The sequence below is a fragment of the Cryobacterium sp. TMN-39-2 genome (assembly GCF_004402745.1).
Taxonomy (GTDB): Bacteria; Actinomycetota; Actinomycetes; order Actinomycetales; family Microbacteriaceae; genus Cryobacterium; species Cryobacterium zongtaii.
On sequence record NZ_SOFX01000027.1, the window covers coordinates 1 to 113,807 of the forward strand.

A 113,807-nucleotide genomic window follows, 5' to 3' on the forward strand; every position below is an offset into this window, starting at 1 on the left:
GGGTGCGGCGGGCGGCGGCTCCACGGCGGCCGGGGCCGGCGGTGCAACGGCGGCAGGCGCCTCGGCGGGCGCCGGTGCCTCGGTCGAGGGAACCTCGGCGACGGGCGCCTCAGCGGCGGGCGTCTCAGCGACCGGAGCTTCGGCCGCCGCAGAGCCGTCGCCGATGGTCACCAGCGGGGTGCCGACCTCGACGGTCTCGTCCTCCTGGACAAGGATGGCTTCGATGATGCCGGCAACGGGGGATGGGATCTCCGTGTCGACCTTGTCGGTCGATACTTCGAGCAGCGGTTCGTCGACTTCGACGCGGTCTCCCACGTTCTTGAGCCAGCGGGTGACCGTACCCTCTGTGACACTCTCACCGAGTGCCGGGAGGTTGACGGATTCGCTCATGCGTTTGTCTCCTTTGAAACCATTAATGTCTGACCAATGTTAGTGAGAATCTGTGTGCCGAAACGGGCTACATCGCGTGCAAAGGCTTGCCGGCCAGGGCCAGGAAGGCCTCGCCGAGTGCTTCGTTCTGGGTGGGGTGCGCGTGCAGCAGCGGCGCGAGGTCCTCAGGGTAGGCCTCCCAGTTGACGATGAGCTGACCTTCGCCGATCAGCTCGCCCACGCGGGCGCCGATCATGTGGATGCCGATGATGGGGCCATCAGCCTCACGGACGACCTTGATCGACCCGGTGGTGCCCAGGATCGAGCTCTTGCCGTTGCCGCCGAGGCTGTACTCGTAGCTGGTGACCTTGTCGGCGCCGAACTTGGCGACGGCCTTGGCCTCGGTGTAACCGACCGATGCGATCTCGGGGTCGCAGTAGGTGACCTTGGGGATGTTCAGGTCGTCGACGACGATCGGGGACAGGCCCGCGATCTCTTCGGCGACGAAGATGCCCTGCTGGAAACCGCGGTGCGCGAGCTGCAGGCCGGGGACGATGTCGCCGACCGCGTAGACGCCGGGGATGTTGGTGGCCAGGCGTTCGTCGGTGATGACGAAGCCGCGGTCCATGGTGATGCCGGCCTCTTCGAAGCCGAGACCAGCGGTGGACGGGCCGCGACCGACGGCGACGAGCAGCAGCTCGGCCTCGATCGTGGTGCCGTTCTCCAGCGTGACGACGACGCCGGAGTCATCCTGCGTGACCGACTGGAAACGCACGCCGAGGGAGAATTCGATGCCGCGCTTGCGGAACGCCCGCTCGAGCTGCTTCGACACCGACTCCTCTTCGTTGGGAGCGAGGTGCGGAAGGGCCTCGATGATCGTGACGTCGGCGCCGAAGGACTTCCAGACGCTGGCGAACTCGACGCCGATCACGCCGCCGCCGAGCACGGCGACCTTCTTGGGAACGTAGTTGAGCTCGAGGGCCTGCTCGCTGGTGATGACGCGACCTTCGATGGCCAGGCCGGGCAGCGACCGGGAGTACGAGCCGGTGGCCAGCACAACGTTCTTGCCGACGATGGTGTCCTCGCCGACCTGAACGGTCGTGGGGGAGATGAGCTTGCCCTCGCCGGCGATGACGGTGATGCCGCGGGCCTTGATCAGTCCCTGCAGGCCACGGAACTTGCTGGCGACGATGCCCTCGCGGAACTTGGTCACGGCGTCGATGTCGATGCCCTCGAAGGAGGTGTTCACCCCGTACTTGGCCGACTCGCGGCTCACGTCGGCAACCTCGGCCGAGTGCAGCAGTGCCTTGGTCGGGATACAACCGACGTGCAGGCAGGTGCCACCGAGCTTGTCCTTCTCAATCAGGCCGACGGTCAGGCCCAGCTGAACGGCACGCAAGGCGGCCGCGTAGCCGCCGCTGCCGCCACCGAGAACTACAAGGTCAAAATTCTGTTCAGACACCCAGATACTCCCTCGTGCATCACATACACTTTCACGGCCCGCCCGACGCACGTATTGCGCGTGGGTAGGCGTTGAACGGCAAGGATTTTCCTGCCTATAAGACCTTACTACTTGCGCGAAAACTCCTCGGCCAGTCGCAACAGGGTCCGCACCGTCACACCGGTCGGACCGGGGGCTGTGAAGCCGAGCCCGCCGCCGACAAGCTGGGCGCTGCCGGCGATGTCCAGGTGCGCCCACGGAATGGTGGTGGTCTCGGCGCCCTCGCCTGTGCTGCCGATGAACTCGTTCAGGAAGACCGCGGCCAGGAGCATCCCGCCGCCGGTGTTGCCGATCTTGGCGTTCGCGATGTCTGCGACGTCGGAGTTGAGCAGGGCGCGCAGTTCTTCGGGCATCGGCATCGGCCAGGCGAGTTCACCCTCGGCCTTGCTCGCGGCGAGAACCTGGGCCACGAGGTCGTCGTTGCCCAGCACCGCGGAGTAGCGGGTGCCGAGGGCCACGATGGCGGCGCCGGTCAGGGTTGCGACGTCGATGATCGCGTCGGGGCTCTCTTCACCCGCGGCGACGAGTCCGTCCGCGAGGACCAGCCGGCCTTCAGCGTCGGTGTTGAGCACTTCGACGGTGCGGCCGCCGCGCATGGTCAGCACGTCGTTGGGGCGGATCGCGGACCCGGACGGCATGTTCTCGGCGATACACAGCCACGCCGTGAGCCGCACGGGCAGGCGCAGGCGGGCCGCGGCCAGCGTCACGGCCAGCACGGTGGCGGCGCCGGTCATGTCGTACTTCATGCCCACCATGGATGCCGGCGGCTTCAAGGACAGTCCGCCGGTGTCGAAGGTGATCCCCTTACCCACCAGCGCGAGGTGCTGGGTCGCCTCGATCGGGTCGTAACTGACCTTGACCAGTCGCGGAGGCCGGGTCGACCCCTGGCCCACTCCGGCGATACCGCCGAAGCCGTCGGCGACGAGCTGGTCTTCGTCCCACACCGTCAACGTCACGGGGAGGCCCTCAGCGGCCGCAGCGGCGAGGTTTGCGAGCGATTCGGGATAGAGGTCGAGCGGCGGCATGTTGACGAGGTCCTTCACCAGGCTCACGGCATCGGCCACGATCCCGGCACGGTCGGATGCGTCCTCATCGGCCTGATCCGTGTGCACGGTTATGTCGGCGGCCGGAAGCTTGGTGGCGGCCAAAGACGCCTTGCGATAGGTCGTGAAGGAGTACCCGCCGAGCGCTGCACCCTCCAGAACAGCTGCGGCCTGGTCAGCGTCGGCCAGCGGGAGGGCGAACGCCACCGTGGCGGCGCCGGTGAGCTGGCGCACCGCTGAGCCGGCCGCGTAACGCAGCGACTCCGGTGTGACAACGGAGCCGAGCCCGATCACGGCGATGGTCTTCGCGGCCCCGACGACTGGCGCGAGACGAATCAACTGGTCCTTCGTTCCGGACACGGCGACGGCGGCGAATTGCGCGGCGATCTCCTCGAAGCCCGGGTCGGCGAACAGGGTAGGCCCGTCCTTTCCCTGCACGGCACCGATGACGATGACGTCGGCTGTGGATTCGATGGAGGGCTGTGCGGACACGGAAACGCGGGAAACGGTCATGCCTCGATGCTACGGGGCGGAGTGTTCGCTCTGGGCACCACGGTGTGAGGAGCGATTCTCCGACAGCGGGCGAATCGTCCGCTTAGAGTTAATGGATGCGCGATCCTGATGAAATCTATACGCTCACTTCGGACGCCGCAGGCGTTCCAGAAGGGTTGCATCTCGTCGCGGGCCTGACCGGATTCGCGGACGCCGGCGGCGCGGTCTCCCAATTCACCGAATACCTGCTCGCGACCCTCGAGCACGAGGTCATCGCCGAGTTCGACGCGGACCTGCTGCTCGACTACCGGGCGCGGCGACCGATCATCTACTTCGATCAGGATCACCTGACCGACTACCAGCCACCCCGGCTCCGGCTCTACCTGGCCCGGGATGAGATCGGCCAGCCGTTCCTGCTCCTGGCCGGCTTCGAACCTGACTTTCGGTGGGAGCAGTTCACGGCCGCGGTGCTCGATCTCGTGAGCCGCTTCACGGTGTCCTCCACCACGTGGGTGCACGCCATCCCGATGCCGGTCCCGCACACTCGACCCATCGGTGTGACGGTCAGCGGCAATCGCACCGACCTGATCGAGAGCATGTCGGTGTGGCGTCCGCACACCCAGGTGCCGGCCAACGCGCTGCACCTGGTGGAATTCAGGTTGCAGGAAATCGGTGCCTGGACCATCGGATACGTCCTGCTGATCCCGCACTACCTTGCCGACACCGAATACCCGTCCGCCGCCCTCTCTGCCCTGGAGAGCACGAGCGCGTCCACCGGGCTGATCTTCCCCACCGATCGGCTGCGGGAAAAGAACCGCGAGTTCATTGGCCGGATCGACGAGCAGGTGGGGGAGAACCCCGAACTCGCCAAGCTCGTCGGCACCCTCGAAGAGCGCTACGACGCCTACATGGAGGGCAACACTCTGCGGTCGCCGTTGACGGACGAGGACGGCGCGCTGCCGTCCGCGGATGAAATCGCGGCGGAGCTGGAGAAATTCCTCGCGACCCGGCGTGGGCGGGACGACGGCCAGCAGCCCTGACCCGATGCCCACCCGGCGGGCGGCGATGGTCGGGAGGACCGGCTCGCCCGGCTAGATTGAGGCGAGTGAACTCTCGTCGATCCTGGTTGATCTTTTCCTTCGGATCGTTCGTCTACCTGTCCGCCGTCATGCAGCGCACCTCGCTCGGCATCGCGGGAGTGTCGGCAACCGAACGATTCGGCGGCTCGGCCGCCGTCCTGTCCAGCCTGGCCGTGGTGCAGCTGATCGTCTACGCCGCCGCGCAGATCCCGGTCGGCGTGCTGATCGACAGGTTCGGCCCCCGCGTCCTCATGCTCGCCGGTACCGTCCTGATGGTGGCGGGGCAGCTGACGCTTGCTTTCGCCCCGTCGATCACTCTCGCGGTGGCGGGGCGGATGCTGGTGGGGGCCGGCGACGCCGCAATCTTCATCTCGGTGATCAGGCTGATCACCTCCTGGTTCTCCGGGCGTATCGTGCCCCAACTGTCGCAATGGTTCGGCAACATCGGCCAGCTCGGCCAGGTGCTCTCCGCAGTGCCGCTGGCCTGGGTCCTGCACGAGTTCGGTTGGACGCCGGCGTTCCTGGGCGCCACCCTGGTCGCGTTCGTTGCCTTTGTGGTCGTCGTCGTGGGCGTCCGCGACCGGCCGGCCGGGTCGCCGGACCAACCGCGACCGCAGAGCTGGGGGAGCGCCCTGACCCAATTGCGGCACAGTCTCGGCCGACCGGGAACCCAACTCGGCTTCTGGTCCCATTTCGTCACCCAGTCCTCCGGGACGGTCTTCACCCTCCTGTGGGGCTTCCCGTTCATGGTCTACGGTCTCGGCTACGAGTCGAGCATGGCCGCCGCGATGCTCACCATCCCGGTCGCCGCCGGGATGATCTGCGGACCAATTCTCGGCGTGCTGACGGCCCGGCATCCGCTGCGTCGCAGCAATATAGTGCTGGGCATCGTGACCGTCATGGCAGCGACCTGGGCGGTCGTCCTGCTGTGGCCGGTAGCGCCGCCGTTCTGGCTCATCATCCTCCTGTTGATCGTGCTGGGCGGCGGCGGCCCCGGCTCGCTGATCGGCTTCGACTTCGCACGCACGTTCAATCCGCAACGCAGCCTCGGCTCCGCCAACGGCGTCGTCAACGTCGGCGGGTTCCTGGCCAGTTTCGTGATGATGTTCCTGATCGGGGTGCTATTGGACCTGCAGGACGGGTGGCGTCAGGCCCAGGGTGGCGTCAGCGATCTCTACTCGCTGGACTCGTTCCGTTTCGCGTTCACCGTGCAGTTCCTGATCGTCGGCATCGGTGTGGTCATGCTCGTGAGGACCCGGAAACGCACCAGGCGACTGCTGTCCCGCGATGAGGGAATAGAAGTGGCGCCGCTCTGGGTTGAACTCTCTAGAAGGATGAGACGCCGCGGGCGCGGAGAGTGAGAGCGCGTGGCTCGGTTTATACACAATCCGTGCAATAATTGTCAATAGGACCCGTTCTGGTTCCTGGACGCGCCGATCAGTTGTCGGCTGCAATCCCGGGGACTTGACATGGGTCCTAGTACTGCCCAAAAACGTACGGCCCACAAACGTACTGCCCATAACCCCGCTCTCAGATGAACCCGGCCCGCGCCGAGTACCGCAACGAGCGAGGTCGCGCCGCACGCGCACGAATCACGGCATGAGAGGTGTTCGAATGGCAACCCCAACGAAGACAGAGCCCGAATTGAAGACCACCGAGACCCAGCCGGCCGACGACGCAACCGTCACCGCGGCCAAGACGCCCGCACAGAAGGCCGCTGCGACGCGCGCAGCCACGGCCGCCGCCAAGGCCGCCGCCGCCGCGGCCGGTGCCGACGCCCCGGAGAAGGCCGCACCACGCAAGCGCGCCGCGAGCACGAAGACCAAGGCGCCAGCGGGGAAGAAGAAGGCCGGCGATGCCGAAGCCGGCGACGACGAGGCCGTCGCTCCCGGTGACGAGCACGACACCGATGATGACGACACCACCGACGGCGCCGCCAAGCGCGTCGCCCCTGCCGAGCCGCTGCCCAGCGGTGCGCTCGTGCTGTCCCTCGTCGACGATGAGGATGAGGTACCGGTCTACTCGAGCGCCATCACCGGCGCGACGGCGGACCCCGTCAAGGACTACCTGAAGCAGATCGGCAAGGTCGCGCTGCTCAACGCCGCCGAAGAAGTCGAACTGGCCATGCGCATCGAGGCGGGCCTGTTCGCCGAAGACAAGCTCTCCCAGATGACCGACGCCGAGAAGAAGAGCGCGCTCGGACGCGAATTGCAGTGGGTCGCCAAGGACGGCGCCCGCGCGAAGAGCCACCTGCTCGGCGCCAACCTGCGTCTGGTCGTCTCCCTGGCCAAGCGGTACACCGGTCGTGGAATGCAGTTCCTGGACCTGATCCAGGAGGGTAACCTGGGCCTCATCCGTGCGGTCGAGAAGTTCGACTACACCAAGGGCTTCAAGTTCTCCACCTATGCGACCTGGTGGATCCGCCAGGCCATCACGCGCGCCATGGCCGACCAGGCCCGCACCATCCGTATCCCGGTGCACATGGTCGAGGTCATCAACAAGCTCGCCCGTGTGCAGCGCCAGATGCTGCAGGACCTCGGTCGCGAACCCACGCCGGAGGAACTGAGCCGCGAGCTCGACATGACCCCGGAAAAGGTCGTCGAGGTGCAGAAGTACGGCCGCGAGCCGATCTCCCTGCACACCCCGCTCGGCGAGGACGGCGACAGCGAATTCGGCGACCTGATCGAGGACACCGAAGCGGTGGTTCCCGCCGATGCCGTGGGCTTCACGATGCTGCAGAAGCAGCTGGAAAGCCTGCTCGACTCCCTCTCCGAACGCGAAGCCGGCGTCATCCGGATGCGCTTCGGCTTGGGCGACGGCATGCCGAAGACCCTCGACCAGATCGGCGACACCTTCGGCGTCACGCGTGAGCGGATTCGTCAGATCGAGTCCAAGACCATGGCCAAGCTGCGCCACCCGTCCCGGTCGCAGTCGCTGCGCGACTACCTCGAGTAAAGAGTTGGCTGTACGGTACGCGCCGGCGATCCTGCTCGGCAGAGTCGCGCGCACCCTCGCGCGCTGGCGCAAGCCCGGTGGCGGCTCTGCCGTCCCCGGCCTGGTCGTCAACACCATCGCGCCCGGGTTCCTCCCGCGCACCCTGAACGGTTTTCCGGGCGGGCTCGTCATCGTGACGGGCTCGGCCGGCAAGTCCACGACCACCAAGATGCTTGTTGCGGCGCTGCGCGCCCACGGCCTCTCTGTCTTCACCAACCAGTCGACGGCGAACATCAGCCAGGGTCTCACCTCGGCACTGTTGGAACGGGTCAGCCTGACCGGCCGCATTGAGGGCGACATCGCGGTCCTCGAAATGGACGAGGGCCACGGCGCCCTGATATCGGGCTCCCTGAACCCCCGCGTCGTCGTGCTGACCAACGTGATGGTCGATCAGATCGACCGTTTCCACGACTCCGACATGGTCGCCGCGATGCTGGCCAAGATCGCCGCACGGGCCACCGGTTCCGTGGTGCTGAACGCCGACGACCTCCACCTGTCCCGGTTGGGCGATGGTATTGCCCCCGGCGTCGCCGTGGCCCGCTACGGCGTGGCTGACGAGGTGCTTGCGGCGAACCCGCGGGGTTTGGGCTATACCCTCACCTCACCGACCCGGCTTGACGCCGCCGACGGCATGGTTCTGACCGCGGTCTCCGGACTCGACGCGACGGTGCTGGTCGACGGACGGGTGCACACGCTGCGGTTGCCGGCCAGAGGCACCCACTACGCGGTGGACGCGCTCACGGCCCTTGCCGCCGCCCGGTCGGCCCTGCTCGACAGGTTCGATGCCGCTGTTGCGGTCGCCGCGATTTCCAGCATCCCCCCGGTGTTCGGCCGCGGCGAGATCGTATCGGTGCGCGGCACCACTGTGGAATTCGTGCTGGTGCAGAACCCCGCCAGCCTGCAGCTCAACGTGGACAGCCTGGACCCCGACACCGAACAGATCCTCGTCGCCGTCGGCTCCGACGTGCGCGACCCGTCCTACCTCTGGCCGGCCGACACCTCCGCCCTCGGCCACGTTCTTATCGCCTCGGGGTCGAAGGCCTACGACATCGGCCTGCAATTGGCCTATGACGGCGTGCTCGTCGACCGCATCGAACCCGACCTCGGCCGGGCCCTCGACGACTTCCTGGCGTCACCGGAACCCGCCCACGGTGTCAAGACGATCATCTTCTCGGCCGATTCGATGCGGCGCACCCGGGCGCACCTCGGCCTGGAAACCAACGAAGCGGACCCGTCATGACAGTTGACCACCCGGCCGATCTCACCATCGTGAGCCTGCTCCCGCGGCTTCTGGACACCAACGGCGACGCCGCGAACGCGCGGGTTCTCGCGCAGCGCGCCCGCTGGGCCGGACTGTCGGCCCGGATAGTGCCCGTGCACGCCGTCGCCGACCTTCCCGCGACCGTCGACCTCGTCGTCATCGGATCGGGAACCGACACCGACCTCGTCGCCGCTCGCGACGCCCTCAGTACCCTGGCAGAGCCACTGCGTGCCTGGCTGACCGGGGGAGTGCCCGTGCTGGCCGTCGGTACCGGCTGGGAGCTGCTCAGCGCCGGACTCAACCTGGCGGACGGCTCGTCGGTCGACGGTCTCGGCCTGGTGCCGGGGCGCGCGGGCGCCCTGCCGGCCCGCGTCACGGACGACCTCGTCGTCGACGCCGACGGTCTGCGCCTGCTCGGCTTCGAAAACCATCTGCGCGGGTACGCCGGAGCCGCGGCCCCGCTGGGCACGGTGGACTACGGCACCGGCAACGGCGACGGCACGGAGGGCGCCGTCGACGGCAGCTTCATCGGCACTCACCTGCACGGCCCGGTCCTGGCCCGCAATCCGCAGCTCGCCGACCGGATGCTCGGAACTGCCGCCGCTGCCAGAGGCCTCACCCTGACCCCGACCGCTCAGACCGAATCGGTCGACGGCATAGCAAAAGCCGCACGCAACCAGGTTGCAGTGCGGCTTAGCCTCACCTCGGAGTAACTCCGGTCAAGCGCCATCGGCGCCGCAGTTGCCTGCGGCGCCGACCGGTGATTAGGACTTCTGGTCCTCGAAGAGTCGGCTCGACTCGTCGTGCCAGCTTTCGGCGATTGCGGCGAGCTTCTCCTGGTGCTTGCGTCCGTGGTGGGCGCAGAAGAGCAACTCGCTGTTATTCACGACTACACGGATGTAGGCCTGAGCGCCACAAGCGTCGCAGCGGTCGGCCGCGGTGAGCTGGTGGGGGGCGCCCTGTTGGTCGACGGCACCATTTTCGGTGGCGATCTGGGACATATTCTCCTCCTCCAGACTGATACCAGGTGATACCAATTGAATCCTTACTCACCATGTAAACACGGCCGGGCGTGGATTGGGCCACAGTTGGGTGACATTTCGCTCACCGCGTAGCCTTCCGCGCGGTGGACCCGGCTCGGGGGAGCCCCGCTCGAGTGTCGAACGAGGCTGCACGCATCCGGGTCGCTATTCTTAACAGTTGTGAGTTCTGACTATTCCGCCCGCCACCTCTCGGTCCTCGAAGGCCTGGACGCGGTGCGCAAACGCCCCGGCATGTACATCGGATCGACCGACTCCCGTGGTCTCATGCACTGCCTCTGGGAAATCATCGACAACTCGGTCGACGAGGCGCTCAGCGGGCACGGGTCATCGATCGGCATCGTGCTGCATCCCGATGAAAGCGTCGAGGTCAGCGACACGGCGCGCGGAATCCCGGTCGACATCGAACCGAAGACCGGACTCTCCGGGGTTGAGGTCGTCTTCACCAAGCTGCACGCCGGCGGCAAGTTCGGCAGCGGCTCCTACGCGGCGTCCGGCGGCCTGCACGGTGTCGGCGCATCGGTCGTGAACGCCCTGTCCGAGCGCCTCGACGTCGAGGTTGACCGCGACGGCAAGACCTGGGCGATGTCCTTTCACCGCGGCGAGCCCGGTGTCTTCGCCGACACCGGTGAGAAGAGCCCGGATGCGCCGTTCACGCCGTTCGAGAACAAGAGCGAACTGCGCGTCGTCGGCAAGGTTCGCAAGGGTGTCACCGGCACCCGCATCCGCTACTGGGCCGACCGGCAGATCTTCACCAAGGGCGCCACCTTCCAGACCGAGGACCTGATGGGCCGGGCCCGCCAGACGGCGTTCCTGATCCCGGGCCTGACCATCAACATCGACGACCGGCGGAGCGCCGTGCCCATCGCGGAGTCCTTCACCTTCGCCGGCGGCATCTCCGAGTTCGTGGACCACCTCGCCGTCGACACGCCGATCACCGACACCTGGCGGCTGACCGGCGCCGGGAGCTTCACCGAAACCGTGCCGGTCCTCACCGACACGGGCGCGATGATCCCCACTGAGCTCGTCCGGGAGTGCCAGGTCGACATTGCCCTGCGTTGGGGCACGGGTTACGACACCGTCATCAAGAGCTTCGTCAACATCATCGCCACGCCCAAGGGCGGCACCCACCAGGCGGGTTTCGACGCGGGCATGCTCAAATTCCTGCGGGCGCAGGTCGAGCAGAACGCCCGGCGGCTCAAGGTCGGCTCCGACAAGCTCGAGAAGGACGACATCCTCGCCGGGCTCACCGCGGTGCTCACCGTACGGCTGCCCGAGCCGCAGTTCGAGGGCCAGACCAAGGAGGTGCTCGGCACCCCCGCGGTGCGCGCCATCGTGGCCGCGGTGATCAACAAGACCATGACCGAACGGTTCACCTCGACCAAGCGCGACGACAAGACCCAATCGGCAGTGGTGCTCGACAAGATCGTGGCCGAGATGAAATCCCGCATCTCCGCCCGCGCCCACAAGGAGACCCAGCGGCGCAAGAACGCCCTGGAAAGCTCGTCGTTGCCGGCGAAGCTGGTGGACTGCCGCAGTAACGATGTGGCCCTGAGTGAGCTGTTCATCGTCGAGGGTGACTCGGCGCTCGGCACCGCGAAGTTGGCCAGAGACAGCGAACATCAGGCGCTGCTGCCTATCAGGGGCAAGATCCTCAATGTGCAGAAGGCGTCGGTCTCCGACATGCTCTCCAACCTGGAGTGCGCCTCGATCATCCAGGTCATCGGCGCCGGGTCCGGCCGCAGCTTCGACCTGTCCGCCGCCCGCTACGGCAAGGTCATCATCATGGCGGATGCCGACGTCGACGGTGCGCATATCCGCACGCTGCTGCTCACCCTGTTCTTCAGGTACATGCGCCCGATGATCGAAGCCGGCCGGATCTTCGCGGCGGTGCCCCCGTTGCACAGGGTCGTCGTGATGAACCCGGGCAGCAAACCCAACGAGACCATCTACACCTATTCCGAAGCAGAGCTGCAGGGTGTCCTCGCCGCGCTCAAGAAGAGCGGCAAACGCTTTCAGGACCCCATCCAGCGGTACAAGGGACTGGGCGAAATGGATGCCGACCAGTTGGCCACCACCACGATGGAACGGGCCCACCGCACTCTGCGACGGGTCAGGGTCGCCGACGCCGAAATGGCCGGAAAGGTGTTCGAACTGCTGATGGGCAACGACGTCGCCCCGCGCAAGGAGTTCATCATCGAAAGCTCCGACAAGCTCAGCCGCGACCGCATCGACGTCTGACCGGGCCCGACTGTTCCCGAAGTCCGAATGGGCAACAGTTGCGGGCGTGACACTGGTCGCGTCGCGGGCGGCGGTCAGCGTGGCGCGGCGGCGGCGAAGACGGTGCTGGGCAGATCCCGGTCGCCGTCCGCGAGGCCCCGAACGATTCGGGCGCACACGGCCACGGGGTCAAGGCCGACGGGCAAGGGCGGCGCCGTGCCGCTGATCGGATGGCTGGACAGCGCCGTCTCGGTGTGCCCGGGCCGCGCGTCGATGACCCGGATACCCGCCCGCCGCAGTTCCCGGCCGGCCGCGGTGCCGAAGGCGGCCAGGGCGGCCTTGGACGCCGAGTATGCCGCGAGATTGGCGGTCGGGCTCTCACTGACCACCCCGCTGAGGGTGAGGAAGAACGGTGCGCGGCCGGCGGCGGCCGAGGCCGAGAGCGGCCCGTGGGCGGCCTGCAGCAGCAGCATGGGCGCGGTGGTGTTCACGGCGAAGAGCCGGGCGATGGTGTCTCCGGTCAACTCGGAAGCGGGGCCGAAGGCGACGACACCCGCGGCGACCACGATCCCGTCGAGGTGGCCGGTCACCGAGACCGCCACGTCGACGAGGCGCCGGACGGCGGCGGGATCGGTGAGGTCTGCGGGGATGACAGCGCCGGGCAGTCCGAGTTCGGCGATGGCGGCGGGGTCACGGGCGCTGAGCACCAGGGTTGCTCCGGCGTCGGACAGTTGCCGGGCGATCTCCCGGCCGAGTCCGCCCGTGGCGCCGACGACGAGGATTGTGGAACCGTGGAGTTCGGGCATGTTTCACCCTACTGCGGGCGCCCCGACCGTGGCTGAAACGCGGTCAGGAAACGAACGGCGGTCGGACAGCCCTTCAGCCGATACCCGAACCGATCGAGCCGACGACGGCATCCAACATGGTTCCGGAAGCATCGCGCCGCGCCCCGGTGTCCGGCAGGGTCCGGGGAGAGCCCTCGATGCCCAGTGCGCGGGCGGGTGCCGCGCCCACCCAGGCCACAGCGAGGACGTCTTCGCCCTTGAGGAAGCGGTGCGAGCGCACCCCACCGGTGGCTCGACCCTTGGCGGGGAATTCGGTGAAGGCCGACACCTTGGCGCTACCTGGATCCGTTCCCGGCAGGGTCTGGCTTCCGGAGGCGATCGTCGCCACCACGGCGTCCTCGGCGGCGTCGGCCGCCAGGCTCGTGAAGAACACCACCCGGGCGTCCGGGCCCAGCTTGATGCCCGCCATCCCGCCGGCCGTCCGGCCCTGCGGGCGCACCGTCGATGCGGGGAACCGCAACAGCTGGGCATCGGAGGCGACGAAGACCAGCTCGTCGTCCTCCGCACCCTGGACGGCGCCGACGACCTCGTCTCCGGCCTTGAGCGCGATGATCTCGAAGTCGGGCTTGTTCGCCCAGTCGTTCGGGGTGACCCGCTTGACGATGCCCTGCCGGGTGCCGAGCGCGATGGCACGTTCGCTGTCCAGAGAGACCAGGGCACGGACCACCTCACCGCCGCTGCCCAGCGAGAGGTAGTCGCGCACCCGCACACCGGCCGCCAACTGGATCGAGGTGGGTGGCAGCACGGGCAGGTCGACGGGGGAGAAGCGGATGAGTCGGCCGCGATTGGTCACGGCACCGATCTCCGAACGGCTGGTCGTGTCCAGCGCCGAGAGGACAGCGTCGTGCTTGCTGCGGCGGTGCGCCGGAGTGATGCGTTCGGTCTGGTCGTCGCCGGGCTGCGGCAGGTCCACCCTGGCGATGCGGCCCGTGCTGCTCAGATAGACGCGGGTGGGGGAGTCTGAAACCTCGAGCACGGCCGTTTTCCGCGCTGAGGCGCCGGCGATGCTCGGACGTGCCTCGGTGAGCAGCGTGCGTCGCGGGGTGCCGAACCTGTCGGAGATGGTGGCCAGCTCGTCGGAGACCAGCGTGCGGATGGCCTGCTTGCTGGCGAGCAGGGCTTCCAACTCCTTGATCTCGGCGAGCAGCTGGTCTCGCTCTGTTTCCAGTTCGATGCGGGAGAACCTGGTGAGCCGGCGCAGCCGCAACTCGAGGATGTACTCCGCCTGCAGCTGGCTGAGGTCGAACACGTCGATGAGTCGGGTACGGGCCTGCTCGGTGTCGTCGCTGGCGCGAATCACCTGGATGACCTCGTCGATGTCGAGGATCGCGATGAGCAGTCCCTCGACCAGGTGCAGGCGTTCGCGGCGTCGAGCCAGTCTGTACGCGGAACGCCGGGTGACGACCTCGACGCGGTGGTTGACGTACACCTGCAGCAGTTCGACCAGGCCCAGCGTCTGCGGACCGCCGTCGACGAGAGCGACGGCGTTGATGTTGAAGGAGTCCTCCAGCGGGGTCACCCTGTACAACTGCTCGAGCACGGCCTCCGGGCTGAAACCGGTCTTGATCCCGATCACCAGGCGCAGACCTTTGGTGCGGTCGGTGAGGTCGGTGACGTCGGAGATGCCGCTGAGCTTCTTGGAGTTGACGCCGTCCTTGATCTTCTCGATCACCCGTTCGGGTCCGACCAGGTACGGCAGCTCACTGACGACGAGCCCGGCCTTGCGGGCGGTGATCGCCTCAACCGACACCTTGGCCCTGGTCTTGAAGCTGCCACGCCCGGTCAGGTAGGCATCCTTGATGCCGGCCAGGCCGACGATGGTGCCGCCGGTGGGCAGGTCAGGGCCCGGCACGAACTCCATGAGCTCGTCGAGGGTCGCACGCGGGTGGGCGAGCAGGTGCCGGGCGGCACCGATGACCTCGACGAGGTTGTGCGGGGCCATATTGGTGGCCATGCCCACTGCGATGCCGCTGGCCCCGTTCACGAGCAGGTTGGGGTACGCCGCCGGCAGCACGTCGGGCTGGGTGAGCTGATTGTCGTAGTTGGGCACAAAGTCGACGACATCTTCATCGAGGTGTTCGGTCATCGCCAGTGCCGGTGCCGCCAGGCGCGCCTCGGTGTACCGGGGCGCAGCGGGCCCGTCGTCGAGCGAACCGAAGTTGCCGTGCCCGTCGATGAGCGGCACCCGCAGCGTGAAGGCCTGGGCCATCCGCACCATGGCGTCGTAAATGGCGGTGTCGCCGTGCGGGTGCAGCTTGCCCATCACCTCGCCGACGACGCGCGCCGACTTCACGTGCCCGCGGTCGGGCCGCAGGCCCATCTCGCTCATCTGGTACAGGATGCGGCGCTGCACAGGCTTGAGGCCGTCCCTGGCGTCCGGGAGAGCTCGGGAGTAGATCACCGAATAGGCGTACTCGAGGAACGACCCCTGCATCTCCGTCGACACATCGACGTCTTCGATGCGCTCGGTGGATGCGGCGGGCCCCTGGTGGGCTGACACTGTCTTGTCTGAGCGGCTCATTCGTAGATTCTGCTGTGTGGTGCATGTCGGCCGAACCGGGAGCACCAGGCTGATGCGCACGGACCTGCGCTGAGGAAACCTGCGGCCGGGTCTATGTCAGACTGGGCCAGATGCCCCCTATGTTACCGGTCCGGCCCTTCAGCGCCGTTCGCCTTGCCGACGTTTTGACAAGTTCGCTGGCCTCGCTCCGGTCCCAGCCGAACCCGCTCGGGCTCCCGCCCGCGGGCAAGGCCCTCGTGCTCCTCGCGGACGGTCTCGGGATGAGCAACCTGCGAGCTCGTGCCGGGCATGCCCGGTTCCTCACCTCGCATCTGGCCAAGACCGACGTCGTCGACGGGGTGTTCCCGGCCACGACCGCCGCGGGCATCGCCTCACTGACCACCGGGGTCGCGCCAGGCACCCACGGGCTGGTCGGCTACAAGGTGCTCGACGCGGCCAACGATAGGGTCGTCAACCAGCTCACGGGCTGGGACGAGCGGATGGAGCCGCACAGCTGGCAGAACCAGCCGACGGTCTTCGACACGGCCGCGGAGACCGGGATCCCCAGCTTCGCCGTCGGCCCCAAAAGGTTCACGGATTCCGGCTTCAGCCGGGCCGTGCTTCGCGGTGCCGGCTACGTGCCGGCCGAGACCATCGGCGCGCGGTTCGACGCGGCGCGGGCGATTCTCGACGCCGAGCCCACGGCCCTGATCTACCTGTACGTGCCCGAACTGGACATCAACGCGCACGCCCACGGCTGGGAATCCGCCAGGTGGTTGGCGCAGCTGGAAAACCTCGACGCCGAAACGGCCGGGTTCGCCGCCACCCTGCGCCCGGACGAGGGCATGATCGTCACGGCAGACCACGGGGTCGTGGATGTTCCGGCGGCCAAGCAGGTGCTTTTCGACAGCGTGCCGGCCCTCGTCACCGGGGTGCGTCACATCGGCGGTGACCCGCGCTGCCTGCAGCTCTACACCGAGGCCGGTGTCGACGCCGACGCGCTGGCCGACACCTGGCGTGCGGTCGAGGGCGAGCGCGCCTGGATCTTCACCCGGAGCGAGGCCGTGGCCGCGGGATTGTTCGGTGCTGTGCGAGACGACGCCGCGGCACGGATCGGCGACGTCATCGTGGCCGCCCGGAAGCTGATCGCATACTACGACTCCCGGGAACCCAACCAGTCGGCGCGCAGCATGGTCGGCCAGCACGGCTCCTTGACCGATGAGGAACTGCGTGTTCCGGTCATCAGATTGGGCGCATACCGGCGTTGACCCGATGCACGCAAAAACCCCTCGGAGCCGGCTCCGAGGGGTTCTTTCGTGTTTCGTGGATCAGGCCGGGTACTGGCCCCGCTTCACCTGGGGCTTCGGCAGGCGCATGACCCGCAACTGCAGGGCTCGCATGGCCGCATACCAACGGACCTTCTCGGCCCGGTCGGCGCCGAACTTGGCCTCGATTTTCTTGGTGAGGATGAAACCGAGCACTATGCAGTCCGCGATCGCGACCAGGAAGAAGGCCCAGAGAGCGAGGATGCCATACGTCTGGACGGACGGATCCGGGAAGAAGGTGAGCAGGATGACCAGGAACATCACCGGGATCATGAACTCGCCCACGTTGAATCTGGCGTCGATGTAGTCACGGGCGAAACGCTTCTGCGGTCCACGCTCGCGCACCGGGAGGTACTTGTCGTCACCGGCGGCCATGCCGAGACGCGCCCTCTCACGGGCCTCGGCCGACTTCGCCCGCGCCTGCTTGGCGGCCAGTTTGCGGTCGTCCGGAACCAGTGGGCGTTTGTTCGCGGCCTCCTGTACACGGCGGCTCGGCGTGGGCTGGCCCTTGCGCGTCGACTGACCGGCCAGACGGGACTTCGTCTCGTCGGCGGATTCGATCGACGGTTCTGCGCCGGGATTTACAGGTTGCTTAGCCACATCAGTTCCTTGCAGTTAGGTTGCCTTAAGATTACTCGCATGACGGATACCGCGGACACAGCAGCAGCAACCACCCAGCAAGTCGCAGCACACTCCCGTGAATCGGCGCTGCGGAACGCCGTCGAACGGGAGCTCCCGCGGACGGTCGCCGACCTGTGCGCCCTCGTGCGGATCCCCTCGGTGTCCTGGGCGGCATTCGATCGCGATCACGTGCGCGCCAGCGCCGACGCCGTCGCCGAGCTGGTGCGGGAGATCGGGATCTTCGACACCGTCACGATCACGCAGGCGGGCATCCCCGGTACCGACGAACTCGGACAGCCCGCCATCCTCGCGACCCGCCCGGCCAAGAACGGCCGCCCCACGGTTCTGCTTTACGCCCACCACGACGTGCAGCCTCCCGGGCTCGACGACGCGTGGGACTCGCCGCCCTTCGAACCGACCCTGCGCGGGGACCGCCTGTACGGCCGCGGCGCCGCGGACGACAAGGCCGGCGTCATGGCGCACGTCGCCGCATTGCGCGCGCTCCTCGCGGCCACCGACGGGGACCTCGACCTCGGCCTGGCCCTCTTCATCGAGGGCGAGGAAGAATTCGGCAGCCGCTCCTTCGCCACCTTCCTCACCGAGAACCGGGAGGCGCTCCGCGCCGACGCGATCGTCGTCGCCGACTCGAACAACTGGGACGTCGACACTCCGGCCATCACTATCGGGCTGCGCGGCAACGTCACCTTCAGGCTCACCGTGAGCACGTTGGCGCACGCCTCGCACTCCGGAATGTTCGGCGGCGCCGTCCCGGACGCCATGATGGCGACCATCAAGCTGCTGGGCACCCTGTACGCCGCAGACGGGTCCGTCGCGATCAGCGGTCTGACCAGTCACGACGCGCCGACACCGCCGTACGATGAATCCGCGCTGCGAGCGGAGACCGGCCTGCTCGACGGTGTCTCCCCGATCGGGCACGGATCCATCCTCAGCCGCATCTGGTCCCAGCCCGCGCTGACGGTGACCGGAATCGATGCTCCCACCGTCGCCAACGCGTCCAACACCCTGACGCCCGCGGTCAGCGTGCAGATCAGCGTGCGCATCGCGCCCGGCCAGTCCGCCAAGGAAGCTGCCGGCGTGATCGAGGCCCACCTGCGTGCACACGCACCGTTCGGCGCCCACCTCGCCATCGACGACCTGGACACCGGAGAACCGTTCCTGGTCGACACCGGCGGGTGGGCCGTGGCGGAGACCCGCCTGGCCATGACGGCAGGCTGGGGCGTGGAGCCCGTCGACATCGGTGTGGGCGGGTCGATCCCGTTCATCGCGGACCTGGTCCGGGAGTTTCCCGAAGCGCAGATCCTGGTGACCGGGGTCGAAGACCCGGATTCCCGGGCGCACAGCCCCAACGAGTCGCTGCACCTGGGCGTCTTCAAGCGAGCGGTGCTCAGCGAGGCCTTCCTTCTGGGCCGCCTCAACGACCGCACCGGCCACTGACCCCACCGCAGGGCCTGAGAAGGCGTCCGCGTCATCCAGCCCGCTCACGGCCCGGGCGGATACACTAGGAACAGATTCGCCGGCGGACCCCATGCGCGTGGGATGCTCACCGACGCGAAACCGGATAATACCGAGGAGCACCATGACCGACACGATCGAAACCAGCACCATCGCCCACGGCGTCGGTCTCACCGACGTCGCCGCCGCGAAGGTGCGCAGCCTGCTCGCCCAGGAAGGCCGCGAGGACCTGCGACTGCGCGTCGCCGTGCAGCCCGGCGGCTGTTCAGGCCTGATCTACCAGTTGTACTTTGACGAGCGCACCCTCGAGGGTGACGCCGTCATGGACTATGACGGTGTCGAGGTCGTCGTCGACAAGATGAGCGTCCCGTACCTCGAGGGTGCGTCCATCGACTTCGAGGACACCATCCAGAAGCAGGGCTTCACCATCGACAACCCGAACGCCGGCGGCAGCTGCGCCTGTGGGGACTCCTTCAACTAGCGCGTGATCATAAAAAAAGGAGACCGTCCACTGGACGGTCTCCTTTTTGCACATCCGGTTCGGGTCCCGTCGTCGTCGGCGCTTCTGGCTCAAAACGGCTCAGGACGGGCCCTTCGACCCTGTTGTCACTCCCCAATCGGAGCGGAGAATTGCGACGGGTCCATCGCTCGTGCACTCGGGTGCGACCGGCGCGGAGTAAGCTAAAGATGATAAACGCACTTCCTGTGTAGTGCCTTCACGTCTTTCCGAAAGGTCACCGGTGCTCAAAAACCGCCGTCTCCGATGGGCCGTCATACCGGTCGCAGCAACGCTAGCCATTGTCCTCGCCGGATGCACCCAGGCTCAGCTCAACGGGTACCTGCCCGGTTTCGAGGAGGGCGAGTCCCCGGTAACCAACAACACCGAGCGCGTGTCCGGTCTGTGGACCACCTCGTGGATCGTGCTGCTCATTGTCGGCCTGATCACCTGGGGCCTCACGATCTGGTCCGTCGTCGTCTACCGTCGGCGCAAGGGCCAGACCGGACTCCCGGTGCAGCTGCGGTACAACATGCCGATCGAGATCTTCTACACGATCGTCCCGCTCATCCTGGTGCTGGGCTTCTTCGCCTTCACCGCGCGGGACCAGAACGCCATCGAGGCACGGTTCGACGAGCCTGACCTGCAGATCGAAGCGATCGGCAAGCAGTGGGCCTGGGACTTCAACTACGTCACCGACGATGTCTTCACTCAGGGTATTCAGGGCCAGCCTGACCTCGAGGGTGAGAAGGGCGCGCTGGTCGAGTCCGAGATCCCCACGCTCGTCCTGCCCGTCGGCAAGAAGATCGAGATCGCGCTGGAAGCGCGCGACGTCATTCACTCCTTCTGGGTCATCGACTTCCTCTACAAGAAGGACATGATCCCGGGCAAGACCAACTACATGTCGGTCATCCCCGAACGCGTAGGCACCTACGCCGGCAAATGCGCCGAGCTCTGCGGCGAGTACCACTCGTTGATGCTCTTCAACGTGGAGGTCGTCTCCGAGGCCGACTACGAGGCCTATGTCGACTCCCTGCGCGCCGCCGGCAACGACGGCCAGGTCGACAGCGAATACGACCGCAACTTGAACCAACCAGGCACCGACGCCCCGACGGCTGAGGAAGGCAACTAGACCATGAGCACCACAACAGCTCCCGCCGGCGCTCCGGCAGCGTCCTCGGCCGCCCGGCCGACCGGCGTTGACCGCAAGGGCAACATCGTCGTTCGGTGGATCACCTCCACCGACCACAAGGTCATCGGGTACATGTACCTGATCACCTCGTTCATCTACTTCTGCCTCGGCGGGGTGATGGCGCTCGTGATGCGCGCCCAGCTCTTCGAACCCGGACTGCAGATCGTGCAGACCAAGGAGCAGTACAACCAGCTCTTCACGATGCACGGCACCATCATGCTGCTGATGTTCGCGACACCACTGTTCTTCGGCTTCGCGAACGCGCTGATGCCGCTCCAGATCGGTGCACCCGACGTCGCGTTCCCGCGACTCAACGCGTTCTCCTTCTGGCTGTTCTTCTTCGGCAGCCTGATCGCGGTCGGCGGCTTCCTCACCCCGCAGGGAGCGGCGTCGTTCGGCTGGTTCGCCTACCAACCGCTGGCGAGCACGACCTTCTCGCCAGGGGTCGGCGGTAATCTGTGGATGGTCGGCCTGGGGCTCTCGGGCTTCGGCACGATCCTCGGTGGCGTGAACTTCATCACCACCATCATCACCATGCGTGCCCCCGGCATGACGATGTTCCGGATGCCGATCTTCACCTGGAACACTCTCGTCACCTCGCTGCTGATCCTGATGGCGTTCCCGGTGCTCGCCGCCGCCATGCTCGCCGCCGCCAGCGACCGGATCTTCCTCTCGCACATCTACGACCCGGCCAATGGCGGTGCCATCCTCTGGCAGCACCTGTTCTGGTTCTTCGGTCACCCCGAGGTGTACATCATCGCCCTGCCGTTCTTCGGCATCGTGTCCGAGGTGTTCCCGGTCTTCAGCCGCAAGCCGATCTTCGGGTACAAGACCTTGATCTACGCGACCATCTCCATCGCGGCGCTGTCCGTGACGGTGTGGGCGCACCACATGTACGTGACCGGCTCGGTCCTGTTGCCGTTCTTCTCCCTGATGACGATGCTCATCGCGGTTCCGACCGGCGTGAAGATCTTCAACTGGATCGGAACGATGTGGCGGGGTTCGCTGACCTTCGAGACCCCCATGCTCTGGGCCATCGGCTTCCTGATCACCTTCACCTTCGGTGGGCTGACCGGCGTCATCCTGGCCTCACCGCCGCTGGACTTCCACGTGTCAGACACCTACTTCGTGGTTGCCCACTTCCACTACGTGGTCTTCGGCACGGTCGTCTTCGCCATGTTCAGCGGGTTCTACTTCTGGTGGCCCAAGTGGACCGGCAAGATGCTCAACGAACGCCTGGGCAAGTGGCACTTCTGGCTCCTGTTCATCGGCTTCCACACAACCTTCCTCGTGCAGCACTGGCTCGGTGTGGTGGGCATGCCCCGCCGTTACGCGTCCTACCTGCCCGACGACGGGTTCACCTGGATGAACCAGCTCTCGACCGTCGGCTCGATGATCCTCGCGATCTCGATGATCCCGTTCTTCCTGAACGTGTACGTCACCGCCCGAACGGCTCCGAGGGTCACGGTGAACGACCCGTGGGGCTACGGCGCCTCCCTGGAGTGGGCGACATCCTGCCCGCCGCCGCGCCACAACTTCACGTCGATCCCGCGTATCCGCTCCGAGCGTCCCGCATTCGACCTGAACCACCCGGAGGTCGGTATGCCCGTCGGCATCGGTCCGGCAAAAGACGCCCCGGATGCTCCCACCTATGACGCAGGATCGGAAAAGGTTAAGTAGATGAAAGCCAATGTCAACCTTTACTGGATCCTGACCGGATTCCTCGCGCTGGTAGCAGTCGCGTACGTCGTGTGGGGTCTCGTCGACCCGAGCCAGGGTCGCATCGAGTGGGTCGGAGCCTTCGCGATCTCCCTCTGCGCGCTGCTCGTGGCGTTCATCGCGTTCTACCTGTCTCGCGTCTACAAGGCGCAGGGCGGCGAACTTCCCGAAGACATGCTCGACGCCAACATCGATGACGGCGACCCCGAGTTGGGCTTCTTCAGCCCGTGGAGCTGGTGGCCGATCATGCTCGCGGCCAGCGCGGCACTGTTGTTCCTGGGACTGGCCGTCGGCTTCTGGATCTCCTTCATCGCCGTCGGCATCGGCGTGATCAGCGTCGTCGGCTGGGTCTACGAGTACTACCGCGGACTCTTCGCCCGCTAGGCCCCACCACCGCACGACAAAGCGCCAGTGACCTTCGGGTCACTGGCGCTTTGTCGTGCACCGATGCTCAGTGCAGGGATCGGCGGAAGCCGAGGAGTCGGAACGCCACGGTCACCTCGGTCGACCCTGGCGGCTCGGTAGGGTGTGCGAGGTCTGTGGAGGATGTGTGGTGCGAGGACGGGCCCATGCCGATGAGGGCGGCAACGTCGTCGGGGGAGAGCACCAGGACCCTGGAGAGGTCCGCCGTGGACTCCAGGTGAAAGCCCGGCGCCAGGCTGGCGACCAGGTCGTCGGTCTTGTTCCCGTGCACGTCCAGGGCCAGGCCGGCGGCGCGCAGCTCCTGGAGATGGCTGGCGTGCGGCACCACGACGGCGAGAAGTGCTCCGGGAGCCAGGATGCGATGGAACTCGGCCGGATTCCGGGGAGCGAACACGTTGATGGCCACGTCAGCGGCCCCGTCCCGGATCGGCAGCGGCGACCAGACATCCGCGACGAGCCCGTCCGTGGTCGAGCGTGGCTCGGTGAGACCGGCCCGGACCGTTCGTGCGACCGCGGCCGCTGACAGGTCCATGGCCAACGCCGCGACGCCCGGGGTACGGGATAGCGGGGAACCGGGGGAGTGGCCGGCGGAGGCGGCTTGCAGGGCCCCCCGGAGGTAATAGCCGGTGCCGCAGCCGATGTCGATGACTCGGTGCGGGGATTCGGCGGCCACGAGAGCGCTGAGGGCCTCGCGGAGTTCGGTATACCACCCGCGTTCCAAGAAGACGTCGCGGGCGTCCAGCATGGCGGCGGAATCGCCGATGAGTTTGCGTGAACCGACCATGAGGGACGCGAAGCCCCGCCGGTTCGTGTCGAAACGGTGGCCGGTGCTGCAGGCGAGAACCCGGTCGCCGGCCGGGACGAGGTCGCCCAAACAGTTCGGGCACCGCAGCCACTCAGACAGAGTCTGGAGTGGGTGCGGTGCCCTAACCGATTCGGCTGAGGAACTAGTGGTGATCGCCGTGGCTTTCTTCGAGTTCCTTGGTCCCGACCGGGGCAATCCGATCTTCGAAGAACCAGCGGGACAGGCCGGCACGAACCCGCTGAACCGGGGACACCTTGCCCTGGGCGTTCGGAGTCAACTCGAGCGGCTTGTAGTTGGTGTAGCTGACCAACTTCCAACGCTCGTACTCGTCGACGGGCTGGTGCACCTCGATGTACTCGCCGCCGGGCAGACGGACGATGCGACCGGACTCGTAGCCGTGCAGGACAATCTCCCGGTCCTTCTTCTGCAGCGCCAGGCACACACGCTTGGTGATGAAGTAGGCGATGAATGGGCCGAGGATCACGACGGCCTGAAGGGTGTGGATGACACCCTCCATGGTCACCGAGAAGTGCGTGGCGATGATGTCCGAGGACGCCGCCGCCCACAGGCCGGCGTAGAACGTGACACCCGCGGCGCCGATGGCCGTGCGGGTCGGCGCGTTGCGCGGACGGTCCAGGATGTGGTGCTCGCGCTTGTCACCGGTGATCCACGCTTCGAGGAACGGGTACAGCAGGACAACGCCGATGAACATGCCGAGGCCCACGAGGGGGATCAGGATGTTGAACGACCAGGTGCCGCCCAGACCAACCCATTCCAGTCCCGGCGGAATCAACCGGAGGGCGCCGTCGGCAAAGCCGATGTACCAGTCCGGCTGGGTCCCGGCGGACACCGGTGAGGGGTCGTACGGTCCGTAGTTCCAGATCGGGTTGATCGTGAAGAACGAGGCCATCAGCATCACGACGCCGAAGACGATGAAGAAGAATCCACCGGCCTTGGCGGCGTAGACCGGGAGCACCGGGTAGCCGACGACGTTCGTGTCCGTGCGGCCCGCTCCGGGGTACTGGGTGTGCTTGTGCACCACGACGAAGAGCAGGTGCAGCGCGATCAAGGCGACGATGATCGCCGGAAGGAGCAGGATGTGAAGCGAATACAGACGACCGACGATGTCGGTGCCGGGGAACTCGCCGCCGAAGAGCAGGAACGAGATCCAGGTTCCGACGACGGGGATGCCCTTGACCATGCCGTCGATGATCCGCAGGCCGTTTCCGGAGAGCAGGTCGTCGGGCAGGGAGTAGCCGGTGAAGCCCTCAGCCATGGCCAGGATGAACAGGACGAAGCCGATCACCCAGTTCAGCTCGCGAGGCTTGCGGAAGGCTCCGGTGAAGTAGATGCGCAGCATGTGCAGTCCGATGGATGCCACGAACAGCAGCGCAGCCCAGTGGTGTACCTGACGCATCAGCAGTCCGCCGCGCACGTCGAAGGAGATGTCCAGCGAGGAGGCCATGGCCACCGACATCTCCACGCCCTTGAGAGGCACGTAGGAGCCCTCGTAGTGCACTTCGGCCATCGAGGCCTGGAAGAAGAAGGTCAGGAACGATCCGGACAGCAGGATGATGACGAAGCTGTAGAGCGCCACCTCACCGAGCAGGAAAGACCAGTGATCGGGGAAGATCTTGCGACCCAGTTCCTTGACCGCGGTGGAGATGCTGGTGCGCTCGTCGATGTAGTTCGCCGCGGCGCCGGTGAAGCCACCGGACTTCTTCGACTCGGCGGGTTTCATATCGGTTGTGGTACTCACTGTCGCTCCCAAAAGCTCGGTCCGACCGGTTCAAGGAAATCGCTCTGCGCGATGAGGTACCCCTCGGAGTCCACGGCGATGGGCAGCTGCGGAAGGGCACGTTTGGCGGGTCCGAAGATGACTTTCGCCTGGTCGGCCACATTGAACTGTGACTGGTGGCAGGGGCAGAGGAGGTGGTGCGTCTGCTGTTCGTACAGGCCGACGGGGCAGCCTACGTGTGTGCAGATCTTGGAGTACGCGACGATCCCGTCGTAGGACCAGCTGGCCCGCTCGGGCGTTTCGATGAGGTCCTCGGGCTTCATGCGCACGAGGATCACCACAGCCTTGGCCTTCTCTTCGAGCCGGCCGTGCTCAAGATCCATCAGGCCCTCCGGGATCACCGCGAAGGACGAACCCAGGGTGACGTCCGAGGCCTTGATCGGCGCACCGGACGGGTCCAGGGCCAGCCTGGTGCCCTTCTCCCACATGGTCTGCTTCAGGAGGGCGACGGGATCCTGGTCCATCGGGGCGAGCCCGCGGAACAGGACGACGGCGGGGAGCGGGAAGACCACGAGGGCCCCGATGAGGCTGTTGCGGATCACGGCGCGTCGGCCGATACCGGACTCCGTGTTGGCTTCCTGGAAGATTTCGACCGCGCGGGCGCGGGTCTCGTCGCTGCCCCGGACCGGGTGACGCTCGTCCACGCCCTCCTCGTCGTGCATCAGCGCCTTGCCCCAGTGCACCGCACCGATGCCCAGCGCCAGCAGTGCCAACGCGAGCCCGATCCCGATGAACAGGTTGTTCAGCCGCACGGAGCCCGGGTCTTCGGGGACGATCGGGAAGATGATGTACGCCGCGATGGCGAAAATGCTGCCGACGATCGACAGGTAGAACAGGGTGTACACCGTGCGCTCGGCGCGCTTCTCGGCGCGCGGGTCGAGGTCGGTGATCCGGGGGCGGTGCGGCGGGAAGCCGGGATTGGCCACGGCGTCGCGGGCGACGACGGCGGTGCCGACGGCGGCCGTGACGTGCTCGACACTCGAGGAGTCGGCAGCGGTCAGATCCTTTCCGCTGGTCTCATCGCTGGCCATTGTTCTCCTTCGTGGGCGCTGTCTGTGCTGGGTGTGTCATTGCCGGGTGCCGATCAATTCGATTTCGCCGTGATCCACACGGTCAGGGCCACGATGGCACCCAGACCGAAGATCCAGAGGAAGAGGCCTTCGGACACCGGTCCGAGGGATCCGAGGGCGAATCCACCCGGCGACGGGTTGTTCTCGATGTACTTGAGGTAAGTGATGATGTCGCGCTTGTCTTCCGGCGAAACGTTCATGTCGTTGAACACCGGCATGTTCTGCGGGCCGGTGATCATGGCCTCGTAGATGTGCTGCGGGGTGACGCCGTCCAGCGCGGGAGCGTACTTGCCCTCGGTGAGCGCGCCGCCTGCTCCGGCGACGTTGTGGCACATGGCGCAGTTGATCCGGAACAGCTCGGCGCCGGCGGCGGCGTCGCCCTCGGCATCCAGGTATTCGGCTTCGGGGATGGCAGGGCCGGGCGCGAGGGATGCGACATAGGCGACGAGAGCCGCGGTCTGCTCCTCGGTGAACTGCACAGGCTTGACGATGGCCTGCGGGCCGTTGGCCTGCATGGGCATGCGCCCGGTGCCGACCTGGAAGTCGACGGACGCGGCGCCCACGCCGATCAGGCTGGGACCGGTGCCGGTTCCGTCGGCGCTGAGGCCGTGGCAGGTCGCGCAGTTCGCGGCGAAGAGCTTCTCGCCCTCGCTGACGGTCTGCTGCGACGCCGTTTCGGTCTGCGCGGTGGCCGTGCTGGTGCTGATCATCGCGTACGCGCCGCCGGTGAAGAGCAGGCCGATCGCGATCAGGGCGACGCTGGCCAGCGGGCTGCGCCGACCGCTGCGACGTGTGCGGCCGTTGGTAGGTTTCTGAGTCCTGGGCATACTGAGTGTGTCCGCTCCTGCTTGTTATTTAAGAACGTAGATGACCAGGAAGAGCCCGATCCACACGACGTCGACGAAATGCCAGTAGTACGAGACCACGATGGCGCTGGTGGCTTCCTTGTGACCGAAGTTCTTGACCGCGAAACCGCGACCGATCACGAGGAGGAAGGCAATGAGTCCGGCGGTCACGTGGATGCCGTGGAATCCGGTGGTGAGGTAGAACGCTGAGCCGTAGGCGTTGGAGGCGAGGGTGACGCCTTCCGACACGAGGGTCGCGTACTCGAGGACCTGGCCGGAGACGAAGATGGCGCCGAGGGCATAGGTGAGGAAGAACCACTCGACCATTCCCCACTGGCTGGGCTTCCACCCGGTGGACCTGGCCTGCAGGCGCTCGGCAGCGAAGACGCCGAACTGGCAGGTGATCGAGGAGGAGACCAGGATCAGGGTGTTCACCAGGGCGAAGACGAAGTTGTGCTTTTCCGTCTCGAACTGCCACAGCTCCGGCGAGGTGGACCGCAACGTGAAGTAGATGGCGAAGAGGCCAGCGAAGAACATGACCTCACTGCCCAGCCAGACAATGGTGCCAACCGCCACGCTGTTGGGCCTGTTAACTACGGGAATGGTCGCCCGGGGAGTAATTGAGGTCGTCGTCACTATTCCATTATGACCGATTCCTCCACAGGTTTTTCTCAAGGTGAAGTGCCATAAGACCCTAATGTGAAAATTGGTATCCCCAACCGAGGCCCGACGACGCCGAAATACCGGTCGGGGGAGCGCCGGCGCTTAAGATTGGGCCATGCTCGAATCCCAGTCATGGCCCGCCGTTCTTGATGCCCTCCTGCGTAGAGAGGACCTGAGCGTCGCCGATGCGGCGTGGAGTATGGAACGCATCATGCTCGGCGAGGCCACCCCGGCCCAGTTGGCCGGATTCCTGGTGGCTCTGCGCGCCAAGGGCGAGACCGTCGATGAAATCGTCGGTTTCCGCGACGCGATCCTCGACCACGCCGTTCCGCTGAACGTCAACTCGATGGGGCTGGACATCGTCGGCACCGGGGGAGACCGGTTCGGGACTGTGAACGTCTCGACCATGGCGTCGATAGTGTGTGCGGCAACCGGTGTGCCGGTGATCAAACACGGCAATCGGGCGGCCAGTTCGGCATCCGGTTCGTCGGACGTGCTTGCCGCGCTGGGCATCGACCTGACCCTGTCGGCCGACGCTGTGGCCTCGATCCTGGCTGCCACGGGCATCACCTTCGCCTATGCTGCCGCGTTCCACCCCGGTTTTCGGCATGCCGCTGCCGTTCGGTCCGAGCTGGGTATCCCCACGGTGTTCAATTTCCTCGGCCCTCTCGTCAACCCGGCCCGGCCGGAAGCTTCCGCCGTCGGTGTGGCCAACCTCGACAGGGTCCCTCTGTTCGTCGGGGTGTTCCAGACCCGCGGAGCGTCGGCGTTGGTGTTCCGCGGCGACGATGGCCTCGACGAACTCACCACGACGGGGCACAGCCACGTGTGGGAGGTCTCCAGGGGTCTGGTCACCGAGCACGACATCGACCCGCGCGACCTCGGCATCCCGCGGGCGACCATGAGCCAGCTGATCGGTGGTTCGCCGGAACACAACGCGGCAGTGGTGCACTCGGTCCTCGCCGGAGAGCAGGGACCGGTGCGGGACATCGTGCTGCTGAACGCGGCAGCGGGCCTGGTCGCCTACGACCTCGCCCACGATCCCGCTCAGTCCCAGGTCAGCATCCTGGACCGGTTCCGGGCGAAACTCGCCGTGGCCGCGCAGGCCATCGACTCCGGCGCCGGAACCGCGAAACTCTCCGACTGGGTGCAGGCCAGCCGCGCCTGACCTGCACCACACGGCGGTTTGACGGTCAGAGCACGTCCTCGTCGACCCAGTCGAAGGTCTTGGTGACGGCCTTCTTCCAGTTCCGCAACTGCCGGGCGCTCTCGTCTGCGCTCAACTTCGGTGTCCAGCGGCTGTCTTCCTGCCAGTTCGACCGCAGCTCGTCCAGGGTGCTCCAGAAGCCCACCGCCAGGCCTGCCGCGTACGCGGCGCCGAGCGCGGTGGTCTCCGCCACAACCGGGCGGATCACCGGCACACCGATGATGTCGGCCTGGAACTGCATCAGCAGGTTGTTCTTGATCATTCCGCCGTCGACCTTGAGCTCGGTCAGCGGCACCCCGGAGTCCGCGTTGACCGCGTCGAGGACCTCGCGGGTTTGGAAGGCAGTGGCCTCCAGCGCCGCCCGGGCGATGTGGCCCTTGTTCACGAACCGGGTCAGGCCCACCAGGGCGCCGCGCGCATCCGAACGCCAGTACGGCGCGAACAGGCCGCTGAACGCCGGCACGAAGTAGGCGCCGCCGTTGTCATCGACCGTGGCGGCCAGCGTCTCGATCTCCTCAGACGACGTGATCATTCCCAGGTTGTCGCGCAGCCACTGCACCAGGGCGCCGGTGACGGCTATCGACCCCTCCAGCGCGTAGTGCGGTTCGGCGTCGCCGAGCTTGTAGCCCAGGGTGGTGAGCAGGCCGTTCTTGGAGTGGATGATGTCGGTGCCGGTGTTGAAGATCAGGAAGTTACCGGTGCCGTAGGTGTTCTTCGCCTCACCCTGGTCGAAGGCGGCCTGGCCGAATGTGGCGGCCTGTTGGTCACCGAGGATGCCCGCGATGGGCACCTCCCGCAGCAGGCTGTGCTCGTTGACGGTGCCGTAGACCTCGCTGGAGGACTTGATTTCCGGCATCATCGACTTCGGTACGTTGAAGATGCTCAGAATCTCGTCATCCCACTGCAACGTCTCCAAGTCCATGAACAGGGTGCGACTGGCGTTGGTGACGTCGGTGGCGTGCACGCCGCCCTCCAGGCCGCCGGTGAGGTTCCAGAGCACCCAGGAGTCGGTGGTGCCGAACATCAGGTCGCCGGCGTCCGCCTTCGCCCGCGCTCCCTCGACGTTTTCGAGGATCCAGACGATCTTGGTGCCGGAGAAGTAGGTCGCCAGTGGCAGGCCCACCTTCTGCTTGAACCGTTCCACGCCGCCGTCGGCGGCGAGACGGTCGACGATGGGCTGAGTGCGGGTGTCCTGCCAGACGATGGCGTTGTAGACGGGCTTGCCGGTGGTGCGGTCCCAGACCACGGCGGTTTCCCGCTGGTTGGTGATGCCGACAGCGGAAATATCGTGCCGGGTGAGGTTGGCCTTGGAGAGCGCCTGGCCGATCACCTCACGGGTGTTGTCCCAGATCTCCATCGGGTTGTGCTCGACCCAGCCGGCGCGGGGGAAGATCTGCTCGTGTTCGAGTTGTCCGGTCGAGACGATGGACCCCGAGTGGTCGAAGATGATGGCGCGTGAACTCGTGGTGCCCTGGTCGATGGCGAGTACGTACTTAGCCATGGTGTACCTCCTTGTACGTTGCGTGATGGCTTGAACAGACTATAAAACCGTGAGGCGGTTTTCAGGTGGACTGATGCACAGCGAAGCAGGCCAGTCCGGGGAGGGACCGGCCTGCCACGGTCATACCATGGGCAGCCAGACCAGCGATGCCCAGCCCGCCAGGACTCCGCCGATGACGGGTCCGACCACGGGGACCCAGGAATAGGCCCAGTCCGAGGACCCCTTGCCCTTGATCGGCAGGATGAAGTGCGCGATCCGGGGGCCCAGGTCACGGGCGGGGTTGATGGCGTATCCGGTCGGGCCACCGAGTGAGACGCCGATGACCAGAACGAGGAGGGCGACGGGCAAGGCGGCTACGGCCCCCACGTCACCGGACTGGCCCCAACCACCGAAGGCGAACACGACGAAGACCAGGACGAAAGTGCCGATGATCTCGGTGACGAGGTTCCAGCCGTAGGAACGGATGGCCGGCCCGGTCGAGAAGGTACCGAGCTTGTTCGCCGGTTCCGGTTCCTCGTCGTAGTGCTGCTTGTACGCCAGCCAGACCACCACGGCGCCGAGGAAGGCGCCGAGGAACTCGCCGGCCAGATACACGAGCGTCGAAAGGAAGTTCACCGGGACGTCCGCAGCACCGCCGAAGGTGTCGGAGCCCGATGCAACGATGCCGAGGGTGACGGCCGGGTTGAGGTGGCCACCGGAGTTGTACGCGACGACCACACCGACGAAGACCGCGAAGGCCCAGCCGATGGTCACCATCAGGAAGCCGCCGCCGAAGCCCTTGTTCTTCGTCAGGGCCACGTTCGCCACGACACCACAACCGAGGAGGGTGAGCATCCCTGTGCCCAGCACCTCCGACAAAAACACTAGACCGATATTGTCCACGATGACCTTTCTCGTAGTAGCGAGATGCCGGCAGTACCGGAGCAATCCCTTCGCGGTGAGCGATTTCGCAGTCACCATAGCGCGGGCGGGGCGTGAGCGAAATAGTCCCGATGGGCTGCATCATCTGCCTCTTACCGAGACCGTTGGCAGCGCGTAGGTTGGGCACGGAGCACAGTTGCGTGCCCGGCGCTCTAGCCTGCGCCGATCGATCCCGACGAAATGAAGGAATGGTCATGAAAAAGCTTGTCAACGACCCGAAGAACGTTGTCGACGAAGCCGTCGCAGGTTTCGGTGCCGCGCACGCGGATATCGTGCGAGTCTCGCTGGATCCGGTGTTCATCGTGCGAGCCGACGCGCCGGTGGCCGGCAAGGTCGGTATCGTCAGCGGCGGCGGCAGCGGGCACGAGCCTCTGCACGGTGGATTCGTCGGGTCGGGCATGCTGGACGCCGCCGTGCCCGGCGCCGTGTTCACCTCGCCGACACCCGACCCGATCCTGGCCGCGACGAAGGCCGTCGACGGGGGAGCCGGGGTGCTGCATATCGTGAAGAACTACACGGGCGACGTGCTGAACTTCGAGACCGCGGCGGATCTGGCCGAGGCCGATGAGATCGAGGTGCGCACGGTGATCGTCAACGATGACGTCGCCGTGAAGGACTCGCTGTACACCGCGGGGCGAAGGGGAGTGGCGGGCACCGTGCTCGTGGAGAAGATCGCCGGTGCGGCCGCCGAACGCGGTGATGACCTGACGAACGTGGCGACCGTCGCCGAGAAGGTGATCGGCCAGGTGCGCTCCATGGGCGTAGCCCTGACCCCCTGCGTCGTACCGCACGCCGGCGAGCCGAGTTTCACCCTGGCCGACGACGAGATCGAGATCGGCATCGGCATCCACGGCGAGCCCGGGCGCGAGCGGATCAAGCTCGAACCGGCCGACGCCATCGTCGACCGGATCCTCGGTCCGATCCTGGACGACATCCCCTACGCATCCGGAGACAAGGTTCTGCTCTTCGTCAACGGAATGGGCGGGACGCCCCAGGTTGAGCTGTACATTGTATTTCGACGGGCCGCCGAAGTTCTCGCCGAACGAGGCATCGAGGTGACTCGCACGCTCGTCGGCAATTTCACAACATCACTGGAGATGCAGGGCATGTCGATCACGATTCTCAAGCTCGACGATGAGTTGACCGCCCTGTGGGATGCTCCGGTGCACACAGCCGCACTGCGGTGGGGAAAGTAGGGAAGACCGAATGAGCGTAGACGTCGCATGGGCCCAGGCCTGGATCAGGAGCAGCGCGAAGGTTCTCTCCGAGCACCGCGCCGAGCTGAACACCCTCGACCGCGAGATCGGCGATGGTGATCACGGCGAGAACATGGACAGGGGCTTCCAGGCCGTGCTGCCCAAGCTCGATGCGCTGGCCGACGCTGCCACGCCCGGCGAACTGCTCAAGACTCTCGCGGCGACGCTCATTTCCACCGTCGGCGGTGCGGCCGGTCCGCTCTACGGCACGGCGTACCTCAAGGCCGCCGGCGCCGTGAGCGGGGCTGCCGAACTCGACGGCCCGGCCGTCGTCGCCCTTCTCACGGCCGGGCGGGACGGCATCGTGCTGCGCGGCAAGGCCGAATCCGGTGACAAGACGATGGTGGATGCCTGGACCCCGGCAGTGGAGGCGGCCGTCGAGGCCGAAGCCGCCGGGGCCAGCCCCAGCCTGATCCTGGCCGCCGCCGCTGACGCCGCCGAGGCCGGCGCGGTCGCGACCGAACCCTGGGTCGCCCGCAAGGGACGGGCGAGTTACCTGGGGGAGCGGGCCATCGGCCATCGCGACCCCGGCGCCCAGTCGACGGCGCTCATCCTGCGCTGCGGTGCCGATGCGGCCGCACAGTCCTGATCGTGGCTGACCTCAACGACGCTGACCAGGGCGTGGCAGCGTCCCGCGTCGGCGTGGTGTTCGTCTCGCACAGCGTCGAAATAGCATCCGGTCTGGTGACACTGGCCCGTCAGATGGCCCCTAACGTCGCCCTGGTGGCCGCGGGTGGAATGGACGACGGCGGCATCGGCACCAGCTTCGACAAAATCGCGGCAGGCATCGAGGAGGCTGACCACGGCAGCGGCGTCGTGCTCCTCTGCGACCTGGGCTCGGCCATCCTGACCGCGGAAACGGCGGTGGACTTCCTCGACGACGAGGTGCGGGCACGGGTGCGCATCGCCGACGCACCGCTCGTGGAGGGCGGCGTGTCTGCCGCCGTGGCCGCCGAGATCGGGGGAGACCTCGCGGCGGTGCTCGCGGCGGCCGAGTCGGCCGGTGGCGCCGGGTCGGCACCGGCAGATGCCGCGCCGCCCGCACCGGGCACAGCCGGTACCCAGGACCTGCCGCAACCGGTCAGCCGCACGGTGACCTTGCGGAACCGGGACGGGCTGCACGCCAGGCCGGCGGCCGACTTCGTGAAGCTCGCCAGCCAATTCGACGCTGAAGTGTCCGTGAACGGCAAGGACGCGCACAGCCTGCTGGGCATCATGTCGCTCGGACTGACCCGGGGGATGAGCGTGGAGATCTCCGGACCCGACGAACGATCGCGGGCGGCGGTAGACGCCCTGGCCGAGCTGATCGAGACCGGCTTCGGCGAAGAATAGTTTCCGCGCTGCCGCTGGTTGGCTGGGCGCGCTGCGGGGGCGTACGCTGTGGCCATGGTCCAGAATGAGAAATCCTCGGCCCAGGCTCACCGCAAGGGCGCCAACCGCTTGTTCGACTGGGTAGAAGACCGACTCCGGCCCGCCTTCGACTCGCCGCCCGTCGGCACCTACGACGCGGCCGAGACGACCGGGCTGGCCCAGTGCCCGGTGTGCGGCCGGCCGATGACCGAGCACACCATCGAGCACTCGGCACATGACACCGTGTTGAACTGCCCGGTCCCGCACCCCGGGGCCTGGGACCGGGATGCTTTCGAGCCGGTGAATGAATACGGCATGGTGATCCGTCGTCGCCCGGACGAGGGCTTGCCGGAGTGAGTCTGCGCGGAGTGCGACCGCAGGTGGCGGTCGTCACGCGGATCGCCGACGAGCTGTGAAACCCTCAACCCGAGATTGATTCTCGGTCCGATTTCCGCTTGTTGACATAATGTGCATTATCGGTCATGTTCCAATCCCGGGAAAACAGGGTCGGTCCTCGTTCATCCGGCGTTGGAAACTCTCCGGCTAGATCCCCATCACTGCCCGCCTGGGTCGGCTCGGCAGGGTTTTCGATCGCACGCCGGTCACGGAACGAGAGCGTGCGGAAACCCGAAGGCGCCGTAGGAACGACGCCGGTGGCACCAGTCGTCGCACCCCTTCCGGCTGAAACGGTGCGGCCCGAGCCCAACGCATATTATGTCAAGAAAATCGGCTCAGGCGCCGACGTACGCCGCCAGATGCTGGCCGGTGAGGGTGGACCGTGCGGCGACGAGGTCGGCCGGAGTTCCCTCGAAAACGATCCGGCCGCCGTCGCGACCGGCGCCGGGACCCAGGTCGATGATCCAGTCAGCGTGGGCCATCACCGCCTGGTGGTGTTCAACGACGATGACAGTTTTGCCGGCATCGACCAGCCGGTCCAGCAGGCCGAGAAGCTGTTCGACGTCAGCGAGGTGCAGGCCCGTCGTCGGCTCGTCGAGAACGTACACGCCGCCCTTTTCCGACAGGTGCATGGCCAGCTTCAGCCGCTGCCGCTCTCCCCCGGACAGCGTCGAGAGCGTCTGGCCCAGGCTGAGGTAGCCGAGCCCCACGTCGGCCAAGCCGACGACAATGGCGTGCGCGGCCGGGATCCGGGCCTCACCGGCGCCGAAGAACGCCACGGCCTCGGTGACCGACATTGCGAGAACCTCGCTGATATCCCGGCCACCGAGCCGGTATTCCAGCACGGATGCGTCGAACCGCTTGCCCTCACACACCTCGCAGGTGGTTGAGACCGTCGCCATCGGGCCCAGGTCGGTGAAGATCACGCCGGCTCCGTTGCAATTCGGGCAGGCGCCCTCGGAGTTGGAGCTGAACAGGGCCGGTTTGACACCGTTGGCCTTTGCGAAGGCCTTGCGAATCGGCTCGAGCATTCCCGTGTAGGTGGCCGGGTTGCTCCGGCGTGAGCCGCGGATCGCGCCCTGGTCGATCGATACCACGCCGGCGCCGGCGGGGATCGATCCGTGCACCAGCGAACTCTTGCCCGAGCCGGCCACGCCGGTGATGACCACGAGCACCCCGAGTGGGATGTCGACATCGACGTCCTCAAGGTTGTGCTCCGTCGCGCCACGGATCTCCAGGGCACCGGTGGGCGTGCGCACGGCCTTCTTCACCCTCGCGCGGTAGTCGAGGTGGCGGCCGGTGAGGGTGTCGCTGGCTCGGAGGCCCTCGAGGGTGCCCTCGAAGCAGACCGATCCGCCCGCCGTGCCGGCGCCGGGGCCGAGGTCGATGATGTGGTCGGCGATGGCGATCATCTCCGGCTTGTGCTCCACCACGAGCACGGTGTTGCCCTTGTCCCGCAGGCGCAGCAGCAGCTCGTTCATCCGCTGGATGTCATGCGGGTGCAGGCCGATGGTGGGTTCGTCGAAGACATAGGTGACGTCGGTGAGCGACGAGCCGAGGTGCCGGATCAGCTTGGTACGCTGCGCCTCTCCCCCGGACAGGGTGCCGGCCGGCCGGTCGAGCGACAGATAGCCCAGGCCGATCTCGGTGAACGAATCGAACAGGTGCTGCAAAGCCGCCAGCAGCGGGGCCACCGACGGGTCGTGAATGGTGCGCACCCACGCGGCGAGGTCACTGATCTGCATGGCGCAGGCATCCGCGATGTTGACGCCGTCGATGCGGGACGACCTGGCGCCCTCGCTGAGACGGGTGCCACCGCAGTCCGGGCAGGTCGCGAAGGTGACGGCGCGGTCCACGAAGGCGCGAATGTGCGGCTGCATGGCCTCACGGTCCTTGGCCAGGAACGATTTCTGCACCTTGGGGATCAGGCCCTCGTAGGTCATGTTGATGTCACCGACCTTCACTTTGACCGGCTCCTTGTAGAGGAAGTCGTGCCGTTCCTTCGTGGTGTAGTCACGGATCGGCTTGTCGGCGTTGAGGAAGCCGGAGCCCGTGAAGATCTTGACGCCCCAGCCTTCGGCGGTGTAACCGGGGATGGTGAGCGCACCCTCGTTCAGCGACTTGGAGTCGTCGTACAGCTGGGTCAGGTCGATGTCGTTCACGGTGCCCATACCCTCGCAGCGCGGGCACATTCCGCCTGTAATGCTGAAGCTGCGCCGTTCCTTGGTCGTGGTGCCGCCTCGCTCGATGGTGACGGCGCCGGCGCCGGAGATGGATGCGACGTTGAAGGAGAACGCCTGCGGCGAGCCGAGGTGCGGCTGGCCGAGCCGGCTGAACAGGATGCGCAGCAGCGCGTTGGCGTCGGTGGCTGTGCCGACCGTCGACCGGGCGTTGGCGCCCATCCGTTCCTGGTCGACGATGATCGCGGTGGTCAATCCGCTGAGCAGGTCGACATCCGGCCGGGCCAGCGATGGCATGAAGCCCTGCAGGAAGGTGCTGTAGGTCTCGTTGATCATCCGCTGGGACTCCGCGGCGATGGTGCTGAACACCAGTGAGCTCTTGCCGGAGCCGGACACGCCGGTGAACACGGTCAGTCGGCGTTTGGGGATCTCGACGCTGATGTCCTTGAGGTTGTTCTCCCGGGCGCCCTGCACCCGGATCAGGTCGTGGCTGTCGGCAACCTGGTTGGACGACGGCGGGGCCGTGGGGGCTGAAGCGTTCATCGTGTCTCCAAGAATGGGTGCCGGGGCTCTGCAGTCGACCAGCTTCGAGCATACGTGAGGATCGCCATGGTCACCGGGCAGTTTGATTGTCGGGTCGACGGCGCGTAGCCGTGGGAGCGGCATCGGATTAGGTTGGCGCCATGCCCAACACCGTCGGACCCACCAGCGCAGTCCTCGCCATCGCCATCGACCCTCGGCAGCTGAGCGCCAGAGAGATAAGCGGGATCCGGGTGGCCTTCGCGGTCAGCGCCGTGGTGGCCATCGCCATCGGGGCGATCCTGCTGGTCTGGACCGAGGCCACCCTCACGGTCATCGCGGTGTTGTTCGGGCTCTATTTCGTGATCAGCGGTGTCGTCAGGATCGCGCGCGGGGTGGCCAGCACCGGGTCGGCCGCCGGCGGCCGGGTGCTCAATATAGTTCTCGGCGTGCTGGTGCTGATCCTGGGCATCCTGGCGCTCCGGAACCCCGAGGGGTCGTTGGCCGTTCTCGGACTGGTCGTCGGCATCGTCTGGATCGTCGAGGGCGTGGCGGCGCTGGTGGAGTACACCACGGACTCCAGCCGCTGGCCCGGAATCCTGCTCGGCGTCGTCGGCGTCCTGGCGGGCCTGATCGTGCTGTTCGCCCCGGTGCAGACCATCGGCGTCCTCGTCACGATCGGCGGCATCATGCTGATCATCTCGGGACTCGTTCAGCTGGTGCGCGCGTTCACCTTCGGGCGGGGCGTCAGTGCCGGGTGACTGACGGTACTAGCTGGTGAAGTCGGAGGTGTCGCCGACGTAGCGGGTGTTGTTCGCCGGGACCGGCTCGACGGCGGCCAGTACGATCTCCGCGGCGAACTCGCTGACGTTGTACAGCTTGCCGGCAGAATCCTGGCGGGCGCTGATGGCACCGGGATTCGCGCGCTCGAGCAGGACCGCCGTGATGGTGCCCTGGATCATGTCACCGGAGACGACGACAAAACCGATGCCGGCCTCGGCAAGTTCGGGGATGACGGCGCGGAGCGCGTCCTCGCCGGCACGCTTGCTGCGGGCCACCGGCTCGTAGACGGCCACATTCGACGCGGTGTCGACGAAATGCGCCTGGTGGCTCGTGATGAAGACCACGCGGGCGCCGTCGCTGAGCAGCGGCACGGCCGCGGTGAGCAGGTTGACCTGGGCGTCGCGGTTCAACTGCATGGCATAGTCCTCGGCCATGCCGGACTCCATGCCGCCGGAGGCATTCATCACGAGGATGTCGAGTCCGCCGTACTCGGCGCGGATGGTGTCGAACATGGCCGAGACGGATTCCGCGTCGGTGAGGTCGGCGGCCACGGTGATCGCGGTTCCGCCGGCGGCGCGGATGGCGTCGGCCAGCTTGGTGGCGCGCGCTTCCTTGTTGCGGTAGTTGATGACGACCTTCGCGCCGGCTTCGGCGAAGTAGGCGACGGTGTCGGCTCCGATCCCCCGGGACGAGCCCGTGACGAGGATGCGCTTTCCCGAGAGACTGCCGGGCTGGAGGGGATTCATCGTAGGTGTGCTCACGGTGATAAACACTACCAACATGCCCAACACCTCCAAGTGCTAGCGTCATCTGCAAGCGACGCTAAGAGGGGCGACGACATGGTGGATTTGACGGACTACCTATGGATCGTATGGCTGGTCTTCATCCTGGTCTGCGTCATCATCGAGCTGCTGACCTTGGATTTCACCTTTCTGATGATCGCCGTCGGCAGTCTCGCCGGGCTGGGAGCGAACCTGCTCGGCTGGGAATGGTGGGTGCAGATCCTCGTCGCCGGCGCCGTGTCGGTGCTGCTGTTGCTGCTCATCCGCCCGGTGCTCTTACGCCTGATGGCCAAGAGCGCGGCGGCAGTGCCACCGAGCAACGTGGCCGCGCTGATCGGCATGGGCGGGCGGGTGTCCTCCACCATCGCCGAACTGGGCGGCCTGGTCAGGCTCGACAACGGCGAGACCTGGACGGCCCGCCTCTCCCCCGACCGGACCCAGACCCGCATCGATCCCGGCGAGCGGGTCCTGGTGTCGGCCATCGAAGGCTCCACAGCTGTTGTCGTCCCCGAGGAAAGGACCGATTAACGTGCCAAATCTCGATCAACTCCTTCTCCAGATCTTCGTTGTGGTCCTCATCATCGTCGTTCTGGTCTTTGTCGTGGTGGTGCTTGTGCGCACCATCCGCATCATTCCGCAGGCCAGTGCCGGTGTCGTCGAACGCCTCGGCAAGTACCACAAGACCCTGATGCCCGGCCTCAACATCCTGGTGCCGTTCATCGACCGGGTGCGGCCGCTCATCGACATGCGCGAACAGGTGGTGTCTTTTCCACCGCAGCCGGTGATCACCGAGGACAATCTGGTGGTGTCGATCGACACCGTCGTCTACTTCCAGGTGACGGATGCCCGCGCCGCGACCTATGAGATCGCCAACTACCTCGGTGCGGTCGAGCAGCTGACCACGACCACCCTGCGCAACGTGGTCGGCGGGCTCAACCTTGAAGAGGCTCTGACCAGCCGGGACAACATCAACGGGCAACTGCGGATCGTGCTGGACGAGGCCACCGGGAAGTGGGGCATCAGGGTCGGCCGGGTGGAGCTGAAGGCCATCGACCCGCCGCACTCGATCCAGGACTCGATGGAGAAGCAGATGCGCGCCGAACGAGACCGCCGAGCTCTGATCCTCACGGCCGAGGGCACCAAGCAGTCCGCCATACTCACGGCGGAGGGCGCGCGTCAGGCCTCGATCCTGCAGGCGGAAGGCCAGGCCAAGGCTGCCGTGCTGCGGGCCCAGGGAGAGGCGGAGGCCATCACCACGGTCTTCAAGGCCATCCACGACGGCGACCCCGACCCGAAGCTCCTCGCCTACCAGTATCTGCAGACCCTGCCCAAGCTGGCGGACGGCACGGCGAACAAGCTCTGGATAGTGCCCAGTGAGCTGACCGAGGCGATGAAAGGGATCGGTCGGGCCTTCGGCCCGAATCCGGTTGCCGGCTCCCACCCGGCTGCCGCCGACGCAGCCGGGATCGGCCCAGAGACCCCGGGACCCGATCGTGAACGCTGACCTGACGACGTTCCTGTCCCCGCCAGGGCCGCGGATCCTCGCGCACCGGGGCCTGAGCACGCAGGCGCGGGAAAACACCCTGCTCGCCTTCCTGCAGGCCATCGTCGGCGGGGCTACGCACCTCGAAACAGATGTGCACGCCAGCAGCGACGGCGTCGCCGTGATCAGCCACGACCCGGTCCTGCCGAATGACGGCCCGGCCGTGAACGCTCTCACGATGGCCCAGCTCAGCCGGGTCGACCTCGGCGCGGGCCAGACCTATTGCTCGCTCGCGGAGGCGTTGGCCGCCTTCCCGGACGCCAGGTTCAACATCGACGTCAAGTCCGCCGACGCCGTGTTGCCCGCCGCGCGCGCCATCCGGGCCGCCGCCGCATCCCGCCGGGTGCTCCTCACCTCGTTCTCTGAGAGCCGGCGACGTCGGGTGCTCCGGGCCGTCCCCGGAGCGGCGACGTCGGCGTCTGCCCAGGGAATCGCCCTGATGCTGGCCGCGGTCGGACTCCGGCAGCACTGGGCGCTCCCCCGCATCCTGCGCGGGGTCCACGCCATCCAGGTTCCGGTTCGGGCCGGACGGCTGCGCATCGTCACCCCGCGGGTGATCAACCGGATGCATGCCATCGGCGTGGAGGTGCACGTGTGGACCGTCAACGACCCGGCCGTGATGGCCCGGCTGTTGGCGCTCGGCGTGGACGGTCTCGTCACCGACCGATGCGACCTCGCTGCCCATGTGGTCGCCCGGCGGTGAAACCGTCTGCGACAGGCGGCGGTTTCTGAGAGATCCCCGCGAGATCGGCGGTAACGGAAAGATAACGCACAGCTTGATGGTTTAGAACTGTGAATGCATCGCGAGAGGAGACCACACGATGGCAGATCGTAGTTTGCGTGGCATGAGGTTGGGTTCACAGAGCCTGCAGAGCGAAGAGGGCGTGACCTTTTCCCCACGCGTGAGTCACACGTACTTGTGTGCAACGTGCGAACGCGAGACGGTGATGATTTTCTCCGCCGAAGCCGAGGCACCAGATGAGTGGGAGTGCCGTTTCTGCTCCCAGACCGCAACCCGGTTGGTTGATTCGAAGCCCGTGGTCGTCGACCACTCCGACGAAAAGATCGCCCGCACCCACTGGGACATGCTCCTGGAGCGTCGCACCCGGGCCGAGCTCGAAGAGCTGCTGGAGGAACGCCTCGCGGTCCTGCGTCAGCGTCGGGGCCAAAAAGTCGGCGCGTAACCGGCTCAGCGGGCAGCCTGGCTCCCGCGCACACACCTGACGGCGTCGGCTAACCCCGGCGCCGTTTGCGTATCTTCGCGCGGTCGGCGACAACCGGCGCCGGCGCCAACCGGGGGCCGGCGTCGGAGAGCCCCAGGGCTCTGGCCGACACGACGCAGAACAGCAGCCCCGCCAGGCCGAGGCCGGACACGAACCATTCCAGGGGCCGTCCCGCCGTCATCGCCGGTGTGGTCGACACGCTCAGCGGAACGGTCTGGATCATGGCACCGGGCACCCAGGTGGGCAGGCTGTCGAGCGTCTCACCGTCCGGCGTGACGATAGCGCTCGTTCCGACGGTCGAGATGTTCACCACCGTGCGTCCGGCCTCGATGGCTCGGAGCCTCGCGATCGCCAGCTGCTGCACCGACTCATCCGTGCGACCGAAGTCTGCGTTGTTGGTCTGGGCCAGGATGATCTCGGCGTCGTCGTCGATCATCTCGTGCACGAGCTGGTCGTCGGCGATGTCGAAGCAGATGGCGATGCCCGCGATGATGCCGTCGATGTCGAAGACATTGTCCCGGGTGCCGATCTCGTAGTCCCGGGACACCAGGTCGATCAGATCGGGCGCGAACGGTCGCCAGAAGGCCCGGTCCGGCATGTACTCCGCGAACGGGACCGGGTGCACCTTGTCGTAGAGGTCGACGGCGCCGTCGTCGGCCTTCCAGAGCAACGAGGTGTTGTAGAACTTGCCGTCCCGCTCGGTGATGGTTCCGGCGATCAGTGGAGCATCCATGGCCCGGCTGATGTAGTCCGCAACGCGGGCCGATTCCGTCGAGCGGAGCGGGTCGACGTCGATGCCGTTCTCCGGCCAGACGACGAAGTCGACAGGTTCACCCACCAGTGGCAGGGTCGCCGAGACGTGGTCGTTCAGGATCTGGCCGGGTTCATTCTGCGCGAATAGGCCGGCGTCGGAGGCGCCCTGCACGGCCGCGATACGGGCGGTCCCGCTTTGCAGGGTCGGCCAGGCGGGGAACGCCAACAGCACCGCCACCGCGGCCACCGCGATCGCAGACCTGGCGCCGACGCGCACCCCGGGCTCGCGGCACAGTTGCACGGCCAGGGCGCTGAGCCAGACCATCACAAAACTGAGACCGGACATGCCCACCCAGGCGATGAGCCCGTTGAACGGGCTCTCGGATTGGGAGATGGCGATGCGGCCCCAGGCGAAACCACCGTATGGCCACACCGCGGAAATCGCTTCGCGAGCCGTCCACAACCCGGCGACGACGACCGGCAGCACACCGATCCGGCCGGCGACGGACGGCCAGAGTCGTGGGCCGACGTTCAGCACCACCGCGGTGAGCGCCAGGCCGACCGCGAAGAAGAGCGCCTCGAGCCCGGCCAGGGCCAGCCAGGGCACCGGGCCGAGGTACAGGGTGAGCCAGCTGATGTGGATGAGCCAGAACGACAGGCCGGCCACCAGGCCGACCAGCAGGCCCGTCCAGGGCCCGCGTCCGAGTAGGGCCAGGAACATCAGCGCCGCACCGACGGGGGCCAGGATCCACCAGGACCGATCCGGGAACCCGGCGTCCATGATCGCGCCGGCGCCGGCGGCCAGCAGAATCGCCGCCCACAGGGGCAGGCCGGTGCGTCGGAGTATGCCGGTGTTCACTTCAATAGCCTAAGCGACCGAGGAATACGCCACGATGCCGCGCCGAATGGAGTCCATCGCCACTCGCGCCGTCCGACCGACGGGGCCGTCCGCGACGAGCGAGAGCTGGTCGAGGAGGTCGATGGTCTGCTTGGTCCAACGCACGAAGTCACCCGCAGCCATCTCGGCCTCCTCCAGCACCAGGCCGAGCGAGTCGCCGCGCGCCCACTTCCACATCGCCAGGCTCAGGCCACCCGCGAGGGGGTTGCTGCCGGGCAGCTTGTGGTCCCGTTCGAGGTCGTCGAGCTGGCTCCACAGGATCGAGGTGGCGTCCAGCGCGGGCCGGAACGGGCCCTTGGGCAGGAACCTCTCGTCGGTCTCGCCCTCGTCCCGGCGCGGTTCGAAGACCAGGGCGCACGCCATGGCGGCGAGGCTGGGCGCATCGAGGGAGTTCCAGAGGCCACGGCGCAGCGATTCGGCGACGAGCAGGTCGCGGTCGGCGTAGATGCGGCGCAAGATGCGGCCGCTCTCGCTCAGCGTTACGGCGCGGCCCTCGCCGGGCACAAGGTAGCCGAAGCCGAGCAAGACATCGGTGACCCTGTCGAACACCCGGGCGACGGCCCCGGTGCGGGCCGTGATCTGGCTGGTCAGCGCCTCGGTCTCCCGGGTCAGTTTCCACCACCTCTGTGCCCAGCGGGCGTGGGCTTCGCGGTCCGGGCAGCTGTGGCAGGGGTGCGCGCGCATGCGCTTCCGCAGAGCGGCCAATTCCTTCTGGCGCCGGTCCCGGCCCCGCGCATTCGAATCGGCGGCGGCATTCTCACGTTCGAGGTCGGACAGACGTCGCCGGATGCCCGAATACTCGGTGAAGTCGCCCAGGTGGCAGGCCATCGAGGTGGCGTACCCGTCCAGCGAACTCTGCTGCTGCCGCACCCGCCGGGCCAGGTCGACCACGGCGCGGTCGGCCTGGAACTGTGCGAACGAGGACTCCAGAACCTCCCGGGTGTGTTCCCGGCCGAACTGGTCGATGAGGTTGACGGCCATGTTGTAGGTGGGTTTGAAGCTGGAGTTCAACGGGTAGGTGCGCCGGGACGCCAGCGAGGCGACGGCCTGCGGGTCCAGGCCCTGCTGCCACTGGATGACGGCGTGCCCCTCAACGTCGATGCCGCGGCGGCCGGCGCGACCGGTGAGCTGGGTGTACTCCCCCGGCGTGATCGGAACCCGCGCTTCACCGTTGAACTTCTCGAGCTTGTCGAGCACCACGGTGCGGGCCGGCATGTTGATACCCAGCGCCAGCGTCTCCGTGGCAAAAACGGCTTTGACCAGCTTCTTCTGGAAGAGCTCTTCGACGACTTCCTTAAAGGCTGGCAGCATGCCGGCGTGGTGGGCTGCCACGCCGCGTTCAAGCCCGTCGAGCCACTCCCAGTAGCCCAGAACGGCGAGGTCCTCGTCGAGCAGGGTGCGGCAGCGTTCGTCGACGATCTGCCGGATCTGATCGCGCTCGGCGGTGTCGGTGAGGCGCACGCCGGCGCGGAGGACCTGGCGCACGGCCTGATCGCAGCCGACCCGGCTGAAGATGAAAAAGATGGCGGGCAGCAGGTGCTTGCCCTCGAGCATCCGCACGATCTCGGCTCGGTCCATGCGACCGGACTCCGCTTGCGCGCGCTGCTGGTGGTACCTGCTCTGGTTCGAGCCCCGGCGGCCACGGCCTGACCTGTCGGAGAGCGGCCGACCGCCGGCCTGATTCAGTCGCACCAGCTCCGGGTTCACCCGGTGGGTGGCGGCCAGCCCCGACGAATCGAACAGGTCCAGCATCTTGCTCTTGACCAGCACGTGCTGGTCCAGTGGGACCGGCCGTTCCTCCGAAACAATGACGTCGGTGTCGCCGCGGACGGCCTGCAGCCAGTCACCGAATTCCTCAGCGTTGGACACCGTCGCGCTCAGCGACACCATCCGCACCGACTGGGGCAGGTGGATGATGACCTCTTCCCAGACCGCCCCGCGGAAGCGGTCGGCCAGGTAGTGAACCTCGTCCATGATGACGAACGCGAGATTGCCGAGCAGGTCGGAATCGGCGTAGAGCATGTTGCGGAGCACTTCGGTCGTCATCACGACTATCCGGGCGCCGGCGTTGACGTTGGTGTCCCCCGTGAGCAGGCCCACCTGGTCTGCGCCGTATTCGGCGACGAGCTCCTGGAACTTCTGGTTGCTCAGCGCCTTCATCGGCGCGGTGTAGAAGACCTTGGCGGTCTTCTGCTGCATGGCCAGGAAGATGGCGAACTCGGCGACGACGGTCTTGCCGGCGCCGGTGGGCGCGGCGACGAGCACGCTGTTCCCGGCCTCGAGCGACGCCCCCGCGGCGAGCTGGAAGGAATCCAGGTCGAAGCGCAAGCCCCGACGGAATGTCTCGAGTTTGGGGGTCTGCGCCCGCAGGCGTGCTGCTGTGTACCGGTCTGCCGGTGACTGGAGGTCTGTCATCTGGTGCGCTAGAGCGCCAACTCCCGTTCGAGGGCACGGGCGCGCCGGGCGGCGCGCTTGTCGTGCAGGTACGCGATTCCGTATGCGGCGAAGTACAGCAGGATCATCGGGACCGCGAGCATGAACATCGAGATCACGTCAGCGGCCGGGGTGGCGATGGCGGTGAAGAGGATGATCACCAGAACGGCGATGCGCCAGGACTTGATGATCGAGGCGGCGCTGATCACCCCGGCAAAATTGAGCAGGACCACAAAGACGGGCAACACAAAGGCGATGCCGATGGCGACGAGTAGTTTGAGGGTGAAATCCAGGTAGTTCTGGGCATTGATGAAGGCCGCGTCCTCCGGCGGCGCGAAGCTCGTCATGAGGCCGACGACCTGCGGCAGCACATACCAGCCGGCCGCACAGCCGGCGAGGAACAGGGGCACCGCCGTCAGCACGAAGCCGTAGACGTACTTCTTCTCGCCGCGGGTGAGGCCCGGCATCAGGAACGCGAAGATCTGGTACAGCCAGATCGGGCTGGACACCACCAGGCCCACGTAGAACGCGATCTTCAGCTTGAGGTCGAAGGCAGAGGTGATGTCGGGGTAATTGATCTGTGCGTTCCGGTCCTGCGCCTCGATGATGGCGTAGATCGGTTCGCGCAGCGCGGACCAGACTCCCTCGGAGAGCATCCAGCCGATGATGGCTCCGACGAGGATACCGGCGGCGGCACGGAACAGGCGCTTGCGCAGCTCGACCAGATGCTGGCCCAGCGACATCGTGCCCGCACGGTTCGCACGCTTGGTGGTGCGCACGGCCACGGGAGTTAGGACTTCGTCTGGTCGCCCGGGCCGACGGTCCGCGTCGTACCGTCAGCGGCGTCCGGGTGCGCCGGCGTGCCGGTCTTGTCTGCAGGCTCGTCAACGGTGTCGGTCTTGATCTCGTTCTTGAAGATCTTCATTGACTGGCCGAGGCTGCGGGCCAGGCCGGGCAGCTTGGGCGCACCGAACAACAGCAGGATGACGACGAGGATGATCAGAAAGTGCCATCCGGTCAGATTGCTCAACATGAGGGTCGATCCTCTGGCTTGTAGGGAGTGTGTTGGATTAGTTTACCCCGGTTGATCCTGAGATCCCGCCGGTGCGCTCGTCGGTGCGCACGCTCGATGCGAGCCTGGTCGATCGCGGCGGCCAAGTCCCGTCGTTTCTGGAACACCGCCGGTGAGAATGGTTTCCTCGGCAGCGCGGTGTCGAGGTCGAGTTCGGCCAGCTGGTCGCCGAGGTCTTCGAGGGCGCCGAAGGTGACCATCAGCTTGCGAAACAGGCGCACCGCGAACCAGGCCAGCATCGCGAGGAGCCCGGCGACCAGCAGCGCCCAGATCAGGATCCAGGACCAGACCGGCATCAGGTCGTCGCCCCGGCGGTGGGCTCGCTCTGCGCGGTAGCCGGCGACTCGTACCGGGCGGCGCCGGCGGCTGCCCACTCGGCGACGGTCTGCCTGGCCAGGCCCGGATCCACCACGGTGACGACGCCGGACAGGCCGGCAACGAGCCGTTTGAGACCGTGGAAGTGCGACACCCGCACCTGCGCCCTGGAGCGTCCCTCGTCGTCGGCCGGTCCGTGCGGAACCGGCCCATAGTCGGCGAGGAGTTCCAGGGCCGCAGCCGGCAGTTCGATCGTGACGGTGAGGTCGTCGGCCGTGCCCTGGAACAGGGTGTCCGGCAGGAGGACGCCGTCATCGTGGGCGTCAGCGGGCACATCCGTCGAACGCAGGTTGCTCATCCGGTCGAGTCGGAAGGTGCGCATGGCCTCGCGCAGATGGCACCAGCCGCGCAGGTACCAATCGCTGTCGACCGATTCGATCCGCAACGGGTCGACACAGCGATGCTCATCGGTCCCCCGGGCATTGAGGTAGTCGAATTCCACCTGGGTACCCGCCCGCACGGCGGCCTGGATGACCGAAATGGCCACGTCGGCGTCGGTGCGGGACACCGCGAGCTGGCTGGGAGCGCCCGTGGAGCTGCGGGTGAGCTTGGCCATCAGCGTGGCGATGGCGTCCCGGTCGCCGTTCTCGGGGAGGGCGGAGAGATACTGCAGCCCGGCGATGAGCGCGGCTGCCTCTCGGGCCGAGAACCGCGGCGAATCGTCGATGGCTACCAGGTGGGTGAGGACGATGTTGTCGTTGGTTTCGAATTCGTCCCACTGGATGTCGAAGAGGTCGCCGTGCAGGTACTGCCGGGTCTCCCCAGGCACCCCCGACATGGCGATGAGGTTCACCGCATCCCGCACCCGCTCGGGAGTGACCCCGAAGTGGTCGGCCACCGCGGTGACGCTCACTTTGTCGTGGTCCATCAGATACGGCACGAGGGACAGCAGGAAGGTGAGCTTGTCCGATGCTCCGAACGCGACGGGCTTGGCGGCGGTCATCGTGCTGCCTCCGGCCGGGGCAGTGGCGTCTCGATCAGTGGGGCGTGGCTGTCCCGCACCCGGCGGAGCCGTTCCAGGACGGCGTCGATCAGGGTGGGCGGGGACAGCACGTAGACCTCCGGCCCGTAGCCGGCCAGCTCGTCGGCGAGGATGTTGACGTCGGTGTAGTGCAGTTCGACGCTGTCCGCGGCGCTTCCGGGCTCGCCGCGCTTGCTCAGCCGCACCGCGGCATCCGAGCCGGGTTCGACGGTGATCAGTGCGACCTGGGCCTGCCATAACGCGTCGAGTTCGGCGAGGGCCCGTTCGCCCTGACCGTCCTCGGCCGGCGCGATGGTGCGACCGGGCACGGTCACCACGGGGCCGACGATCCTGGCGAGCAGGAAGGTGCGGGTGGCGCCGGCATCCTGATCGGCGGCGTACAGGTGCCACCGGCCCTCGTGCAGCACCACGGCCAGCGGGGCGATGACCCGGCGGCGCGGCGCGCTCTCGCCCGGTTTGAGGTAGAGGAATGCGACGACCTGGCCGCGGTCCATGGCCTTGCCGAGGGGTTCGAAGGACGCCTCGCGGGCGCGCAGCGACGGTGCGTAACCGATCACGGGGTCGCTCGAGTCGATGCCGAGAGAGTTGAGCTTGGTGAGTGCGCGGCGGGATTCGGCGGAGAGGGACCCCTCCCGCCACACCGCGGCGGCGAGTTTGAGCAGCATGATCTCGTCGGGCGAGAAGACGATGTCTGCCGGCAGGTCGTAGAGCCCCTTGGGGATGCGGTAACGCAGATGGTGGTTGCTGCCCGGGTCGTCGGGCGACTCGATGGTCTCGAGCGGGATGCCCAGTTCCCGGATGTCGTCCTTGTCGCGTTCGAACTGCCGCTCGAGGCTGGCGTTGTCACCGCCGACCCGGAACCGTTGCCGGTAGCCCTGCACGGTCGAGAGGATGTCGGCCTTGGTCAGGCCGATCTGGGTGGCAATGAGCGCAAGGACCAGGCTGAAGAGGCGTTCCTCGACAGTGACCGGGTGCGGCTGTTCTGGGGTGGGCGACACGTACGCGATTCTATCGGTGGTGCACTCAATGGTCGGCCCATCCCGCGGGGACCGCGGGATGGGCCGGGAAGCCGGTTAGTCGACGCCGAGGATGTCTACGACGAAGACCAGCGTGGAGCCGGCCGGGATGGTGTCGGTCGCCTGGTCGCCGTAAGCCTGGTCGGGCGGGAGGACGGCAACGATCTGGGAGCCGACGGTCTGGCCGATGAGAGCGTTGGCGAAGCCGGGGATCACGCCGCCCTCGGTGGTGGAACCGTCCGCGGCCACGAAAGCGGCCGGGGTTCCGGCGGCCCAGCTGGAGTCGAAGACCTCCTTGGAGTCCCAGACGACACCGGTGTAGTGCACGGTGACCGTGGACCCGTCGGTGACGGTCTCGCCGTCGCCCTTCTTGAGCACGCCGACCTTCAGCTCGGTGGGCGGCTCGGCCGAGGGAATCGTGATGCCGGGGGTGCCGTCATCCGCGAGGACCACGGCGGGCAGTCCGGCCACGGGCAGCTGGTCGGCGCCGTCGGCGCGGGTGAGGTACGCCTTGACGACGTCGAGCACGAACACGAGCGAATCGTCCGCGGCGACGCCGATGTCTTCGTTGCCGCCGGCCGGACCGAAGGTGTCGGCCGCCGACGCGACAACGGCGACCCTGGAGCCCACCTGGGCACAGAGCAGACCGTCGGTCAGGCCGGTGAGGGTCTGGTCGTTGAGGACAAAGCTGGCCATGGTGGTGCCGTCGTACGAGCTCTGCTCAATGGCCTCACCCGTGGTGGCGTTGAAGACGCTGAGGTCGACCTGCACCTTTTGGCCTTCGGTGAGGCCGGGGCCGGTGCCGTCGATGATCTCGCTGCGCTGAGTGGTCTCGGTCTTCAGCGGGGTCGGGAAGTCGACGGTGGGGGACGAACCGAACTTGCCGGTCACCTCCACCAGCTTGGACGCGTCGCCGGAGGACACCGGAGCCGTGCAGTCGGCATTGTCGGGGCCGGCGCTACAGGCGGTCAGGGTCGCGAGCACCAGGCCGGCGGTTGCGATAAGTGCGGGAACTTTACGCACGGGTCCTCATTTCGATACGGGGAGGCGGCAGCATGATGCCGTCGAGTGACTTTCGGGGTGAATGCTGGCCGAAACCGCTGGTGCGGGCGGCAGGCCGAAGCCCATCCTATCCGGCGTCGAGGTCCCGAGCCTTGGAGAGCGCCGCGCCGTTCTCGGCGGTGCGGTTGCGCTTGCGCATCACCTTGGCGCTGACGGACCTCTCACCCAGGGCGCCCGGGGTCCACAGCTCGACGTCGGCGTCGCTGAAGTCGGTTTTTGAAGGGCGACGCTTGAGCTCGGGCAGGATCGTGTCCGGTGCGAGACGGCGGGCGGTGATGAGGAAACCGGTGTGACCGATCATCCGGTGGTCGGGGCGAACCGCGAGGCCTTCCACGTGCCAGCCGCGCACCATCGTCTCGTGTGAATCGGGGTTGGTGTAGTTGCCGGTGGCGCGGATGGCCTCCGCGACGCGGGACAGCTGGGTGACGGTGGCCACGTAGCAGAGCAGCACTCCCCCGGGCTTGAGCGCGTCGGAGACGACATCGATGCACTCCCACGGGGCGAGCATGTCGAGCACGACCCTGTCGACCGACTGGGCCGGCATGGTCTCCGGCAGCGTGTCGGCGAGGTCGCCGAGCGTGATGGACCAGTTCTGCGGGTCGCTGCCGAGGAAGGTGGCGACGTTGGCGCGGGCCACGTCGGAGAATTCCTCCCGGCGTTCGAAGGAGGCCAGGGTGCCGGCCGGGCCGATGGCGCGGAGCAGCCAGAGGGACAGCGCCCCGGAGCCGACGCCGGCCTCGACCACCGTGGCGCCGGGGAAGATGTCGGCCTGGGCGAGGATCTGGGCGGCATCCTTGGGGTAGATGATGGCCGCGCCGCGGGGCATGCTCATGACGAAGTCGATGAGCAGCGGACGCAACGCGAGGTGTTCGACGCCCACGTTGTTGGTGACGACGGACGCGTCGGGCAGGCCGATGATGTCGTTGTGCTCGAGGATGCCCCGGTGGGTGTGGAACGTCTTGCCCGGTTCGAGGGTGATGGTGTTCAGCTTGCCCTTGGGGCCGGTGAGCTGCACTCTGTCGCCGGCGCGGAACGGACCGCTGTTCTGGATGACCTGGTTGTCGCTCATGCGCGTGTTGCGTCCTCGGTGTGGGTAACGGTGCGGGTGGATGGGGAAGATCGTCGGTTCAGGTAGAGCTTGGTCAGGGTCGCCAGTGAGCTGCCGGTCAGGCTCTGCACCAGCGTGTAGTGCTCGCTCTCCTCGAGCGGAACCATGTGCGGAACCGCAACGACGACGGCGCCGGAGGCGACGGCCGCTGCGACGCCGGGCAGGGAGTCCTCGATCGCGACGGAGTGCCTGGGGTCGACGCCGAGGATGCCCGCAGCGGTGAGGTAGGCCTCGGGGTGCGGCTTGCTCTGCTGCACCATGTCGCCGGAGACGATGGTGGCGAAGGCGTCGAAGCCGACGAGGTCGGCGATCTGGCGGGCCATCCTGTGTTCGGACATTGTCACCAGGGCCATCGGCATCCCGGCGCCGTGCAGCTCGGTGAGCAACTCGTGGGCCCCGGGGCGCCACGGGATGCCGGCGGAACCGAGCTGCTCCTGAACCCGGGTGGTGAGCACCTCGACGATGGCCTCAGCGGCGAGGTTCACCCCGCGGTTCTGCAGGATGGCGGCGGAGCCGAGCAGGCCGGAGCCCACCAGGAGCATGGCGTCTGCGTGCGTCCAGACGCCGCCGAAGGACTCCACGAGCTCGTGTTCGGCTCGCATCCAGTACGGTTCGGTGTCGACCAGGGTGCCGTCCATGTCCCAGAGAACGGCGGCGGGTGGGGACGAGAATGCGGGGATCAGTGTCACGGGGTTCAAGTTTAGGGGGCACGGCCTATCCTTGAAGGAGGCCACCCAGTCGTGGTGGCCGGAATACACGAGGTTTCACTCAAGTGACAGACGGCAATGGGTTCCTCAGCGGACGTCTCCTGGTGGTCGCCTTCGAAGGGTGGAACGATGCGGGTGAAGCCGCAACGGGCGCCGTCAGCACGCTGAAAGAGCTCCTCGATGTCGAAGAGGTCAAGCGGATCGACCCCGAACTCTACTTCGACTACCAGTTCAACCGCCCCAGCATCTCCACCAATGAGGACGGCCACCGGGTCATCGAGTGGCCGAGTGCGGTCATGTACGGTCCCGTCGTTCCCGGGGCCAGCGGGGTTCCGTTGGCCGAAGACGCCCAGCTCAAGGTCAGCGGCACCAACGCCGGAAACATCTACCTGCTGGTCGGAACGGAGCCCTCGCGCAGCTGGAAGAGCTTCACGGCGGAGATCCTGGACTCCGTGCTCGCCGCGGATGTGAGCGGGATCGTTTTCCTCGGCGCGATGCTGGCGGACGTGCCGCACACCCGGCCGATCTCGATCTTCGTCTCGAGCGACAATCCCGAGGTGCGTGCCGAGTTGCAGATCGAGCGCAGCAGCTACGAGGGGCCCGTGGGCATCCTCAGCGTGCTGGCCTCGGCGGCCGAGACCGTGGGTATCCCGAGCCTGTCGATCTGGGCATCCGTGCCGCACTACGTGCACAACGCTCCGTCGCCCAAGGCCATGCTCGCCCTGATCGACAAGCTCGAGGAGATCATCGACGTTGTGATCCCCCGCGGCGACCTGGTTACCGACGCCTCCGAGTGGGAGACGGGCATCGACGCCCTCGCCGCCGAGGACGAGGAGATGGCAGCGTACATCGGTCAGCTCGAGCAGGCCAGGGACACCGTCGACTCACCGGAGGCCAGCGGAGAGGCGATCGCCCAGGAGTTCGAGAAGTACCTGCGCAAACGCGGAGACGGCGGCCGGGACGGCTGGGCCGACGGCCGTCAGGGCCCGGAGCCCCGCCAGCCCTAAGGTGGACCAGCCAGGGTGGGCTAGAGCTTGACGCCCAGGAGCGCGTCGATCGCCGCGGCGACGAGGGCACGGTCGTCCACGCCGGCCGCCACAGCAGCGTCCACAGCGTCCAGGGCACCCCGGGTGTCGAGATCGTCGACCAGCGCGGCGCGCATCCGCTCGACAACCGCCGCAGCGCTCTCGAACGCCGAGACTGCAGCGCCGGCCGCGGAGTCAACGGGGTCGACGGGGCCGAAGGCCGACGTCCACGCCGCCAGGCGAGCCTCTGCATCAACCAGCTGCTGCGCGGTCCACTCCCAGTCGGTGCGGTAGTGCTGAGCGAGCAGGGCCAGGCGGATGGCGCGTGGGTCGGTGCCGCCGGCCCGAAGGCGGGAGACGAGAACCAGGTTGCCCAGCGACTTGCTCATCTTCTCGCCCTGGTAGGCGACCATGCCGGTGTGGCTGTACACCTGGGCCAGCGGATGCCCGGACAGCGCGGCGGCGTGGCCGGCGCTCATGTCGTGGTGCGGGAAGATCAGGTCGCTCCCGCCGCCCTGCACGGTGAAGTCGGTGCCGAGCTCGGCGAGGGCGATGACCGAACACTCGATGTGCCAGCCGGGGCGGCCGGCCCCCACGGGTGACTCCCAGGAGGGCTCTCCCGCGCGGGCGGCGCGCCAGAGCAGCGGGTCGAGCCTGTCGCGCTTTCCGGCCCGGTCGGGGTCTCCGCCGCGCTCGGCGAACAGGGTGAGCATGGTGCTCTGATCGAGGTTGCTCTCCTCGCCGAGGGCCCACGGCGCCTGGCGCTCGGCCGCCCGGATGTCGAAGTACAGGTCGGCGCCGGGTCCGTCGGGCGTGGGCAGCGCATCCGGTGTCGGCACCTTGTAGGCCAGCGCGGACTGGCGCAGTGCCAGCACCGCGGCGCTGATGTCGTCGATGACGTCGGTCACGGCCACAAAATCGTCGGGCGGGATGATGCCCAGGGACTCCATATCGGCCCGGAACAGGTCGGTCTGCTCCACGGCGAGGTCACGCCAGTCGACGCCGGTCGCGGTGGCACGTTCCAGCAGCGGGTCGTCGACGTCGGTCACGTTCTGGGCGTAGTGCACCCGGTAACCGCCGTCACGCCACACCCGCTGCAGCGTGTCGAAGGCGAGGTAGGTGGCCGCGTGGCCGAGGTGGGTGGCGTCGTAGGGCGTGATGCCGCAGACGTACAGCCTGGCCACGTCGGTCGGTTTGGCTTCGACGATCGAGTCCGTCGCGGTGTCGTGCAGGCGCGGGGCCTGTGAGAGTCCCGGAATCGACGGGATGACGGGGTGTGACCAGGCGCGCATACTTCCAGCCTAACTACGCCGTGATGGTGTTCGTGCCCAGCAGGATCATCACGACGATGCCCAGCGCAATGCGGTAGACCACGAACGGCATGAAACTGCGCTTGGAGATGTAGTTCATGAAGAAGCCGATTACGAACAGCGCCACGACGAACGCCACGACGGTGGCGACGAGGGTTTCCAGCGGGCCGAACAGTTCGGGCGTGCAGTTCGCGGCGGCCACGACGCAGGGTTCCTTGATGGACTTGTAGACCTGGTAGAAGCCACTGCCGAGAACGGCGGGGATCGCGAGCAGGAACGCGTATCGGGCGGCGGCGGCCCGCTCGTAGCCGAGGAACAGGCCGGCCGTGATGGTGCCGCCGGAACGCGAGACCCCGGGGATGAGCGCCAGCGCCTGGGCGAAACCGAAGATGACGCCGTGCCCGACGGTGAGGTCGTCCAGTTTGCGGCGCTTGGCACCGACATAGTCGGCGACACCCAGGAGCACGCCGAACGCGATGAGCATGATCGCGGTGACCCATAGGTTGCGCAGGCTGGTTTCGATCTGGTCCTGGAAGAGCAGGCCCAGGATGACGATGGGCAGGGTGCCGAGGATGATCAGCCAGCCCATCCGGGCATCCGCGTCGCTGCGCGGTACCTTGCCGACCAGGGACTTCGCCCATTGGCCGATAATGCGCACGATGTCGCGCCAGAAGAAGATCACCACGGCCGCCTCGGTGCCGATCTGGGTGATCGCCGTGAACCGGGCGCCGGGGTCCTCACCGGTGCCGAGGAACTGACCCACGATGCTGATGTGGGCGCTGGAGGAGACCGGCAGGAATTCGGTCAAGCCCTGGACCAGGCCCAGGATGACCGCGTTGAGGAAGTCCACGTGATACTCGTTTCGCTTGTGCGGTGTGCTGGCCGCTAGCGCTTCAGCGGGCTAGTACGTCGTCAGCAGATCGGTCAAAACCGTCCTGCCAAACACTAATGCGTCCAGTGGCACACGCTCATCAACGCCGTGGAACAGCGCCGGAAAATCCAAATCGGCTGGGAGTTTCAGCGGGGCGAAGCCGTATCCTTTGATGCCCAGTTTGCTCAACGCCTTGTTGTCGGTGCCGGCAGGCATGAGGTACGGGAGCACCGGAGCGCCCGGGTCGTGGGTGCCGAGGGTCTGGACGATCCGGTCGATCAGCGGGCCGGCGAACTCGGTCTCCAGCCCCACGTCCTGGTGCATCACCACGATTTCGATGTCCGGGCCGACCAGCTCGGCCAGTTCGGCCAGCACGGCGTCTTCCTCGCCGGGCAGGGAACGCACGTCGATGAGGGCCTCGGCGCGATCGGGGATGACATTGTGCTTGTAGCCGGCTTGCAACACCGTCGGGTTCATGGTGGTGCGCAGGCTCGCCTGGATGAATCCGGATGCTGTGCCCGTCGCCAGGGCCAGCTCGTCCGGACCCATGGACTGCGGCTCCACACCGAGGATCCGGGCGATCTCCGAAAGCAACTGCCGGGTGGTGTTCGTCAGGCGGATCGGCCACTGCCGCCGCCCCACCTTGGCGACGGCCTCGGCGAGCCGGGTGATGGCGTTGTCCGTGACCAGCCGGGAACCGTGGCCGGCCGGGCCGTGCGCCACGAGCTTGAGCCAGATGAGAGCCTTCTCACCGGTTTGGAGCAGGTAGGCCCGCTGGCCGCCGATGCTGATCGAGTAGCCGCCGACCTCGCTGATGGCCTCGGTCGCTCCCGCGAACAGGTCCGGGCGGGTGTCGACGAGGTGGTGCGAGCCGTACACTCCCCCGGCCTCCTCATCGGCGAAGAACGCGATGACGAGGTCCCGCTCTGGCTGGCCACCCTGGTCGAGCACATCCGTGAGGGACGCCAGGATCATTGCGTCCATGTTCTTCATGTCGACGGCGCCGCGCCCCCACAGCATGCCGTCCTTGATCTCGCCGCCGAACGGATCCACCGACCAGTTCGCCGGGTCGGCGGGCACCACATCGAGGTGGCCGTGTACGACCAGTGCGCCCTTGCTGCGGTCGCGGCCGGGTACCCGGGCGACCACGCTGGTGCGACCCGGCTCCGAATCGAACAGCTCCGGCGCCAGGCCAAGGGCGCGCAGCTTCTCGGCGACGTACTCCGCGGCATCCGTCTCGCCGTTGGAGCGCCCCTCGCCATAGTTCGTCGTGTCGAACCTGATGAGGTCGCGGGCGATCTCGGTGGTGAGGTCGAGAGCATTGGCCGAAGCGGGGCTGGTGGCGGGGGCTGTCATGCAGTTCACGCTACCGGGCGTGGAACCCACCGGTGTCCGGAAGTGGTTTGGATCCGTGCTAAGTTATTCCCCGGCAGCAAAACATAACTGCGGCCAAAACATCCAGTCCGGGTGGCGGAAATGGCAGACGCGCTAGCTTGAGGTGCTAGTGCCCGTATAGGGCGTGGGGGTTCAAGTCCCCCCTCGGACACGGAGATTGTTGGTAAGACAACGATCAACGAGAACTGGTTGAGACAGTTCACGGGCCGGATCTTAGGATCCGGCCCTGTCTCGTTAACGCGCGTCAACAGGTTCTCCAGGGTGCCCCGGTAAAGGTTGACTGGATCAGTGGGACGTCGATCCGGATGGGTGCCCGAAGCTCGCCAGCGTGTAAATCACCCCGTCGAGTTCGACCCGGGCAAAGCCCTCCGGTCTGGAATCACCATCGTAAATATCACCGAAAACCAGAAGAGCTTCGGTGGCCAAAAGCTTGTACGTGCGCCGCTCGACAGGAGACGTGATCACGTACGGCGCTACACCCCTCAATCCGGCGGCCGGAGAGAGCCCGAAAGCGACGAACCGAGTCAGTTGGTGCGCGGCACCGTCCGCATCTTCGATGTAGTCGCGTTCGGTTTCAAACGGAATAACCGTCTCCCCGACGACCAGCTTGAACACGTGGCCACGGGATAGCCCCCGGGAGCCCAGGAACTGTATCCACACGCCCCGCTCGTCGTCAATGATCTTGTGATCACTCGCGCTAGCAGCTCTCTCGATACGGAACATGTTCTCGATTTCAGTGAATGGCGCCGGTGTTGACCTGCGAGGCGCACGCCTCTATCTGCTGAACCCTATCCACCCCCGCACGCCAGCGGCACGACTCCCCTAGCGTGTGGTGGCTCCGCGGTCCTGATGCTAGAGTCATCCCAGGCGCTCGTGAGAGCGCTCTCACAGAGACCAGGCCCGGCTGCGCCGGCGGATTCAGAACGATGAATTCCCCGCGACACCCGGTCCCTTGAACCGAAAAGGTGCACGCATGAAGTTCGGCCACTTCGACGATGAAGCCAGGGAATATGTCATCGAGACCCCGTTGACTCCCTACCCGTGGATCAACTATCTCGGCAGTGAGGACTTCTTCTCGCTGGTCTCCCACACGGCGGGCGGGTACACCTTCTACAAGGACGCCAAGATGCGTCGCCTGACCCGCTACCGCTACAACGACGTGCCCACCGACTCCGGTGGACGCTACTTCTTCATCAAGGACGGCGACGACGTCTGGACGTCCAGCTGGCTGCCGATGAAGAAGGACCTCGATTTCTTCGAAACCCGGCACGGCATGGGTTACACCCGCATCACCGGCGAACGCGGCGGCCTGCGGGTCTCCACGCTGTACTTCGTTCCACTCGGTGAGACGGCGGAGGTGCAGAAGGTCACGATCACCAACACGTCGGATGCGGTCAAGACCTTCTCCCTGTTCTCCTACCTGGAGTTCTGCCTGTGGAACGCCCAGGACGACCAGACCAACTACCAGCGCAACCTTTCCATCGGCGAGGTCGAGGTCGACGGCAGCGCGATCTACCACAAGACCGAATACCGGGAGCGCCGCGACCACTACGCCGTGTACGGCGTGAACGCCGAGATCGCCGGCTTCGACACCGACCGCGAAACCTTCGTCGGACTCTACGAAACCCTCGCGGAGGCCAAGGTCCCGCACTCCGGCGCCGCGGCGAATTCGATGGCCTCCGGCTGGTACCCGATCGGCTCCCACCAGGTCGACTCGACCCTGCAGCCCGGGGAAAGCCGTGACCTGGTCTTCGTTCTCGGCTACGTCGAGAACAACGCCGAGACCGGCGAGGAGAAGTGGGCCGACGACGCCAAGCAGGTCATCAACAAGACCCGGGCCCAGGCCCTCCTCGCGCGTCTGTCCACCACCGAGGCCGCGGATGCCGCCTTCGACGCCCTCGGGGTCTACTGGACGGACCTGCTTTCCGCGTACACGGTGACCTCGCCCGACGACAAGCTCAACCGGATGGTAAACATCTGGAACCAGTACCAGTGCATGGTGACCTTCAACATGAGCCGCTCGGCGTCGTACTTCGAGACCGGCATCGGTCGCGGCATGGGCTTCCGGGACTCGACCCAGGACCTGCTCGGTTTTGTGCACCTGATCCCGGACCGCGCTCGCGAACGCATCCTGGACATCGCCGCGACCCAGCTGCCGGACGGGTCGGCGTACCACCAGTACCAGCCCCTCACCAAGCGGGGCAACAACGAACTCGGGTCCGGCTTCAACGACGACCCGGCCTGGCTGATCATCGGGGTGGACGGCTACCTCAAGGAGACCGGCGACTACACGATCCTCGACGAGGTGGTGCCGTTCGACAACAACGACGCTCTCGCCGAGACCCTGTACACCCACCTGACCCGGTCGTTTGAGTTCACCCTGAACAACCTCGGTCCGCACGGGCTGCCGCTGATCGGGCGCGCCGACTGGAACGACTGCCTGAACCTGAACTGCTTCTCGACAACGCCGGGCGAGTCCTTCCAGACCACCGAGAACCAGGCCGGCGGGGTCGCGGAGTCCACCTTCATCGCCGCGCAGTTCGTGCTCGCCGCGGGCCAGTACGCCACCATAGCCGAACGCGGTGGGGACACCGTGCAGGCGAACAAGGCCCGCAAGGCCGCCGCCGACATGAGCCAGGCACTGTTGACGCACGGCTGGGACGGCGACTGGTTCCTGCGTGCCTACGACTTCTACGGCAACAAGGTCGGCACGGCCGAGGACACCGAGGGTCAGATCTGGATCGAGCCGCAGGGCTTCGCGGTCCTCGCCGGTGTCGGCGTCGAGCACAACAGCGACGGCACCCCGGTCAAGACCAGTCCCGCGTTCCGTGCCCTCGATTCCGTGGACCGGCTGCTCGGCTCCGAGCACGGCCTGGTGCTGCAGTACCCGGCGTACAAGAGCTACCGCATCGAATTGGGCGAGGTCTCGACGTATCCCCCGGGCTACAAGGAGAACGGTGGCATCTTCTGCCACAACAACCCGTGGGTGATCATCGGCGAGACCGTGATCGGCCGCGGCGCGAAGGCGTTCGACCACTACCGGAAGATCACCCCCGCGTACCGGGAAGACATCTCCGAGGTGCACCGCACCGAGCCCTACGTGTACGCCCAGATGATCGCCGGCAAGGAGGCCTCCAGGCACGGCGAGGCCAAGAACTCCTGGCTGACCGGCACGGCGGCGTGGAACTTCGTGACCGTATCCCAGTACCTCCTGGGTGTGCGCACCGACTACGACGGTCTCGTGGTCGACCCGCAGATCGGACCGGACGTCGCGGAGTTCACCGTGACCCGGCAGGCCCGCGGTGCGACGTACGTCATCACCGTGGCCAACTCGGGCCGTGAAGGCTCGCGCGCCAGCCTCGAGGTTGACGGTGTTGCCATCGAGGGGCGCACGGTTCCGTACGCGCCCGCCGGCGCGACAGTGCAGGTGCGCGCGACCCTGTAGGGGAACCAGTTGCGGCCGGCCGGATACTAGTGAGTATGGACGTCTACCGAACAGCCCGCGCACGGGCCTGGCAGCTGTGCGTCGCCGTTGCGTGCGTCGGTGTGCTGATCACCGGATGCGGCCACGGCGACGCCACGGCTCCGTCCGCCGCCGGCCCGACCATGGGGTCGGCGCCGGCCGGGCCCAGTGCTGACGAGGTCTTCACCGCGTGCAGCCCACCGGGGATCGTGGACTACGACCCGATCGAGTCACTGGCGGTGCTGGCCCGGGACAGCACCGTGGTGATCATGGGCGAGATCGCTCGGATCCAGGCGGGCCGCGACAGCACCTACTCCGCATCGAAGGAGACGTCGACGACGCGAAGCGCGGTGATCGTCGTGTCGAACGTCACGGTTGTGCACGGGACACTGGACCCGGCCGTTAACGGCAGCGTGTACATCGAATTCGCTTCGGCCGGCCCGGACGAGTGCTCGCGGATTGTGCCGGCCGGAACGGCCATCGTCGCTTATCTGGAGCCGGCCTGGGATGGCGCCCGCAGCTACGTCGACGAGGACCCGGCCTCCGAGTACACGGAAATCCAGGAGCCCGGCGCCGGGCGGCCCGCCGGCCAGCCGCTGTACCAGGCATCCGCGCTCGAGGGTCTGGTCTGGCAACTACCGGGCAGCGCCGAGGTGATCTGGCCGCTCTACCTGGGCACCGGTCCCGGGTCGATACGTGAGGCCCTCCCGGACGGCACCCTCGCCGGCCCCTAGCGATCCTGAGGGGTCGCAAGAGCAGCCCCACACCCGCGGGCCGCGCCGGCAGGCGGTCAGGCGGTCAGGCGACGGCGACCTCGACCTCGCCGGGGTCGGCACCGAGCTGTCCGAAGATCAGCCGACGGTTGGCGATCTTGTCGGTGAAGAACCTGTCGTGGCTGACCACGACCACGGCGCCGGGGAAGTGCAACAGGGCCCGCTCCATCACCTGGGTGCTGGACATATCCAGGTGGTTGGTTGGCTCGTCCAGGAGCAGCACCGACGCACCGGAGAGCAGGCACTGGGCCATGGCCACCCGGGCTTTCTGGCCGCCGGAGAGGTTGCCGATCTTCTGCTTGAGGTCGGCCTCGGAGAACTGGAACATGGTCAGGAACCGGTTCACCGACTTGCGGGTCGCCGTGAACGCCAGGCTGCCTTCGAGCGCGTTGACCGCGTGGCTGACGGTGTCGGTGTCGTCCAGTTCGGCGAGTACCTGGTTGTACGACACCATCCCGGCGCCCTTCGCCCAGTCGACCTCGCCGTGATCCGCGGATTCCTCACCCGTGAGCACCCGGAGCAGGGTGGTCTTGCCGCTGCCATTGGCACCGAGCACCACGATGCGGTTGCCGCGGCGGATTTCGAAGCTCAGGTCGTTGAAGAGCACCTTCTCGCCGTAGGCCTTGCTGAGCATCTCCACCCGGCAGAGCACATCCTTCACGTGCAGACCGCCGTAGATTTCGGTGATGATCTTGTCGACCGGCCGCGGCGTGCGGGACTTCTTGATGGTGGCCAGCTGGCTGCCGAGCTTGCGGCTGGCGTTCTTCTGGGCCTCGCGCCGGTCGGCGATGCCTTCGGATTCGAAAGCGAGCAGTTCGGACTCGTGCACAAACTGCTGCTCGAGGGTCTTCAGCCGGAACTGCTTCTGAACCACGTACTCGCCGAAGTTGCCCGGGTACTCGTGTAGGTGGAAGTTCTCCAACTCGATGATGCGGGTGACGACGGCGTCGAGGAAGGTGCGGTCGTGCGACACGATCACGGCGGCGCCCTTGAAGTCGCGGAACCAGCCCTCCAGCCACTCCACGCCGGCCACGTCGAGGTAGTTGGTGGGCTCGTCGAGCAGGAGCACGTCCGGTGCCTCGAGCAGGATCTTCGCCAGGGCCGCGCGGTTGCGCCAGCCGCCGGAGAGTTCGTCGATCGCACAGCTGCGGTGCGCTTCGTCGAAGCCGAGGATGGTCAGGGCAGCGTCGATCCGGCGCGGGTAGTCCCAGCCGTCCAGTCGGTCCATGTCCTCGAACAGTTCGGACTGGCGGTGGATCAGCCTGTCGAGCTCGGCGCTGGCCGAGGAGTCGGCGGCGATGGCAACGTCGATGGAGGCGAGTTCGGCCTCGACGGCCTTGATCTCCACGAACAGGGCGTCGAGGACCTCGGTGATGGTGGACTCGCCGTTCAGCTCGGAGAACTGGGAGAAGTAGCCGATCTTCACGCCGTCGTCGACGGTGACGGTACCGGTGTCCGGCGTCACCTGACCGAGGATCAGCTTGATGAGGGTGGTTTTGCCCGACCCGTTCCGGCCGATCATGCCGACCCTGTCGCCCGGCTCAAGCCTGAAGAAGGTCTCGCGGAGCACCTGGGTGTTTTCGAAACGCACGGTGACGTCGTTCAGCCGGATCAGGCTCATGAGTCCTGCTCCCCCTGCTCGGATGCGTCGACGATGCCGATGAACCGGCTGCCGATGCCGTCGACTTCGCGGCGGCTGAGGCCGGCCGCGGCGGCCGGGAGCTCGTCGTAACCGTGGTGGTCGCAGCTGAGGTAGGTGAACGTCGGCCACCATTTCTTCGGCCGCGCCGCCTCGGTGAACCCGCACACGCTGCAGGTGAGTTCGATCCAGACGGGCTTCTTGCCGGTGCGGTTCGCGCGGGACTGCACGAGCCAGGCCGGCGGGTTCTTCTCGATCTCGGCGAGCTGGGCTTCGGTCATGCGGCTGGGAAGGTCGTGGCGCTGCGCCATCTCGAGGGGAATGTCGAGGCGGAGCGCTGCTTCTCGTCTGGTAATCATCAGGTTCAACGATAGGTGCTGCAACTGGCGCCAACGCCCCGGGGCGGGAACTGGTTCAATGAAGCATGCCTGAAACTGTTTCCCCGCTCGGCCTGCTGCTCGATGTGGATGGTCCGATCGCCAGCCCGGACACCCGCACCATCGCCACACCGAGCATCATCACCGACCTCATCACCCTGGCCGGCGCGAACGTACCCATCGGTTTCATCACCGGTCGGTCGGCGCAGTTCATCAGTGAGCAGGTGGTGGCCCCACTGGTCGCCGCGGGCCTGCCGCGCGAGATGCGCATGTACGGGGTCTGCGAGAAGGGCGCCGTGTGGTTCCCGATCACCCAGACCGGCATGGGCGAGGTCGTCGTCGACGCCAGCGTCGCCCTGCCTGACCCCGTCGTGAGCCGCATCCGCGAGCTGGTCGCCGCCGACTACGCCGACACCATGTTCTTCGACGAGACCAAGCTCGCCATGGTCTCCGTTGAACAACGCACGGATGTCGACCGGGCTGCCTACCACGCCGCTCAAGCGTCGTTCGAGGACGCCGCGTACACGATCATGATCGACCACGGACTGGGCGTGCGCTTCGGCGACAGGGTCTCCCCCGACGCCGAGGGAGCGGTCCCGTTCCGCATCGACACCACCATTATTTCCACCGACATCGAGTCGGTCGACCTGGACAAGGACCACGCCGCCAAGCGAGCCCTGGCCTTCTTCGCCGAGGGCGGGCCGCTCCCGCGGCTGTGGCGTTCGGTGGGCGATTCCCGCAGCGACTACCTCATGGCCGACCACCTGCACGCGGCCGGCTACGAGGTGGCACACGTGGACGTGCGACCGGCCGACGGCATCCTGGAGCGGCCGTACCCGGTGATCGTGGAGGGCGATCTCATCCACGATGAGGCCGGCGCCGCATTCCTGCGCTACTGGGTGCAGAAGCTCGGGCTCGGCGAGGCCGTGCCCGCCTAGTCTTCGACGAAGCGGATGCCGTTCTGCAGGGTGCTGCGCAGCTCGAAGACCTTCTCGAAGCTGCCCCGTTCCATCCCGGCGATGCCGTCACGCAGCACCCCGACCAGGCGGGACCGCGGGATCACGACCACCATCGGCCGCCTGCCCCGGCTCGGCAGCGACACGGGTTCTGCCACGAGCTGATCAGGCACTACCACGACCAGCGCGGTGAAGCGCACCCGTAGGGACTTGGCGAGGATGCGTGCCGCGGACGCGAACTCGTCCAGCGGCTCCTCGCCTGGCGCCAGGCCATCGCCGACGAGTTCGCCGCGCTTGAGTTGAACGGGCGTCCCCCAGTCCTCCGAGAGGATGGCGAATAGTCCGGCCGGGCCGAGAACGACGTGGTCGATCTTCTCGACGTCCTCGCGGGTGGCGATGTCGTGCCAGGCGGTGTAGCCGATGCCCAGGCCCGAGATCAGCTGGGCTGTGCTTTCCTCGGCGAGGGCCTTGGCCAGCCGGTGTCGGATCTCCCGTGGCGCCGATCGCACCAGATCGGGGGCGTACGGGTCATCGATGACGGTGCCGCGACCGGCCCATTCCCGCAGCATCGCGAGATAACGCTGGCGGGAGTGGCCGCCGGGGTGCCCGTGCATCCTGGCCTTCATCCCGGTCGAGGTGGGCCTGCTTGACGGGCGTGACGCGGTGCTCGCGCCGGAGTATGCGGTCTCCGGATAGCGGGCCCCGTCGTAGGCGGCCCGGGACTCCGGGCTTCCGATGCGTTCCCAGGCGATCTGCACGGCGTGGAAGGACGCCGCACTGCCGCCGACATCAGGGTGGGATTGCCGCAGCTTGAGGCGGTACGCGCGTCGCAGCTCTTCGTCGGTCACCGACGGGCTCACGCCGAGCACCTCGTAGGGGCTGGCTGCGGCCGGACTCTCTGACATTCGGGCGGTCTCTTTCGGCCTGGAACGGGTTGGGTCGTACGTCTCCCAGCCTAGCCAGCGTTGCTGGTATCCCGCCGACACCGTGTGGCGCCCGCGCAGCGATCGATTTGTGCAACGATCAGCGAGTGAAGACCTCAACTCCGGTTCCCCGGGTGCACCGATCGAGCACCCGGTTCATCGTCATGGTGACCGTCGGCATCCTCGCGGGTCTGGCGTCTGGCCTGCTGGGCAACTGGTTGCTGGCGCCGGCGATCGGCTGGGCGGTCGCGGCTGTGCTCTACATCGGCTGGGTGTGGGTCAGCGTCGCTCCGCTGGACGCCGCCACCACGGCAGCCCACGCCACCAGGGAAGACCCGTCGCGGGGCATCACCGACCTGTTGTTGATCCTGGCGAGTCTGGCCAGCCTCGGCAGCATCCTCATTGTGCTGGTGCAGGCACGCGCCGCTGAGGGGGCGGGCCAGGGCCTGCTCGCCGCGCTGGCGCTGGTCGTCGTCGCGCTGTCCTGGGTGCTCGTGCACACCCTGTTCGCCCTGCGGTACGCCTCGCTCTACTACGCGGATGATGACGGCGGCGTCGATTTCAACCAGCTGGAGCCGCCCAGGTACGCGGACTTCGCGTACCTGTCCTTCACAGTGGGGATGACCTTCCAGGTATCGGACACGTCACTGACGTCGTCGACCATTCGTGCGGTGGCCTTGCGGCACGCGCTGATGTCGTTCCTGTTCGGCTCGATCATCCTGGCAACACTGATCAACCTCGTGGCCGGCCTCTGAGCCGTGGCCGCGGCGCCGTGCCGGGCCGCTAACCGGCGAAGGGCGCTTCCGCCAGTCCGGCCACCCCGGGGGTCACCGTGAAGACCGAGCCGGCCAGCGGGTCCTCGCCGGGGGCGAGACCTTCGCGGGACGTGGTGATGTACAGCCGGCGAAGGTCGTCGCCGCCGAAGGTGCACGCCGTGACCCGCTGCGCGGCCACCTCGATGACCTCGTCCAGGGTGCCCTCCGGCGAGTAGCGGCGCACCGCCCCACCGGCGTACAGCGCGACCCAGACGCCGCCCTCGCTGTCCACGGTGAGGCCGTCGGGGTAGCCGTCGGCGGAGGGGATGTCGACGAAGGGGCGCAGCCCGGTCAGTCCGGTCTCCGGGGCCCAATCGAAGACCCCGATCCGGCCGGTCGGGGTGTCGTTGTAGTAGGCCAACGAGCCGTCCGGGCTCCAGGCGAGACCATTCGAGATGGTCACGCCCGCCAGAGCCAGCTCCACGGAGCCGTCCGGTGCGAGCCTGTAGAGCGATCCGGCGCCGGTGCGCTGGTCATACGCCATCGAACCGCAGTAGAACGAGCCGTCCGGAGCGCCGCCCCCGTCGTTCATCCGCACGCTCGGATCCGCCCAGACCTCCGGCAGCCGGGTCAGGGTGCCGTCGGCGTCCTCGAGGGCGAAACCGCGTTCGAGGGCGATGACCGCACCGCCGCCCACGCGCGGTCGCAGGGCCGCGGCGATGCTGTCCACGTGCCGCCGGGTGACCGTGCCGTCGGCGGCCAGGGACAGAACGTCACCGGCGAACAGGTCGACGAGGCGCAGTCCGCCCCAGGACTGTGCGAACACCGGACCCTCACCGTGAAAGGTGATCGGGTCGGTGAGCTGTTCGGCGCGCATGGGTTCCTCGTGGCTGGGCTGGTCGGGCCGGGTGCCGGCCCGGCATCATCGGGCGGGCTAGTTGCGCAGTGCCCGCATCGGGATGGCGACGGCCGCGCTGACGGCCAGGATGCCGGCGAAGAAGATCGCGCCCTGCCAGGCGGTCACGGTGAAGGCCAAACCGAACAGCCACAGGCCCAGGACGAAGATGGCCATCGCGACGACGAAGGTAAGAATGGGCATGGAATGTTCCTCTCAACGGTGCCGCGAAAGCTTATCCGGGCTCGTTTCGAGAGTACTAGTTCGCCGGGCACGGCGTGGAGCTGCGCGCCGGTCAGGCGCTGTACCCGACCTCACGCTCCGGGCCGAGCGGGTCGATGAGGTCCGGCGCATCACCGGAGACCGGCGCCACTTGGTAAAAGGCCAACCCGGCCGCCGCCTCCGAGGAAGCCTCGACCTCCGCGTCGACGAGGGCCTGATCGCCATCGGCGTGCGGGTCCAACCAGCGGTCCCAGCACTCTTCAGGCAGCACAACGGGCATCCGGTCGTGGATCTCGGCGAGTGCGCCCTGGGCGGCTGTCGTGAGGATGGTGGCCGTCAGCACCCATCGGGCCGGGTCGTCGGGACCGAGAGTGGGATTGCGCCACCACGAGTACAGTCCGGCCAGTGCCAGCGGCAGGCCGTCTTCGGAGTGTACGAAGTACGGCGTTTTCGTGGTTCCCACGGTGTGCCATTCGTAGTAGCCGGTGACCGGCACGATGGCCCGGGTTTTGGCCAGGGCGGTGCGGAATGTCGGCTTCTCGGCGACGGTCTCGGCCCGTGCGTTGAAGGTGGCGAACGCGGCGGTCAGCTCCGGAGAGAAGGTCGGCACCAGCGACCAGCGCGCCGGTTCCAGCCGGCGAACGACCGGATCTGATTTCATCGATTCGAGCACGATGGCGATCTGCTCGGTCGGTTTCACGTTCCAGGACGGCGCCGGCAGCTCTCCGGCCTCGTGCTCGATGTCGAACATGGCGGCGAGGTCAGGCGCCGAATCGGTAATGATGAATCGCCCACACATAGGCTCAGGTTACCGTGCCTCCGAAGGAGGCACGGTTATCCACACGGGTTGACGAAATCGAATCTGTGTTCGAAAATTAGAGGGTGTCCATTCCGCTGACCTCCGTAGCGCACGCAGCCGGCTCTCCCGCCGGCTCCGCGGCCGAGCGGGTCAGCGAGCTCCAGGCGCGCATCCACGGAATGCAGCGCGACCGCTGGGATGCCGGTGGGCGGCCCGTCTCCGGGGTCCTCGCCGGGCTGCTTCCTGACGGGATCCTGCGCACGGGTGTGGTCTACACGGTTACCAACTCGACGTCGCTGATCATGGCCGTGCTCGCCGCGGCGACAATGGACGGCGGATGGGGCGCAGTGGTGGGTCTGCCCGATTTCGGCGCAGAGGCGGCGATCGGGTTCGGAATCGACCTCGAGCGAATCGTGCTTGTTCCCTCCCCCGCCGATCAGTGGTTGGCCGTGACGGCGGCGCTGGTGGATGTGCTGCCCGTCGTTGTCGTGCATCCCCAGCGTGCGGTCGGCGACGCGGAGGCGGCCAGGCTCGCCGCGCGGCTGCGGCAGAGTGGCTGCACCCTGATCGTCGCCGGGACCTGGCCCCAGGGTGAGGCCGCACTTCGGGTCACCGACACCCGCTGGGACGGCCTGGGCGCCGGACACGGCTACCTGGCAGGTCGAGATGTGACCGTCCACGTCTCCGGGCGGAACGGCTCCGGACGACGGCGCTCCACGCTTGTGCACCTTCCGGAGGTCGCCACCCCTGGCGAAGCCGAACCTGCCCCGCGTCTGGACAGCGGCCGAGGCGGCCGAGCCCGGGCCGGCATCCGGCAGCGGGCTGAGCCATGAACCGCGAACGCACCATCGTTTTGTGGTGCCCGGACTGGCCGGTGCTCGCCGCTCGGTCGGCCACCGGCCTGCCCGTGGATGCCCCGCTGGCTCTCATCGACCATGGGCTGGTGTTCGCCTGTTCGCCCGAGGCGCGCCGTCTGGGCGTCCGGCGCGGACTGACCGTGCGAGAGGCCCAGTTCCGGTGCACAGACCTCGTCGTGCTGCCCTATGACCCCGCGCTGGACCGGCGGGCCTTCGACCCGATTCTCGATGGCCTCGAGGACATCACGCCCGGTGTGGCCGTGCTCCGGCCCGGCACCTGCGCGATCCGCGCCCGTGGCCCGGTGCGGTACTACGGCAGTGAGGCCGCCGCGGCGCGAGCCATGCTCGGCTACCTGCACGGCGCCGGACTTCCCGAGGCCAGGGTCGGAATCGCCGACGGCCCCTTTGCCGCCGAGCAGGCGGCGCGGGCGGTCGGTCCCGCTGGTGTCGGGCCTGAACCTCGGGTTCACGTCGTCCCGCCCGGCGAATCCGCCGCGTTCCTGGCACCGCTGCCCGTGTCGGCAGTGGCTGAGGCGGGGCTCGGCACCCTGCTGGCCCGGCTCGGGGTGCACACCCTCGGCCAGCTCGCCGCCCTGCCCGCCCTGGACGTGCATCGTCGTTTCGGTGCTGCTGCGGCGCAGGCGCACGCCAGGGCGGCCGGGCGCGAGCACGAGGAGGTCGTGCCCCGCACCCCCACCCCGGTGTTCGACCGCGGCCAGGAATTCGAACCGGCGCTGGATCGCATCGACCAACTCGCCTTCGCGCTGCGCAGCACCGCGGACGCCTTCGTGCAGGGTCTGCGGGAGCAGACCCTGGTCTGCACGGCCGTCTCGATCCTGGTAAGCACCGAAGACGGTCTGTTGACCGAACGGACCTGGCGGCATCCCCGGTGGTTCTCGGCCTCCGAGCTGATCGACAGGGTGCGCTGGCAGTTACAGGGCGAGGGGCGGGCCGACTCCGGCCTGGCCGCCGGCGTCGTCCGGGTGGTCTTCTCCCCCGATCGGGTCGACGCCGTCGCGAACCACGAGGACGGCCTGTGGGGAACGGGGCCCGACGAGCGGATCCACCATGCCCTCACCCGGGTGCAGGGCCTGGTCGGCCACGCGGGCGTCGTCACGGCGGCCATCGGCGGTGGGCGGATGCTTGCCGACCGACAACTTTCCGTGCCCTGGGGCGATGACGGTGCCGCTTCGTCGGGCCGTGGTCTGAGCAGCAGTCCAGGCGGGAGTCCGGCCGGTGCCGCCAGGCCCTGGTCGGGGAGCCTAGACGGGCTGCTCCCCGCCACGGTGTACCGGGAACGCCATCCGGTCGCTCTCGTCGCCGACGACGGCCGGTCCCTGCGCGTCGATGACCGCGGCGCGTTCGATGGTGAGCCGGCGCGGTTCTCGGCACCTCGGTTCCTCGAGGGCGCCGGCGGGGCCCAGCCGAGTCGGGTGCTGGCCTGGGCCGGCCCGTGGCCGGTGCGAGAACGCTGGTGGGACTCGGCGGCCGCGCGCACCGTGCACCGGGCGCAGATCGTCGACGAGCGCGACGGCGCGTGGCTGCTGGCACTGGACGACGACGGCTGGCGCGCCGAGGCCCGGTATGACTAGGCCCGGTATGACGAGGCTTGGCATGACCGGGCCGGGGCCGACCAGCAGAGCAGAGAGGACGGGCCACCCCGATGGGATTCAATAACCCGCCCATTCCCTGGTCGGAACTGGAGCGCCGGCTCTCCGACCGGCGCCCCGGCGGCCCGCCCGCCGAGGCCGACGGCGGCGACAGCCCGGCCTGGTCCAGACACCGCCAGCCCTACGCGGCCCAGACCCCGCAGCGTCCGCTGGCCGAGACTGTCGTCGGCTACGCAGAGCTGCACGCCCACTCCAACTTCAGCTTCCTCGACGGCGGCAGTTCTCCGGAGGACCTCCTCGAGGAAGCCGGTGCGTTGGGCCTGCACGGCCTGGCCCTCACGGACCACGACGGGTTGTACGGGGCGGTCCGGCTGGCCGAAACCGCGGAGAGCTACCCGGACGTCCGCACCGTCTTCGGGGCAGAACTGTCCCTCGGGCTGACCCGTCGGCAGAACGGGGTGCCAGACCCAGAGGGAAGCCACCTCGTGGTCCTGGCCAGGGGCCAGGACGGCTATCACCGGCTGGCGGCGGCGCTCACCCACGGTCAGCTCGCCGGCGGCGAGAAGGGGCGACCCGTCTACGACCTCGAGGAGCTCGCCGAGGCATCCGGCGGGCACTGGAGCATCCTGACCGGGTCTCGGTCCGGCGCGGTGCGCCAAGCCATGCAGCAGGATGGTGACCTGGCGGCGGCCCGGGAGCTCGACCGCCTGATCGCCCTGTTCGGCCGTGACAGTGTGAACGTCGAACTGGTCGACCACGGCCGACCGCAGGACTCTGTGACCAACGACAGGCTGGCCGCACTGGCCGAACGGGCAGGCCTGCCCGTGCTCGCCACCAACAACGTGCACTACGCCCAGCCGGCCGACTTCCGGCTGTTCTCCGCGCTGGCCGCCGTGCGCGCCCAACGCAGCCTGGACGACATGGACGGCTGGCTGCCCGCGGCGCCCACCCAGCACCTGCGGAGCGGCGCCGAGATGGCCGCCCGATTCAGCCGGTATCCGGGGGCTGTCGCCCGAACGGTGCCCCTCGCTGACGAGCTCGCCTTCTCGTTGCGCCGGGCCAGGCCCCGGCTCCCCCGTCAGCACGTTCCGGACGGGCACACGCCCATGAGCTGGCTGCGTCAGCTGGTCTGGGACGGTGCGGAACGCGCGTACCCCGGCTACAACGCGAATGTACGTGAGCGCCTCGAGAAGGAGCTCGCCGTAATCGAGGCAAAAGACTTCCCGGGCTATTTCCTGATCGTGCACGACATCGTGCAGTTCGCCCGGCGTTCGGGCATCCTCTGCCAGGGCCGGGGGTCCGCAGCGAATTCGGCGGTCTGCTTCGTGATCGGCATCACCGCTGTGGACTCGATCTTCTATCGCCTGCCCTTCGAGAGGTTCCTCTCCAGCCTGCGGGAAGAAGAACCCGACATCGACGTGGACTTCGACTCGGACCGGCGGGAGGAGGTGATCCAGTATGTCTACGAACGCTACGGTCGCCTCAACGCCGCCCAGGTGGCCAACGTCATCACCTATCGGCCGAAGTTCGCGGTTCGCGACATGGCCAAGGCCCTCGGCTACAGCACCGGACAGCAGGATGCCTGGTCCAAACAGGTGGAACGCTGGGGTTCAGCGGTGTCGAGCCCCGATCACGACATCCCCGACCAGGTCGCCGACCTCGCGTCTCAGGTACTCGGATTCCCTCGCCACCTCGGCATCCACTCCGGCGGCATGGTGCTCACCGACCGACCCGTCGGCGAGGTCTGCCCCATCGAACACGCCCGCAAGGAGAACCGGACGGTTCTGCAGTGGGACAAAGACGACTGCGCCTGGATGGGCCTGGTCAAGTTCGACCTGCTCGGCCTCGGCATGCTCGCCGCCCTGCGGTACACCTTCGACCTGGTCAAGGACGCTCTCGGCGAGGATTGGAGCCTGGGGAGCATCCCTCGGGAGGAAGCCGGGGTGTACGACATGCTCTGCCGCGCCGATTCCATCGGTGTCTTCCAGGTGGAGAGCCGCGCCCAGATGGGGACCCTGCCGCGCCTGCAACCGCGCCGCTTCTACGACCTTGTGGTCGAGATCGCGCTCATCCGTCCCGGCCCGATCCAGGGCGGTGCCGTGCACCCGTACATCCGACGCAAGCTCGGCCAGGAACCGGTCAGCTACCTGCACCCCAAGCTCGAGCCGGTGCTCGAACGCACCCTGGGCATCCCCCTGTTCCAGGAGCAACTCATGCAGATGGCCATGGCCGTGGGCGGCTGCAGCGGCGAGGACGCCGATCTGCTCCGCCGGGCGATGGGCTCCAAGCGCGGGGTCGAGAAGATCTCCTCCCTGCGCGCCACCCTGTACGAGGGCATGGCCGGCAACGGCATCACCGGCGACCTGGCCGACGAGATCTACGAAAAAATCGAGGCCTTCGCCAACTTCGGCTTCGCCGAGAGCCACTCGATCAGCTTCGCCCTGCTCGTTTACGCCAGCGCCTGGCTGAAGCTGCACTACCCCGGCGCCTTCCTCGCCGCGTTGTTGCGCGCCCAGCCGATGGGCTTCTACTCGCCGCAATCCCTGGTCGCGGACGCCCGCAGGCACGGTGTGCAGGTTTTGCGCCCCGATGTCCAGCTCTCCGGCACCGCCGCGTTGCTCGAGGCGCTGGCCGACGGGTCGGGCGAGCCTGCGGGCCGCCCGGGCTGTCTGGATCACGAGCAACCCGCGGTGCCTGACTACGACAGGACCCTGCCCGTGGATGATCGGGGCCACCGCAGGGACGGCGCCCTCGCCGTGCGGCTCGGTCTCGCCGATGTGCGCTCCATCGGCCAGGCGGTGGCCGAGCGGATCGTCGCCGACCGGGACAGATTCGGGCCGTTCCGGTCCATGAACGACCTGGCCCGGCGGGCTCGGCTGAACACCGAACAGCTCGAATCCCTGGCCACCGCCGGAGCCTTCGACGGGCTGGGCCTCGAACGCCGACAGGCCCTGTGGTCGGCCGGGGAGGCGGCCCAGGAGACCGACGCCCACCTGCGCGGCTCCTTCGAGACCGTGCAACCACCCCTCCTGGCCCTGATGACGCCTGTCGAGCAGGTGGCCTACGACCTCTGGGCCACCGGGGTTTCCACCGACGACCATCCGATCCGACACGCCAGGCCGGTCCTCGCCGCCAGGGGCGCGCTGGCCGCGAACCAGCTGGCCACCAGCGAGAACGGTCGCCGGATCGAGGTCGGTGGTGTGGTCACCCACCGCCAGCGACCGGCCACGGCGAACGGTGTCACCTTCATCAACCTGGAGGACGAGACCGGCAACGTCAACGTCGTGGTGAGCGTCGGGGTCTGGACCCACTTCCGCCGGATCGCCCGGGAATCCCCCGCCCTGATGATCCGCGGCATCCTCGAACGTTCGCCGGAAGGCGTCGTCAACCTCATCGCCGATCGATTCGAACCCCTCACCGTGGCGGCCCACACGTCGTCGCGGGACTTCCGCTAGCGTCGATCCAGTGAATGAAGACCGATACTCCAATGACGTGCTCGCCGCCGGATGGCGGGAGGCCGGCCGCCGTGTCGTCCCCCAGCAGGAAGCCGTGCGGGACCTGGTTGTCGAGGAGGTCGCCACCGGGTTCTGCGGTGCGGTGATCAGGGTCGAGAAGAAGGTCGTCACCCTGGAGGACCGGCACGGGAAGCTCCGGCTGTTCCCGCTCGGCGGTGGATTCCTGGTCGACGGCGAGCCCGTCGTCCTGGTGCCGCCCCGGGCAGCCGCCCCGGCCAGCCGGGGACGCACGGCGTCCGGGTCTCTGGCGGTGGCGGATGCGCCGGCGCGGGTGGCCAGGGCCAGCCGCATCTTCGTGGAAGGCCGCCACGACGCCGAGCTCGTCGAAAAGGTCTGGGGCGCCGACCTCCGCATCGAGGGTGTCGTCGTGGAGTACATCGAGGGTGTGGACAACCTCGCCGAACTGCTGGCGGAGTTCAAGCCGGGTCCGACACGCCGCGTCGGTGTTCTCGTCGACCACCTGGTACCCGGATCCAAGGAGAGCCGCATCGCCGAGGCCGTCGCCCGCGGTCCGCACGGCCGGCACGTCCTGGTGGTCGGGCATCCCTACGTGGATGTCTGGCAGTCGGTGAAGCCGGCCCGACTGAATCTGCCGGTCTGGCCTCAGATTCCGCGCAACATCGAGTGGAAGCACGGCATCTGCGCTGCCCTCGGCTGGCCGCACGACGACCAGGCCGACATCGCCAGGGCCTGGCAGCGGATCCTGGGCCAGGTGCGCACCTACGCCGATCTTGAGCCGGCATTGCTGGGCAGGGTCGAACAGCTGATTGATTTCGTCACCGTCGATTAGCGCCGTCACCGGCACACTTTGAGCATTTCTGTCAGAATTCGTAACACTTTGATCGTTTTTTCGCACAGATCTTCACGCAGACCGAGCGATGTGGGCTAGTGTTGTCGAAGTAGTTGTAGTGCTTGCACGTCTAAAAAACGTATCGACCCCGGTCGGTGCGGGCTTATTCCTTTCGGAAGCGGACGACGAATACCGCGACGAACGGCCTCGAAAGTCGGGGCCTTTCTAACACTCCTGGAGGAGTTTCATAATGGCAACAGGTACCGTGAAATGGTTCAACGCTGAAAAGGGCTTCGGATTCATCGCTCCCGACGACGGAAGCGCCGATGTCTTCGCGCACTACTCCGCGATCGCTTCGAACGGCTACAAGTCGCTCGACGAGAACCAGAAGGTCGAGTTCGAGGTAACCCAGGGCCCCAAGGGTCCCCAGGCCGAGAACATCCGCGCCCTCTAAATAGAGCTGCGGCAGCTCTCTAAAGCTGCTAACAACGCCCCCGCTTCGGCGGGGGCGTTGTTTTTTTAAGCCGCACACCCAACACAACTGTTCCCCATCCGGACACGTGCGCCCGGCATAACGGGTGCAGTTGTCCGCACGGGGAACAGTTGGTGCGGTTGGGCGGCGAAGCGGGCCGTCGTGCTACTTGACCAGGTCCTGCCAGCCGTCACCGTCGACGTACTCGAAGATCAGGTTGGTCTCGGTGTGCGCCACCGCCGGATGCTCCGCCAGGTGCTCGAGGACGAAGTCGCGCAGGTCGGAAGCATCCGCCGCGGCCACGTGCAACAGGTAGTCGTCGGCGCCGGCGGTGTGGAACAACCCGATCACGCCGGGCCAGTGTGGCGCTGCGCTGCGGAAGTCATCGATCTGCTCCCGAGCGTGCTTCGCCAGCCGCACCGAAATCAGGGCCTGCAGCGAAGCCCCCAGGGCGGCCAGATCGATATTGGCCCGGTAGCCGCGGATGTGGCCGAGCTGCTGGAGCCGGCGCAGCCGGAGGGACACCGTGGACTCGGCAACGCCGATCTCGGCGGCCAACGCGGCGCCGGACGCGCGAGCGTTGACCGAGAGCGCGCGGAGCAGCGCCCGGTCGACGCGGTCCAGGTCGGCTTTCTTGGAATCCATACACGCTCTCTTTCGTTTGAGCGCAAGTTTATCGACCGATCTTCGACAGCGACACCCGCCCCTGCATCAACTGCGTCACAGTGGGGTTTCCGGCCGATGACGCCGGTGAAGCTGCGACCCGGCCGTGAGCCTCCGCACAGCGGCGGTCGAGCGCGTTGTCAGCTGCGGCGGATCAGCTGCGGCCGGGTCAGCTGCGGCCGAGGCGGCGGCGGAGCAGGTCGATGCGCTTCTGGATCTGGGTGACGCTGGCCTGAGCGACCGCGGGCCCCCCGCAGAGGCGGCGCAGCTCGGCGTGCACCATCGCGTGCGGCTCCCCCGCCAGCTTCGACCACATGCCCACGAGGCTGCCCAGCAGCGCCCGCTGCTCCTTGAGCGTGCGATACAGGGGTATCGGCTCCTCCGGTGCCCCCTCGACCGCGGCGGCCGCTGTGCGCCGCTCAGAGCCGCGCTTGGCCTGGCGTTGCTGCCGCTGGCGCAGCAGTTCGGAGACCTGCTCGGGCTCGAGCAGCCCGGGGATGCCGATGAAGTCGAACTCCTCGTCCGTTCCGGGTTCGGCCAGTTCACCGAACTCGTCACCGTTGAACATCACCATGTCGAAGGTGGCCTGGGAGTCCAGCGCCTGCCAGGTGAATTCCTCTTGGCCGAGGTCGTCCGAGGCCTTGTCGGACTTATTGGCGGCCGCCACCATGGCGTCCTCGGGGTTGTACATACCGTCGTCGCCGTCGTCACGGTTGCTGCGATCCAGCGCGTGGTCGCGTTCGAGTTCCATCGCATTGGCGAGGCTCAGCAGTCCGGGAACGTTGGGCAGGAAGATCGAGGCGGTCTCACCGCGACGTCGGGCGCGCACGAACCGGCCGATGGCCTGCGCGAAGAACAGCGGCGTTGAGGCGCTGGTCGCATAGACGCCGACGGCCAGGCGGGGAACGTCGACGCCCTCAGACACCATCCGCACCGCAACCATCCAGCGCCGGGTGTTGTGCGAGAACTCGTCGATCCGGTCGCTGGATTCCTTCTCGTCGGAGAGCACCACGGTGGCCGGTTCGCCGGAAATCTCCTCGAGGATCGCTGCGTAGGCCCGTGCCGTGGTCTGGTCCGTGGCGATGACCAGGCCGCCGGCATCCGGGATGCCGTGCCGCACCTCGGTGAGGCGAGCGTCAGCGGCCCGCAGGACAGCGGGAATCCACTGACCGCTGGGTTCCAGCGCGGTCCGCCAGGCCTGTGAGGTGATGTCCTTGGTATTGCCCTCGCCGAGCTTGGCTTCCATCTCGTCGCCGGTGCGGGTGCGCCACTTCATGTGCCCGGCGTAGACCATGAACATCACCGGGCGCACGACGCCGTCTTCCAGCGCCCTGCCGTAGCCGTAGTTGTAGTCGCTCTGGGACAGCCGGATGCCCTGCTTGTCCGGCAGGTAGGTCACGAACGGGATGGGTGAGGTGTCCGAGCGGAACGGGGTGCCGGTGAGCGAGAGCCGCCGGGTGGCCGGGTCGAAGGCCTCGCGGATGGCGTCGCCCCAACTCAGCGCGTCACCGCCGTGGTGCACCTCGTCGAGGATCACCAGGGTGCGGCTGGCCTGGGTGAGTTCACGGTGCAGCGCCGCGCGGGTGGCCACCTGTGCGTAGGTCACGGCGATGCCGTGGAAATGGCTGCCGTAACGGCCGTGGGCGTTCTTGAAACCGGGGTCCAGGCGGATACCGGCGCGGGCGGCCGCGTCCGCCCACTGGCGTTTGAGGTGCTCGGTCGGCGCGACCACGGTGATGCGGTCGATCACCCGGCGGGCCCGAAGCTCGGCGGCCAGGCGCAGCGCGAAGGTGGTCTTGCCGGCGCCCGGGGTGGCCGCGGCGAGGAAGTCGCGGGGCTGGTGCTGGAAGTACGCCTCGAGGGCCTCGGCCTGCCAGGCGCGGAGCTTGCTCGCGGTGCCCCAGGCGGCCCGTTCGGGGAAAGCCGGGGAGAGGTGCTCCGCGGCGCTGGTGCCTGCAGGCCCTCGAGCCGGCCCGAACACGGGCGGGGTATCGACGGTGTCGGCGAGAACGCTGTCACGGTCAGGCAGGGCGAACAATCCGGGTTCAGTGGTCTCCCGGTGCGAGGGTTCCCGGAAAGCGGATCCGAAGTCAGGTGGAGTAGTCACTTCATAAGAGATTACCAACTCGCGCCGACATCTGCCCGACGGTGCAGACTGACAGCATGTCGAAACAGCAGCATCCGTGGTCTCGCTACGTCGCTCTCGGCGACTCCTTCACCGAGGGTGTCGGTGACCCGGAACCGGCCAGCCCGGGCGGAAACCGCGGCTGGGCGGATCGTGTCGCCGAGATGCTCAGTCTGGGCTCAGACGAATTCGCGTATGGCAATCTTGCGGTCCGCGGCAAGCTGATGAACCAGGTCCTGGCCGAACAGGTGGGTCCCGCGTTGTCCCTGCACCCTGATCTGGTCACGATCTCTGCCGGCGGCAACGACGTGCTGCGGCCGGGCAGCGACCCGGATGCCATCGCGGCGCGGCTCGACGACGCGGTCAGCCTGCTCGGGTCCGAGGGCGCCACGGTGGTGGTCTTCACCGGAACCGATGTGCGCTTCTCCCCCGTGCTGCGGGGTCTGCGAGGCAAGGTGGCCATCTACAACGAGAACATCCGCGCCATCGCCACCGCCCGAGACGCCATCGTGGCGGACATGTGGTCCCTGACCGAGATCCAGGACGCCCGGATGTGGGCCCCCGACCGTCTGCACCTCAACCCGCTCGGCCATCACACGGTGGCCAGGATGGTGCTGGACGCGCTCAACGTGGTCAATTCGCTCGAGCCGCAGCTGCCGGAGCCGATGCCCGGTATCACCTGGCGCCAGGCGCGCACCGAAGACCTCGCCTGGGCGAGGGAGTATCTGGTGCCCTGGGTGCTGCGCCGGGTGCGTCACCAGTCCTCGGGAGACAACATCCTGCCCAAGCGTCCGGACGCGGACCCGGTGACCAGACTCGACCAGGCGGCGGAAACCGAACCCGAACCCGAACGCGGAATCGGTTAGATCTCGCCGGGGTTCGTCCAGCGCCAGAGCGGCCCCGGATCGGTGATGGTCTGATCGAGGACAAGCGGAACCGAGACGGTGTTCGTCCCGACGGTCACGTCGACGCTCCCGACGGAATCGCCCTTCTCACCCAGGGTCACCGGTGCGACATCGACGGTGCTCTCGATCGGGGTGTCCGACCACACCACGGCGGACTCGGACGTCTCGGCCACAGCCTGCGCCGACTGGCCCCAGGGGGTCGTGTAGGTACCGAAGGGGGTGCCGGCCTCGACCAGTGTCACCGTGCGAAATCCGGGGCTCACGCTCTCGATGAGGCTCAGGATGCTCTCGTTGAGTTCGCTGTGAGTGTCCCCGCCGAGCACGACGCCCACGAGGGTGACCGAGGTGTCGCCGACCGGCACGTCGACCGCGAAGAGCAGGCAGGCTCCGGCCTCGTCCGTGGTGCCGGTCTTGATGCCGTCGACGCCGTCGACGCCGAGCAGCTTGTTCGTATTGGTCACGGTGCCCACGGTCGGGATCACGGCGCTGGGCATGGCCACAATGCTCGCCAGAGCGGGATCGGCCATCACGAGCTTGCCGATGGTCACCAGATCGGCGGGACTGCTCACGCTCTGGGCGGAGATCCCGCTGGTGTCTGCGACGACGGTGCCGGTCAGGCCGTTCGCGGCCAGGTAGTCCGCCGCGGCGACCAGGTACGCGTCAACGGAACCGAACGCCCACACGGCCAGGGAGACGCTGTAGTTGTTCGCGGACGGGATCAGCATCGTTTCGAAGGCTTCGCGCTGGCTGAGCACCTGACCGGCTGAGACGGGCGCCACGGAGCCGTTCTCCGCGATGGCGTCGTAGTAGATGTCGACGTCATCGTCGGTGAAGGTGATGTCGGGACCCGGCTCGTCGCCGGTCAGCGGCTTGGCCTCGAGGATCACCAGTGCGGTGACCATCTTGGTGATGCTTGCGATGGGCATCGAGGCCTGGTCACCGGTGGAGCCCAGAACCCCGTCAAAGCCGACGGCGCCGATGGCGCCGGCCCCCTGGCCGGGCCAGGTGGGCTCGACGGCCGCCTGGCTGAGCGCGGGCGGCTCGGTGAGGGTCGCGGCCGTACTGGAGACGGGGGCGAGGCCCGTGCTGGTGAGGTAGGCGCCGGATGCGAGGATGACGGCGAGCACGCCGAAGAAGGCGAAACGCCGACGGCGGTAGACCTGGCGACGGGAGTTAGACATTCGATGATTCTAACCACGGCTGCCGTGCCGGGTTGGCAGGGTCGCCGCGCGCCAGTGAAACGTCTAGGCGCGCAGCGCGTACAGGGCCACGGCGCTGGCCGAGGCCACGTTCAGCGAATCCACTCCGTGCAGCATCGGGATCGTGACCACGGTGTCTGCCGCGGCCAGCGCGGTGTGGCTCAGCCCGTCGCCCTCGGTACCGAGAATCAGAGCCACCCGGTCCGGCGGGTCGTTCGCGAAGACGTCCAGGGAGACGGCATCGTCGGCCAAGGCCAGCGCGGCCAGGTGGAAGCCGTGCTCGTGCAGAACCGTCGCGGCCTCGTCCCATTCGGGCAGGCGGGTCCAGGGCACCTGCAGCACGGTCCCCATGCTCACCCTGACGCTGCGCCGGTACAACGGGTCGGCACAACGTGGGGTGATCAGCACGGCGTCGGCGCCGAGCCCCGCGACCGACCTGAAGATCGCGCCGACATTGGTGTGGTCGACGATGTCCTCGAGTATCACGATGCGCCGGGCACCGCGGATGATGTCGGCCACCGACGCCAGGTCGGGGCGGTGCATGGCCGCCAGGGCGCCACGGTGCAGGTTGTAGCCGGTGAGCTGCTCCAGGAGTGCCGCCGAGCCCACATAGATCGGGACATCCGGCCAGTCCGCCAGCAGACGCTGGGCATCCGGCAGCCACTGCTCCTGCACGAGAACCGAACGCGGCCGATGCCCGGCGGCGAGGGCCCGGCCGATGACCTTGGCCGATTCGGCGATGTACAGGCCGTTCGCCGGTTCGGACACGCGGCGCAGGGCCACGTCGGTCAGGCGCGAGTAGTCGGCGAGGCCGGGCGCATCGAGGTCGGTAATCGGGACGATCTGCACGAAAGTCGCCGCCTTTCTGGGTGGTGTCTGATGCCGGCTGCCGGCGTCGGAACCTCGAACCGTAACACAGCCGAAAACTGACCAGTTTAGACTCAGAGGACATCGGCGCCACGCCAGCTCCCCCGGGGCCCGGCCGGCGGCGACGGACGAGGATGGAGCATCATGACGGCCGAGACTGTCCTGACGACGTCGGCGGCGGCCGGAGAAGACCTCGACGCCGTGGCCGCGATCCTGCGCGGCCGGCGCACGGCGGTCCTCACCGGAGCCGGGGTGAGCACCGATTCCGGAATCCCCGACTACCGCGGGGCGGGCGCCCCGGTGCGAGTGCCGATGACGTTCCAGACCTTCCTCGCCGACGAACGGGCGCGCAAGCGGTACTGGGCCGGCAGCCACCTGGGCTGGCACCGGTTCCGGGCGGCCGAACCCAATCTGGGGCACCGGTCCCTCGTCGCCCTCGAAACGGCCGGCCTGGTCAGCGGCATCATCACCCAGAACGTCGACGGCCTGCACACCCGAGCCGGGTCCCGGCACGTCGTCGACCTGCACGGATCCATGGACCTGGTCGTCTGCCTCTCCTGCGGGCAGGCCTTCGGCCGGGACAGCATCGCCGCCCGCCTGGAGACCCACAACCCGGTGCTTGCGGACCCTGACCAGGTCGAGATCGCACCGGACGGCGACGCCATCGTGGTTGACATCGACAATTTCATCGTGCCTGACTGCTCAGTGTGCGGCGGACTGCTCAAACCCAATGTGGTGTTCTTCGGTGAGCTGGTCCCGACCGGGAAGTTCACCGCGGCGGCCGCGTTGGTGCGGGCGGCGGACGCCCTGATCGTGGCGGGCTCCTCACTCGCGGTGAATTCGGGGATCCGGCTGCTCGAGCAGGCCAGGCGCCGCAAGCTGCCCATCGTGGTGATCAACCGCGGGCCGACCAAGGGCGACGGGCGCGCCCTGGTTAAACTGGAGGCAGGCACGTCGGAGACGTTCGCCGGGTTGGTGAGCAGACTCACCGACCTCTAGCCGGCCAGCCGCCGAGCAGCACCCGTCCAGCAGAAGGCAGCGTTGTGATCACCAAGTTCGCGATTGTCAGGCACGGCCAGACCGACTGGAATCTCGAAAGACGGATCCAGGGCAGCACTGACATCCCGCTGAATTCCACGGGCCGGTCTCAGGCGGCGGAAACCGGTCTGCGGCTGAGCCGTCGCCACTGGGACGCTGTCGTGACCAGTCCTCTGCTGCGTGCGCACGAAAGCGCCAGGATCATCGCCGGTGAGCTGGACCTCCCGGCGCCGCTCGTTGTTCCCGAGCTGACCGAGCGTCACCACGGCCAGATCGAGGGGCTGACCTTTGCCCAACGCCAGGCGCGGTTCCCGGACGGTTCCTCGGTGCCGGGACTCGAAACCCGCCAGGCCGTGCTCGACCGGGTGCTGCCGGCGTTGGAAGACGTCGCCCGGACCTACGCTGGGCGGGAGGTGGTTGTGGTCTGCCATGGCGGTGTGATCGGCACGCTTCTCCGCTACGCCACGGAGGGCACCAGGCCGGCCGCGGGTGAGCTCATCCCGAACGGTTCGATTCACGAGTTCCGCTGGGAGAGCGGCCGGCTCCAGCTGGAGGACGTCGTTTCGGCGCGCTGAAAGACCGCGCTGGGAGACCGCGCTGGGAGACCGCGCTGGCAGACCGCGCTGGGAGACCGCGCTGGGAGACCGCGCTGGGAGACCGCGCTGTACCGCGCCGTAAACCGCGGTCAGCGTCGGCGGGAGGCCGCCTGGGTGCTCTGCAGCACCCGGAGCAGCCGTTCGGCGGACTCGGCCCAGGTGAAACGCCCGGCCTGAATCACGGAGAGCCGTGAACGGCTCAGCCACTCCCCCGGCGCCTCGAGTCCGCGCACCGCGGCCGCCATCGCATCCGGGTCCAGCGGCGGGACATAGCCGGCCGCATCGCCGCCGATCTCCCGGAAGATGGGGATATCGCTCACCAGCACCGGAATGCCCAGGCTCATCGCCTCGACCAGGGGGATGCCGAAGCCCTCGTCGAGGGACGTCGTCACCAGGGCCGTGGCGCTGGACAGCAGGGAGACGTATTCCTCGTCACTGACTCCGTTGTGGAAGACCAACGTCGCCTGAGGGGCGAGGGCGGTCAGCCGGGCGCGTTCGGCGTCACCGACGCGGCTGAGCAGGTGCAGCTCATACCCGGGCAGGGCCGCGGCTGCTCGCACCAGGGTGTCCACGTTCTTGTAGGGCATGAACGAACCCATGTAGATCAGGCGTGTGGTCTCCGGTCCGGATCGCTCACTCGGCGCCGCCGCCGCGGCGACGGAATCGGCCGCGTTGGGCACCACGGAGACCGGCCGGCGGGTGAGCCGGTGGCGGTTGATCAGCGCGCCGGTGGTTTCGGACACCGTCACGACGCCGTCGGACCGGTTCAGCAGCATCCGTTGGGGCACCCAGGACAGGTGGTACAGCCGCCAGAGCAGGCGGATACCGATGGAGAAGTCTCGCGGCGGGGTGCGATTGCGGTAGTAGATCAGGTCGTGCACGGTCAGCACCAGCTTGTAGCGCCTGCCCCACGAACCCATTGTCTGCATCGGGCTGAACACGATGTCGGGGGCCAGCCTGTTCACGGTCAGGGCCACCAGCGGTTCCAGCAGGCTGGTGGGCGAACGCACGAGTTGCCACGGCAGCGCCGGCAACATTGCCAGCTGCCGGTGGTCGCTGATCAGCATCGTCACCGGATGCAGTCGGCCCAGTTCGGTGACCAGACCGGCGGTGTACCGGCTGATGCCGTCGTGCCGGTCGATCCGGGTGTAGCGGCAGTCGAAGACTATCCGCAGGGGGCGAGAGGCCGAGGCCGTCACGACGCGGCTGCTTCGGGTGCGCCGGCCGGGCGGACCGGATCGAGGAAGGCACGCAGGGCTTGCGCCGCGTCCTCCGGAACCTCGTAGTGGATGAGGTGGCCTACCCCGGGCAGGACGTGCAGCCGGGCATCCGGGAACTGGGCGCGCAGCCGAACCTGGGCGGGCACCGGGGTGATGTCATCCTTCTCGGCGGCGATCAGCAGGGTATGGGTATCGATGGCGGCGGCGTATTCGCTGACGTCGTGGCTGACGGATGCCGTGAACGCCTCCAGCACGACCGTCCGGTCCGCGAAAGCGGAGAAGTACCTGTCGTGCTGGTTGTGGATCCAGCGTCGCCGTTGCCGACTCCGGGTTTTGGCCATGGTGATGCTCATCACCCGCACGATCACCCGGTTGCGCAGGAGCGCGAACCCGAGCCGTTCGGGAAGCTTGGACGCCAGCCAGTAGTAGAAGACGGCAAGCCGGGTCAGGATGCCCCGGGGCCCGGACAGGGCGGGGGCGGCGATCGGGTTGACCAGTACCAGTTCCTGGGCGGGCAGGCCGCCCGGTGCCGCGGCGGCCGCGGCGACGACGATCGACCCGAACGAGTGGCCGAGGACCACGACCCGGCCGGGCAGCGCCAGGAGGCGCAGGAACTCGGCCAGCCAGGCGGCATAGGAGTCGATGGAGTGCGGTGCCGTGTCGAATGCCGCCGATTCGCCGAAACCGGGTAGGTCCGGCGAGATGATGCGCAGGCCCTGGAGCTGGGCGACGACGGCTTCAAGGCCGTGGTGGTCGCCGCGGAACCCGTGCACCATCACGATTGTCGTCGGGCTTCTGGGGTCTCCGTACTCCCAGTAGCGGGTGTCGCTGCCCAGCACGGCGAGGGTGTGGGCGCGCGCGTCCATGAGGGTGAGCAGGTCGGCGTAGGGCGAAGGAACGATCATCGCTCCCAGTTTAGGCTGGCGGCGAGCGAGTGGCCCGACCGAAGTTGCACCGATCGACCTAGAATCGGTCGTATCTGCACCATCCACATCCGCGTCGGGTGGTGGCCGCCCCGGCCACGGCCGCGTCAGGGACGGAAGGAACGCCGTGAGCTTCACCGCACCCATCCAGCTGCCCGGGTTGACCCTCGATCCAAGGTGGTACCGTCGCGCGGTGTTCTATGAGGTGATGGTCCGGTCATTCCTCGACAGCAACGCGGATGGCACCGGGGACCTGTCCGGGCTGATATCGAAGCTGGACTACCTGCAGTGGCTGGGTATCGACGCGCTGTGGATCCCACCGTTCTTCACGTCCCCGCTGCGTGACGGCGGCTACGACGTGGCCGACTACCGCACGATCCTGCCTGAGTTCGGCACACTCGACGAGTTCAAGGAACTCGTCACGAAGGCGCACGAGCGCAACATGCGCATCGTCATCGACCTGCCGCTCAACCACACCTCCGACCAGCACCCGTGGTTCCAACAATCCAGGCAGCAGCCCGACGGAGAGTTCGGTGACTTCTATGTGTGGAGCGACGACGACGGCAAGTACCCGGACATCCGGATCATCTTCACGGACACCGAGGACTCGAACTGGGCTTTCGACTCCGTCCGGCGTCAGTTCTACTTCCACAGGTTCTTCTCCCACCAGCCCGACCTGAACTACGACAACCCGGCCGTGCACGACGCAATCCTCGGCGTGGTCCGGTACTGGCTGGACCTGGGCGTTGACGGGTTCAGGTTGGACGCGATCCCCTATCTGTACGAGTCGGACGAGGGCAACGGCGAGGGCGAGCCGCTGACGCACGAGTTCATCAGACGGCTGCGGGCCATTGTGGACCGGGACTATCCGGGGCGCATCATGATCGCCGAAGCCAACCAGTGGCCGCGGGAGGTGGCCGCCTTCTTCGGTACCGAGGATGAGCCGGAGTGCCACATGGCCTTCGACTTCCCGGTGATGCCCAGGATCTTCTATTCGCTGCGCTCCCAGCGCGCCGATGAGCTCGTGCGGGTGCTCTCCGAAACGACCGACATCCCCGAGGGCGCCGGCTGGGCGGTATTCCTGCGCAACCACGACGAACTCACCCTGGAGATGGTCAGCGAGCAGTACCGGCAGGCGATGTACGGCTGGTACGCCTACGACCCACGCATGCGCGCCAATATCGGTATCCGCCGTCGCCTGGCACCGCTGCTGGACAACAGCCGCTCGGAACTCGAACTGGCCCACGCCCTGCTGTTCTCCCTGCCGGGGAGCCCGTTTTTGTACTACGGCGATGAGATCGGGATGGGCGACAACATCTGGCTGCCCGACCGGGACAGCTCCCGCACGCCGATGCAGTGGACACCGGACCGCAACGGCGGGTTCTCGGCGGCGGACCCCGGCAAGTTGTACCTGCCGGTTGTGCAGTCACTGGTCTACAACTTCGGCCAGACCAACGTCGAATCCCACCTCGCGCAGTCCGGTTCGCTGCTGCACTGGATCCGCAACGTCATCCACGTACGCACCAACCATCCAGCGTTCGGGTTGGGGTCGCTCACCGTGCTGTCCACCGATCACGAGTCCATCCTGGCGTTCACCAGGGTGTACGCCGGTTCGGGGTCGAGCTTCGGCGACCAGCCGGAGACCCTGCTCTGCGTGTTCAGTTTCGCGCACAACCCCGTCGCGTTCCGGATCCAGGAACCCGACCTGGCGGGCACCCGGCTCTACGACATCTTCGGCGGGGCCGTGTTCCCCTCCTTCGACGAGGAGGGCGGGCTCACCCTCACCCTGGGTGCGCAGAGCTTTTACTGGTTGCACTGCGGCTGACCGGAGGGCGCAAAAAAAGGGCGACCTGCCTCAGCAGGTCGCCCTTCAGGCGTAATGCGGCGTGGTTACTTGCCGAAGCCCTTGTAGCGCGAGTTGAACTTCTCCACGCGTCCGGCGGAGTCCATGATGCGCTGCTTGCCCGTGTAGAACGGGTGCGACTCGGAGGAGATTTCCACGTCGATGACCGGGTACGTGGTGCCGTCTTCCCACTCGATGGTCTTCGAGCTGGAGACCGTCGAACGGGTAAGGAACGTCGCACCCGACGCGAGGTCGCGGAAGACCACGGGAGCGTATGTGGGGTGAATGTCAGACTTCATGGAGACTTCCTTGTTGCGTTTCGATGGGTGGGATCTGGCTCGCCGGTTGCGGCAGAAAAGTGTATCGGTCACGAGGACCAGCTACCGAGTTTAGCAGAATCTTGAGGCCGGGAGTGGCCAGACGCTGGAAAGCTCAGATTGCGCGTGCCGCATAGCGTCCGTCGGTCTCGGTGAGTTCGATCGGGAGACCGAACGCCTCGGTGAGAGTGTCGGAGGTCAGCGCCTCGGCCAGGGGGCCCGCGCTGACGACCTTGCCGCCGGCAAGCAGCAGCACGTGGGTGAATCCACGCGGGATTTCCTCCACGTGGTGGGTGACCATGATGATGGCCGGGGAGTTGGGCTCGCTCGCGTATCCGCTGAGCAGGCGCAGCAGTTCTTCCCTGGCACCGAGGTCGAGGCTGGCGGCCGGTTCGTCCAGAAGCAGGATCTCCGGGTCGGTCATGATGGACCTGGCGATCTGCACCCGCTTCTGCTCGCCGTCGCTGAGGGTGCCGAACTTACGGTCGGCGAGGTGATCCAGCTTCCATTCGCCGAGGACGCGCTGGGCGCGACGCTCGTCGATCTCCTCGTATTCCTCGTTCCAGCGGCCGGTGACCGAGTATGCGGCGGTCATCACCACGTTCAGAACGGTCTCACCGGCGGGCACCCGGCGGGCCATGGCGGTGGACGCGAAGCCGATCCGCGGACGCAGTTCGAACAGGTCGCTACCGCCCAGCGGCTCTTCGAGGACCTCGGCCGTTCCCTGGGAGGGATGGATGAGCGCGGCCGCGATCTGCAGCGTGGTGGTCTTACCGGCACCGTTGGGGCCCAGGATCACCCAGCGCTGATCGCCGTCGACGCTCCAATCCACTGAGTCCAGGATGGTTGTGCCACCCCGGACGACGGAAACTCCGGTGAAGTGAAGAACGTTGACCATACAGCCATGTTATCGGGCGCCGCCCGGGCCCCCGGTCACGCTAGAGCAGCGCGGCGTAAATCTCCCGAGTGCTCGCGGCGATCTGACCCCAACTGAACATTTCCTCAGCACGCACTCGGCCGGCGCGGCCCATCTGCGCCGCCAGGGCGGGGTCGGCCAACACCTCGGTGAGGGTCCGGGCCAGATCGGACACGAAGATGTCAGGGTCGGTCGGGGTGCCGGTGCCGTCGGTGAGCTGGTTGATCGGTACCAGACGTCCCGTCACGCCATCCGCCACGACCTCGGGGATGCCGCCGGTTGCGGTGCCGACGACGGGCAGACCGCAGGCCATGGCTTCAAGGTTGACGATGCCCAGCGGCTCGTACACCGACGGGCAGACGAAAACGGTTCCGGCGGTGAGCACGGCCGACAGTTCGTGCTGCGGAAGCAGCCTGTCGATCCACACCACACCGGAACGTTCGCGTTGCAGAGCCTCGACCAGCTCGGTCACCTCGGCGAGGATGCCGGGGGTGTCGGGGGCGCCGGCACACAGCACGAGCTGCACCTCCGGCGGCAGCAGGGCGGCCGCACGCAACAGGTACGGCAGACCCTTCTGGCGGGTGATCCGGCCGACGAACACGACGGAAGGCCGGTCGGGATCGATCCCCAGGGCGCGAACGACGTCATCGTCGGTGGTCGGCTTCCACCGGTCGAGGTCGATGCCGTTGTAGACAACGTGCACCCGCGACTCATCCAGCGCCGGGTAGCTGCGGAGGATGTCGGCGCGCATTCCGCCGCTGACAGCGATGACGGCATCCGCCGCCTCGAAGGCGGTCTTCTCGATCCAGCTCGACACGCGGTAGCCGCCGCCGAGCTGCTCGGCCTTCCACGGGCGCAGCGGTTCGAGGCTGTGCGCCGTGACGACGTGGGGCACGCCGTGCAGCAGCTTGGCGATGTGGCCGGCACCGTTGGCGTACCAGGTGTGCGAGTGCACCACATCGGCGCCCTGCACGTCCTGGGCCATCTGCAGGTCCACGCCGAGCGTGGTCAGCGTGGCATTGGCGTCGGCGAGTTCGGCCGGGACGCCGTAGGCGACGGTGTCGGCTTCGGCCCGCTGGGCACCGAAACACCGCACGGTGACATCGATGTCGGTACGGAGGGCCTTGACCAGCTCGGCGACGTGGACGCCGGCTCCTCCGTAGATCTCGGGCGGGTATTCCTTGGTAAGCAGATCGACGCGCATGCAGTAAAACTAGCGCAGGCTGAACGACGGACACACCCCCACACGCTGGTCGTTCCCCCCGTATGGCCCTACTGTGAAGGTATGAAGGCCAAGAAGATCTTTGGAATCGTTCTCGCAGGCGGCGAGGGGAAACGGCTGATGCCGTTGACCGAAGACCGCGCTAAGCCAGCTGTACCGTTTGGAGGGCATTACCGTCTGATCGACTTCGCGCTGTCGAACCTGATCAACTCCGGTGTCACCCAGATCGTCGTGCTCACCCAGTACAAGTCGCACAGCCTCGACCGCCACGTCTCGCAGACTTGGCACGTGTCCGGGGGCCTGTTCAACTCCTACATCGCCTCGGTCCCGGCCCAGCAGCGGCTCGGTAAGCGCTGGTTCAGCGGCTCGGCCGACGCCATCCTGCAGAGCCTGAACCTCATCCACGATGAGAAGCCCGACATCGTCGTCGTGGTCGGTGCCGACCACGTCTACCGGATGGACTTCTCACAGATGATCGAGGCGCACATCGCGTCCGGTGCGCAGGCGACCGTCGCCGCCATCCGCCAGCCGATCGGCCTGGCCGACCAGTTCGGCGTCATCGAAGTGGATGCCGCCACCCCGGACCGGATCAAGGACTTCCTGGAGAAGCCCAAGGACGCCGTCGGGCTCGCCGACGCGCCGCACGAGGTCTTCGCCTCGATGGGCAACTACGTCTTCAACGCCGATGCCCTGATCGAGGCCGTGCGCCGCGACGGCGAACGCACCGATTCCAGCCATGACATGGGTGGCGACATCGTTCCCGACTTCGTCTCACGTGGTGAGGCCGGTGTATACGACCTGCAGCGCAACGACGTGCCGGGGTCGACCGACCGCGACCGCTATTACTGGCGCGACGTGGGCACCATCGACTCGTTCTTCGAGGCCCACCAGGACCTGATCTCCGCCCTGCCGGTGTTCAACCTGTACAACCAGAGCTGGCCGATCTTCAGCCAGCAGCTGAACTCTCCGCCGGCCAAGTTCGTGCGCGACAGCAAGGGCTCCCTCGGTACCGCCATCGACTCCATAGTGTCGCTGGGCTGCGTCATCTCCGGCGCGCACCTGGAACGCAGCGTCGTCGGCCCGTGGGCCGTCATCGACTCCGGCGCCCACGTGGTGGACTCGATCGTGTTCGACAGGGTGCAGATTCGTCCGGGCGCCGTCGTGCACCGCGCCATCCTCGACAAGGACGTCATCGTTGCGGAGGGCGCCGCCATCGGCGTCGACCGGGACCGTGACCTCGCGCGGGGCTTCAGCGTCACCGAATCCGGGATCACCGTGGTCGGCAAGGGCGTGCACGTCCACCCGTGATCCCTGCAGCCCGATTCCTGGTCGTCCTTGATGCCGATTCGACCCTCATCGAGAACGAAGTCATCGAGCTTCTCGCCGACGCGGCCGGTTCCCTCGCCCTGGTGGCCGAGGTGACCGACCGCGCCATGCGCGGCGAGCTTGATTTCGCGGCGAGCCTGCGGCAGCGGGTGGCCACCCTGGCCGGCCTGTCGACCGATGTCTTCGCCGAGGTGGGCGCACTCATCCGCCCCACCACCGGGGTGCACGCGCTCATCGACGGTTTACACGCCGGCGGTAGCCGGGTCGGGGTCGTCTCGGGCGGCTTCCACGAACTGCTGGACCCGCTGGCCGAGACCCTGGGCCTCGACCACTGGCGGGCCAACCGTCTCGAGGTGCGGGACGGCCGGTTGACCGGCGGTCTGATCGGTCCGATCATCGATGCCACGGCCAAGGCGCACGCGCTCACCGAATGGGCGGCCCTGGACGGCATCGACCTGTGCGGGACCGTCGCCGTCGGGGACGGTGCCAACGATCTCACCATGATGCGGGTGGCCGGCCTGGGAGTCGCTTTCAACGCCAAACCCGTGGTCCGCCGCTCGGCTGACCTGGTCATCGACACCGCCGACCTCAGCCAGATACTGCCGCTGCTGGGTCTGCGCGGCTGACCCGACCCGGGGTTGCCCGGGTCGGTCCAGTCGTCTGTGGTCCGCGGCTACGGCCTAGTGGCCCATGCCCAGTCCACCGTCAACGGGGATCACGGCGCCGGAGATGTACGCCGCGTCGTCACCGGCGATCCAACTGACCACCCGGGCGACCTCGCTCGGGGACGCGAACCTGCCGGCCGGGATGTTGCGCTTGTACTCGGCCTGCTGTGCCTCGGGCAGTGCGGCCGTCATATCGGTCTCGATGAAACCGGGGGCGACGACGTTCGCGGTGATGCCGCGGGCACCGAGTTCGCGGGTGACGGACCGGGCCAGGCCGACCAGGCCGCTCTTGGACGACGAGTAGTTGACCTGTCCGGCGGAACCGTAGAGGCCCACGACGCTGGAAATCAGCACGATCCGGCCGAACCTCGCCTTGAGCATGCCCTTCGAGGCCCGCTTCACCACCCGGAACGCTCCGCTGAGGTTGGTGTCGATGACCGAGGTGAAGTCCTCCTCCGACATACGCATCAGCAGGGTGTCCTTGGTGATTCCGGCGTTGGCCACGACGACCTCCACGGGGCCGTAGGCGGCCTCGATTTCGGTGAAGGCGGCGTCGATGGAGGCGTAGTCGGTGACGTCTGCACGCACGGTGAGGCTTCCGGCCGGGCCTTCGCCCGAGCGGGCGGTGATGGCGACCCTGTGGCCCTTGGCGAGGAATTCCTCGGCGATGGCGTAGCCGATGCCGCGGTTGCCTCCCGTTACCAGAACTGTTCGTGCGGTCGCCATGGCGCGGTCCTTTCAGTGGGAACGCCCGCCGATCGGCGGGCACAGATTCATTTAGCTTAGAGCGTCCCGTGATCGGACCCGGGGAACGGACAGTGGACGTAGTCTTGAATCAGCGCGCAGACAGGCGTAATGGGACCCCGGACGGTTGAGATCGTCACCGTCAGTTGAGCGATGGGCATGATGAAGCAGCAGCAGCAGTCGATTACGACGCTCCCTCTGTCGCCGGAGGAGGAGCGGCGACGCCGCATGATCCGGTACACCGTGACCATGGGTATCCGCATGGTGTGTATCGTGATGATGCTCTTCGTTCAGGGCTGGTGGTTGGTGGTCTGCGCGCTCGGGGCCATCCTGCTGCCGTACTTCGCGGTCATCGCCGCGAACGTACATGGCGACCAACGGTCCCAGACCGTGCTGCGTCCCGGCGCGGTGGCCGTGCTCCCCCGCCCCGGCGCGACTGGTCCGGATGACAGCAGCACAGACGACAGCAGCGCAGACGACAGCAGCGCAGACGACAGCGCTCCACACGACAGCAAGGACCCCCGGTGATTGGATTCGGCGCAGCACCGGAAACGACCAGTTGTTCCCGCGCCGGCTGCCGGGACACCGCGCTCTGGCGCCTGGACTGGCGCAATCCCCGCATCCACGCGGAGGACCGGGTCAAGACCTGGCTGGCCTGCGACGAGCACCTCGAGTTCCTGCGCGACTTTCTCTTGACCCGCGATTTCCCGCTCCGGGTGAGCGCTCTCACTCTCGATGAAGCGGAACCGGCGTGAACGGCTGGCGATTCCTGCTCTCCAGGCAATGGGCCGGCTACCTCGCGCTCACGATCGTGTTCGCCGTCGTGTGTTCGGGGCTGGGCACCTGGCAGCTCGCCCGCCGTGCGGAGGCGCAGGCCGAGATCAGCCGGGTGGATGCGAACTTCGACGCCGAGGGGGTGCCCATCACCGAGGCCCTGCCCACGCTGGACTCCTTCGAGGAATCCCAGAAGTGGTTGCCCGTCACACTGACCGGAACCTATCTCACCGACGAGGAACTCCTCGTGCGCAACCGGCCGCTGAACATCAACCCGGGATTCGAGGTGCTCACTCCCCTGCTGCTGACCAACGGCGATGTCTTCATCGTCAACCGCGGCTGGATTCCCACCGGCGAAAACCAGAACGCACCGGACGCCGTGCCCCAGGCCCCCTCCGGTGAGGTCACCGTGATCGCCCGCCTTAAGCAGGGCGAGCCGTCATTGGCGGGGCGCAGCGCCAGCGGAAACCAGATCGCCACGATTAACCTGACCGAGATCGCCGACCGCCTCGGCACCGAGACCTACACCGGCGCGTACGGCCTGATGAAATCGGAGGACCCGGCTCCAGCCGACCGGCCGACGGCCGTCACTCGCCCGGTCCGCGATGAGGGCCCGCACCTCTCCTACGCCTTCCAGTGGTTCGTCTTCGCCCTGATGGCCTTCATCGGTCTCGGCTGGGCCGCCCGGCAGGAGTATCGCACCGTCAACGCCGACGTCCCGGAGGAGCAGGACCGGGCCGCTGAGCGTGCCCGTCGCCAGGCGGCCAGGCCGCGCAGCGATGCCGAGATCGAGGACGAGCTGATCGATCAGCGCCCTTAGCCTGGTCAGCTCGCCGGGAAACGAAAAAACCCGCCGCCCCGTGAGGGACGGCGGGTTTTCTTGTGCTGCATCAGGCCAGCGTGATCAGGTCCAGGTAGTCCTTGTTCCAGTGGTCCTCCGTGCCGTCGGGCATGATGAGCACCCGCTCGGGGTTCAGCGCCTCAACAGCACCCTCATCGTGGCTGACCAACACCACAGCGCCGGTGAAGTGCGCCAGGGCATCCAGGATCTCTTCACGGCTGGCCGGGTCCAGGTTGTTGGTGGGTTCGTCGAGCAGCAGCACGTTGGCGCCGGAGACCACGATCATGGCCAGGGCCAGACGGGTCTTCTCTCCGCCGGAGAGAACCCCGGCAGGCTTGTGCGAGTCGTCGCCGGTGAACAGGAACGAACCGAGCACCCGCCGGGCTTCCATCTCGGTGATGTTCGGGGAGGAGGAGATCATGTTCTGCAGCACGCTGCGCTTCACGTCGATGGTCTCGTGTTCCTGGGCGAAGTAACCGATCCGCAGGCCGTGACCTGGCACGATTTCGCCGGTGTCGGGCTTGTCCACGCCGGCGAGCATCCGCAGCAGGGTCGTCTTACCGGCACCGTTGAGGCCCAGGATGACAACTTTGGAACCACGGTCGATGGCGAGGTCGACGGCCGCGAAGATCTCCAACGAGCCGTAGCTCTTCGAGAGGTCGGTAGCCATCAGCGGGGTACGACCGCACGGGGCAGGCTCGGGGAAGCGCAGCTTGGCGACCCTGTCGACTGCGCGCACGGCGTCGAGGCCGGAGAGCAGCTTCTCGGCGCGGGCAACCATCTGGTGCGCGGCGGCGGCCTTGCTGGCCTTGGCGCCGAACTTGGCGGCCTGCAGCTGCAGGGTCGACGCCTTCTTTTCGGCGTTGGCGCGTTCCTTTTTACGACGGTCGGCGTCGGCGACGCGCTGGCGCTGGTAGTTCTTCCAGTTCATGTTGTAGATGTCGATGACCATGCGGTTGGCATCGAGGTAGAACACCCGGTTGACGGTGTCGCCGACGAGTTCGATGTCGTGGCTGATGATGATGCAGCCGCCACGGTAGTTCTTCACGAACTCGCGCAGCCACACCACTGAATCGGCGTCCAGGTGGTTAGTGGGCTCGTCGAGGATCATGGTCTCGGCAGCGGAGAAGAGGATGCGGGCCAGTTCGATACGACGGCGCTGGCCACCGGAGAGGGTGCGCAGTGGCTGGTCGAGGATCCGGTCGGGCAGGTTCAGGTTGCTGGCGATCGACGCCGCTTCGGCCTCGGCCGCGTAGCCGCCGAGCGCGTTGAACTCGTCCGTGAGGGTGCCGTAGCGCTTCATCGCCCGTTCGCTGGTCTTGCTGTCGGTCGAGCCCATCTCGATGCCGGCCTGGGTGAGACCGAGCGAGATGGTGCCGAGCCCACGGGCATCGAGGATGCGGGTGCGCGCGAGCATGTCGGGGTCGCCGGAGCGGGGGTCCTGCGGCAGGTACCCGATCTCACCTGACCGCTCGATCTTGCCCTTGGTCGGCATGGTCTCCCCCGCCAGGGTCTTCGTCAGCGTGGTCTTGCCTGCGCCGTTCCGGCCGACCAGGCCGATCTTGTCGCCGGCGGACACCCGGAAGCTCACGTCCTCCATGAGGACGCGCGCCCCAACTCGGATTTCGAGATCTTGCACACTGAGCACAGCAATAGTCCATTCAGAGGGGAGTCGTGGGAGACGGCCGAACGTGGCCAATTCACCAGTATATTTGCTCGCGCGCCGTTTCTGAGCCGAAGTGTCGGAACCGATACTGCCGAGGCGGGTTTACCGGGCCGGCAACCGCCCGCTCGGCAGCACTCCGGGCAGCGCGGATCGCAGCCAGGCCGTGTAGGTTTCCCGCGACCAGCCCAGCCCGACAACCAGGGTGTGAAACACCTGAGGGTGACCGAGCGCCCAGATCGACGTCGCAGCCTCGTGGTCGCTCAGGCCGGACCGCAGGCCCAACTGCGCGCGGAGGGCACCGACGGCTTCGGCGTAGGCGTGCAGACTCCGGGCGGCCATGGTGACTTCGAGTTCGTGGATTTCAGGGTCGGTTCCGGCGGCCTCGTTCACCACCCGGTAGAGGGGCGCCGCCCGTTCGTTGTCGGCCGCGATCCAGCCCGCCAAGGCCCCGACGGCCGCGGCCGGTGTTGCGGCCCCGCTGATGCCGGCGGCGAGCTCGGCCACGGAACGTCCGGCGGCTCTTGATGCGGTATTGGCCGCGGCGAGAACCGCGGCAAGCACATCCACCTTTGAGCCGACGGTGTTGTAGATGGTTTGGACGGCCACGCCACCGCGTTCGGCGATGGCAGCGATCGACGTGCCCGCATAGCCGTGTTCCCGCATCAGGTCGGCCGCGGCCGTGACGATATCCCCCCGGGTGCCCGCCGTCTGAAGGTCTCGGCGGATTTGGCTGCGTGTGCGTGGGGTTTCCATCAGAATAGAATACCCCTCCATTCTTTGGCATGAAGTTCCAAAGACCGATTCGGCGCGGCACCAGCCCCCTGGATTGCGCGGCGACGCTGGTTAACGCACGAACCGCGCCGGGTTACGGATGCGGTGGCATCCGTCCCGGCGCGGGACAGGTAGTGCGGGTGCTGAGGTCGGTCAGATCGCGAAGCCCAGGGCTCGCATCATGTCGCGGCCGTCGTCGGTGATCTTCTCCGGACCCCACGGCGGCATCCACACCCAGTTGATACGGAACTGCTCCACGACGCCGTCCAGCGCCTCTGCGGTCTGTTCCTCGAGCACATCGGTGAGCGGGCAGCCGGCCGAGGTGAGAGTCATGTGGATTATGAGCGCATCATTCTCGTCGTCCCAACCGAGGTCGTAGATGAGCCCGAGGTCCACGACATTGATGCCGAGCTCCGGGTCCATGACGTCCTTGAGGGCCTCTTCGATCTCGTCGAAGCGCGCCGGGGTGAGTGTCGAAACCATGGCTCTAGCCTACGGGCGTCTCGGCGAGGAAGCGATCGTAGCCTTCGTCTTCCAAACGGTCGGCAAGCTCCGGGCCACCCTGCTCGGCGATCCGTCCGTCAACGAACACGTGCACAAAATCAGGCTTGATGTACCGCAGGATGCGCGTGTAGTGCGTGATCAGGAGCAGACCGAGGCCGGTGTTCTCCTTGGCGCGGTTCACGCCCTCCGACACGATCTTCAGGGCGTCGACGTCGAGGCCCGAGTCGGTCTCGTCGAGGACGGCGAACTTGGGCTTGAGCAGTTCGAGCTGCAGGATCTCGTTGCGCTTCTTCTCGCCGCCGGAGAAGCCCTCGTTGACGTTGCGCTCGGCGAAGCTCTTGTCCATGCGCAGCTTGGCCATCGACTCGCGGACATCCTTGATCCAGGTGCGGATCGCCGGCGCCTCGCCGTCGATGGCGGTCTTGGCCGTGCGGAGGAAGTTGGTCACCGTGACGCCCGGAATCTCGACGGGGTACTGCATGGCCAGGAAGAGGCCCGCGCGGGCGCGTTCGTCGACCGTCATGGTGAGCACCTCGGCGCCGTCGAGCAGGATCGACCCGCTGTCGACGTGGTACTTCGGGTGACCGGCGATCGTGTACGCCAGGGTGGACTTGCCGGAACCGTTCGGTCCCATGATCGCGTGGATCTCGCCCTCGTTGATGGTGAGGTTGACGCCGCGCAGGATCTGCTTGGTGCCCTGGTCGGTCTCGACGCTGACGTGCAGGTCTTTGATCTCAAGAACAGACATTTTTCAGTATCTCTTTCGTTGTCCGCGTGGTGCGGGCTTCAGTGTGTGGGGCCGGGTGCGGCTGTGCCTATTCGGCGGGGCGCATCAAACGGCGATGGTGACCAGAGGATCGATGAAGACGTCGCCGTCGATCAGGTCGACCTTGTAGACGGGAACGGGCTCGTAGGCCGGCAGGGTCAGTGGACGCCCGGTCTGCAGGGAGAACTTCGAGCCGTGCGCCCAGCATTCCAGGGTGTCGCCCTCGACGAAACCCTCCGACAGCGAGATGTCGCCGTGGGTGCAGGTGTCGCCGATGGCGAAGACGGCGCCGTGGGAGTCACGGACGACGGCGATGTTCACGCCGCCGATCTCAACCTTGATGGCCTCGTTGGGTTCGAGTTCGTCGAGTGCACAAATCTTGGTGGACGCCATGTTCAGTTGCCTTCTGTTCCGCGGAGCTCGTCTTCGATGGCGCCCTGCAGGCGCTCCTCGAGCGGCTTCGATCCGATGTGCTGCACGATTTCGCTGAGGAAGCCGCGGACGACGAGGCGTCGTGCCTCGATTTCTCCGATGCCCCGGGACTGCAGGTAGAAGAGCTGCTCGTCGTCGAAGCGACCCGTCGCGCTGGCGTGACCGGCACCGAGGATGTCGCCGGTCTCGATCTCCAGGTTGGGGATGGAGTCCGCCCTGGTGCCTTCGGTGAGGACCAGGTTGCGGTTCTGCTCGTAGCTGTCGGTGCCCGGCGCGGTGCGGCCGATCAGCACGTCGCCGATCCACACGGTTCGGGCGCCGGCGCCCTGCAGGGCGCCCTTGTAGGTGACCCGGCTGCGGCTGTTCGGTGCGTCGTGGTTGACGTACACCTGCTGCTCGAGGTGCTGTCCTGCGTCGGCGAAGTAGAGGCCGAACAGCTCGGTGTCGCTGCCCTGACCGGCGAGGTGGACCGACGGGTTGACCCGCACGATGCCGCCGCCGAGGGAGACGACGACGTGCTTGAGGCGGGCGTCGCGGCCGATGGTGGCGAAGTGGTTGGCCAGCTGTACGGCGTCGGCGTTCCACTCCTGCACGGTGACGACCGTGAGGTTCGCGGATTCGCCCACGATGATCTCGACGTTCTCGGAGATGCGGGCGTCGCCGGTGTTCTGCAGGATCACGACGGCCTGGCTGAACGGCCGGGCCTCGATGATGGTGTGCGCGGCACGGGGCGCGGAGCCGAGGTTCGCCCGGGTGAGCGTGATCTCCTTGGCTTCCTCGCCGCTGACGGTGATGGCCAGGGCCTTCTCGAAGGTGCTCCAGGCGTTGGCGGCGGCGCGTTCTTCCGGCGCGCCGGCGGTGCCGATGCGGGAATCCGTGCGGTCGACCCAGGAGACGTCGACGTCGGCGTGCGACGCCGTGTCGATGTCATAGGCCGAGCCGTCCAGAACCCCGCCGGTCAGGTCCGTGAACTTGGCGACCGGAGAGAGTTTCCAGACCGCTTCCCTGCCGGTGACGGCGGGGAAGTCGGCGACGTCGAAGCTCTTGAACCTGGCGGATCTGGTCTGCACGGGGACGAAGCCGAAGCGGCCGTCCGAGTGCTCCTTGATGCCGTGCTGTTCCGCGGTGGGCAGAGCCTCTGACGAGGTAGGTGAGGACGTGGGGGCTGTTGAAGTCGAGACGGCGGACATTTAGCCGACGGATCCTTCCATGCCCATTTCAATGAGCTTGTTGAGTTCGAGGGCGTACTCCATCGGGAGCTCCCTGGCGATCGGTTCGATGAAGCCGCGCACGATCATGGCCATGGCTTCGTCTTCGGGCATGCCGCGGCTCATCAGGTAGAAAAGCTGTTCTTCGCTGACTCGCGAGACCGTGGCCTCGTGGCCGAGCTGAACGTCGTCGACCCGGATGTCGATGGCCGGGTAGGTGTCCGAGCGGGACTGGGTGTCGACCAGCAGGGCATCGCACCGCACGGTGTTGGCGGAGTGGTGCGCCGTGGCATCCACGCGCACCTCTCCGCGGTATCCGGCGCGGCCGCCGCCGCGGGCGATCGACTTGGAGACGATCGAGGACTGGGTGTACGGGGCCATGTGGATCATCTTGGCGCCGGCGTCCTGGTGCTGGCCGGGGCCGGCGAAGGCGACGGACAGGGTCTCGCCCTTGGCGTGCTCCCCCATCAGGTAGATCGACGGGTACTTCATGGTGACCTTGGAGCCGATGTTGCCGTCGATCCACTCCATGGTGGCGCCCTCGGCGGCTGTGGCGCGCTTGGTGACCAGGTTGTAGACGTTGTTCGACCAGTTCTGGATCGTCGTGTAGCGAACGCGGGCGTTCTTCTTGACGATGATCTCCACCACGGCGGAGTGCAGCGAGTCCGACTTGTAGATCGGGGCGGTGCAGCCTTCGATGTAGTGCACGTAGCTGCCCTCGTCGGCAATGATCAGCGTGCGCTCGAACTGGCCCATGTTCTCGGTGTTGATCCGGAAGTAGGCCTGCAGCGGGATCTCAACGTGCACGCCGGGCGGCACGTAGACGAAGGAGCCGCCGGACCACACGGAGGTGTTCAGCGCGGCGAACTTGTTGTCACCGGACGGGATGACACTGCCGAAGTACTCCTCGAAGAACTCCGGGTGTTCCTTGAGCGCGGTGTCGGTGTCCATGAAGATGACGCCCTGGGCTTCGAGTTCCTCGTTGATCTGGTGGTAGACCACTTCGGACTCGTACTGGGCGGCGACGCCGGAGACCAGGCGCATGCGTTCGGCTTCGGGGATGCCGAGCTTCTCGTAGGTGTTTTTGATGTCGTCGGGCAGGTCTTCCCACGTCTGGGCCTGCTTCTCGGTCGACCGCACGAAGTACTTGATGTTGTCGAAGTCGATCTCGGAGAGGTCTGCTCCCCAGGTCGGCATGGGCTTGCGCTCGAAGAGGGCCAGGGCCTTCAGCCGGCGTTCCAGCATCCAGGCCGGTTCCTGCTTGAGGTTCGAGATGTCGGTGACAACCTCGGGCGAGATACCGCGGCGGGCGGAGGCGCCGGCAGCGTCGGAATCGGACCAGCCGAATTCGTAGACCCCCAGCCCGTCAAGCTCGGGTCGGTTCAGCAATACGTCAGACATCTTTACCTCTTCTCCTACCCACATCAACCCGGATATCAGTCCGGTCATTCCCGTACCGAGCGCATCGGCCGACCGTTTGGTCGGACGTGCACGGCGGTCCGCGCGTGAGTTGTGTGGATGGCTATGTTGCGTACCTAAGATGAACAGGGCCGGTCGTGCGGCGTTGGACGAGTGAACGTCGCGCGCACGGAGCCCGTGAAACACCTAATTCTACAGGCTAGTGATCGTATTAGTAGTGCGACCCGGCGTATTCACATACGCGCGCACCAGCAGGGAGCAGAACCCGTGAACCGGATTATCGAGTGGTTGCCCACCCAAGTGGACCGTCGCCTGAGGGTGCTCGGCTGGGTGTACCTCGCCGCGCAGATCTTCCTGGTCGGCACCGGTGGGCTCGTCCGCCTCACCAGCTCCGGCCTCGGCTGCCCCACCTGGCCCAAGTGCACCGCCGACTCGATCGTGAACACGCCCGAGATGGGCATTCACGGTGTGATCGAGTTCGGCAACCGACTGCTGGGTGTTCTACTCGGCCTCGTGGCGATCGCCGCGTTCGTTGCCGTGCTGCGGATGCGACGCAGCCGCCCGGATCTGTTCCGGCTCACCCTGCTGGCCGGTCTGGGCATCCCGGCCCAGGCCGTCATCGGCGGAATCAGCGTGCTCACCCAGCTGAACCCGTACGTGGTCGGGTTGCACTTCGTGATCTCCGTCGGCCTGGTCGGCCTCTGCACGGCCTTCGTCTACAGGCTGTACACCACGCCGGGGCCGCGCGAGCGGGTGGTCCCGCTCGGATTCCTGATCGTGACGCACCTCACCAGCTTCGCCGTGGCGGTCACCATTGCCGTCGGCATCCTCACCACCGGCTCCGGGCCGCACGCCGGCGACGCCGACGCGCCCCGCAACGGCCTGGACTCGGAGCTGCTGCAGCACGTGCACAGCTGGCCCGCTTACGTCACCGTGGCCCTGACCGTCGTCCTCGTCGTCTGGGCCGTCACCCGCCGCCTTCCGGTGCGCCGCTGGGTCGTGCTGCTCCTGGCGGTCGAGATCGCCCAGACCGCCGTCGGCCTCATCCAGGCGAACCTCGGCCTGCCCGCCATCCTCGTCGGCATCCACATGGTGCTGGCCTGCGTGCTCGCGTCGGCGATGACCGCCGTGGTGCTGAACCTCAAGCAGCCCGTGGTGTCGGACGCTCCCCCGGCGCCGAAGGCTCCCGCGGAGTCCCTCGCCCGCTGACCCGCGCCGCTCATGCGCTCCGGGACCCTCTCGAGAGCGTGAAGCGGTCACCTCGGCGTGCTCGAAGCAGCCACATCCCCGCTTTCGCGGCCAGCCCATCCCGCGAGAGCGGTGAAAGGGTCACCTCGGCGTGCTCGAAGCAGCCACATCCCCGCTTTCGCGGCCAGCCCATCCCGCGAGAGCGGTGAAAGGGTCACCTCGGCGTGCTCGACGCAGCCACATGCCCGCTTTCGCGGCCGGCGTGCCCCAGGCCGGCGTGCCCCAGGCCGGCGTGCCCCAAGAGAGCGCGTGGCCCGGCTCGGAGCTGGGCCCGCTTAGAAGGGCAGCAGCGGGTCGACGCCCACGGCGACGAAGACCAGGGTGAGGTACGCGATCGAACCGTGGAACACCCGCATCGGCGACACGTGCTCGTGGCGGATGGCGAGGTTGTAGAGGCGGTGGGTCTCGTAGATGAACCAGGCACCCGAACCGACCGCTACCAGGGTGTAGAGCAGTCCCATTCCGGCGATGGGCACCAGCAGCAGCGAACACGCCACGGTGGCCCAGGCGTACAGGATGACCTGCAGGCCAACCTGCGCGCGTCCGCGCACCACTGACAGCATGGGCACCCCGGCGGCCTGGTAGTCGTCGCGGTACTTCATTGACAGCGGCCAGTAGTGCGGCGGTGTCCAGAGGAAGATGATCATGAACAGGATGAACGGCGGCCAGGACAGGTCGCCGGTCACGGCGGCCCAGCCGATCAGCACGGGCATGCAGCCGGCGACACCGCCCCAGACGATGTTCTGCGCGGTGCGGCGCTTGAGGATCATCGTGTAGAAGACCACGTAGAGCAGGATGGCGCCCAGTGACAGCGCCGCGGCGACCCAGTTGGTGAACAGGGCCAGCCAGGCGATCGAGATGCCGCCGAGCACCCAGGCGAACACCAGGGCCTGCCGGTCGGTGAGTTCGCCGGTGACCAGCGGACGGCCCTTGGTGCGGTTCATCAGGCGGTCGATGTCACGGTCGAGGTAACAGTTGAACGCACCGGCCGAGCCCGCGCTGAGCGCACCGCCGATGAGGGTGGCGAGCACCAGCCACAGGTCCGGGATGCCCCCGGTTGCCAGGATCATCGTCGGGGCCGTCACGACGAGTAATAATTCGACGACGCGAGGCTTGGTCAACGAAATGTACGCACGGATGGTGTTCCGGATCCGTTCGTTACGATCCGTCACCCCCTGTTCACGGGGATTCTCGGCCATCTCGGGTGCTTCTCGTGCGCTTCGCATATTGCCGCAATTCTAGATCATCCTGCCGTCTCTCACGCCCGGGTCTTCAGTGCGACATCGCCGCAATGCTCGCGAAACAACGTCACCAAGCCGGGGTCCGTATACTTGAATGGCTCGCCAATCTAAGGTGCATGCATCCGTGAGCCACCTGAAACGGGCACTCTCTTGCGCACCTCGATGCCGATAACGACGTCGGCGGGCAATTACTCTCCAGCGGCGCGGGAAAATGAGCGTGCCGCCTTGACGGATTCAGAAGGGTCAGTTCACGTGGCAGCATTGCAGTGGGATTCCATCGACAACAGGGCAGTTGACACCGCCCGCATCCTCGCGGCCGACGCCGTGGAAAAGGTCGGGAACGGCCACCCGGGTACCGCCATGAGCCTTGCCCCGGCCGCGTACCTGCTGTTCCAGAAGGTCATGCGTCGCGATCCCGCTGACAACGAGTGGATCGGCCGCGACCGGTTCGTCCTCTCGGTCGGCCACAGCTCACTCACCCAGTACGTGCAGTTGTACCTCGGCGGCTATGGCCTCGAGCTCGACGACCTCAAGGCCCTGCGCACCTGGGGCTCCAAGACCCCCGGCCACCCCGAGTACGGCCACACCGACGGCGTCGAGATCACCACGGGTCCGCTCGGCCAGGGGCTCGCCTCCGCTGTGGGCTTCGCCTACGCCTCGCGTTTTGAACGCGGCCTGTTCGACCCCGAGGCCGCGGCCGGCACCAGCCCGTTCGACCAGTTCGTCTATGTCATCGCCGGCGACGGCGACCTGCAGGAGGGCATCACCGCCGAAGCGTCCTCGCTCGCCGGTCACCAGCAGCTCGGCAACCTCATCGCGATCTACGACTCCAACCAGATCTCGATCGAGGACGACACCAACATCGCCTTCACCGAGGATGTCGCGGCCCGCTACGACGCCTACCACTGGCACGTGCAGACGGTGGACTGGAAGAAGACCGGCGAATACGTCGAAGACGTCGCCGCTCTCAACGACGCCATCGAGGCGGCCAAGGCCGTCACCGACAAGCCGTCGCTGATCATCCTCAAGACCATCATCGGCTGGCCGAGCCCGAAGAAGCAGAACACCGGCAAGATCCACGGCTCCGCCCTCGGCGCCGAGGAACTCGCCGGCGTGAAGGAAATCCTCGGCTTCGACCCCGAGAAGACCTTCGAGGTGTCCGACGAGGTCATCGCACACACCCGCAAGGCCCTCGACCGTGGTGCAGAGCAGCACGCCGAGTGGACCGTGCGCTTCGACGCGTGGGCCGCAGCGAACCCGGAGCGCAAGATCCTGCTCGACCGCATCCTCTCCGGCGACCTGCCCGACGGTGTCGAGGCGGCCCTGCCCGTCTTCGAGGCCGGCACCGAGGTCTCCACCCGCGCGTCGTCCGGCAAAGTGCTCAACGCACTCGGCCCGGTCATCCCCGAGCTGTGGGGCGGCTCCGCCGACCTCGCCGAGTCGAACAACACCACCATCAGCAACTCCGCCTCGTTCATTCCGAGCGAGCACTCCACGGGTGAGTGGACGGGCAACCCGTACGGCCGCGTCCTGCACTTCGGCATCCGTGAGCACGCGATGGCCGCGATCCTCAACGGCATCGTGCTGCACGGAAACACCCGCCCGTTCGGTGGCACGTTCCTGATCTTCAGCGACTACATGCGCCCCGCCGTGCGTCTGGCCGCACTCATGAAGGCGCCGTCGATCTTCGTCTGGACCCACGACTCCGTCGCCCTCGGCGAGGACGGCCCCACCCACCAGCCGATTGAACAGCTCGCGTCACTTCGCGCCATCCCCGGACTCGACGTGGTGCGCCCCGGCGACGCCAACGAGGTGTCCTGGGCCTGGAAGACGATCCTCGAGCGTCGCAACGGCCCGGCCGGCATCGTCCTGACCCGCCAGAACATCCCGGTGTTCGAGCGCGGAGACGGTGACGCAACCGGCGACACCTTCGCCTCGGCCAAGAACGTCGCCAAGGGCGCTTACGTGCTCGCCGAAGCACCGAACGGCACCCCCGATGTCATCCTGATCGCCACCGGTTCCGAGGTACAGCTCGCCGTCGCTGCCCGCGAAGCGCTGAAGGCTGACGGCATCAACGCACGGGTCGTCTCGGTACCGAGCCTGGAATGGTTCGAGGAGCAGTCCGCCGAATACCGCGAATCCGTTCTGCCCAAGGCGATCACCGCCCGGGTTTCGGTTGAGGCCGGAATCGCGTTGACCTGGCACAAGTACGTCGGTGAGCGCGGCCGCAGCGTCTCGATCGAGCACTTCGGTGCCTCGGCCGACTACAAGACCCTGTTCCGCGAATTCGGCATCACCACCGAAGCCGTCGTCGCCGCCGCCAAAGAATCCCTCGCCGCGCTCTGAGCGCGACACCCATTAGCGCAGCATTCAAGGAGATTTGATTTTCATGACTGAAACCACCCCCACCGCCGCACTCTCGGCCGCCGGCGTCAGCATCTGGCTGGACGACCTGTCCCGCCAGCGCATCCAGTCCGGCGGACTGAAGACGCTCATCGCCGAAAAGAACGTCGTCGGCGTCACCACCAACCCGACGATCTTCGCCGGCGCGCTGAGCAAGGGCGAGGCGTACGCCTCCCAGGTGGCCACGCTGGCCGCCGCCGGCACCACCGTCACCGACGCCGTGTTCGAGATCACCACGGATGACGTCGCCGCAGCCTGCGACATCTTCCGCCCGATCTACGACGCCACCAAGGGCTTCGACGGCCGCGTCTCGATCGAGGTCGAGCCCGGCTTCGCCCACGACGCCGAGAAGACCCTCGCCCAGGCTCAGCAGCTCTGGAACAAGGTCAACCGTCCGAACGCGATGATCAAGATCCCCGCGACCATCGAGGGCCTCGAGGCGATCACCGAGACCATTGCCCTGGGCATCAGCGTCAACGTCACCCTGATCTTCAGCCTCGAGCGGTACCGCGCTGTCATCAACGCGTACCTCAGCGGCCTGGAGAAGGCCAAGGCTGCCGGCATCGACCTGTCGACGATCCACTCCGTGGCGTCCTTCTTCGTGTCGCGTGTCGACACCGAGATCGACAAGCGCCTCGCGGCCGTCGGCACCGATGAGGCCCTCGCCCTGCAGAGCAAGGCCGGCGTCGCCAACGCCCAGCTGGCCTACCAGGTCTTCGAGCAGTCCTTCACGACCGAGCGTGCCTCCGGGCTCCTCGCGGCCGGCGCCAACAAGCAGCGTCCGCTCTGGGCATCCACCGGCGTCAAGTCGGCCGACCTGCCCGACACCCTCTACGTGACCGAACTGGTCGCCCCCGAGGTCGTCAACACCATGCCGGAGAAGACCCTCGAGGCCACCTTCGACCACGGTGTCATCGTCGAAGGCGCCGTCACCGGCGCCTACGAGGCAGCCAACGCCGTCCTGGACGCCATCGCCGCGCAGGGTGTCTCCTACGACGACGTAACCCGCGTCCTCGAAGAGGAAGGCGTCTCGAAGTTCATCATCTCCTGGAACGAACTGCTGGACACCGTCACTGCAGCACTCGAGGCCGCCAAGTGAGCTTCCACATCTCGGTGAGCGGCGCGGCCGCTGAGGCCGTGCGCACCGTGGTGCCGACCCTCGTGGCCGACCTCGTCGCCTCCGGCATCACGTCACTGGACCCCGCCCTGTGGGGTCCGGAGGCCGAAGAAGAAGCCGGCAAGCGGCTCGGTTGGACCGAGTCCGTCGTGACCTCGCGTCCCCTCGTCGCCGAGATCCTCGCCCTGCGCGAGGAACTGCACGCCAAGGGTGTCAGCCACATCGCGCTGGCCGGCATGGGCGGTTCGTCGCTCGCACCAGAGGTCATCACGCTCACCACCGGCGTGGACCTGACCGTGCTCGACGCCACCGACCCCGGCCAGGTGCTCGCGGCCCTCAACGACCGACTGGAGTCGACCGCCCTCGTGGTGTCATCCAAGTCGGGCGGGACCGTCGAGACCGACAGCCAGCGCCGTGTCTTCGAACGCGCATTCCGGGACCTCGGTATCGACCCCGTTGACCGCATCATCGTGGTCACCGATCCCGGCTCGCCTCTCGAGGCGTCCGCGACCGAGGCCGGCTACCGCGTTTTCAACGCCGACCCGACGGTCGGCGGTCGTTTCTCGGCGCTGACCGCGTTCGGCCTGGTGCCGTCCGGTCTGGCCGGCGTCGACATCGGACAGCTGCTCGACGAGGCCGAAGCGGTCTCGTTGGCGCTGGCGGTCGACTCCGTGGACAACCCCGGGCTGATCCTCGGTGCGGCCATCGCCTCGACCAGTCCCCGCCGGGACAAGCTGGCCATCGTTGCCGACGGCACCCACATCGTGGGTTTCGCCGACTGGGCCGAACAGCTCATCGCCGAGTCGACCGGCAAGATCGGTACCGGCGTCCTGCCCGTCGTGCTCGATCTTGACGCACCGGAGCTCACCGCGGCGCTGCCCGACGTGCAGATCGTGCGCGTTGTGGCGGATGCCGGTGACGAGGTCTTCGTCGACCACGACGGTGCAGACGAGATCCGCGTCAGCGGAACCCTCGGCGCGCAGTTCCTGGTCTGGGAATACGCGACGGTCATCGCCGGCCGGTTGCTCGGGATCAACCCGTTCGACCAGCCGGACGTCGAATCCGCCAAGATTGCGACCCGGGGCCTCCTGGACTCGCGTCCGGAGCCCGAACCCGCGGCGTTCATCTCCGACGGCATCGAGGTTCGCGGCACGCCCCACGTGATCGGTGCCGCGAGCGACTTGGCCAGCGCCATCGACGCGCTGCTCGAGGAACTCGGCCCCGACGGGTACGTCGCCGTGCAGGCCTACGTGGACCGTCTGGCGCTCCCCCAGCTCGCCGAGCTGCGTGGTCTGCTCGCTACGCTGTCCAAGCGCCCGGTCACGTTCGGCTGGGGACCCCGGTTCCTGCACTCCACCGGTCAGTTCCACAAGGGTGGCACCCCCACCGGTGTGTTCCTGCAGATCCTCAGCACGCCCGCTGAGGACCTCGACATCCCTGACCGTCCGTTCACGTTCGGTGAGCTCATCCAGGCTCAGGCCGGTGGCGACGCCAGCGTCCTCGCCGACAAGGGCCGCCCCGTGCTCACCCTGACGTTGACCGACCCGGCCGCGAACATCAGCACGCTGTTCAACGCGCTCCGCTAAGTCACGTCTTCGCGCCGTACCGCATAAATCCTCGAAGGAGCTGCATGTCCCCGGTGGAAATCACCCCGGAGTTCAATCCGTTGCGTTCGCCCTCCGACTATCGCCTGAACCGGATCGCGGGGCCCTCCAGCCTCGTCATCTTCGGCGTTACCGGAGACCTGTCGCGGAAGAAACTCATGCCCGCCGTCTATGACCTGGCCAACCGGGGGCTTTTGCCGCCGGGGTTCGCCCTCGTCGGGTTCGCCCGCCGGGATTGGGACAACCAGGACTTCATGCAGGTGGTGCACGACTCTGTCAAGGAGTACGCACGCACCGAGTTCCACGAGGATGTCTGGGCCCAGTTGGCCGAGGGCATCCGCTTCGTGCCTGGCACCTTCGACGACGACGCCGCGTTCGAGCTCCTCAAGGAAACCATTGAGGAGCTCGACCGCGAGCGGGGAACCATGGGCAACCATGCGTTCTACCTGTCGATCCCCCCGAAGGCGTTCCCCCAGGTGACCGAGCAGCTGCGCAGGTCCGGCCTGGCGGAGCAGAAGAACGGTCAATGGCGACGTGTCGTCATCGAGAAGCCGTTCGGTAGCGACCTCAAAACGGCTCGCGAGCTCAACGACGTCGTCGAGTCGGTCTTCCCGGCCGATTCGGTGTTCCGCATCGACCACTACCTGGGCAAGGAGACGGTGCAGAACATTCTGGCGCTGCGCTTCGCGAACCAGTTGTACGAACCGATCTGGAACGCCAACTACGTCGACCACGTGCAGATCACCATGGCCGAAGACATCGGCGTCGGCGGACGTGCCGGCTACTACGACGGAATCGGCGCCGCCCGCGACGTCATCCAGAACCACCTGCTGCAGCTGTTGGCGCTCACCGCGATGGAGGAGCCCATCTCCTTCGACGCCGCCGACCTGCGCACCGAGAAAGAAAAAGTCCTCGCCTCCGTGCGCCTGCCGGAAGACCTGGCAACGGGGACCGCCCGTGGCCAGTACGCCGGCGGCTGGCAGGGTGGCGAGAAGATCCTCGGGTTCCTCGAGGAAGACGGCATGAACCCCGAGTCGCTGACCGAAACCTACGCCGCTCTGCGCCTCGAGATCGACACCCGGCGTTGGTCGGGTGTGCCGTTCTATCTCCGCGCCGGCAAGCGCCTCGGCCGCCGGGTCACCGAGATCGCCGTTGTCTTCAAGCGGGCACCGCAGTACCTCTTCGAGAAGAGCCAGACGGCCGCACTGGGCGAGAACGCCCTGGTCATCAGGGTCCAGCCCGATGAGGGCGTCACGATCCGGTTCGGCTCTAAGGTTCCCGGTGTCGGCATGCAAGTGCGCGACGTGACCATGGACTTCGGCTACGGTCACGCGTTCACCGAAGCCAGCCCCGAGGCTTACGAACGTCTGATCCTGGACGTGTTGCTGGGCGACCCGCCGCTCTTCCCCCGCCACGAGGAAGTCGAGTTGTCCTGGAAGATTCTCGACCCGATCGAAGAATTCTGGACCACCCAGGGCCAGCCGGAACAATACCGACCCGGAACCTGGGGGCCCGCATCAGCCGACGAACTGCTGTCACGAGACGGCCGGAACTGGAGACGCCCATGATCGTCGATCTGCCGGACACCACCACGGCCAAGATCTCCAAGGCCCTGGTGCGCATCAGGGAAGAGGGCGGCGCTGTCGCCCTCGGCCGGGTGCTCACCCTCATCATCGCGGCCGAGCTCGGCCACGAGGAAGATGCCATCGAGGCCGCGAACGATGCGTCTCGTGAGCACCCGATGCGGGTCATCGTGCTCTCCACCCAGGCAGAGGGCACCGCAGCGCACGAACCCAGGGTGGACGCTGAGATCCGGGTCGGCGGAGACGCCGGCGCGAGCGAGGTCATCGTGCTGCGCGCCTACGGTGACGCCGCCAGCGACCCGGAGAGCCTCGTCACCGGACTCCTGCTGCCCGACGCCCCCGTCGTGGCCTGGTGGCCCGGCGAGGCCCCTGCGGTGCCCGCCGAGTCGCCGTTGGGACGCATCGCCTACCGGCGAATCACCGACGCGTCCGCTCAGCCCGACCCGCAGGCCGCTCTCACGCGCATCTGTTCCACCTACCGGCCGGGTGACACCGACTTCGCCTGGACGCGGTTGACCCTGTGGCGTGCTCAGCTCGCCGCGGTGTTGGACCAGCCGCCGTACGAGTCCATCACCGCCGTGTCCGTCAGCGGTGCGCTGGACTCCCCCTCCACCACCCTGCTCGCGGCCTGGTTGCAGCTGCAGCTGCAGGTGCCGGTCGACTACGAACTCACGTCGGGCCAGCACGCGAACGGCATCCACGGCGTGCACCTCACCCGGGCGTCCGGGGTGATCTCGCTCGAGCGCGAGGTCCCCGGCATCGCCACCCTCACGCAGTCCGGCCAGCCCGTGCAGGACCTGACCCTCAAGCGCCGCAGCCTGCGCGACTGCCTGAGCGACGAGCTGCGCCGCCTCGACCCCGACGAACTGTACGGCGAGGTCATCACCCGCGGCCTGCCCCAACTGGCGGGTCCCACCACATCGACCGGAGACCACTCATGACACACGACAGGCGCGTGCTCGTACACGCCGACAAGTCGGCCCTGATCGACTCGGTCGCCGCCCGATTCATCACCAAGATGGCCGACATCCTGCACGAGCAGGGACACGCCCACGTGGTCCTGACCGGCGGAACCGTCGGAACCGGTGTGCTCGAAGCCATCAACGCCTCCCCCGACCGCGACAGCGTGGACTGGGCCAAGATCGACTTCTGGTGGGGCGACGAGCGCTGGGTTCCGCGCACGCACGCCGACCGCAACGAGGTACAGGCGCGTGCGGCATTGCTGGACCATATCGACATCCCCGCAGCGAACGTGCACTCGTTCCCGGCGTCGGATGAGGGCCTGGACCTGGATGCCGCCGCCGATCGTTACGCGGCCGAGCTCAAGACCAAGGCGGCACCGGATTCTTTGGTGCCCCAGTTCGACGTCACCTTCCTCGGGGTCGGGCCTGACGGCCACATCGCGTCGCTTTTCCCGCACATGCAGGGTATCCGGGAGAACGACCTCACGGTCATCGCGGTGCTGAACTCCCCCAAGCCCCCTTCGGAGCGGCTCAGCCTCACCCGATGGGTGATCAACTCGTCCGAGCGCATCTGGCTCGTTGTGTCCGGCACCGACAAGGCGTCGGCGCTCGGCCTGGCGCTGGCCGGCGCGAGTCGTGACGAGGTGCCCGTCGCCGGCATCCGCGGTCGCCACTACACCGATTTCTTCGTCGACGGCGAGGCCGCCGCGGAGGTTCCGGAGAACCTGATCGCTCAGCCGCACTGAGCCCGTCAGACACTGAAAAAGCGCATCGGTTCCTCGGAACCGATGCGCTTTTTGTTGTGTCAGCTAGTTGGTGGCGCTGAGCTTCCCGCGACGCACCCGAAGCTGCTGGAGAGCCTCCTCCAGGAGGGATTCCGCTTCCTCTTCGGTGCGGCGTTCCTTCACGTAGGCCAGGTGCGTCTTGTACGGTTCCAGCTTGACCACCGACGGCGGGTTCTCTTTGTCCCGACCGGCGGGGAGTCCCGACGACGGGCAATCGATGGTGTCGGGGATCTCTTCGTCAGGCAGGTTCGCGGCGAAGTACCGAACGGTCTCGTTGCCGAGTGCGTCCCAGTAGGAGACGCGGATGCGATCAGCGTGAAAACCACGGTCCTGCTCGCCCATGGGGCCGGCTCCGACTCGCGAGCCGCGAATTGCGCTTCCACCAGATGCCATTGTGTTCCTCCGCTTTAAAAACTGTTCGGCGTGTTCGGGTTGTACTGCTGCGTTCCGGTCCCGCCGTGGGTGACCGGATACGGTTGGCGTCGCGGGTGGGGTCCCGCGACGCTACGACGTCGTTAGGCGCCGGTATCGAATTTGGTGATCAAGCCCAGCACGACGATGCAGGAAATCCACAGTACGGCCAGGATGATGGTGATGCGGTTGAGGTTACGTTCCGCAACGCCGGAGGCCCCGAGGTTCGAGGTGACCCCACCGCCGAACATGTCGGATAGACCCCCACCGCGCCCCTTGTGGAGCAAAATGAGCATGGTGAGCAGGAGGCTCGTGATGCCGAGCAAAACCTGCAATACAACCTGGAGAATCTCCACGCGAAACCTTTCACAAAACGATGGGCGCTAGAGCTCCACCAAGACCACTGGCAATTATAGCCTGACGGCAAACAAAACCCGCCGCACCCCCCGGAGGGGGTACGACGGGCCCACTTTACAGTCCGACGTGCTTCTGGAAGCGAACGATGCTGGAGAACTCGGTGATGTCCAGGCTCGCGCCTCCCACCAGTGCTCCGTCAACGTTCGGTTCCTTCATGAAGCCGGCGATGTTGACGCCCTTGACCGAACCCCCGTAGAGGATCCGGGTCTTGTCGGCGACGTCCTGGCCGAGCACCTCGGCCAGAGTCAGCCGCAGCGCGGCCGCAACCTGTTCTGCCTGGTCGGGCGTTGCCGCCTGGCCGGAGCCGATGGCCCAGACCGGTTCGTACGCCACGACGATGTCCGCGGCGTTGTCTACTCCGGCAAGCGCAGCCTTGAGCTGTGCGACCGGAACGGCGCTGGGACCGTGCAGTTCCAGGTCTGCGGCGGTTTCGCCGACGCAGATGATGGGAACCAGGTTGTGCTTCAACGCGGCGGTCACCTTGGCGGCGACGACCTCGTCGGTCTCGTTGTGCAGGGTGCGTCGCTCAGAGTGGCCGATCAGCACGTACTGGCATTCAAGCGCGGCCAGGAAGGCGGCCGAGATCTCGCCGGTGTACGCGCCGGACTCCTGAGTGGAGACGTCCTGTCCGCCGTAGGCCAGGGGCAGCTTGTCCGCTGCGACCAGCGTCTGCACGCTGCGCAGGTCGGTGAACGGCGGGAACACGGCGACCTCGGTGGAGGTGAAGTCGTGTCCGGCGTCCTTGAGGCTCCACGCCAGCTTCTGCACGAAGGCGATGGCCTGGAGGTGGTCCAGGTTCATCTTCCAGTTTCCTGCAATCAGGGGAACACGCGTGTTTACTGCCATCCGAGGACCTCCAGTCCTGGCAGTCGCTTACCCTCGAGGAACTCGAGGCTGGCGCCACCGCCGGTAGAAATATGACCGAACTGGTCATCGTTGAAACCGAGGATGCGCACGGCAGCGGCGGAGTCTCCTCCGCCGACAACGCTGAGCCCATTGACCTCGGTGAGTGCGGCGGCAACCGTGCGGGTGCCGTCCGCGAAGGGTGCCAGTTCGAAAACGCCCATCGGGCCGTTCCAGAACACGGTCTTCGACACCCGGATGATTGCAGCGAATGCGGCCGCGGTGTCGGGTCCGATGTCCAGGCCCAGTCCGGCAGCGCCGAACGGGGTGTCCTCGATCTGATCGGCCGGCGTGGTGACGTACTCGGCGTCTGCCCCGAACTTGGAGGCGACGACGACGTCGGTCGGCAGGACGATCTTCACACCGAGACGGTCGGCCTCGGCGAGGTAACCGCGAACGGTCTCGATCTGGTCGACCTCGAGCAGGCTGGCGCCGACCTTGTGGCCTTGGGCCGCGAGGAAGGTGAACAGCATGCCGCCGCCGATCAGGAGCGAGTTCACCCGCGGCAGCAGGTGGCCGATGACCCCGAGCTTGTCCGACACCTTCGAGCCGCCGAGGATCACCGTGTACGGCGCCTCGGGCTTCTCGGTGAGGCGGTCGAGTACGTCGAGCTCTGCTGCGATGAGCAGGCCGGCCGCGCTCGGCAGGATCTGGGCCAGGTCGAAGACGCTGGCCTGCTTGCGGTGGACGACGCCGAAGCCGTCGGAGACCAGGGCATCGCCGAGCGCCGAGAGCTCGGTGGCGAAGGCCACCCGCTCGGTTTCGACCTTGCTGGTTTCGCCCGCGTTGAAGCGCAGGTTCTCCAGTACGACGATGTCACCGTCTGTCAGAGCCGCGACCGCGGCCTGGGCAGATTCTCCGACGGTGTCGGTGGCGAACGCCACCGGGGAACCGATCAGTTCGGCCAGACGCGCCGCAACGGGCGCCAGGCTGTACTTGGGGTTGACCTGGCCGTCAGGGCGCCCGAGGTGAGAAACGATCACCAGACGGGCACCCTGCTCGACCAGAGCCTTGAGGGTGGGCAGGGACGCCCGCACGCGGCCATCGTCGGTGATCTGACCGTCCTTCAACGGAACGTTCAGATCACACCGAACGATGACGCGCTTGCCGTGGAGCGATCCCAGCGATTCGATAGTGCGAAGCGTCACTGCGTGTCCCTTAGTTAGATGCGCTCGGCGACGAACTCGGTGAGGTCAACCATGCGGTTGGAGTAGCCCCACTCGTTGTCGTACCAGGAGGACAGCTTGACCTGGTCGCCCAGGACGCGCAGCAGGCCGGCGTCGAAGATCGAGGAGTGCGGGTCGGTCACGATGTCGCTGGAGACGATCTCGTCCTCGGTGTACATCAGGATGCCCTTGAGGGGGCCCTCTGCTGCTGCCTTGTACGCGGCCTTGATGGCTTCGACGGTGACCGGCTTCTCGGCGATGACGGTCAGGTCGGTGATGGAACCGGTGGGCACGGGTACGCGCAGGGCGAAGCCGTCAAGCTTGCCGGCGAGCTCCGGGAGGACGATGCCCAGGGCCTTGGCGGCGCCGGTCGAGGTCGGGATGATGTTGACGGCGGCGGCGCGGGCGCGACGCAGGTCGCTGTGCGGGCCATCCTGCAGGTTCTGGTCTGCGGTGTACGCGTGGATGGTGGTCATCAGGCCACTCTTGATGCCGAAGTTGTCGTTGAAGACCTTGGCCAGCGGTGCGA

107 protein-coding genes and 1 tRNA gene (1 of these 108 running past the window's edge) are annotated in these 113,807 nt (G+C 67.1%); 49 read left to right on the forward strand and 59 right to left on the reverse strand.

Annotation, left to right across the window (positions count from 1 at the left end; translation table 11 throughout):
- From E3O57_RS08080 to E3O57_RS08090, 3 genes are all read right to left on the reverse strand, one after another.
- On the reverse strand, nt 1-390 hold a 390-nt coding region (locus E3O57_RS08080), incomplete at its 3' end, for a biotin/lipoyl-containing protein (protein ID WP_304991711.1).
- Between the two features lie 67 nt (nt 391-457).
- Entirely contained in the window at nt 458-1,831 is a 1,374-nt protein-coding gene (gene lpdA / locus E3O57_RS08085; protein WP_103459770.1) for a dihydrolipoyl dehydrogenase, read from the reverse strand.
- 107 nt (nt 1,832-1,938) lie between these two features.
- Nucleotides 1,939-3,426 (reverse strand): leucyl aminopeptidase, encoded by a 1,488-nt coding sequence (locus E3O57_RS08090; protein WP_103479466.1) that lies wholly within the window; start codon nt 3,424-3,426, stop codon nt 1,939-1,941.
- Between the two features lie 95 nt (nt 3,427-3,521).
- On the opposite strand from E3O57_RS08090, the gene E3O57_RS08095 reads away from it, so the two are divergent.
- The 5 genes from E3O57_RS08095 to E3O57_RS08115 all read left to right on the forward strand — a co-directional run bounded on the left by E3O57_RS08095 (nt 3,522) and on the right by E3O57_RS08115 (nt 9,452).
- Entirely contained in the window at nt 3,522-4,445 is a 924-nt protein-coding gene (locus tag E3O57_RS08095) for a proteasome assembly chaperone family protein (protein ID WP_103431800.1), read from the forward strand.
- Nucleotides 4,446-4,510: 65 nt separating this feature from the next.
- The gene (locus tag E3O57_RS08100) at nt 4,511-5,845 is read left to right on the forward strand and encodes a nitrate/nitrite transporter (RefSeq protein WP_103479467.1); all 1,335 of its coding nucleotides are present in this window, start codon (nt 4,511-4,513) and stop codon (nt 5,843-5,845) included.
- A 253-nt stretch (nt 5,846-6,098) separates the two neighbouring features.
- Nucleotides 6,099-7,439, forward strand: coding sequence for an RNA polymerase sigma factor (locus tag E3O57_RS08105; protein ID WP_103459773.1), 1,341 nt, complete (start codon nt 6,099-6,101; stop codon nt 7,437-7,439).
- A 4-nt stretch (nt 7,440-7,443) separates the two neighbouring features.
- Nucleotides 7,444-8,718: a MurT ligase domain-containing protein gene (locus tag E3O57_RS08110; protein ID WP_103459774.1), complete on the forward strand. Its 1,275-nt coding sequence runs from the start codon at nt 7,444-7,446 to the stop codon at nt 8,716-8,718.
- On the forward strand, nt 8,715-9,452 hold the full coding sequence (locus E3O57_RS08115; RefSeq protein ID WP_103459775.1) for a type 1 glutamine amidotransferase: 738 nt from the start codon (nt 8,715-8,717) through the stop codon (nt 9,450-9,452). Before E3O57_RS08110 ends, E3O57_RS08115 begins: the two co-directional genes overlap by 4 nt.
- A 51-nt stretch (nt 9,453-9,503) precedes the next feature.
- On the opposite strand, the gene E3O57_RS08120 is transcribed toward E3O57_RS08115, so the two are convergent.
- Entirely contained in the window at nt 9,504-9,740 is a 237-nt protein-coding gene (locus E3O57_RS08120; protein WP_066595309.1) for a hypothetical protein, read from the reverse strand.
- 201 nt (nt 9,741-9,941) lie between these two features.
- Here E3O57_RS08120 and E3O57_RS08125 point away from each other — a divergent pair, with 201 nt between their 5' ends.
- Entirely contained in the window at nt 9,942-12,020 is a 2,079-nt protein-coding gene (locus E3O57_RS08125; protein ID WP_174776326.1) for a type IIA DNA topoisomerase subunit B, read from the forward strand.
- Between the two features lie 74 nt (nt 12,021-12,094).
- Here the strand turns inward: E3O57_RS08125 and E3O57_RS08130 are convergent, their stop codons facing one another.
- Both E3O57_RS08130 and E3O57_RS08135 read right to left on the reverse strand, forming a co-directional pair.
- The gene (locus tag E3O57_RS08130; RefSeq protein ID WP_103459777.1) at nt 12,095-12,805 is read right to left on the reverse strand and encodes an SDR family oxidoreductase; all 711 of its coding nucleotides are present in this window, start codon (nt 12,803-12,805) and stop codon (nt 12,095-12,097) included.
- A 73-nt stretch (nt 12,806-12,878) separates the two neighbouring features.
- Nucleotides 12,879-15,365 carry a DNA topoisomerase (ATP-hydrolyzing) subunit A gene (locus tag E3O57_RS08135; protein ID WP_103459778.1) on the reverse strand — a complete coding sequence of 829 codons (2,487 nt, stop codon included), beginning with the start codon at nt 15,363-15,365 and terminating at the stop codon, nt 12,879-12,881.
- Nucleotides 15,366-15,484: 119 nt separating this feature from the next.
- Here E3O57_RS08135 and E3O57_RS08140 point away from each other — a divergent pair, with 119 nt between their 5' ends.
- Nucleotides 15,485-16,612, forward strand: a complete 1,128-nt coding sequence (locus E3O57_RS08140) for an alkaline phosphatase family protein (RefSeq protein WP_255455744.1) — start codon at nt 15,485-15,487, stop codon at nt 16,610-16,612.
- Between the two features lie 60 nt (nt 16,613-16,672).
- On the opposite strand, the gene E3O57_RS08145 is transcribed toward E3O57_RS08140, so the two are convergent.
- Entirely contained in the window at nt 16,673-17,269 is a 597-nt protein-coding gene (locus E3O57_RS08145; RefSeq protein ID WP_103459780.1) for a DUF3043 domain-containing protein, read from the reverse strand.
- 39 nt (nt 17,270-17,308) lie between these two features.
- On the opposite strand from E3O57_RS08145, the gene E3O57_RS08150 reads away from it, so the two are divergent.
- The 5 genes from E3O57_RS08150 (at nt 17,309) to E3O57_RS08170 (ending at nt 22,554) form a co-directional block, all read left to right on the forward strand.
- Nucleotides 17,309-18,745 carry a dipeptidase gene (locus tag E3O57_RS08150; RefSeq protein WP_103479470.1) on the forward strand — a complete coding sequence of 479 codons (1,437 nt, stop codon included), beginning with the start codon at nt 17,309-17,311 and terminating at the stop codon, nt 18,743-18,745.
- A gap of 142 nt (nt 18,746-18,887) precedes the next feature.
- Nucleotides 18,888-19,244: an iron-sulfur cluster insertion protein ErpA gene (gene erpA, locus E3O57_RS08155; protein ID WP_088456177.1), complete on the forward strand. Its 357-nt coding sequence runs from the start codon at nt 18,888-18,890 to the stop codon at nt 19,242-19,244.
- 259 nt (nt 19,245-19,503) lie between these two features.
- A complete protein-coding gene (gene coxB, locus E3O57_RS08160; RefSeq protein ID WP_088456178.1) occupies nt 19,504-20,391 on the forward strand; it encodes a cytochrome c oxidase subunit II in 888 nt (295 codons plus the stop codon).
- Between the two features lie 3 nt (nt 20,392-20,394).
- Nucleotides 20,395-22,131, forward strand: coding sequence for a cytochrome c oxidase subunit I (gene ctaD / locus E3O57_RS08165; protein ID WP_088456179.1), 1,737 nt, complete (start codon nt 20,395-20,397; stop codon nt 22,129-22,131).
- Nucleotides 22,132-22,554: a cytochrome c oxidase subunit 4 gene (locus tag E3O57_RS08170; RefSeq protein ID WP_103479471.1), complete on the forward strand. Its 423-nt coding sequence runs from the start codon at nt 22,132-22,134 to the stop codon at nt 22,552-22,554.
- 67 nt (nt 22,555-22,621) lie between these two features.
- Here the strand turns inward: E3O57_RS08170 and E3O57_RS08175 are convergent, their stop codons facing one another.
- The 5 genes from E3O57_RS08175 to E3O57_RS08195 form a co-directional block, all read right to left on the reverse strand.
- Complete coding sequence (locus tag E3O57_RS08175) at nt 22,622-23,467, reverse strand: hypothetical protein (protein ID WP_103479472.1); 846 nt, start codon at nt 23,465-23,467, stop codon at nt 22,622-22,624.
- 73 nt (nt 23,468-23,540) lie between these two features.
- Nucleotides 23,541-25,139, reverse strand: coding sequence for a ubiquinol-cytochrome c reductase cytochrome b subunit (locus E3O57_RS08180; protein WP_174776331.1), 1,599 nt, complete (start codon nt 25,137-25,139; stop codon nt 23,541-23,543).
- A gap of 14 nt (nt 25,140-25,153) precedes the next feature.
- A complete protein-coding gene (locus E3O57_RS08185) occupies nt 25,154-26,227 on the reverse strand; it encodes a ubiquinol-cytochrome c reductase iron-sulfur subunit (RefSeq protein WP_088456183.1) in 1,074 nt (357 codons plus the stop codon).
- Between the two features lie 53 nt (nt 26,228-26,280).
- A complete protein-coding gene (locus E3O57_RS08190; RefSeq protein WP_088456184.1) occupies nt 26,281-27,093 on the reverse strand; it encodes a cytochrome c in 813 nt (270 codons plus the stop codon).
- Between the two features lie 24 nt (nt 27,094-27,117).
- The gene (locus E3O57_RS08195; protein ID WP_370289929.1) at nt 27,118-27,747 is read right to left on the reverse strand and encodes a heme-copper oxidase subunit III; all 630 of its coding nucleotides are present in this window, start codon (nt 27,745-27,747) and stop codon (nt 27,118-27,120) included.
- A 142-nt stretch (nt 27,748-27,889) separates the two neighbouring features.
- Here E3O57_RS08195 and trpD point away from each other — a divergent pair, with 142 nt between their 5' ends.
- Complete coding sequence (gene trpD / locus E3O57_RS08200; RefSeq protein ID WP_103459783.1) at nt 27,890-28,942, forward strand: anthranilate phosphoribosyltransferase; 1,053 nt, start codon at nt 27,890-27,892, stop codon at nt 28,940-28,942.
- A gap of 25 nt (nt 28,943-28,967) precedes the next feature.
- Here the strand turns inward: trpD and glpK are convergent, their stop codons facing one another.
- Nucleotides 28,968-30,482: a glycerol kinase GlpK gene (glpK, locus tag E3O57_RS08205; protein ID WP_088456187.1), complete on the reverse strand. Its 1,515-nt coding sequence runs from the start codon at nt 30,480-30,482 to the stop codon at nt 28,968-28,970.
- Nucleotides 30,483-30,602: 120 nt separating this feature from the next.
- The gene (locus E3O57_RS08210) at nt 30,603-31,316 is read right to left on the reverse strand and encodes an MIP/aquaporin family protein (RefSeq protein ID WP_241990371.1); all 714 of its coding nucleotides are present in this window, start codon (nt 31,314-31,316) and stop codon (nt 30,603-30,605) included.
- A gap of 281 nt (nt 31,317-31,597) precedes the next feature.
- On the opposite strand from E3O57_RS08210, the gene dhaK reads away from it, so the two are divergent.
- The 4 genes from dhaK to E3O57_RS08230 are packed head-to-tail and all read left to right on the forward strand — an operon-like array spanning nt 31,598 to nt 34,366.
- The gene (gene dhaK, locus E3O57_RS08215; protein WP_103460016.1) at nt 31,598-32,599 is read left to right on the forward strand and encodes a dihydroxyacetone kinase subunit DhaK; all 1,002 of its coding nucleotides are present in this window, start codon (nt 31,598-31,600) and stop codon (nt 32,597-32,599) included.
- 10 nt (nt 32,600-32,609) lie between these two features.
- On the forward strand, nt 32,610-33,248 hold the full coding sequence (dhaL, locus tag E3O57_RS08220; protein ID WP_088456190.1) for a dihydroxyacetone kinase subunit DhaL: 639 nt from the start codon (nt 32,610-32,612) through the stop codon (nt 33,246-33,248).
- A 2-nt stretch (nt 33,249-33,250) separates the two neighbouring features.
- Nucleotides 33,251-33,991, forward strand: coding sequence for a dihydroxyacetone kinase phosphoryl donor subunit DhaM (gene dhaM / locus E3O57_RS08225; RefSeq protein WP_241990350.1), 741 nt, complete (start codon nt 33,251-33,253; stop codon nt 33,989-33,991).
- Between the two features lie 54 nt (nt 33,992-34,045).
- A complete protein-coding gene (locus E3O57_RS08230; RefSeq protein ID WP_088456191.1) occupies nt 34,046-34,366 on the forward strand; it encodes a hypothetical protein in 321 nt (106 codons plus the stop codon).
- Between the two features lie 374 nt (nt 34,367-34,740).
- On the opposite strand, the gene E3O57_RS08235 is transcribed toward E3O57_RS08230, so the two are convergent.
- On the reverse strand, nt 34,741-37,128 hold the full coding sequence (locus E3O57_RS08235; protein WP_088456192.1) for an excinuclease ABC subunit UvrA: 2,388 nt from the start codon (nt 37,126-37,128) through the stop codon (nt 34,741-34,743).
- Between the two features lie 140 nt (nt 37,129-37,268).
- Between E3O57_RS08235 and E3O57_RS08240 the strand changes: the two genes are divergently transcribed.
- Entirely contained in the window at nt 37,269-37,865 is a 597-nt protein-coding gene (locus tag E3O57_RS08240) for an HdeD family acid-resistance protein (protein ID WP_103479473.1), read from the forward strand.
- Nucleotides 37,866-37,874: 9 nt separating this feature from the next.
- Here the strand turns inward: E3O57_RS08240 and E3O57_RS08245 are convergent, their stop codons facing one another.
- Nucleotides 37,875-38,633, reverse strand: coding sequence for an SDR family oxidoreductase (locus E3O57_RS08245; RefSeq protein WP_088456194.1), 759 nt, complete (start codon nt 38,631-38,633; stop codon nt 37,875-37,877).
- 93 nt (nt 38,634-38,726) lie between these two features.
- Between E3O57_RS08245 and E3O57_RS08250 the strand changes: the two genes are divergently transcribed.
- The 4 genes from E3O57_RS08250 (at nt 38,727) to E3O57_RS08265 (ending at nt 41,396) form a co-directional block, all read left to right on the forward strand.
- On the forward strand, nt 38,727-39,197 hold the full coding sequence (locus E3O57_RS08250; RefSeq protein ID WP_103479474.1) for an NfeD family protein: 471 nt from the start codon (nt 38,727-38,729) through the stop codon (nt 39,195-39,197).
- 1 nt (nt 39,198) lies between these two features.
- A complete protein-coding gene (locus E3O57_RS08255) occupies nt 39,199-40,173 on the forward strand; it encodes an SPFH domain-containing protein (protein WP_370289932.1) in 975 nt (324 codons plus the stop codon).
- On the forward strand, nt 40,163-40,915 hold the full coding sequence (locus E3O57_RS08260) for a glycerophosphodiester phosphodiesterase family protein (RefSeq protein WP_241990351.1): 753 nt from the start codon (nt 40,163-40,165) through the stop codon (nt 40,913-40,915). Before E3O57_RS08255 ends, E3O57_RS08260 begins: the two co-directional genes overlap by 11 nt.
- Before the next feature lie 118 nt (nt 40,916-41,033).
- Nucleotides 41,034-41,396: an RNA polymerase-binding protein RbpA gene (locus tag E3O57_RS08265; RefSeq protein WP_088456196.1), complete on the forward strand. Its 363-nt coding sequence runs from the start codon at nt 41,034-41,036 to the stop codon at nt 41,394-41,396.
- Nucleotides 41,397-41,445: 49 nt separating this feature from the next.
- Here E3O57_RS08265 and lnt read toward each other — a convergent pair whose 3' ends face one another.
- From lnt to E3O57_RS08315, 10 genes are all read right to left on the reverse strand, one after another.
- Nucleotides 41,446-43,047 carry an apolipoprotein N-acyltransferase gene (lnt, locus tag E3O57_RS08270; protein WP_241990352.1) on the reverse strand — a complete coding sequence of 534 codons (1,602 nt, stop codon included), beginning with the start codon at nt 43,045-43,047 and terminating at the stop codon, nt 41,446-41,448.
- Between the two features lie 9 nt (nt 43,048-43,056).
- Nucleotides 43,057-45,501: an RNA helicase gene (locus E3O57_RS08275; protein WP_088456197.1), complete on the reverse strand. Its 2,445-nt coding sequence runs from the start codon at nt 45,499-45,501 to the stop codon at nt 43,057-43,059.
- Nucleotides 45,502-45,509: 8 nt separating this feature from the next.
- Nucleotides 45,510-46,304, reverse strand: a complete 795-nt coding sequence (gene tatC, locus E3O57_RS08280; protein ID WP_341476138.1) for a twin-arginine translocase subunit TatC — start codon at nt 46,302-46,304, stop codon at nt 45,510-45,512.
- A gap of 5 nt (nt 46,305-46,309) precedes the next feature.
- Nucleotides 46,310-46,552, reverse strand: coding sequence for a twin-arginine translocase TatA/TatE family subunit (gene tatA / locus E3O57_RS08285; protein ID WP_103459784.1), 243 nt, complete (start codon nt 46,550-46,552; stop codon nt 46,310-46,312).
- Nucleotides 46,546-46,887 carry a hypothetical protein gene (locus E3O57_RS08290; protein WP_103459785.1) on the reverse strand — a complete coding sequence of 114 codons (342 nt, stop codon included), beginning with the start codon at nt 46,885-46,887 and terminating at the stop codon, nt 46,546-46,548. The genes tatA and E3O57_RS08290 overlap by 7 nt, the downstream gene beginning before the upstream one ends.
- The gene (locus E3O57_RS08295) at nt 46,887-47,909 is read right to left on the reverse strand and encodes a YafY family protein (RefSeq protein WP_088456200.1); all 1,023 of its coding nucleotides are present in this window, start codon (nt 47,907-47,909) and stop codon (nt 46,887-46,889) included. The genes E3O57_RS08290 and E3O57_RS08295 overlap by 1 nt, the downstream gene beginning before the upstream one ends.
- Nucleotides 47,906-48,946, reverse strand: coding sequence for a YafY family protein (locus E3O57_RS08300; RefSeq protein WP_103459786.1), 1,041 nt, complete (start codon nt 48,944-48,946; stop codon nt 47,906-47,908). Before E3O57_RS08300 ends, E3O57_RS08295 begins: the two co-directional genes overlap by 4 nt.
- 75 nt (nt 48,947-49,021) lie before the next feature.
- Nucleotides 49,022-49,987: an FKBP-type peptidyl-prolyl cis-trans isomerase gene (locus E3O57_RS08305; protein WP_088456202.1), complete on the reverse strand. Its 966-nt coding sequence runs from the start codon at nt 49,985-49,987 to the stop codon at nt 49,022-49,024.
- 106 nt (nt 49,988-50,093) lie between these two features.
- On the reverse strand, nt 50,094-51,095 hold the full coding sequence (locus tag E3O57_RS08310; protein ID WP_103431829.1) for a tRNA (adenine-N1)-methyltransferase: 1,002 nt from the start codon (nt 51,093-51,095) through the stop codon (nt 50,094-50,096).
- Nucleotides 51,092-51,823, reverse strand: a complete 732-nt coding sequence (locus tag E3O57_RS08315; RefSeq protein ID WP_255455740.1) for an HAD family phosphatase — start codon at nt 51,821-51,823, stop codon at nt 51,092-51,094. The genes E3O57_RS08310 and E3O57_RS08315 overlap by 4 nt, the downstream gene beginning before the upstream one ends.
- Before the next feature lie 83 nt (nt 51,824-51,906).
- Between E3O57_RS08315 and E3O57_RS08320 the strand changes: the two genes are divergently transcribed.
- Nucleotides 51,907-52,848, forward strand: coding sequence for a proteasome assembly chaperone family protein (locus E3O57_RS08320; RefSeq protein WP_103459788.1), 942 nt, complete (start codon nt 51,907-51,909; stop codon nt 52,846-52,848).
- A 20-nt stretch (nt 52,849-52,868) separates the two neighbouring features.
- Here E3O57_RS08320 and mshC read toward each other — a convergent pair whose 3' ends face one another.
- The 3 genes from mshC to E3O57_RS08335 are packed head-to-tail and all read right to left on the reverse strand — an operon-like array spanning nt 52,869 to nt 56,403.
- Nucleotides 52,869-54,158 (reverse strand): cysteine--1-D-myo-inosityl 2-amino-2-deoxy-alpha-D-glucopyranoside ligase, encoded by a 1,290-nt coding sequence (mshC, locus tag E3O57_RS08325; RefSeq protein WP_088456205.1) that lies wholly within the window; start codon nt 54,156-54,158, stop codon nt 52,869-52,871.
- A 13-nt stretch (nt 54,159-54,171) separates the two neighbouring features.
- The gene (locus E3O57_RS08330) at nt 54,172-55,026 is read right to left on the reverse strand and encodes an undecaprenyl-diphosphate phosphatase (protein ID WP_103459789.1); all 855 of its coding nucleotides are present in this window, start codon (nt 55,024-55,026) and stop codon (nt 54,172-54,174) included.
- A 51-nt stretch (nt 55,027-55,077) separates the two neighbouring features.
- Nucleotides 55,078-56,403 (reverse strand): M20/M25/M40 family metallo-hydrolase, encoded by a 1,326-nt coding sequence (locus tag E3O57_RS08335; protein ID WP_103459790.1) that lies wholly within the window; start codon nt 56,401-56,403, stop codon nt 55,078-55,080.
- Between the two features lie 105 nt (nt 56,404-56,508).
- On the opposite strand from E3O57_RS08335, the gene E3O57_RS08340 reads away from it, so the two are divergent.
- Nucleotides 56,509-56,593 (forward strand) — tRNA-Leu (locus E3O57_RS08340).
- Nucleotides 56,594-56,727: 134 nt separating this feature from the next.
- On the opposite strand, the gene E3O57_RS08345 is transcribed toward E3O57_RS08340, so the two are convergent.
- Nucleotides 56,728-57,165, reverse strand: coding sequence for a hypothetical protein (locus E3O57_RS08345; RefSeq protein WP_103459791.1), 438 nt, complete (start codon nt 57,163-57,165; stop codon nt 56,728-56,730).
- Between the two features lie 250 nt (nt 57,166-57,415).
- On the opposite strand from E3O57_RS08345, the gene E3O57_RS08350 reads away from it, so the two are divergent.
- Both E3O57_RS08350 and E3O57_RS08355 read left to right on the forward strand, forming a co-directional pair.
- A complete protein-coding gene (locus E3O57_RS08350; RefSeq protein WP_103459792.1) occupies nt 57,416-59,887 on the forward strand; it encodes a GH36-type glycosyl hydrolase domain-containing protein in 2,472 nt (823 codons plus the stop codon).
- A 35-nt stretch (nt 59,888-59,922) separates the two neighbouring features.
- Nucleotides 59,923-60,639 carry a hypothetical protein gene (locus E3O57_RS08355; protein WP_103479476.1) on the forward strand — a complete coding sequence of 239 codons (717 nt, stop codon included), beginning with the start codon at nt 59,923-59,925 and terminating at the stop codon, nt 60,637-60,639.
- Nucleotides 60,640-60,703: 64 nt separating this feature from the next.
- On the opposite strand, the gene E3O57_RS08360 is transcribed toward E3O57_RS08355, so the two are convergent.
- Together E3O57_RS08360 and E3O57_RS08365 are read right to left on the reverse strand one after the other, a co-directional pair.
- Complete coding sequence (locus E3O57_RS08360; RefSeq protein ID WP_103459794.1) at nt 60,704-62,299, reverse strand: ABC-F family ATP-binding cassette domain-containing protein; 1,596 nt, start codon at nt 62,297-62,299, stop codon at nt 60,704-60,706.
- The gene (locus E3O57_RS08365) at nt 62,296-62,676 is read right to left on the reverse strand and encodes a hypothetical protein (RefSeq protein ID WP_103459795.1); all 381 of its coding nucleotides are present in this window, start codon (nt 62,674-62,676) and stop codon (nt 62,296-62,298) included. Before E3O57_RS08365 ends, E3O57_RS08360 begins: the two co-directional genes overlap by 4 nt.
- Before the next feature lie 65 nt (nt 62,677-62,741).
- Between E3O57_RS08365 and E3O57_RS08370 the strand changes: the two genes are divergently transcribed.
- Nucleotides 62,742-63,632, forward strand: a complete 891-nt coding sequence (locus E3O57_RS08370; protein WP_103479477.1) for a hypothetical protein — start codon at nt 62,742-62,744, stop codon at nt 63,630-63,632.
- Here E3O57_RS08370 and E3O57_RS08375 read toward each other — a convergent pair.
- Nucleotides 63,629-64,555, reverse strand: coding sequence for a DnaJ domain-containing protein (locus E3O57_RS08375; RefSeq protein WP_103459797.1), 927 nt, complete (start codon nt 64,553-64,555; stop codon nt 63,629-63,631). The two genes, E3O57_RS08370 and E3O57_RS08375, sit on opposite strands and share 4 nt — an antisense overlap.
- Before the next feature lie 125 nt (nt 64,556-64,680).
- On the opposite strand from E3O57_RS08375, the gene E3O57_RS08380 reads away from it, so the two are divergent.
- Nucleotides 64,681-65,328 carry a DUF1345 domain-containing protein gene (locus tag E3O57_RS08380; protein WP_240632461.1) on the forward strand — a complete coding sequence of 216 codons (648 nt, stop codon included), beginning with the start codon at nt 64,681-64,683 and terminating at the stop codon, nt 65,326-65,328.
- Between the two features lie 28 nt (nt 65,329-65,356).
- Here E3O57_RS08380 and E3O57_RS08385 read toward each other — a convergent pair whose 3' ends face one another.
- The 3 genes from E3O57_RS08385 to E3O57_RS08390 form a co-directional block, all read right to left on the reverse strand.
- The gene (locus tag E3O57_RS08385; protein ID WP_103479478.1) at nt 65,357-66,205 is read right to left on the reverse strand and encodes an SMP-30/gluconolactonase/LRE family protein; all 849 of its coding nucleotides are present in this window, start codon (nt 66,203-66,205) and stop codon (nt 65,357-65,359) included.
- Between the two features lie 57 nt (nt 66,206-66,262).
- Entirely contained in the window at nt 66,263-66,427 is a 165-nt protein-coding gene (locus E3O57_RS18685) for a hypothetical protein (RefSeq protein WP_165787951.1), read from the reverse strand.
- Between the two features lie 91 nt (nt 66,428-66,518).
- Entirely contained in the window at nt 66,519-67,244 is a 726-nt protein-coding gene (locus E3O57_RS08390; protein ID WP_103479479.1) for an SOS response-associated peptidase, read from the reverse strand.
- Between the two features lie 83 nt (nt 67,245-67,327).
- Between E3O57_RS08390 and E3O57_RS08395 the strand changes: the two genes are divergently transcribed.
- The 5 genes from E3O57_RS08395 (at nt 67,328) to E3O57_RS08415 (ending at nt 74,470) form a co-directional block, all read left to right on the forward strand.
- Nucleotides 67,328-68,077, forward strand: coding sequence for a hypothetical protein (locus E3O57_RS08395; protein ID WP_174776327.1), 750 nt, complete (start codon nt 67,328-67,330; stop codon nt 68,075-68,077).
- On the forward strand, nt 68,074-69,693 hold the full coding sequence (locus tag E3O57_RS08400) for a DNA polymerase Y family protein (protein ID WP_103479480.1): 1,620 nt from the start codon (nt 68,074-68,076) through the stop codon (nt 69,691-69,693). Before E3O57_RS08395 ends, E3O57_RS08400 begins: the two co-directional genes overlap by 4 nt.
- 71 nt (nt 69,694-69,764) lie before the next feature.
- Nucleotides 69,765-73,166, forward strand: coding sequence for an error-prone DNA polymerase (locus E3O57_RS08405; protein WP_103479481.1), 3,402 nt, complete (start codon nt 69,765-69,767; stop codon nt 73,164-73,166).
- Between the two features lie 10 nt (nt 73,167-73,176).
- Nucleotides 73,177-74,016 (forward strand): DUF3097 domain-containing protein, encoded by an 840-nt coding sequence (locus E3O57_RS08410; RefSeq protein ID WP_194087780.1) that lies wholly within the window; start codon nt 73,177-73,179, stop codon nt 74,014-74,016.
- 250 nt (nt 74,017-74,266) lie between these two features.
- Nucleotides 74,267-74,470, forward strand: coding sequence for a cold-shock protein (locus tag E3O57_RS08415; protein WP_035840308.1), 204 nt, complete (start codon nt 74,267-74,269; stop codon nt 74,468-74,470).
- Between the two features lie 183 nt (nt 74,471-74,653).
- Here the strand turns inward: E3O57_RS08415 and E3O57_RS08420 are convergent, their stop codons facing one another.
- Nucleotides 74,654-75,133, reverse strand: a complete 480-nt coding sequence (locus E3O57_RS08420; RefSeq protein ID WP_066595420.1) for an Lrp/AsnC family transcriptional regulator — start codon at nt 75,131-75,133, stop codon at nt 74,654-74,656.
- A 187-nt stretch (nt 75,134-75,320) separates the two neighbouring features.
- Nucleotides 75,321-77,132 (reverse strand): DEAD/DEAH box helicase, encoded by a 1,812-nt coding sequence (locus tag E3O57_RS08425; RefSeq protein WP_103460022.1) that lies wholly within the window; start codon nt 77,130-77,132, stop codon nt 75,321-75,323.
- A gap of 182 nt (nt 77,133-77,314) precedes the next feature.
- On the opposite strand from E3O57_RS08425, the gene E3O57_RS08430 reads away from it, so the two are divergent.
- Nucleotides 77,315-78,142, forward strand: a complete 828-nt coding sequence (locus E3O57_RS08430) for an SGNH/GDSL hydrolase family protein (RefSeq protein ID WP_103479482.1) — start codon at nt 77,315-77,317, stop codon at nt 78,140-78,142.
- Here the strand turns inward: E3O57_RS08430 and E3O57_RS08435 are convergent.
- Nucleotides 78,139-79,362, reverse strand: coding sequence for a D-alanyl-D-alanine carboxypeptidase family protein (locus E3O57_RS08435; RefSeq protein ID WP_103479483.1), 1,224 nt, complete (start codon nt 79,360-79,362; stop codon nt 78,139-78,141). The two genes, E3O57_RS08430 and E3O57_RS08435, sit on opposite strands and share 4 nt — an antisense overlap.
- A 63-nt stretch (nt 79,363-79,425) precedes the next feature.
- A complete protein-coding gene (locus E3O57_RS08440; protein ID WP_103459803.1) occupies nt 79,426-80,229 on the reverse strand; it encodes an RNA methyltransferase in 804 nt (267 codons plus the stop codon).
- Between the two features lie 162 nt (nt 80,230-80,391).
- Between E3O57_RS08440 and E3O57_RS08445 the strand changes: the two genes are divergently transcribed.
- Complete coding sequence (locus E3O57_RS08445) at nt 80,392-81,246, forward strand: Sir2 family NAD-dependent protein deacetylase (protein WP_088456220.1); 855 nt, start codon at nt 80,392-80,394, stop codon at nt 81,244-81,246.
- A 44-nt stretch (nt 81,247-81,290) separates the two neighbouring features.
- The gene (locus E3O57_RS08450; protein WP_241990353.1) at nt 81,291-81,860 is read left to right on the forward strand and encodes a histidine phosphatase family protein; all 570 of its coding nucleotides are present in this window, start codon (nt 81,291-81,293) and stop codon (nt 81,858-81,860) included.
- A gap of 110 nt (nt 81,861-81,970) precedes the next feature.
- Here E3O57_RS08450 and E3O57_RS08455 read toward each other — a convergent pair whose 3' ends face one another.
- Both E3O57_RS08455 and E3O57_RS08460 read right to left on the reverse strand, forming a co-directional pair.
- Complete coding sequence (locus tag E3O57_RS08455; protein WP_103479615.1) at nt 81,971-83,056, reverse strand: glycosyltransferase family 1 protein; 1,086 nt, start codon at nt 83,054-83,056, stop codon at nt 81,971-81,973.
- Between the two features lie 20 nt (nt 83,057-83,076).
- The gene (locus E3O57_RS08460) at nt 83,077-84,006 is read right to left on the reverse strand and encodes an alpha/beta fold hydrolase (protein WP_103479484.1); all 930 of its coding nucleotides are present in this window, start codon (nt 84,004-84,006) and stop codon (nt 83,077-83,079) included.
- Between the two features lie 145 nt (nt 84,007-84,151).
- Between E3O57_RS08460 and treS the strand changes: the two genes are divergently transcribed.
- A complete protein-coding gene (treS, locus tag E3O57_RS08465) occupies nt 84,152-85,849 on the forward strand; it encodes a maltose alpha-D-glucosyltransferase (RefSeq protein WP_103459805.1) in 1,698 nt (565 codons plus the stop codon).
- Nucleotides 85,850-85,914: 65 nt separating this feature from the next.
- Here treS and E3O57_RS08470 read toward each other — a convergent pair whose 3' ends face one another.
- The 3 genes from E3O57_RS08470 to glgA all read right to left on the reverse strand — a co-directional run bounded on the left by E3O57_RS08470 (nt 85,915) and on the right by glgA (nt 88,304).
- On the reverse strand, nt 85,915-86,166 hold the full coding sequence (locus E3O57_RS08470; protein WP_066595443.1) for a type B 50S ribosomal protein L31: 252 nt from the start codon (nt 86,164-86,166) through the stop codon (nt 85,915-85,917).
- A 133-nt stretch (nt 86,167-86,299) separates the two neighbouring features.
- Nucleotides 86,300-87,082 (reverse strand): ABC transporter ATP-binding protein, encoded by a 783-nt coding sequence (locus tag E3O57_RS08475; RefSeq protein ID WP_103459806.1) that lies wholly within the window; start codon nt 87,080-87,082, stop codon nt 86,300-86,302.
- A gap of 40 nt (nt 87,083-87,122) precedes the next feature.
- Nucleotides 87,123-88,304 carry a glycogen synthase gene (gene glgA, locus E3O57_RS08480; protein ID WP_088456225.1) on the reverse strand — a complete coding sequence of 394 codons (1,182 nt, stop codon included), beginning with the start codon at nt 88,302-88,304 and terminating at the stop codon, nt 87,123-87,125.
- An 81-nt stretch (nt 88,305-88,385) separates the two neighbouring features.
- On the opposite strand from glgA, the gene E3O57_RS08485 reads away from it, so the two are divergent.
- Both E3O57_RS08485 and serB read left to right on the forward strand, forming a co-directional pair.
- Nucleotides 88,386-89,630: a glucose-1-phosphate adenylyltransferase gene (locus tag E3O57_RS08485; protein ID WP_088456226.1), complete on the forward strand. Its 1,245-nt coding sequence runs from the start codon at nt 88,386-88,388 to the stop codon at nt 89,628-89,630.
- Nucleotides 89,627-90,274: a phosphoserine phosphatase SerB gene (serB, locus tag E3O57_RS08490; RefSeq protein ID WP_103479485.1), complete on the forward strand. Its 648-nt coding sequence runs from the start codon at nt 89,627-89,629 to the stop codon at nt 90,272-90,274. The genes E3O57_RS08485 and serB overlap by 4 nt, the downstream gene beginning before the upstream one ends.
- A gap of 54 nt (nt 90,275-90,328) precedes the next feature.
- On the opposite strand, the gene fabG is transcribed toward serB, so the two are convergent.
- Nucleotides 90,329-91,039, reverse strand: coding sequence for a 3-oxoacyl-ACP reductase FabG (fabG, locus tag E3O57_RS08495; protein ID WP_088456228.1), 711 nt, complete (start codon nt 91,037-91,039; stop codon nt 90,329-90,331).
- 177 nt (nt 91,040-91,216) lie between these two features.
- Here fabG and E3O57_RS08500 point away from each other — a divergent pair, with 177 nt between their 5' ends.
- From E3O57_RS08500 to E3O57_RS08510, 3 genes are read left to right on the forward strand one after another with little or no spacing between them, the layout of a single operon-like run.
- Nucleotides 91,217-91,585 (forward strand): DUF3099 domain-containing protein, encoded by a 369-nt coding sequence (locus tag E3O57_RS08500; RefSeq protein WP_241983658.1) that lies wholly within the window; start codon nt 91,217-91,219, stop codon nt 91,583-91,585.
- Nucleotides 91,582-91,812, forward strand: a complete 231-nt coding sequence (locus E3O57_RS08505; protein ID WP_088456229.1) for a hypothetical protein — start codon at nt 91,582-91,584, stop codon at nt 91,810-91,812. The genes E3O57_RS08500 and E3O57_RS08505 overlap by 4 nt, the downstream gene beginning before the upstream one ends.
- Entirely contained in the window at nt 91,809-92,651 is an 843-nt protein-coding gene (locus E3O57_RS08510; RefSeq protein WP_103459809.1) for an SURF1 family protein, read from the forward strand. The genes E3O57_RS08505 and E3O57_RS08510 overlap by 4 nt, the downstream gene beginning before the upstream one ends.
- 70 nt (nt 92,652-92,721) lie before the next feature.
- Here E3O57_RS08510 and E3O57_RS08515 read toward each other — a convergent pair whose 3' ends face one another.
- The 7 genes from E3O57_RS08515 to sufB all read right to left on the reverse strand — a co-directional run bounded on the left by E3O57_RS08515 (nt 92,722) and on the right by sufB (nt 99,420).
- Entirely contained in the window at nt 92,722-94,320 is a 1,599-nt protein-coding gene (locus tag E3O57_RS08515; protein ID WP_088456231.1) for an ABC-F family ATP-binding cassette domain-containing protein, read from the reverse strand.
- A gap of 120 nt (nt 94,321-94,440) precedes the next feature.
- Nucleotides 94,441-95,091 carry a TetR/AcrR family transcriptional regulator gene (locus tag E3O57_RS08520; protein WP_165787952.1) on the reverse strand — a complete coding sequence of 217 codons (651 nt, stop codon included), beginning with the start codon at nt 95,089-95,091 and terminating at the stop codon, nt 94,441-94,443.
- Nucleotides 95,092-95,262: 171 nt separating this feature from the next.
- On the reverse strand, nt 95,263-95,592 hold the full coding sequence (locus E3O57_RS08525; RefSeq protein ID WP_088456233.1) for a metal-sulfur cluster assembly factor: 330 nt from the start codon (nt 95,590-95,592) through the stop codon (nt 95,263-95,265).
- Nucleotides 95,593-95,596: 4 nt separating this feature from the next.
- Nucleotides 95,597-96,361: a Fe-S cluster assembly ATPase SufC gene (gene sufC, locus E3O57_RS08530; RefSeq protein WP_088456234.1), complete on the reverse strand. Its 765-nt coding sequence runs from the start codon at nt 96,359-96,361 to the stop codon at nt 95,597-95,599.
- Between the two features lie 84 nt (nt 96,362-96,445).
- Nucleotides 96,446-96,772 carry a non-heme iron oxygenase ferredoxin subunit gene (locus tag E3O57_RS08535; protein WP_088456235.1) on the reverse strand — a complete coding sequence of 109 codons (327 nt, stop codon included), beginning with the start codon at nt 96,770-96,772 and terminating at the stop codon, nt 96,446-96,448.
- A gap of 2 nt (nt 96,773-96,774) precedes the next feature.
- A complete protein-coding gene (gene sufD / locus E3O57_RS08540) occupies nt 96,775-98,001 on the reverse strand; it encodes a Fe-S cluster assembly protein SufD (RefSeq protein WP_103479487.1) in 1,227 nt (408 codons plus the stop codon).
- Nucleotides 98,002-99,420, reverse strand: a complete 1,419-nt coding sequence (sufB, locus tag E3O57_RS08545) for a Fe-S cluster assembly protein SufB (protein ID WP_088456237.1) — start codon at nt 99,418-99,420, stop codon at nt 98,002-98,004.
- A 285-nt stretch (nt 99,421-99,705) separates the two neighbouring features.
- Here sufB and E3O57_RS08550 point away from each other — a divergent pair, with 285 nt between their 5' ends.
- Nucleotides 99,706-100,647: a heme A synthase gene (locus E3O57_RS08550; protein ID WP_103459812.1), complete on the forward strand. Its 942-nt coding sequence runs from the start codon at nt 99,706-99,708 to the stop codon at nt 100,645-100,647.
- Nucleotides 100,648-100,961: 314 nt separating this feature from the next.
- Here E3O57_RS08550 and E3O57_RS08555 read toward each other — a convergent pair whose 3' ends face one another.
- Nucleotides 100,962-101,885, reverse strand: coding sequence for a heme o synthase (locus E3O57_RS08555; protein WP_103459813.1), 924 nt, complete (start codon nt 101,883-101,885; stop codon nt 100,962-100,964).
- 294 nt (nt 101,886-102,179) lie between these two features.
- Between E3O57_RS08555 and tkt the strand changes: the two genes are divergently transcribed.
- Genes tkt through pgl form a run of 6 tightly spaced genes read left to right on the forward strand, consistent with a single transcriptional unit; the run spans nt 102,180 to nt 110,342 of the window.
- Nucleotides 102,180-104,273 (forward strand): transketolase, encoded by a 2,094-nt coding sequence (tkt, locus tag E3O57_RS08560; protein ID WP_103479488.1) that lies wholly within the window; start codon nt 102,180-102,182, stop codon nt 104,271-104,273.
- A 43-nt stretch (nt 104,274-104,316) separates the two neighbouring features.
- Nucleotides 104,317-105,429: a transaldolase gene (tal, locus tag E3O57_RS08565; RefSeq protein WP_103459814.1), complete on the forward strand. Its 1,113-nt coding sequence runs from the start codon at nt 104,317-104,319 to the stop codon at nt 105,427-105,429.
- Nucleotides 105,426-107,033: a glucose-6-phosphate isomerase gene (locus E3O57_RS08570; RefSeq protein WP_103479489.1), complete on the forward strand. Its 1,608-nt coding sequence runs from the start codon at nt 105,426-105,428 to the stop codon at nt 107,031-107,033. The genes tal and E3O57_RS08570 overlap by 4 nt, the downstream gene beginning before the upstream one ends.
- Nucleotides 107,034-107,077: 44 nt before the next feature.
- The gene (gene zwf / locus E3O57_RS08575; protein ID WP_088456243.1) at nt 107,078-108,619 is read left to right on the forward strand and encodes a glucose-6-phosphate dehydrogenase; all 1,542 of its coding nucleotides are present in this window, start codon (nt 107,078-107,080) and stop codon (nt 108,617-108,619) included.
- Entirely contained in the window at nt 108,616-109,575 is a 960-nt protein-coding gene (locus tag E3O57_RS08580; protein WP_088456244.1) for a glucose-6-phosphate dehydrogenase assembly protein OpcA, read from the forward strand. The genes zwf and E3O57_RS08580 overlap by 4 nt, the downstream gene beginning before the upstream one ends.
- The gene (gene pgl / locus E3O57_RS08585; protein ID WP_103479490.1) at nt 109,572-110,342 is read left to right on the forward strand and encodes a 6-phosphogluconolactonase; all 771 of its coding nucleotides are present in this window, start codon (nt 109,572-109,574) and stop codon (nt 110,340-110,342) included. Before E3O57_RS08580 ends, pgl begins: the two co-directional genes overlap by 4 nt.
- A 63-nt stretch (nt 110,343-110,405) precedes the next feature.
- Here the strand turns inward: pgl and E3O57_RS08590 are convergent, their stop codons facing one another.
- The 5 genes from E3O57_RS08590 to gap form a co-directional block, all read right to left on the reverse strand.
- Nucleotides 110,406-110,774, reverse strand: a complete 369-nt coding sequence (locus E3O57_RS08590; RefSeq protein ID WP_066595496.1) for an RNA polymerase-binding protein RbpA — start codon at nt 110,772-110,774, stop codon at nt 110,406-110,408.
- Between the two features lie 122 nt (nt 110,775-110,896).
- Nucleotides 110,897-111,148 carry a preprotein translocase subunit SecG gene (gene secG, locus E3O57_RS08595; RefSeq protein WP_066595498.1) on the reverse strand — a complete coding sequence of 84 codons (252 nt, stop codon included), beginning with the start codon at nt 111,146-111,148 and terminating at the stop codon, nt 110,897-110,899.
- A 115-nt stretch (nt 111,149-111,263) separates the two neighbouring features.
- A complete protein-coding gene (tpiA, locus tag E3O57_RS08600; protein ID WP_088456246.1) occupies nt 111,264-112,055 on the reverse strand; it encodes a triose-phosphate isomerase in 792 nt (263 codons plus the stop codon).
- Nucleotides 112,046-113,260 carry a phosphoglycerate kinase gene (gene pgk / locus E3O57_RS08605; protein ID WP_088456247.1) on the reverse strand — a complete coding sequence of 405 codons (1,215 nt, stop codon included), beginning with the start codon at nt 113,258-113,260 and terminating at the stop codon, nt 112,046-112,048. Before pgk ends, tpiA begins: the two co-directional genes overlap by 10 nt.
- Before the next feature lie 14 nt (nt 113,261-113,274).
- A protein-coding gene (gene gap, locus E3O57_RS08610) for a type I glyceraldehyde-3-phosphate dehydrogenase (RefSeq protein ID WP_088456248.1) crosses the window boundary here: on the reverse strand, nt 113,275-113,807 show its 3' portion. 472 nt of this gene lie beyond the right edge of the window; the window shows 533 of its 1,005 coding nt (coding positions 473-1,005); its start codon lies beyond the right edge, outside the window; its stop codon occupies nt 113,275-113,277.

What these genes read in the sequence shown, in the direction of transcription:
- E3O57_RS08180 (WP_174776331.1), bottom strand. Translation starts at nt 25,139, where the DNA reads ATGAAACCCGCCGAGTCGAAGAAGTCCGGTGGCTTCACCGGCGCCGCG.
- E3O57_RS08350 (WP_103459792.1), top strand. Translation starts at nt 57,416, where the DNA reads ATGAAGTTCGGCCACTTCGACGATGAAGCCAGGGAATATGTCATCGAG.
- E3O57_RS08435 (WP_103479483.1), bottom strand. Translation starts at nt 79,362, where the DNA reads ATGTCTAACTCCCGTCGCCAGGTCTACCGCCGTCGGCGTTTCGCCTTC.
- E3O57_RS08120 (WP_066595309.1), bottom strand. Translation starts at nt 9,740, where the DNA reads ATGTCCCAGATCGCCACCGAAAATGGTGCCGTCGACCAACAGGGCGCC.
- E3O57_RS08240 (WP_103479473.1), top strand. Translation starts at nt 37,269, where the DNA reads ATGCCCAACACCGTCGGACCCACCAGCGCAGTCCTCGCCATCGCCATC.
- E3O57_RS08190 (WP_088456184.1), bottom strand. Translation starts at nt 27,093, where the DNA reads ATGCCCAGGACTCAGAAACCTACCAACGGCCGCACACGTCGCAGCGGT.
- E3O57_RS08400 (WP_103479480.1), top strand. Translation starts at nt 68,074, where the DNA reads ATGAACCGCGAACGCACCATCGTTTTGTGGTGCCCGGACTGGCCGGTG.
- tpiA (WP_088456246.1), bottom strand. Translation starts at nt 112,055, where the DNA reads ATGGCAGTAAACACGCGTGTTCCCCTGATTGCAGGAAACTGGAAGATG.
- E3O57_RS08475 (WP_103459806.1), bottom strand. Translation starts at nt 87,082, where the DNA reads ATGGTCAACGTTCTTCACTTCACCGGAGTTTCCGTCGTCCGGGGTGGC.
- dhaK (WP_103460016.1), top strand. Translation starts at nt 31,598, where the DNA reads ATGAAAAAGCTTGTCAACGACCCGAAGAACGTTGTCGACGAAGCCGTC.
- sufD (WP_103479487.1), bottom strand. Translation starts at nt 98,001, where the DNA reads ATGTCCGCCGTCTCGACTTCAACAGCCCCCACGTCCTCACCTACCTCG.
- E3O57_RS08090 (WP_103479466.1), bottom strand. Translation starts at nt 3,426, where the DNA reads ATGACCGTTTCCCGCGTTTCCGTGTCCGCACAGCCCTCCATCGAATCC.
- glpK (WP_088456187.1), bottom strand. Translation starts at nt 30,482, where the DNA reads ATGGCTAAGTACGTACTCGCCATCGACCAGGGCACCACGAGTTCACGC.
- E3O57_RS08185 (WP_088456183.1), bottom strand. Translation starts at nt 26,227, where the DNA reads ATGGCCAGCGATGAGACCAGCGGAAAGGATCTGACCGCTGCCGACTCC.
- E3O57_RS08355 (WP_103479476.1), top strand. Translation starts at nt 59,923, where the DNA reads ATGGACGTCTACCGAACAGCCCGCGCACGGGCCTGGCAGCTGTGCGTC.
- E3O57_RS08555 (WP_103459813.1), bottom strand. Translation starts at nt 101,885, where the DNA reads ATGGCCGAGAATCCCCGTGAACAGGGGGTGACGGATCGTAACGAACGG.
- E3O57_RS08290 (WP_103459785.1), bottom strand. Translation starts at nt 46,887, where the DNA reads ATGCCGGTCTGGTCCTGGATCCTGATCTGGGCGCTGCTGGTCGCCGGG.
- E3O57_RS08135 (WP_103459778.1), bottom strand. Translation starts at nt 15,365, where the DNA reads ATGAGCCGCTCAGACAAGACAGTGTCAGCCCACCAGGGGCCCGCCGCA.
- sufC (WP_088456234.1), bottom strand. Translation starts at nt 96,361, where the DNA reads ATGTCTGTTCTTGAGATCAAAGACCTGCACGTCAGCGTCGAGACCGAC.
- E3O57_RS08250 (WP_103479474.1), top strand. Translation starts at nt 38,727, where the DNA reads ATGGTGGATTTGACGGACTACCTATGGATCGTATGGCTGGTCTTCATC.
- E3O57_RS08590 (WP_066595496.1), bottom strand. Translation starts at nt 110,774, where the DNA reads ATGGCATCTGGTGGAAGCGCAATTCGCGGCTCGCGAGTCGGAGCCGGC.
- E3O57_RS08105 (WP_103459773.1), top strand. Translation starts at nt 6,099, where the DNA reads ATGGCAACCCCAACGAAGACAGAGCCCGAATTGAAGACCACCGAGACC.
- E3O57_RS08295 (WP_088456200.1), bottom strand. Translation starts at nt 47,909, where the DNA reads ATGACCGCCGCCAAGCCCGTCGCGTTCGGAGCATCGGACAAGCTCACC.
- E3O57_RS08310 (WP_103431829.1), bottom strand. Translation starts at nt 51,095, where the DNA reads ATGAGCGACAACCAGGTCATCCAGAACAGCGGTCCGTTCCGCGCCGGC.
- E3O57_RS08405 (WP_103479481.1), top strand. Translation starts at nt 69,765, where the DNA reads ATGGGATTCAATAACCCGCCCATTCCCTGGTCGGAACTGGAGCGCCGG.
- E3O57_RS08420 (WP_066595420.1), bottom strand. Translation starts at nt 75,133, where the DNA reads ATGGATTCCAAGAAAGCCGACCTGGACCGCGTCGACCGGGCGCTGCTC.
- E3O57_RS08275 (WP_088456197.1), bottom strand. Translation starts at nt 45,501, where the DNA reads ATGACAGACCTCCAGTCACCGGCAGACCGGTACACAGCAGCACGCCTG.
- E3O57_RS08485 (WP_088456226.1), top strand. Translation starts at nt 88,386, where the DNA reads ATGAAGGCCAAGAAGATCTTTGGAATCGTTCTCGCAGGCGGCGAGGGG.
- E3O57_RS08130 (WP_103459777.1), bottom strand. Translation starts at nt 12,805, where the DNA reads ATGCCCGAACTCCACGGTTCCACAATCCTCGTCGTCGGCGCCACGGGC.
- E3O57_RS08335 (WP_103459790.1), bottom strand. Translation starts at nt 56,403, where the DNA reads ATGACAGCCCCCGCCACCAGCCCCGCTTCGGCCAATGCTCTCGACCTC.
- E3O57_RS08375 (WP_103459797.1), bottom strand. Translation starts at nt 64,555, where the DNA reads ATGTCAGAGAGTCCGGCCGCAGCCAGCCCCTACGAGGTGCTCGGCGTG.
- dhaL (WP_088456190.1), top strand. Translation starts at nt 32,610, where the DNA reads ATGAGCGTAGACGTCGCATGGGCCCAGGCCTGGATCAGGAGCAGCGCG.
- E3O57_RS08230 (WP_088456191.1), top strand. Translation starts at nt 34,046, where the DNA reads ATGGTCCAGAATGAGAAATCCTCGGCCCAGGCTCACCGCAAGGGCGCC.
- E3O57_RS08170 (WP_103479471.1), top strand. Translation starts at nt 22,132, where the DNA reads ATGAAAGCCAATGTCAACCTTTACTGGATCCTGACCGGATTCCTCGCG.
- glgA (WP_088456225.1), bottom strand. Translation starts at nt 88,304, where the DNA reads ATGCGCGTCGATCTGCTTACCAAGGAATACCCGCCCGAGATCTACGGA.
- E3O57_RS08150 (WP_103479470.1), top strand. Translation starts at nt 17,309, where the DNA reads ATGACGGATACCGCGGACACAGCAGCAGCAACCACCCAGCAAGTCGCA.
- E3O57_RS08245 (WP_088456194.1), bottom strand. Translation starts at nt 38,633, where the DNA reads ATGAATCCCCTCCAGCCCGGCAGTCTCTCGGGAAAGCGCATCCTCGTC.
- ctaD (WP_088456179.1), top strand. Translation starts at nt 20,395, where the DNA reads ATGAGCACCACAACAGCTCCCGCCGGCGCTCCGGCAGCGTCCTCGGCC.
- trpD (WP_103459783.1), top strand. Translation starts at nt 27,890, where the DNA reads ATGCTCGAATCCCAGTCATGGCCCGCCGTTCTTGATGCCCTCCTGCGT.
- E3O57_RS08445 (WP_088456220.1), top strand. Translation starts at nt 80,392, where the DNA reads ATGACGGCCGAGACTGTCCTGACGACGTCGGCGGCGGCCGGAGAAGAC.
- E3O57_RS08390 (WP_103479479.1), bottom strand. Translation starts at nt 67,244, where the DNA reads ATGTGTGGGCGATTCATCATTACCGATTCGGCGCCTGACCTCGCCGCC.
- E3O57_RS08525 (WP_088456233.1), bottom strand. Translation starts at nt 95,592, where the DNA reads ATGGTTTCGACACTCACCCCGGCGCGCTTCGACGAGATCGAAGAGGCC.
- E3O57_RS08115 (WP_103459775.1), top strand. Translation starts at nt 8,715, where the DNA reads ATGACAGTTGACCACCCGGCCGATCTCACCATCGTGAGCCTGCTCCCG.
- E3O57_RS08210 (WP_241990371.1), bottom strand. Translation starts at nt 31,316, where the DNA reads ATGCTCACCCTCCTCGGTTGTGGTGTCGTGGCGAACGTGGCCCTGACG.
- E3O57_RS08535 (WP_088456235.1), bottom strand. Translation starts at nt 96,772, where the DNA reads ATGGCGTCCACCAAGATTTGTGCACTCGACGAACTCGAACCCAACGAG.
- tatA (WP_103459784.1), bottom strand. Translation starts at nt 46,552, where the DNA reads ATGTTGAGCAATCTGACCGGATGGCACTTTCTGATCATCCTCGTCGTC.
- E3O57_RS08415 (WP_035840308.1), top strand. Translation starts at nt 74,267, where the DNA reads ATGGCAACAGGTACCGTGAAATGGTTCAACGCTGAAAAGGGCTTCGGA.
- sufB (WP_088456237.1), bottom strand. Translation starts at nt 99,420, where the DNA reads ATGTCTGACGTATTGCTGAACCGACCCGAGCTTGACGGGCTGGGGGTC.
- E3O57_RS08500 (WP_241983658.1), top strand. Translation starts at nt 91,217, where the DNA reads ATGATGAAGCAGCAGCAGCAGTCGATTACGACGCTCCCTCTGTCGCCG.
- erpA (WP_088456177.1), top strand. Translation starts at nt 18,888, where the DNA reads ATGACCGACACGATCGAAACCAGCACCATCGCCCACGGCGTCGGTCTC.
- E3O57_RS08365 (WP_103459795.1), bottom strand. Translation starts at nt 62,676, where the DNA reads ATGATTACCAGACGAGAAGCAGCGCTCCGCCTCGACATTCCCCTCGAG.
- E3O57_RS08370 (WP_103479477.1), top strand. Translation starts at nt 62,742, where the DNA reads ATGCCTGAAACTGTTTCCCCGCTCGGCCTGCTGCTCGATGTGGATGGT.
- E3O57_RS08385 (WP_103479478.1), bottom strand. Translation starts at nt 66,205, where the DNA reads ATGCGCGCCGAACAGCTCACCGACCCGATCACCTTTCACGGTGAGGGT.
- E3O57_RS08140 (WP_255455744.1), top strand. Translation starts at nt 15,485, where the DNA reads ATGTTACCGGTCCGGCCCTTCAGCGCCGTTCGCCTTGCCGACGTTTTG.
- tal (WP_103459814.1), top strand. Translation starts at nt 104,317, where the DNA reads ATGACTGAAACCACCCCCACCGCCGCACTCTCGGCCGCCGGCGTCAGC.
- pgl (WP_103479490.1), top strand. Translation starts at nt 109,572, where the DNA reads ATGACACACGACAGGCGCGTGCTCGTACACGCCGACAAGTCGGCCCTG.
- zwf (WP_088456243.1), top strand. Translation starts at nt 107,078, where the DNA reads ATGTCCCCGGTGGAAATCACCCCGGAGTTCAATCCGTTGCGTTCGCCC.
- E3O57_RS08470 (WP_066595443.1), bottom strand. Translation starts at nt 86,166, where the DNA reads ATGAAGTCTGACATTCACCCCACATACGCTCCCGTGGTCTTCCGCGAC.
- E3O57_RS08265 (WP_088456196.1), top strand. Translation starts at nt 41,034, where the DNA reads ATGGCAGATCGTAGTTTGCGTGGCATGAGGTTGGGTTCACAGAGCCTG.
- mshC (WP_088456205.1), bottom strand. Translation starts at nt 54,158, where the DNA reads ATGCGCGCCTGGTCACACCCCGTCATCCCGTCGATTCCGGGACTCTCA.
- E3O57_RS08345 (WP_103459791.1), bottom strand. Translation starts at nt 57,165, where the DNA reads ATGTTCCGTATCGAGAGAGCTGCTAGCGCGAGTGATCACAAGATCATT.
- E3O57_RS08520 (WP_165787952.1), bottom strand. Translation starts at nt 95,091, where the DNA reads ATGGAAACCCCACGCACACGCAGCCAAATCCGCCGAGACCTTCAGACG.
- E3O57_RS08430 (WP_103479482.1), top strand. Translation starts at nt 77,315, where the DNA reads ATGTCGAAACAGCAGCATCCGTGGTCTCGCTACGTCGCTCTCGGCGAC.
- E3O57_RS08360 (WP_103459794.1), bottom strand. Translation starts at nt 62,299, where the DNA reads ATGAGCCTGATCCGGCTGAACGACGTCACCGTGCGTTTCGAAAACACC.
- fabG (WP_088456228.1), bottom strand. Translation starts at nt 91,039, where the DNA reads ATGGCGACCGCACGAACAGTTCTGGTAACGGGAGGCAACCGCGGCATC.
- E3O57_RS18685 (WP_165787951.1), bottom strand. Translation starts at nt 66,427, where the DNA reads ATGCCCATTCTTACCTTCGTCGTCGCGATGGCCATCTTCGTCCTGGGC.
- E3O57_RS08095 (WP_103431800.1), top strand. Translation starts at nt 3,522, where the DNA reads ATGCGCGATCCTGATGAAATCTATACGCTCACTTCGGACGCCGCAGGC.
- E3O57_RS08580 (WP_088456244.1), top strand. Translation starts at nt 108,616, where the DNA reads ATGATCGTCGATCTGCCGGACACCACCACGGCCAAGATCTCCAAGGCC.
- E3O57_RS08235 (WP_088456192.1), bottom strand. Translation starts at nt 37,128, where the DNA reads ATGAACGCTTCAGCCCCCACGGCCCCGCCGTCGTCCAACCAGGTTGCC.
- E3O57_RS08460 (WP_103479484.1), bottom strand. Translation starts at nt 84,006, where the DNA reads ATGATCGTTCCTTCGCCCTACGCCGACCTGCTCACCCTCATGGACGCG.